Raw genomic sequence first — 115,343 nt, 5'->3', positions numbered from 1 at the left:
AGCTAGAAGGCTGTGAAGCGGCTGCGGCAACGGCTACCGGTATGGGCGCTGTGTCTGCATCGGTATTGAGCTTTTTATCACAGGGCGACCACCTAGTGGCATCAAGTGCATTGTATGGATGTACATTCGCATTTTTTGCACACATGTTACCGCGTTGGGGAATCGAAGTAACGTTTGTTGATATGACCAATGAAGCCGAACTTCGCGCTGCGATGAAACCAAATTCAAAAATGATATTTGTAGAAACACCTATAAACCCAACAATGGCTGTAATTGATTTAGCACTTATTGGCGCTATTGCTAAACAGCACAACTTAATTAGCGTGGTCGACAACACCTTTTTAACGCCGCTGCTGCAATCACCAAAACAATATGGCATTGATATAATTATGCACAGTGCCACCAAATACATAAATGGCCATGGCGATGTAGTGGCAGGACTTGTGTGTGGATCGCTCGAGCATATCACCCTAATTAAAATGACCGTACTAAAAGACATTGGTGCAACCATAAGCCCACACGACGCATGGCTTATAAATCGCGGATTAAAAACCTTAGCCATACGCATGGAGCGTCACTGTCAAAGTGCCCAAACAGTAGCCGAATACTTAGAGGCGCACCCGCAGGTTAATATTGTTTATTACCCAGGGCTTAAATCTCATCCAGGGTATAAATTTATTGGTAATCAAATGAAAGCTGCAGGCGGCGTAATTGCGTTTGAAATAAAAGGCACCTTACAACAAGGCGCCCAATTTATTGATAGCATGAAGCTTTGTACACTTGCTGTCAGTCTCGGCGATGCTGAAACACTCATTCAGCACCCAGCTTCTATGACTCATTCTCCTTATACACCAGAGGAGCGAGCTGCTGCTGGAATAAGTGATGGGCTGATCAGGCTTTCGGTTGGGCTTGAAGATGTTAACGACATTATTAGCGATTTAGACCAAGCATTTGCTCAAATAGTTTAGGTGTAATTTTTTATATACACATGGATGTGGTCTAAGCGCCTTTAAATTTGGGGTTGTACATTAAAAGTACCACAACTGTAATTTTTAATTTACATTTTGTGTGATCGTGCCAAGCACAGATGTTAGCCCATCTATTAAACTTTTGTTCACTTTTGCATAGTATGGCTACATTAGATATTCACTAATCTTGAGTATCACACTGACACACATTTAGGGTACACACCCAAGAAGGTACTTATGGCTAAATCAAGTAAATACACCTCCAAAACACCAGACGAAAATGGCGTCATACACTGGAGTGAAGAAGAAAATAAAATTTGGTCAGAGCTAGTAGCACGCCAACTTGAATGCATTGAAGGCAAGGCCTGCGATGAGTACATGGATGGGCTTAAAAAAATAAACCTGCCTCACGATCGTATACCGCAATTAAGTGAGCTTAATGAGGTACTTCTTGCCACTACTGGCTGGCAGGTTGCGCCAGTGCCAGCACTTATCGATTTTGATGAGTTTTTTAGGTTGTTGGCAAACAAACAATTTCCGGTAGCGACGTTTATTCGTAGTCGTGAAGAGTTTGACTATCTCCAAGAACCAGATATTTTTCATGAAATATTTGGCCACTGCGCCATGCTAACAAACCCAGATTTTGCCAAATTCACACACAAATACGGCCAACTAGGTTATGCGGCGCAGAAAAAAGATCGCGTATACTTAGCTCGTATGTACTGGTTTACCGTTGAGTTTGGTTTAATGCAAACCGAAAACGGCCTGCGGATTTACGGCGGTGGTATTTTATCAAGCCCGGGTGAAACGCAATACGTGTATTCAGACACACCAGAAATAACGCCAATGAGCGTCATTGATGTGCTGCGTACGCCGTACCGTATTGATATTATGCAACCACAGTACTACACCATTAATTCGATTCATGATCTGTTTGATATATCGCAAATGGACATTATGACTTTGGTAGAGCAAGCTAAAGCGCTTGGTTTGCACGACCCAAAATTTCCACCAAAAGAAAAATTAGCCAGTTAACTTTAATTTAAAAAGAAACGCTAAAGTAAGGATTTAAGATGTCTTCATTAAGTGAACAAAAATGCGAAGCTTGCCACGTAGATGCACCAAAAGTGTCTGACGAAGAGCTTGCACAATTAATTACTAAAATACCAGACTGGGTACCTGAAGTACGCGACGGCATTATGCAGCTTGAACGTGTTTATAAATTTAAAAACTTTAAGCAAGCTATCGCGTTTACCAATAAAGTTGGCGACATGGCAGAAGACGAAGGCCACCACCCAGGTTTATTGACCGAGTGGGGCAAAGTAACCGTAACGTGGTGGAGCCATTCAATCAAAGGCCTACACAAAAACGACTTTATTTGCGCAGCTAAAACAGACGACGTGTTTAACGCACTGTAATTAAAAATTAATTGAGCAAACTAAAAGCACTTATTTTTATAAGTGCTTTTTTATTGGCGTTGGTAAATTATCACCTTCTACAATCAAAATTGTTACAACAAAAAGCATATGGATAACAAAACAAATATATACCATGTAGTTATCTTCTAGGTTGATTATTTTGTGTCCGAGAATAATATAGGCTGTATAAAAAAGGATGGTTACATGGCAACAAAACTGCAGCTTATTAACCCTGATGGACAGGCTAACTTTGGTTTATTCCCGCAAGGGATTAAACATATTAATTACTTGGATTTTGACTTAAGAAACTCAATGGATAAACCATGCGGTATGCTTGCAAAAAAACTTAAGTTTAACCAGTTCCAATTTATAAGCATTACTTGCGAAGAATTAGTCGTTGGGCTTGCGATCGTTGATCTGAAAATTGCCAGTAACTGCTTTGTTTATGTTTATAATTTAAAAACAAATCAGCTAAACGAGTACAGCTTTGTAAATCTATTTTCTAAAGACACACTCATTGAGCCTCAGCCAAATTCAGGCAATAGTTATTTTAAAAAGGGTAATAATAGCGTTTACATTAATACAACAGACAGACCCGGAGAGCGAAAGGTAACAGTTAAAATAAGCACCACACTGTCTCTTGATGCAATAATTAACGAGTCAGAAAATTATATTCCTCTGAGTGTATGTGCACGGGCTGGTTATGCAGGTTTTCATTTTACCCAAAAGTCAGCAGGGCTAAATTGCCATGGTACGCTTATGTTAAATAATACCCGCTACGATTTTAGCAGTATGAACGCACTTGCCTGTGTAGATTGGAGTGCAGGCTATATGCGTCGTGAAACGTTTTGGAATTGGTCAAGCCTTGCCTGTAAATTACCAGATGGACGCAATTTAGGATTAAACCTTTCAGCAGGTGTAATTGAAACAGGATTTACTGAAAATGCCATTTGGCTTGATGGCAAGCTATACAAAATTGATATGGTTGATTTTAAATTTAACCGTTATGGCAATAAAACTGATTGTGCTAAGTGGGAACTCCACTCAAACGACGGCATGATTAATCTTATTTTTGAACCTGTAAGTCAACGCTTTGATAAAACGAACTTACTCATTGTGGCGACGAATTTCACACAAAAAATTGGTCGTTACTTCGGTGAAATAACTCTTCCAAATGAAGTGATAATACTTAACGGGCAGTGGGGCTTAGTGGAAGATCATTATTCAAAATGGTAGATGTACTTTTTTGGGTATTAACGTAAAGTTAATCATAACTACGAAAGAAAAAGATAAGGCTCTAAATTAAAGAAGTTCAGAGCCTTATTTTTTCATCAATAATTTATTCTAATGTTATTAGTTTCTTATTAATCATCAATCGAGCGAAGTAGGGCGTTAATGCCTACTTTTTCACGTGTTTGTTGATCTACTTTTTTCACAATAATTGCAGCGTATAGGCTGTGAGTGCCATCTTTTGATGGTAATGCACCTGGCACAACTACTGCGCCTGCTGGTACGCGGCCGTAGTGAATTTCGCCGGTTTCACGGTCATAAATACGGGTGCTTTGGCTGATATAAACGCCCATTGAAATCACAGCGCCTTCTTCTACTACTACGCCTTCAACAATTTCAGAACGTGCGCCAATAAAACAATTGTCTTCAATGATGGTTGGGTTAGCTTGTAGTGGCTCTAAAACGCCGCCAATGCCAACGCCGCCAGATAAGTGTACGTTCTTACCAATTTGTGCACATGAGCCTACAGTTGCCCATGTATCTACCATGGTGCCTTCGTCAACGTAGGCACCAATGTTTACGTACGATGGCATAAGCACGACATTTTTACCTACAAAGCTGCCTTTACGGGCTACTGCGTTTGGTACTACGCGCATGCCGCCTTGCTGAAATTGCTCCGGCGTGTAGTCGCTAAATTTAAGCGGTACTTTGTCATAAAATTGGTTTACGCCGTCGTTCATTGGTTGATTGTCGCGAATACGAAACGACAGTAATACGGCTTTTTTAAGCCATTGATGTACAACCCATTCGCCTGATATTTTTTCAGCTACACGGGCAGCACCGCTGTCGAGCAGCTCTAATGCGTCGATAATAGCTTGTTTTACGTCGCTAGATACTGTGCTTGGGCTAATGCTGTCACGGTTATCCCATGCGTTTTCGATCATTGTTTTTAAATCTGACATGTATGTCCTCTTATTCTGTTTCGGCGTTGAATTTTTTACGCAATGCCTGATGAATTTTTGCTTGCTCTTCATCGGTTAGCGCTTGATATTCGTTATTAGATACAACAAAGAAATCCTCTGCACGTTCACCTACCGTTGTGATTCGGGCTGCGTGAATGTGTAGTAAATGTGCTTGGAAAACTTCGGCTATTTTGGTTAGTAGGCCAGGTATATCAACAGCTTGTATTTCAATTAAGCTGCGATCTTTACGAGCATGAGGGCGAAGCACTATTTTAGGCTTAATGTTAAAGTCTTTAAAACGTTGCGAGCGGCTCTTTTTAAAGCGAATTTTTTTACGTGGGTCGTTAAGTGCTTGCTCAAGGCCGCGTTTAATCGATTGCGAACGGCTGCTTGCGATAGGGTCGCCACTCACTTCAAGAATTACAAAACTAAATAGTACGTAACCATCTTTAGTGGTGAGTACTTGCGCATGTTGGATTTGTGCTTTTTTAGTACCAATAATATTTACTAAACGAGCGAATAGGGCACCTGAGTAGGGACTATAAACAAAAACTTGTGTGCCACCGTGCATCGGCGCATTCGACACAATTACACTCGGTTGACTTAAATCGGTGCTATTTAATAAATGCTCGGTTTGCCACGATATTTGTTGCTCGCTAAATGCAGTAAAGTAGTTTGCTTTAAAGCGGCTCCAAATTAGGTCAATTTTTTCTTCAAGGTACCCTAAGTTAAGTAAGCGCTGTTTTGCTTGGTGCTTTTTATCACGGATTTGGTCGCGTTGGTCCATTGGGTTTTCAAGGCCTAGACGCAATGCACGTTGTGTGTGCAAATAAAGTTCGCGTAGTAGGGTGTTTTTCCAATCGTTCCATAGGTTGTCGTTGGTGGCACGAATATCTGCCACGGTCAAACAATAGAGGTAGTCGAGTTGACGCTCTGTTTTTACACGTGTTGCAAAGTCTTTAATTACACCCGGGTCGTTTATATCTTTACGCTGTGCAGTTACAGACATAAGTAAGTGATTACCAACAAGCCATGCTATAAGCTTGCCATCGGATGATGGGAAGCCATGTAATTTAGCAAATGCAATGGCATCAACAGAGCCAAGCTCTGAATGATCGCCTCCACGGCCTTTTGCAATATCATGAAAAATACCGGCTAAATATAAAAGCTCAGGTTTATCCATACGGGTAACTATTTCACTACAAATTGGAAACTCACTCACGCCCGTTTTATCAAAATATTGGTAAATATTATTGATTAATTTGTGGGTGTGCTCATCTACCGTGTAGGCATGAAATAAGTCAAACTGCATTTGTCCAAATATATTACGCCATTGCGGTAAGTAAGCTGCAAGCATGCCGTGTTTGTGCATGAGAGTAAATGCACGGCCCATACCGTTAGGGTGTTTTACCAGACGTAAAAAGGCTTCACGACAGGCTGCGTAATCTTGCAGGTCACCTAGTAAACGACGGCGCACTTGGCGAATAGTTCGAATGGTGCTTGGGTAAATGTGGGTTATTTCTGGATTTTCTGCAATGTGCTCAAACAGAACAAAAAGCTGGTCGCGTCTAAAAAAGACAGATGGGTCTTTTACACGAATTTGATGACCAACTCGCTCAAAGTTTCTGTCGAGTACTTCAACGACTGCTTCGCTGCTCAGTGGTGAAATGCTTTGCTCAAAATACGAAAGCAGCATTTGATTGAGTTCGCGTACACGGCTCATGATACGAAATAAGCGCTTCATCATTCGCTCAACCGACGCTTTACCATCGCTACCAAAGCCAAGTATTTCTGCGGCCAGGGGTTGATGATCAAACAGTAAACGGTTTTCTGAGCGTCCGGCAGCCAAGTGTAATGCAAAACGAATATTCCACAGGTTTTCTAGGCACTCTGATAGCTCTTGAAACTCTTCATGGGTTAAGTAGCCATGATTTATAAGCTCTTGAAGTGTTTCGGCTCTAAAGTGTTTTTTGGCTACCCAAATAATAGTTTGTAAATCGCGAAGGCCACCTGGGTTTTCTTTTATGTTTGGTTCTAGGTTGTAAGCTGTACCATGGCATTTACGGTGACGCAGGTTTTGCTCTTGTACCTTGGCTTCAAAAAAGTCATTAGAGCCCCACACTGGCGTTTCGAGTATAAAGTTTTTAAGCTTTTCGAACTCAATATGGTTACCAAAAATAAGACGACTTTCCAGTAGGCTGGTGGCAAAGGTTACGTCTTCACGTTTTTGCTCTATTGCTTGATCAATAGTGCGCACGCTGTGGCCAATTTCTAAGTTGAGATCCCACAGCATAGTCACAAATTGACCTATTTTTTCACATACACTTTCACTTGGTTGCTCAGTAACAAGCAACAAAAAGTCAATATCTGAATAAGGATGGAGCTCACCGCGTCCATAACCGCCCACGGCAATCAATGCTAGATCAGGTTCATGAGATAAGTCATAAACATGAAATAACTTGATCAACAGGCGGTCGATAAACTCAGCCCGGGCATTAATTAAATTACCAACCGGTTGCTTTGAAAACTCGTTATGTAACCATTTATAAAAATAGCTAGAACAATCGCGATAGTCACTCAGTTGCTCAGCATCGCTAAGCAACTTTTTTACTTTGTTGGGTAATGCCACGTGGGCTGGCTCCTCATTGAACCTTCCACATTGATAAACGTACTATCAACTGCGTCGGTTTATTAGTGTTCGATAATCCTGTCGATAGTATCATCTGATCGTAGCGTTAAAATTTCAACACCATTTTCAGTCACTAATAACGTGTGTTCCCACTGTGCAGACAAGCTGCGGTCACGTGTAACAACAGTCCAATCGTCTTTAAGTAGTTTACATTGACGTTTACCCGCATTAACCATTGGCTCAATGGTCAAACACATACCGGCTTTTAATGTTTCACCTGTACCGGCTTTACCGTAATGCATTACTTGTGGTTCTTCGTGAAATTCGCTACCAATACCGTGGCCACAGTATTCACGTACGATTGAGTAGTTAAAGCTCTCTGCGTATTTTTGAATTGCTTCGCCAATGTCACCTAAACGTACACCCGGTTTTACCATTTTAATGGCAAGGTATAAGCTCTCTTGGGTGACTTCTGCGAGACGTTTACCTTGAATATTAGGTTTACCTACGTGAAACATTTTAGATGTATCACCGTGATAGCCATCTTTAATAACGGTGATGTCTATATTTACGCTGTCACCTTCTTTTAACGGTTTGTCGTTAGGAATACCATGACAAATTACATGGTTAACAGAGGTGCAAATTGATTTTGGAAAACCGTGATAATTTAACGGGGCAGGAACTGCTTTTTGCTCGTTAACAATATAATCATGACAAAGTGTATTTAGCTCATCAGTGGTGATCCCCGGCACGACATGTGGGCCGATCATTTCAAGTACTTCTGCTGCTAAGCGACCAGCTACGCGCATTTTCTCTATTTCTTCAGGGGTCTTGATAATAGCGCTCATTGAGGCTCCAAAGTTGCGTTTTTAACATTTTATCGCTGCATAATTTTTGCACGCGATGTTGAGTATTTAATTTTAATATGGTATAAAGCGCGCCGTCTTTTTACAAATAAATTCTTAAATGATTTTTTGTATTTAAGGCAAACACAATTTGATTTTAACACACACACGTATCGTCACATACACTTGGGTGCATTAGAAGTTTAAATACTTCGGTGTTGGTGCTATGGGATATGTGGAGGCCTAACCCTAAACAACTATAGAGGATCTATAAAATGGCAAACGTTTCAATGCGCGACATGCTTCAAGCTGGTGTTCACTTTGGTCACCAAGCACGTTACTGGAACCCTAAGATGAAGCCTTTCATCTTCGGCACTCGTAACCGTGTACATATCATCAACCTTGAGCAAACTGTACCAATGTTCAACAACGCACTTAAGTTTTTAACTGGCGCTGCTGCAAACAAAGGTAAAGTTCTTTTCGTTGGTACTAAGCGCGCAGCAAGCGACGCAGTAAAAGAAGCTGCTATCGCGAGCGATCAGTTTTACGTTAACCACCGCTGGTTAGGTGGCATGTTGACTAACTGGAAAACAGTACGTCAATCAATCAAGCGTCTTAAAGACCTTGAAATCCAAAGCCAAGACGGTACTTTCGAGAAATTAACTAAGAAAGAAACGTTAATGCTTAACCGCGAAATGGAAAAGCTTGAAAAGAGCCTTGGTGGTATCAAAAACATGGGCGGTCTTCCAGACGCGATCTTTGTTATCGATGCTGACCACGAGCACATTGCTATCCGTGAAGCTAACAACCTAGGTATTCCTGTTGTTGCAATCGTAGATACTAACTCTAATCCAGACGGCGTTGATTTCATCGTTCCTGGTAACGATGATGCTATCCGTGCTGTAACCCTTTACACTAGCGCTGTTGCAGCTGCTATCACTGAAGGTCGCGAGAATAACATCGTTGCTCAAGCTGAGAATGACGATTTCGTTGAAGCTGAGTAATTAGCTGTCATCAAGTCTTCATCTTATTAGGGTGAAGACTTGCTATTCTTGTAGAGCGGGTAACCCGCTTATCTAAACCAGATTTCAGATTTGAGGATTTACTAATGGCTGTAACTACTGCCCTAGTTAAAGAATTACGCGAGCGTACAGGCGCTGGCATGATGGATTGTAAAAAAGCGTTAACTGAGACTGATGGTGACATCGAGTTAGCGATTGAAAATATGCGTAAGAGCGGTGCTGCAAAGGCTGCTAAAAAAGCAGGTAACATTGCTGCTGAAGGTACTATCATCATCAAGCAAAATGCGGGTGTTGCTGTACTTGTTGAAGTTAACTGTCAAACAGACTTCGTTGCAAAAGACGTAAGCTTCTTAGCATTTGCTAACAAAGTTGCTGACGCTGCAATTGCTGAAACAATCTCTATCGAAGACTTACAAGCTAAGTTTGAAGAAGACCGTGTTGAGCTAGTAACTAAAATTGGCGAAAACATCAACGTACGTCGCCTACAGTACATCGCTGGTGAAAACCTAGTTGAGTACCGTCACGGTGAGCGTATTGGTGTTGTTGTTGCTGGTGTTGCTGATGAAGAAACACTTAAGCACGTTGCAATGCACGTTGCTGCTTCAAGCCCTGAGTACTTAACACCTGCTGATGTTCCTGCTGATGTTGTAGAAAAAGAGAAGCAAGTTCAAATCGATATCGCGATGAACGAAGGCAAGCCTGCTGAAATCGCTGAAAAAATGGTTGTTGGTCGCATGAAGAAGTTTACTGGTGAGGTTTCTCTTACTGGTCAAGCTTTCATCATGGAACCTAAAAAATCTGTTGGCGATGTTCTTAAAGAGAAAAACGCAACAGTTACTGGCTTTGTACGTGTAGAAGTTGGTGAAGGTATCGAGAAGAAAGAAGAAGATTTTGCTGCTGAAGTTGCTGCTCAAATTGCTGCTGCTAAAGGTGAGTAAGATTGACTAACGTGAAGGATAAGGAAATTAGATGCAATTAAAGTACTATTTGCTTTTGCTTCACGCTTAGAAATTCTTTAAAATAACCGCGCTTTTATGTTTAACATAAGCGCGGTTATTTTTTATCCATAATTCAATAAAAGTTGGCCCCAAAACTATGACTATCAATCGCAAACCTATTTTTAGACGTGTTCTTCTCAAATTAAGTGGTGAAGCTTTAATGGGAGACGAAGGCTTCGGCATCGATCCTAAAGTTTTAGACCGTATGGCACAAGAAATTAAAGAGTTAGTAGAGCTCGACGTAGAAGTGGGTTTAGTTATTGGCGGCGGTAATTTTTTACGCGGCGGGTCATTAGCCGAAGCGGGTATGAACCGAGTTGTTGGTGACCACATGGGTATGCTGGCAACGGTAATGAATGGCCTTGCAATGCGTGATGCGCTGCATCGTGCATTTGTAAATTGCCGATTAATGTCAGCTATTCCACTTAATGGTGTATGTGATGCGTACAACTGGGCTGAAGCAATAAGCTTATTAAAAACTGGCCGCGTTGTTATTTTTGCAGCGGGTACGGGTAACCCGTTTTTCACTACAGATTCTGCTGCGTGTTTACGTGGTATTGAAATTGAAGCTGATACAGTAATTAAAGCAACGAAGGTTGATGGTGTATTTAGTGACGATCCTGTGAAAAACCCAGAGGCGACGCTTTACCGTCATTTAAGCTACAATGAAATTATTGATAAAGAATTAAAAGTTATGGATTTAGCGGCCTTTACTTTAGCCCGCGATCATAATATGCCATTGAGCGTATTTAACATGAATAAATCAGGCGCGTTAAAACGCGTAATTATGGGTGAAGAAGAAGGAACACTTATCTCTTCACAAGCCTCAGATGAAGTAATCAAATAATTAGGATTGAACCGTGATTAACGATATTCAAAAAGATGCGCAAGCGCGCATGCAAAAGAGTGTAGCAGCACTAGGTAGCCAACTTTCTAAAATTCGTACTGGCCGTGCTCACCCTGCAATTTTAGATGGTATTATGGTGTCTTACTACGGTGCTCCTACACCGTTAAATCAAGTTGCAAATGTAACAATTGAAGATTCACGTACGCTTGCTATTGGTGTTTTTGATAAGTCATTAGCACAAGCCGTGGAAAAAGCGATTATGGCTTCTGACTTAGGTTTAAACCCTATGTCAGCGGGTACAGTTATCCGTGTGCCACTTCCTCCTCTTACAGAAGAGCGTCGTAAAGATTTAATTAAAATTGTTCGTGGCGAAGTAGAAGGCGGCCGTGTTGCCGTTCGTAATATTCGTCGTGATGCTAATGGTGACATTAAAGCACTATTAAAAGATAAAGATATTTCTGAAGACGAAGCGCGCCAAGGTGAAGATGCAATTCAAAAGTTAACAGATAAATTTATCAAAGAAATGGATACGCAATTAACAGCGAAAGAAGCTGAATTGATGGAAATCTAAACAGCTAATTTTATTAGTTTTGAAACGCCGTCTGGGTTATACTAGGCGGCGTTTTTTTATGGAATACTCGATATTTATGGCTTTAAACGCTGATACAATTTCACAACAATGTTTACCTAAGCATGTTGCTATCATCATGGACGGGAACGGACGTTGGGCGCAAGCTAGAAATAGGCCTCGTGTGTACGGGCATAAAAAAGGCGTGGACGCGGTTCGTCAATCTGTTCAGTTTTGTACTAAATTAGGCGTTCAGTCGTTAACCTTATTTGCATTTAGTAGTGAAAACTGGCGCCGTCCTGAAGACGAAGTAAACACGTTAATGGAGCTATTTTTGTTTGTATTAACAAAAGAGGTTAAAAAGCTTCATAAAAACAATGTAAAACTAACCATCATTGGAGACTTATCTCGATTTTCTGAAGGGTTGCAAAACAAAGTACATAGTGCACAGCAACTGACAGAAAATAACACAGGGTTGTGTTTAAATGTGGCAGCCAATTATGGCGGCCGTTGGGATATGGCAAACGCGGCTAAACAACTTGCAATGCAAGTTGCAAGTGGTGACATTGACGCACAAGATATTACTGAAGAGCGTATTGCGCAGCATATGAGCATGGCCGATCAACCTGAACCTGATTTACTTATTCGAACGGGGGGCGATGTTCGCATTAGTAACTTTTTACTATGGCAGGCAGCTTACGCAGAACTTTATTTTACCGAAACACTTTGGCCTGATTTTAATGAAGCAGCATTTGCTGAGGCCATTGCGTGTTACGTTGCCAGAGAGCGACGATTTGGTTGTACGGGCGAACAAATAAAACAATTACTCGCTCAAACCTAAATAGATTAAGGGTCACAATTTTGTTAAAACAACGCATTTTAACCTCGCTAGTGTTAGCACCTGCAGCGCTAGCCTTGGTTTTTTATACACCACTGACGTTATTTAGTTACTTTGCAGGCGCCATTGTTTTAATGGGCGCTTGGGAATGGTCTGCTTTTATGGGGCTTTGCGACAAAATCAAAAGAGGCGTCTTTGTTGCGCTAATTGCTGCATTACTGGCGGTGCTTAATTTACATTGGCCGATAGAATCGCTTTGGCAAAACGGCCAGTTAGTGGGTGACGCTAATTATTTATTCACCCTAGCGTTTGCATGGTGGATTGTTGCTAGTTATTTAATTTGGCGTTATCCGGCGATGGCCAAAGCGTGGAATGAAGGGCTGGTAATGCGTGGTATTGCTGGGCTACTAACTTTAGTGCCACTGTGGCTTGCGCTCAATACGCTTCGTAGTGCGCAATATGCTGAGTCTACACATTTTGGTTCTATGCTGATTTTGGTTGTACTTGGTATTGTGTGGAGCGCAGATATTGGTGCGTATTTCACTGGTAAAAGCTTTGGCAAACACAAGTTAATGCCAAAAGTAAGCCCAAATAAAACGATAGAAGGCCTTGCTGGTGGCATCGTTGCGTCAATCTTATTTGTTATGGCGTTTTGCCATTTTACCGATGTTGATTTAGCTGTGTGGCCAATTTATGCCATTATGACTGCATTTATAGCGTTATTTTCGGCAGTTGGCGATTTATTGGAAAGTATGTTTAAACGTGAAGCTGGCCTTAAAGACAGTGGGAAATGTTTACCTGGACATGGCGGTATTTTAGACCGTATTGATAGCTTAACAGCGGCAGCGCCAATGTTTGTAATGTGTTATGCATGGACCTTAAGTTTATGAGTCGTAAGCAGCAGCTAGTTATTTTAGGTGCTACGGGGTCAATTGGTTTAAGTACACTTGATGTTGTAGCAAAAAACAGTGACTTATTTGGTGTATTTGCTTTAACAGCGGGACAAAATGCAAAAAAAATGGCTGAGCTTTGCATAAAGCATTCGCCCCTTTATGCAGTTATGGCAACGCAAACTGCCGCAGAAGAGCTATCACTGCATTTAAAGGGCACAGCGTGTCAAACGCTGATTATGCACTCACAACAGGCAATGAGTGATTTATGTGCGCATCCTGAAGTAGACATAGTTATGTCTGCCATTGTAGGAGCCGCAGGATTGTTACCCACGCTTAGTGCAGTAGAAGCCGGCAAGAAAGTTCTGCTCGCGAATAAAGAGTCGCTGGTTATGTCGGGTCAATTGTTTATTGATAAAGTTATAAAGCACAAAGCCACTTTACTGCCAATTGATAGCGAACATAACGCTATTTTTCAGTGTTTGCCTCACTCAATACAGAATGCGCAAAGCGATAAGAACCTGCAAGATAATGGTGTCAGTAAAATTTTACTTACCGGTTCAGGTGGGCCATTTTTAACGCGTGAAATCAATACCTTAAAAGAGGTAACCGTTAGCGAAGCCGTCGCGCACCCTAATTGGTCTATGGGGCAAAAAATCTCAGTAGATTCTGCAACTATGATGAATAAAGGGTTGGAGTTTATTGAAGCCAAGTGGCTATTTAACTGTAATAGCGATGATATAGACGTTGTTATTCATCCTCAAAGCATTATTCACTCGATGGTGCAGTATCATGATGGCTCAATTTTAGCGCAAATGGGTAATCCTGATATGCGTACGCCTATTGCCCATGCATTAGCATTCCCAAAGCGAATTGACGCAGGTGTTAAATCGCTTAATTTTTCTGATATTTGTGATTTTTCGTTCACTAAACCTGACTTTACCCGTTACCCTAATTTGCAACTTGCTATTGATGCTTGCTCGGCGGGGCAGGGGGCAACGACGACCGTTAATGCTTCAAATGAGATAGCTGTTGCTGCATTTTTAAAAGGTAAAATTGGTTTTACAGATATTTATAAAATTAATGCGCAAACCTTAGAGTCGGCTCAATACACCAACGTGCAGAGTTTAGATGAAATATTACAATGCGATGAGCTTGCACGTGTCAACGCAACTCAGTTTATAAATAAAGTGGCTCATTAGTATGTTTGATTTTATTTGGAATCTTGGCTCATTTATTTTGGCATTAGGCATTTTAGTTACTGTGCATGAGTATGGCCATTTTTGGGTAGCACGAAAGGCGGGTGTTAAGGTGTTACGCTTTTCTATTGGTTTTGGTAAGCCCTTAATCAAATGGCACGACAAATACAACACTGAATATGTCATAGCTGCTATTCCACTTGGTGGTTATGTAAAAATGCTTGATGAGCGTGTGGACGATGTTCCACCAAATCAGCGGCATCTATCTTTTAACTCAAAGTCGGTACAAGCACGAATTGCTATTGTTGCAGCTGGGCCTATGGCAAATTTTTTGTTTGCTATTTTTGCGTTAGCGGTGATGTACATGGTGGGGGTGCAATCGGTTAAACCGGTAGTTGGCAGCATTACTGAGGGAAGCCGGGCAGAGCAAGCCGGCCTTATGCCAAGCCAACACATTATTAAAATTGGTGATGACAATATAACCACTTGGCAAGATGCGACGTTCGCTTTTATGTCGCGATTAGGTGAACAACGCGTAGAGGTTACAGTCCGCGATGAAAACTTACAAACACGCGTTAAAACACTCAACATTGATGGTTGGAAGCTTGATCAACAAGATGTTCCTCCACTAACCTCTTTGGGCATTGTACCATTTCGCCCGCAAGCCACATTAACGGTTGCCGCAGTGACTAAAAATTCGGCAGCGGAACAGGCCAATTTGCAAGTTAACGACACTATTTTGGCTGTAAACGGTGAAACTATAAGCAATTGGCCGCAATTAGTTAATGTAATTACGCAATCGGCTAACAAATCTTTACAATTTAGTGTAAAAAGACAAGATAGTATAAAAACCATAACAGTGACGCCTCAAGGGCGTGTTGGCAACAATGGTATTGAACAAGGCTTTTTAGGTATAGCGCCTGTTGTGCAGCAATGGCCTGAGGGGTATGTACAATCCCGAAGTTTTGGACCGCTTGATAGTATTGTTCGCGGTACAAAAGAAACGTGGCGATTAATTACGCTGAGCTTTGACATGATTGGTAATTTAATTACGGGTCAAGTTTCGGTTAAAAATTTAAGTGGTCCTGTTGGTATTGCAGTGGGAGCAGGGACTAGCGTAAGCTATGGTTTAGTTGCCTTTTTAAGCTTTTTAGCCCTAATAAGCGTTAACTTGGGTGTATTTAATTTATTACCCCTGCCAGTGCTTGATGGTGGACACTTAATGTATTATATAATTGAACTTTTTCGTAAAAAGCCGGTCTCTGAAAAGACACAAGAATTTGGTTTTAAAGTGGGGGCGTTACTACTCATTTTTCTAACATGTTTCGCTTTGTTCAATGATGTATCGCGTTTGTAGTTAACGCGTAACATTTATTAATTAGAACACGATTGTAAAGCACTAGTAATTTAGGTGTTGAGCGGTAATACAGTTGTAAAGGATAAAGATAATAAAATGGCGATAAAAAAACATTTGGCAGTTTCAAGTTTATTGGGTGCAAGCTTTGCCGCCCTAGGCCAAACTTCCTTTATTGTTGAAGACTTGAAAGTTGAAGGCTTACAACGCGTAGCACTGGGTGCTGCATTAACTCATATTCCTATTAACGTAGGCGATAATGTAGATGACTACACAATTTCAAAAACAATAAAGTCACTTTATCGTTCTGGCCACTTCGACAACATCAAAGCATTGCGTGATGGAAACAACGTTATTTTTAAAGTAACAGAGCGCCCAACCATCAGCTTTATTGAGTTTGAAGGTAATAAAGATATTAAAGATGAGCAACTTAATGAGTCGCTTGATCAGCAAGATATCCGCCAAGGTGAACCACTTGATAAAACAGTAATAGACAACATTGAAAAAGGCTTAGTAGAGTTTTTTCATAGTATTGGTAAATACAATGCAACGGTTGATATTAGTGTTACTAAATTGCCACGTAACCGCGTTAAACTTAAATTGGAGTTTGACGAAGGTGATGCTGCGTCTATCCGTCAAATTAACTTAGTGGGTAATGAGCTTTTTTCTAATGAAGAATTACTAAAACTTGCCGAGTCTCAGCAAGATTTACCTTGGTGGCAGTTTATGGGCAGCGATCGCTACCAAAAACAAACTATTGAAGGCGATTTAGAAAAAATCCGCAGCTTTTATTTAGACCGTGGTTATTTACGTTTTAATATCGATTCGACGCAGGTATCGGTAAGTCCAGAGCGTGAGTCTGTATATGTAACGGCTAACCTTACCGAAGGCGTGAAGTATAAGGTTAAAGGCTTTGATTTTATTGGTGACTTACTCGGTCGAGAAGATTTAATCAAAAGCGTTATCCCACTGAGAGCTGGTGAGCTTTACAATGGCTCTGTTGTTACATCGTCAGAAGAGTTCATTAAAAGTTATTTAGCACGTTTTGGTTATGCAAATGCTGAAGTGCGTACAATTCCTGAAATTGACGACGAAAAGCAAGAAGTTCAGTTAACTTTATCTGTTAACCCAGGTAAGCGTGTTTACGTTCGCCGTATAATTGTTGGTGGTAACCAAAACACCGCAGATGAAGTATTGCGCCGTGAAATGACGCAACTAGAAGGTGCATGGTTATCAAACCAAAACCTTGAGCGTTCAAAACTACAAATTCAACGTTTACCGTACATGGAAACTGTTGATTTTAATGTAGTGCCCGTGCCAGGTGTAGACGACCAAGTTGACGTAGATTTCACTGTAAAAGAACAGTCAGCCGGTAGTTTTAATGCTGGCCTTGCTTATGGTTCATACCTAGGTCTGCAATTTAATATTGGTGTAACTGAATCTAACTTTTTAGGTACAGGTAACCAAATTGGTTTAAATTTAAATACGTCTACTGGTTCCGAAAGTATCAGTTTATCGTACACAGACCCTTACTTTACGCCTGATGGCGTATCGCAAGGCAGCAGTATTTTTTACCGAAACTACGACGCAAGTAAGTTTAGTCTTGTAGATTACAAGTCAAAAAGTTATGGTTTAGGTACAAATATTGGTTTTCCGATTGATGCAATAAACCGAGTTAATTTTGGTGTGCGCTGGATAAAAGAAGAGCTGTCAGATATTGCTGAGTACGAGCAAACGCGCGTATTACGTGAGACATTCTTTGACCCTGAAAACCCAGATGCGGGCTTTGATTTTACTAAATATGAGTTAAGTGTTGGTTGGTCACGTATTACGGTTAACCGGGGTTTATTCCCAACAGCAGGTTCGCGCCAAACGTTAAACTTAACGGGGACGACACCAAATTCAGACTTGACCTATTTCAAGCTTAATTACGACTCACGTTTTTACTGGCCAATATCTAACGACCATCGCTGGGTATTCTCGGCACGTGCTGCGCTCGGTTACGGTAACGGTTATGGGTCAACGAATGGATACGATCAAACGCTTCCGTTCCAAGAGTTCTTCCGTATAACTGAAATGGAACTACGTGGTTTTGACCGTAATACGATATTGCCACAAGCTGTATCACGTATTGCAACGACTATTCCTGGGACACTAAATCCAGATGGTTCTACTTCAGGTCCTATCAATAGTGCGTCGGAGTTCGATCAGTTAATACCACAAGGTCGAATTGGTGGTAACGCCAAAGCGGTGGCAGGCATGGAGTTAATTGTTCCTACACCGTTTTTAGATGAAGAAAATACAAGTTCAGTGCGTACCAGCTTCTTTGTTGATGCTGCAAACGTATGGGACACAGAGTTTAGCGTAGACCGCTATCAAAACTTACTCGTAGACCAACGCAATAAGCTGGATGATTATTCAGATCCTATGCGTTTTAGAGTATCGACCGGTTTATCATTACAGTGGATCTCTCCAATGGGTCCTATGCTGATTAGTTTTGCGTATCCATTGCAAAAAGAAGAAGATGACGATACGAAGACCATCAGTTTTAATATTAGTAACACTTTCTAAAGGAGTTTTTTATGACTAAATTATTTAAATCAACGGCAGTAGCTGTTTTAGCAACGTTAATGATGGGTACTTCTGCTAGTGCACTTGCACATAAAGTAGGTGTAGTAGATATGCAAGAAATCTACAAGCAAATTCCTCAAATGGCTAAAATTGAGCAGTCACTACAAAGTGAGTTTGCTGAGCGTCGTCAAGAGCTTGAAAAGTTACAAGGTGATATTCGCTTTGAAGCAGAAAAATTTAAGCGTGAGAGCACAACGATGAGCCAAGCTCAAAAAGATGCACTACGTGATAAAATTCAAGGTATGCAAAAAAACCTTGCTGAAGTAGGTCGTCCTTTAGAGCAAGAAATCAAAGCACGTCAAAACCAAGAGCTTGCAAAAGTTCAGGGCTTAATTATTAAAACAATTGAAGAGATTGCTAAAGACGGTGACTTTGATGAAGTTAAAGTAAAAGACACAACAATTTACTTTAACCCTAAAGAAGTAACAGATCTTTCATCTAAAGTAGTAACCGCTGTTAGCAAGAAATAATCACTCTATGCAAAATTATACGCTTTCGCAAATTGCGGAACTTCTAGGCGCCGAACTTCAGGGTGATGGCGCTTTAGAGATAACAAAAATAGCGACACTTGCAAATGCCCGTACTGGGCATATTGCATTTTTAGCGAACTCAAAATATCGTGTTCAACTTGAAACGACTCAAGCCAGTGCTGTCATTGTTAACCAAGCCGATGCAGCGCACTTTGATGGTAATAAAGTGATTGTTTCAAATCCGTATGTCAGTTACGCAAAGCTTGCGCAATTTATGGATACAACACCGCGTTCAGCCTCTACGGGCATTCACCCAAGCGCAACGATTCATCCAAGTGCAAATATAAGTAAAAGTGCGGCTATAGGCGCAAATGCTGTTATAGAAGCTGATGCAGTCATTGGTGACAAGGCGCAAATTGGTCCGAACAGTTTTATCGGAGAACGTGTTAAAATAGGTGCCGGTACAAAGCTTTGGCCGAGTGTGACTATTTATCACGATGTTGAAATTGGTGCAGATTGTTTGTTCCAGGCAAATAGTGTTATTGGCAGTGACGGATTTGGTTATGCAAATGAGCGTGGGCAGTGGGTTAAAATTCCTCAGCTAGGCTCTGTGATTATTGGTGACAAAGTTGAAGTGGGCGCAAGTACCACTATTGACCGTGGCGCACTCGATGACACAATTATCCATAGCAATGTGATTATTGATAACCAGTGTCAAATAGCACACAACGTTGAAGTTAACTCAGGCACAGCAATTGCTGGCTGCTCTGTCCTTGCAGGTAGTGTCACCATAGGTAAAAACTGCCAAATTGGTGGTATGACTGCAATTAATGGTCACATGTCAGTATGTGATGGTGTTATAATTACCGGTATGAGCATGGTGACAAAATCAATCACCGAACCCGGTATTTATTCATCAGGTATGCCCCATACAACTAACAAAGAATGGCGTAAATCAATTGCTCACTTGCGCAATCTGTCAGACATGAAGTCTCGTTTGAAAGCGCTTGAAGCACTTGCTAAGTCATAAACGTTGAACACATAAAAGGATGCTATTTTGGCAAACGAATTAAATAGCCTTGATATTCAAGAAATCTTAGCTTTATTACCGCACCGTTACCCGATGCTTTTAATTGATCGTGTTATTGACTTTACCCCGGGTAAGTCATTGCATGCTATTAAAAATGTATCTATAAACGAGCCTATTTTTACTGGGCATTTTCCAAACCAGCCTATTTTCCCAGGTGTGCTAATATTAGAAGCAATGGCACAAGCCACTGGTCTTCTTGGTTTTAAAACAGTTGAAAATCGCAGTGAAGATGAGCTTTACTTATTTGCTGCAGTAGACAACGCACGTTTTAAACAACCGGTTGTCCCTGGCGATACATTGCATTTGCATGTAGAGTTTTTAAAAGAGCGCCGCAATATATGGAAGTTTGCTGCTGAAGCTAAAGTTGACGGCAAAGTAGTATGTAGTGCCGAAATTATGTGTGCGAGAAGAGAGTTTTAATAGTGATCCATTCTACAGCAATAATCGAACCTGGCGCTAAACTAGGCAACAATGTCTCAGTTGGTCCGTATAGTTATATAGGCAATGATGTTGTTATCGGTGATAACTGTATTATTGAGTCTCACGTTGTTGTCAAAGGACCTTCGACCATTGGTTCTGGAAATCATATTTTTCAATTTGCGTCTGTAGGCGAAGCTTGCCAAGACAAAAAATACAACAACGAACCAACGACATTAATCATTGGCGACAACAATGTTATTCGTGAATGTGCGACTATTCACCGTGGTACCATCCAGGACCAAGGTGTAACAAAAATTGGTAGCAACAATTTATTTATGGCTTACACACACGTAGCACATGACGCTGTGATTGGCGATAATGTGATCTTTGCTAATAATGCCAGCGTTGCAGGCCACGTTCATGTTGCTGATTGGGTTATATTAGGTGGTAACTCAGGTGTTCATCAATTTTGTAAAATTGGCGCGCATGCGTTTATTGGCATGTACTCTGGCGTAAATAAAGATGTACCGCCATTCGTGACCACGATTGGTATGCCAGCAGGTCCTGCTGCAATCAATAAAGAAGGTATGAAACGCCGTGGCTTTGAAAGCGATGAAATAATGGCAGTACGCCGTGCTTATAAAGCGTTTTATCGAAAGAGTTTAGGTGTTGACGAAGCAATTGCATCACTAAGTGAAGATGCTGCTAAGTACCCTGCAGTGCAAACCATGATAGACTTTGTAAAAAGCTCTGAGCGCGGTATTGTAAGATAATTACAAGCTTTGCTTTGAGTATTAAAAACCACCTAAGAGTAATTGCAGGTGGTTTTTTATTGCCTACAAAATGGCTCTCTTAAATAAATTCAGTACACACTCAGCTAAGCAAGGTTAACCTTTGCGCGAATTTTTATAATTAAAGCGCAGTTATGTCTCTTACTAAGTTAATTTTTATCCTCAGTTTTTTGTCAATTTTAGCTGCGTGTAGCAGTCAGCGTGTAGCTACCTCAGCTGATGGCGAGCGCAGCCAGTTAGGTAAAGCTTCCTATTACGCTAATAAATATCATGGCCGCACAACCGCAAACGGTGAGGTTTTTAGCCAAAATGCAGAAACAGCTGCGCATTTAGATTTACCCTATGGTACTAAAGTAAAGGTAACTAACTTGGCAAATAACAAATCTGTAATTGTAAGAATAAACGACAGAGGGCCTTACGTAAGAGGGCGAGTGATTGATTTATCATTAGCTATGTTTAAAAAAATAGCCGACCCTAAGGTCGGCGTTATCGATGTATCAATCAGTGTATTAAAACCGGGTAGTTAGTGCTACATAATCTGGATAAGCGCTACTGAGCTCTTTATGAGAGCCTTGTGCAATCACTTTACCATCCTCTAACCATATAACATTATTCATTTGGCTAAGAAGAGCAGGGTCGTGGGTAATTGTAAGTACGCTTACGTTACTCATTACCTGCATAATGGCGTTCATTACGGTTTGCTTAGAATGGTTATCTAGCCCTTCTGTAGGTTCATCAAGTACTAAAATAGCGGGGTTTTGTAATAAAGCCTGAGCTATCGCTATACGCCTTGATTGCCCTTGAGATACATTACGCCCGCCAGTACCTAAACGTGTTTTTAAACCCGCTTTTAAACCATCAAACCAAGGTTTTAACTCTGCAAGTTTAATTGCTTCTAGCATTTCATCTTTTGTAGCATTTGGCGCAGCATAGCGTAAATTTTCACTCAGAGTGCCGTCAAAAATATGGTGCTGCTGCGCTAATATATTTATAACGCTTGCACGGGTGTCATTGCTTAGTGAGTGCAGCTCATGGGGGGTATTTTGATCACCCAACGTAATGCTGCCTTGCTGAAGTGGCCATAACCCAGTTAGCAAATTAACCAACGTGGTTTTACCACTCCCACTACGACCTACAATAGCCACTTTTTGCTGAGCTTTAAGGATAAAGCTAACGTTAGTTAATGCAGTATGCTCATCGTATTTATAGCTAATGTTATTAAGGGTTAGTGAGGTATTATTTTTATCATATTGGGTATCAATTAAAGCGACTTGATTGTTACTCTGAGCAGATACTTTATCTTGAAGTGTAAATAGTCGCTCTGCGGCTTTTAGTACATTAGGTAACTCAATAAATGCATTAGGCAGGAGTAATACGCTTTCAAAACTTGCCAATACAAATAGGCTTAGCATGGCAAGTTCTACATTTACCATGGCACCGGTGTATACCAACGGCACAATAGTAACGATGGCGCCTAGCATGGCTAGTTGCACTACCAGTAAGCTTAGGCCATCGCTATTTGCCAGTGCTTTATGGCGATTATAAAGTTGCTGATTGTACTGCTGATTCAATTTATTACATTTTGAAATTTGATCGTCACCTGCTTGGTAAATACTCAGTTCTCTAAGGCCTGTTAGCGTGTCAGAAAGTTCGGCTCTAAGTTGAGCACTTAGCTGCGTTTCTTTATGGCTATTTTTGTTTAACTTAATACTTAGTAAAGCCGGTAAAACAACACCAATTAATAAAATGCCAGTAAAACAAATAAGTGCAACGTTTGCATTGTAGGCCGCCATAAACACCATAATAATTGGTACGCTTAATAGCGCTACTAGCATAGGGAGTAAGATGTTTAAGTAAAATTTATCTAGGGCATCAACATCGTTTTGTAAGCGGTTTACTAAATCGGCGCTGCGGCTCATTGCTAAATCTACATTGTTTAGCTTACTTAGTGTTGCGAACATATTTACGCGAATTTCACTCAACAATAAAAAAGTCGCATTATGAGTAACTAAACGCTCAGCATAACGAGAAGCCGTTCTTACAATAGCTAAAAAACGTATTGTGCCAGCGGGTGTAAAGTAATTCATTTGCACGCCAGCAATACCTGCAGCTGCCATAGATGCCAAAAACCAGCCTGAAATAGCCAGTAGGCCAACGTTCGCAAGCACTGTAATTGTTGCTAACAGTGTAGCGAGCAACATGGCTTTATAATGAGGGCGGCAGAGCTTTATCAATCCAATAAAGTTATTCATGGGCCACTCCTTGCTTAGTGGCATTTAGCAAATCATAAAACACGCCATGCTGAGTGCGTAGTTTTTCAAAGCTACCTTGCTCAGTGATCTTACCCTGGTCCATTACAATAATATTGTCGGCGTGTTTTACAGTATTTAATCTGTGTGCGATTACCAGTACTAAATTGTTCTTAGCGTACATATTAATGGCGTGTTGAATGTGTTGCTCTGTTTGGCTATCAAGGTGAGCTGTTGGCTCATCAAGCATTAAAATAGGGGCATTTTTTAAAAACGCACGGGCTAGTGCTATGCGTTGTTTTTGACCGCCAGAGAGGCCTTCACCTTGCTCACCTATTATCGTATCGAACCCACGTGGAAGTGAGTTTATAAATTCAAGCGCACCTGCTTGATGTGCCGCTTGCTCAAGTTCGGGCTGTGTCGCATCAGGTTTAGCTAATAAAATGTTCGCACCAATGCTATCGTAAAATAAGGTCGGATTTTGAGGTATCCACGCAACCTGACTCTGAAGTTGTGTAATATTGTTTGCTGTTAATGGCAATCCGTTAATATAAATACAGGGCATTACTTGGGCATGAAAGCCTAATAGGCAGTCAAATAGAGTGCTTTTCCCAGAACCACTGTTACCCACAACTGCAACTAACCCTTTTTTTGGTAATTTTAGGGTTATATCGTGTATTCCTTCAATACTATTTGGGTACGTATAACTAAGCTTTTTAATATCTATAGAATTAAGTTTATCTAAACTAGAGTGCGTGATTGTATTTGAAACAGAATCAGCCTCATTATTTGGTAGAGGCGCATTTAAAATAGTCACCATGTCCGCAGCAGCACTTATACCTTGCAAGCGAGCATGGTAATGGCTCCCCAATTGGCGTAAAGGTAGATAAAATTCGGGGGCTAAAAGCAGTACTACAAAGCCTGTAGAAAAGTCGAGGGTGCCGAAAAACAGTCTAAAGCCAATAATAACAGCCACCAAGGCCACACTAATGGTAGCTAAAAACTCCAAAGCAAAAGACGATAAAAATGCAATTTTTAATACGCCTAGTGTTGTATGTCTAAAGTCATCAGAAATTTTAGCGATTTGTTTTAATTCGGTTTGCGTTGCATTAAACAGTTTTAATTGTGTTAATCCCTGTACTCTGTCAAAAAAGTAATTACCAAGCACTGCGAGTTGTTGCCAACGTTTTTGATTTAGAGCTTCAGCTTTAGAGCCGACTAAAATCATAAAAAAGGGAATAAGTGGGGCCGTTAATAAAAATATTAATCCCGCTTTATAATCGGTTGGAAAAATAACAACCAATATTGCCAGTGGGATAAGGGCACTGTAAGCAACACCAGGTAGATACTTTGCATAATAGTCGTGAAGTTCTTCTACGCCATTGTGCAATGTATTTAAGGTTGCACCTTGGCCGTGTTGCTCAATGTAACTTGGGCCTAGCAAGCTTAATTTAGTTAACAGTGTTTGGCGCATAGCCGATTTTATTTTAAGGGCAGCAAAAGCACTTAGCCTTTCACTTAGCGCTAAAAATATAGCGCGAAGCAAAATAATACCTGCTAATGGCCACAGCAAGTGAGAGATTTCACTTAAGCTACTACCTTCAAACATTACATTATGAATAGTTTGAGCAAGTAAATAAGCACCTGTAATCATTAAAATGGCGTTAAAAGTACCTAGCGCAATACTGAGCTTTAACCATAATGAGGCGGGTTTACTTTGTGTTTTTAAAAAAGCGCGCAGTGTTTGCTGCTGCGCGCGATTTGGTCGGGGTTTAGTCGTCATTTTTGGTCGAGTTAGCCTCGTTCAATAAATCATGCATCGGTTGTTCATCATCAGCAATGCTGTTTTTATTTTGATGAAATTCATACCACATTACATTTATTACGCCTAAGGTACAGGCTAAAAGTACACCTAAAATCCAAGCAAAATACCACATAGTTTAGTCTCCTTAGTAGCTGCCATGAGTGTTAGTTTCAATTTCTTCTACGGTTACTCTGCGCCACATTTTTACGTAACACCATGTTGTGTAAGTTAAAATTAATGGTACAAAAATGGCCACGGCTACAAGCATAATGTTAAGTGTTTTATGGCTCGAAACGGCGTCCCAAATTGTTAAGCTAATATTAGGGTTGTTAATTGATGGCATAATAAACGGGAATAATGAAACGCCCGCAGTCATAATGACACCCACTAGCATAAGTGCTGTTGAAATAAGCCCTAACGCTGGTTTATTGAGCTTAGAAAAAATTAGCGCGCTCAGCGCCATTGCAAACGCCAAAATAGGAAAGGTCATTGTCCATGAGCGTTCTGCATAATTATTTAGCCAAGCCCCTTTTGCTGTTGTAACCACTTTAGCTAGCGGATCAGCATGGCCTTGAGTATCGCCCATAGACACAATTTGGTAGCCATTCAAATTAGCAACCCATGCCCCCGCAGCTGCAAATAAAATAATAAATGCAATTAATGCATAACGTCCATACTGGCCAGAACGCTGTGCAACTGCATCAGCCGTTCTAAGTTGTAACCACATACCAGCATGGGCAATTAACATAGCCACACTAATTAAACCTGCAAGCAGTGCGAATGGGTTTAACAAGCCAAAAAATGAACCTTGGTAACTCACACGTAACAGGTTATCGATATTAAATGGGACACCTAAAAATAAATTACCAAATGCCACACCAAACACGAGTGCTGGAATAGCGCTACCTGCAAACAGGCCCCAATCCCAGTTATTACGCCAGCGTTTAGAGTCAATTTTAGAACGATAATCAAACCCAAGCGGTCTAAAAAAGAGGGCAAATAGTACAAGCATCATTGCAAAGTAAAAGCCCGAAAAAGCGGCGGCATACACCATAGGCCAAGCGGCAAATAACGCGCCACCGGCGGTAATAAACCATACTTGGTTACCATCCCAGTGCGCACCAATTGTGTTAATGACAGTACGTCGTTCTAAATCTGTTTTACCTACTAGACGAAGGAGCATAGCAACCCCCATATCCATACCGTCGGTAATTGCAAAGCCGATTAAAAGCACCCCAATGATCAACCACCACAACATTTTTAATGTTTCATAATCAAAAATCATGATTATTCTCCTTTTGCTTGTGTGTTGTTTGGCAGCTCAAAATGGTATTTACCAGTGTGTAATGAGCTAGGGCCTTTTTTAATAAAGTGAATCATTAACCAGCCTTCAACAATGGCAAGGCCTGTATAGAAAATAATGAAACCTGTTAAGCTAATTAAAATATCGTTTACCGTCAGTGATGACGTTGCTAAAAAAGTCGGTAGTATTTCAGAAATAGCCCAAGGTTGGCGGCCATATTCTGCAACAATCCAGCCAAATTCAATCGCAATCCATGGCAATGGAATACTTAATACAGTGGCCCAAAGCAGCCAGCGTTTTTGTTCAATTATACGGTGTGCGTTGTAATAGAATGCTAATACAAACACCGCAAGCATAGCCACGCCACAGGCAACCATGATCCTAAACGACCAAAACATAGGGCCTACTTTTGGAAACGAATCTTTCACTGCTTTTTGAATTTGCTCATCGGTCGCATCAACAACATCTGATGTATACCGCTTAAGCAATAAGCCATAGCCTAAATCGTCTTTTACTGCGTCAAATTTAGCAATGTTTTCAGGAGTATCTTCGCCATTTCTGAGTTTAGTGAGGTAGCCATAAGCAATCATACCGTTACGAATACGTACTTCATGTTTTTTCTCTAAATCAGAGATGCCCATTACTTTTTCGTCAAGTGAACGCGTAGCAATAATGCCCAATGCATAGGGTATTTTTACGGCTGCATGCGTTACTTGCTCTTCTGAGTCGGGAAAACCAAACGCAGTGAATGCAGCGGGCGCTTCTTCTGTATGCCACTCAGCTTCAATTGTCGCTAATTTTACTTTTTGAATTTCACCGACTTCGTAGCCTGATTCATCACCGAGTAAAATAACACATAAAATTGAGGCTAAGCCAAACCCCGATGCCACCGAAAATGACCGTTTAGCAAACGCTAAATCGCGGCCTTTGAGTATGTACCAGCTGCTTATGCCCAAAACAAACATAGATGCGGCAACATAGCCCGCCGACACGGTATGAATAAACTTAACCTGCGCTACGGGGTTAAATACCAGTTCTGCAAAACTGGTCATTTCCATACGCATTGTCTGGTAGTTAAACTCAGCCCCTACTGGATTTTGCATCCAACCATTCGCAATTAATATCCATAAAGCCGATAAGTTTGTGCCCAGCGCCATTAAAAAGGTAGCACCTAAATGTTGACGTTTAGACAGCCTATCCCACCCTAAGAAGAACATTCCCACAAAGGTTGATTCTAAAAAGAATGCCATTAACCCTTCAATAGCCAGAGGAGCACCAAATACATCGCCCACATAATGGGAGTAATAAGACCAGTTAGTGCCAAATTCAAATTCCATCGTGAGGCCTGTGGCAACACCAATGGCAAAGTTAATGCCAAATAACTTACCCCAAAACTTAGTCATATCACGATAAATTTCGCGACCAGTCATAACGTAAACTGATTCCATAATAACTAAGATCCAAGTCATACCTATTGTTAACGGTACAAATATGAAGTGAAAGAGTGCAGTAATGGCAAACTGCAGTCGCGATAGATCCACAAAGGTTTCATCTATCATTTTATGCTCCTTGAATGTGACGGATTAACTGGACAATGAGGTATTGGCAGAGTTAATTATTAAATGAACTTTCAGTAATTACTGAAAGTTTGTAATATTATTCACACTTGTTCAATACTTGTCAACATATATTAGTAAAACTTAATATATTATTTGTATGCTACATCAGTATTAAAAATAAACAACAATAGAGATTATATTTATAGATAAAAAACGAGTTGTTTAAAGCGTTTAATCACATACCAAAACGCGGTAAACTAAACTTATGACGCCCGATTTAAATATGAACCAAAAAGCAAATGACTAAAGAAAAAAAACAACTACGAATAGGTATAGTGGCAGGTGAGCTGTCGGGCGATATTTTAGGCGAAGGCCTGATAAAAGCATTAAAAATACATTTTCCAGACGCCACCTTTGAAGGGATTGCAGGGCCAAAAATGCAGGCGCAAGGCTGTAAAACACTTTACGATATGGATGAGCTATCGGTAATGGGGTTGGTTGAAGTATTAGGACGCCTGCCTCGATTACTTAAAATACGCAAACAGCTCGTACAGCACTTTATTGATAACCCACCCGATGTATTTATTGGAATAGACGCCCCCGATTTTAACCTACGTGTTGAAAAACCGTTAAAAGATGCAGGTATTAAGACCGTTCAATACGTGAGTCCGTCTGTTTGGGCATGGCGCGAAAAACGCATACATACAATAAGCGCTGCGACTAACTTAGTACTTGCATTATTACCGTTTGAAAAAGAATTTTACGATAAGCACCAAGTACCGTGTACGTTTGTAGGGCACACATTAGCTGACGATATAGCCCTTGAGCACGACGACAGCCAAGCACGTGCAGAATTAGGTTTAAGTCTTGATGACAAAGTACTTGCGTTACTACCAGGTAGCCGAGGCTCTGAAGTAGGCTTATTAAGCGAAACCTATATAAAAACAGCTGAGCAGTTACAAGCGCAAAACCCAAACCTTAAAGTTGTGGTGCCACTGGTAAACGAAAAGCGCAAAGCGCAGTTTACTGATATTTTAAATGCCACAGCACCTAGCCTTAATATTAGTTTGCTAGATGGGCAATCAAAATTAGCGATGCAAGCGGCAGATGCCATATTACTTGCATCAGGCACCGCCACGCTTGAAGGCATGCTCTATAAAAAGCCCATGGTAGTGGGTTATAAAATAAAGCCAATGAGTTATTGGATTTTTAAAACTTTATTTACCTTTAATATTAAGTATTTTTCATTGCCTAACTTATTGGCCGATGAAGAGTTAGTACCTGAATTTTTACAAAGCGAATGTAACGTAGCCAATTTAACAGGCGCACTTACACCTATGCTAGAGACAGATAACAAACAATTAAAAGCACGGTTTTTAGCAATTCATGAAAAAATTAGATTAAACGCCAGCAAACAAGCAGCGCAAGCTGTCGCGGAGTTAATACATGCAAATTGAACGACCTAATTTAACCTTAATTGCCGGTGTAGATGAAGTAGGGCGCGGCCCGCTTGTAGGTGATGTTGTTACCGCTGCGGTAATACTCGACCCAACTAAACCTATTGCAGGTTTAGCCGACTCTAAAAAGTTAACAGATAAAAAGCGCCAAGCATTGGCTTCAGAAATAAAAGAAAAAGCACTGTGCTATGCCTATGGGCGTTGCAGCCCATCAGAAATTGACGAGTTAAATATTTTACACGCTACCATGCTTGCTATGAGCCGCGCAGTTGAAGGGTTAAGCACACAGCCTGAATTTGTATTTATAGATGGTAATCGTTTACCGAAATTAACAATGCCGGCACAAGCGGTTGTTAAGGGCGATAGCCTAGTGGCTGAAATATCAGCAGCGTCTATTTTAGCTAAAGTAGCGCGTGATGATGAAATGGTTGAACTCGATGCACGCTACCCACAATATGGGTTTGCAGGGCATAAAGGTTACCCAACTAAAGCGCACTTTGCAGCGCTTGAGCAATACGGCGCAATTGACGAACACCGTAAAAGCTTTAAGCCTGTACAACGTGTGCTAATGCAAGCTAAGGGTGAGGCATAAACCATGGCTGCACCAGAGTTTGTACATTTAAGGGTTCACTCAGACTTTTCGATGGTTGATGGCTTAGCCAAAACCAAGCCAATAGTCGCTAAAGCGCAAGAGCTTGAAATGCCTGCGCTTGCTATTACCGATCAAATGAACTTTTGTGGTTTAGTGCGCTTTTATGGCGCCACGCACAATGCGGGTATAAAGCCGATTGTTGGCGCTGATTTTTGGCTGCGCAGCCCTGAATTCCCCGATGAACCATGCCGTATTACAATTTTAGCTAAAGACAATGTAGGTTATAAAAATATAACGCTATTAATTTCTGAAGCGTATCAGCGAGGTCATGTTTTTCATCGCCCAGTCATCGACAGAGAATGGTTAGCTAACCACAAAGAAGGGTTAATTATCCTATCTGGCGCGAAAGATGGTGATTTAGGTAAGGCGCTTTTAAAAAATAACCCTGGTGTTATTGAATCGGTTATTAGCTTTTACAAGCAGCACTTTAGCGATCATTACTATTTAGAATTGGTTCGCACAAATCGTCCACTTGAGGAAGACTACTTACACATGGCGGTAGAGCTTGCCGCTAAAGAGCAGTTACCCGTTGTAGCAACCAACGAAGTGGTATTTTTAAAGCCAGAAAATTTTGAAGCGCATGAAATTCGAGTTGCTATTTTTGATGGTTACACCCTTGATGATAAGCGCCGCCCAAAACGTTTCTCAGAAGAACAGTACCTAAAAACGCCTGAGCAAATGGCTGAGCTATTTAGCGATATACCCGAAGCACTGCAAAATACTGTAGAAATAGCCAAACGCTGTAATGTGACTGTAAAGTTAGGCGAATACTTTTTGCCAGATTACCCAACAGGCTCTCTTAATATAGATGAGTTTTTGGTTAAAGTTTCAGAAGACGGCCTTGAAGAACGTCTCCAGTTTTTATTCCCAGACGAAGAAGACCGTAAAGTAAAACGCGTTGAATACGATGAGCGTTTAGCAATAGAGCTTGGCGTAATTAACCAAATGGGTTTTCCGGGTTACTTCTTAATCGTAATGGAGTTTATTCAGTGGAGTAAGGATAACAATATTCCGGTAGGTCCTGGGCGTGGTTCGGGTGCGGGTTCATTAGTAGCATATGCGCTTAAAATTACAGACCTCGATCCGCTTGAATTTGACTTACTCTTTGAGCGATTCCTTAACCCTGAACGTGTATCAATGCCCGATTTCGACGTCGATTTTTGTATGGATAGGCGCGATGAAGTAATTGATCACGTATCGGCATTGTATGGCCGTGATGCGGTATCACAAATTATTACCTTTGGTACTATGGCGGCAAAAGCGGTAATACGCGATGTAGGCCGTGTACTTGGCCACCCTTATGGCTTTGTTGATCGTATTTCAAAGATGATCCCAGGCGATCCAGGGATGACCCTTGCCAAAGCTTTTGAAGTAGAGCCGCGCTTACAAGAAGCCTACGACGGCGACTCTGAGGTAAAAGACTTAATAGACATGTGTCGCATCCTCGAAGGGTGTACGCGTAATGCCGGTAAACACGCCGGTGGTGTTGTAATATCGCCGACCACCATTACCGACTTTGCTGCACTTTATTGTGACGATGAAGGTAAGTTTCCGGTTACCCAGTTTGATAAAAACGACGTAGAAACCGCAGGCCTTGTTAAGTTCGATTTCTTGGGCTTACGTACCTTGACCATTTTGCAGTGGGCAGTAGATATGACCAACGTGCGCATGCAGCGCGAAGGCAAAGATCCTGTTGATATCAACACCATTCCACTGGATGATAAAAAAAGCATAGAGCTATTACTGCGCGCCGAAACAACGGCAGTGTTTCAGCTAGAATCGCGCGGCATGAAAGACCTAGTACGCCGCCTTAAGCCCGATTGTTTTGAGGATATGATTGCACTCGTGGCGTTGTTTCGCCCAGGGCCACTGCAATCAGGCATGGTAGATAACTTTATTGACCGAAAACTCGGCCGAGAAGAAATCTCATACCCAGATGCGCAATACCAACACGAAAGCTTAAAACCAATACTTGATCCGACATACGGCATTATTTTGTATCAAGAACAAGTAATGCAAATAGCGCAAGTGCTCGCAGGCTATACGTTGGGTGGCGCTGATATGTTACGCCGTGCAATGGGTAAGAAAAAACCCGAAGAAATGGCAAAGCAGCGTTCAACGTTTGAAGATGGCGCGCGTAATAATGGTATTGACGGCGAACTAGCCATTAAAATCTTCGACTTGGTAGAAAAGTTCGCAGGTTATGGTTTTAATAAATCTCACTCAGCGGCTTATGCATTGGTTTCGTACCAAACGTTATGGATGAAAACGCACCATCCGGCAGAATTTATGGCTGCAGTAATGTCGGCTGATATGGATAACACCGATAAAATAGTTATTTTGGTGGATGAATGTGAAAACATGAAACTCACCTTATTACCGCCCGATGTAAACGCGGGAGAGTTTAAGTTTACGGTAAATTTGCAAGGTGAAATTGTTTACGGTATTGGCGCTATTAAAGGCGTGGGCGAAGCGCCCGTAGACGCTATTTTAGAAGCGCGCGCAAAAGGTGGCCCGTTTAAAGATTTATTTGATTTTTGTGCTCGCGTTGACTTGAAACGCTTAAATAAACGGGTTACTGAAAAATTAATTTATGCCGGCGCGCTTGACCAATTAGGGCCAGAGAAAACCCAAGCAGGGCGTGCAACGTTACTGGCAAGTTTAAAAGATGCCATGCGCGCAGCCGATCAGCACAACAAGGCAGAGCAACTAGGGCAAAGTGATTTATTTGGTTTATTAGCCACCGAGCCTGATGAAGTTGAGCAAGCCTTTATTAAGGCGACGGGGCTGACCGACAACGAGTGGTTAGAGGGTGAAAAAGACACGCTAGGTCTTTATTTAACAGGGCATCCGATAAATCAGTACCGAAAAGAACTTAGGTATTACACCAGCGGAAAGCTGGTGGATTTACAACCAACTAATCGTGATGTACTCTCAACCGCTGCTGGTTTGGTTATTTCTGCTCGCACCTTAATTAATAAAAAAGGGAACCGCTGGGGCTTAATAACTTTAGATGACAAGAGCGCCCGTATTGATGTACGCTTGTTCCCAGAACAGTTTGAAATGTACCAAGAAATGCTGCAAGTTAATAATATCTTGGTAATATCTGGACAGGTCAGCTTTGATAACTTCTCTGGTGGCATTACAATGACCGCCAGAGAAATAAACACCATTGCTCAAGCGCGTGAAAAACGCATTAAAGCGATTAAAATGACGCTGAACATGGTGCAAATCGAGGCAGGTTTCTTCGATAAATTACAAAAAGTACTCGAACCTTATAAAATGGGAACGTGTCCGATCAAGGTTTATTACCAACGCCCCGATGCGTTGGCGCAATTAACCCTAGGGATCGAATGGTGTGTCACGCCGAGCGACGACTTAATTCATAAGTTATCACTTATGGCGGCACAAAATGTAGAACTAGAATTTAACTGATTAGGTAGTTTAGAGCATGAGCCTCAATTATCTTGATTTTGAGCTTCCAATTGCAGAATTAGAAGCAAAAATTGAAGAATTACAAAGCATAAGCCGCGCTGGCGAGTTAGACCTTGAGTTAGAAGAGGAAGTCAGCAAATTAAAAGAAAAAAGTGCTAAACAAAAAGAGGAAATATTCTCAAATTTAGGCGCTTGGCAAGTATCACAGTTAGCACGTCATCCGTTGCGTCCTTACACTCGAGACTATATCGAGCGCATTTTTACGGAATTTGACGAGTTTGCAGGCGATCGTACATTTGCTAATGATCCGGCTATTTTAGGCGGTGTTGCACGTTTAGATGGCGAACCAGTGATGGTTATTGGCCAACAAAAAGGGCGTGACACAGCTGAAAAAATCAAACGCAATTTTGGCATGCCAAAACCAGAAGGTTACCGTAAAGCACTACGCTTAATGGAAATGGCTGAGCGCTTCAAAATGCCAATTATGACCTTTATCGACACACCAGGTGCCTACCCAGGTGTGGGCGCTGAAGAGCGTGGTCAGTCTGAAGCAATCGCACGTAACCTTAAAGTAATGGCTGCACTTAAAGTGCCCACTATTTGTACGGTTATTGGTGAAGGCGGTTCAGGTGGTGCATTAGCCATTGGTGTTGGCGACAGAGTTAACATGTTGCAATACAGCACGTACTCGGTGATTTCGCCAGAAGGGTGTGCATCAATTTTATGGAAAAGCGCAGACAAAGCACCACTTGCAGCAGAAGCCATGGGTGTAACGGCAGAGCGCGTTAAAGAGTTAGACTTAATCAATAACTTAGTTGATGAGCCTTTGGGTGGCGCGCACCGCAATTACGATGCAATGGCGCGTAACTTAAAAACGCGTTTAAAGCGTGATTTAGCAGACTTACAAGCGCTTTCGCTTGAAGACATGCTTGATCAACGTTACAAGCGTTTAATGTCGTTTGGTTACTGCTAACAGTAATTACTGATATTAAATGTTAAAAAAAGCCGCCTATGCGGCTTTTTTGTTTTAAAATACATTAAATTATAATTTTATAGCGTGTTGTATGCAGTCATCAGCCATTTACCAGCAATTAAAAAAGTCATTAAGTAGCTATATTAAACAACCTAATAGTGCATTTACTGTTGCGCTTTCAGGTGGGGTAGATTCGGTTGTGTTGCTGCATTTAATGAGTAAGCTAAAAAGTGAAGTTGATACGATTACGCTCAGTGCTGTGTATGTTAATCATGGGTTGAGTAAACATGCTCATGATTGGCAACAGTTTTGTAAACGCTTATGTATAGATCTTGGCGTGTCATTTCAGGCAGTGAGTGTCAATATAGCGGTTCAATCACGAACAAGCTTAGAAGCTCAAGCACGTGATGCTCGCTATAAAGCGCTCGACGAGGTATGCCCAAAAAACAGTATTATATTGCTAGGGCAACACTTAAACGACCAAATAGAAACTTTTTTACTGCGTTTAAAACGAGGTTCTGGTTTAAAAGGTCTCGGCGCTATGCATCAAAAGCGCGTATTAAAAAGTGGCAGAGTGTGTTTTAGACCACTTTTAGATGTGAAACGAAGTGAAATTGAGAGCTTTGCTGCACAATATGGTATTGATCATATTACAGATGACTCCAATACTGATGAGCGCTTCGATCGTAACTTTTTGCGCGCCAGTGTTGTACCCTTACTTGCAGAGCGGTTTGATGGCTTTGAGCAGTGTGCAGCTCGCAGTATTGAGTTACTTCAGCAACAACAAGCTCTACTTGATGAATATATTTTTACTGATTTAAATCAAAGTTTAAGTACGCAACAAGCGTTATGTATTAACAACATAAAGTCATACAGTGAGTCGCGTTTAGCGAATGTGGTAAGAGCGTGGCTGGGTTTGTTTACTGAAATAATGCCATCTCAAAAGCAGTTGTCACAAATTATCAACCAGGCAATAAATGCTCAGGCCGACGCACAAATTCAAATTGACTTAGTTGATGGACAAGTTAGACGCCATCAAGGGAGTTTGTATTTTGTAATTCAAAATAACATTGTGAATGATGATAAGTTAATCACTCATGAACTCACCCTCAATGATGGCCGCATATTAACAAAGCAAAGCGGTGCAGGAATAAGAGCGCCGTATGCTAATGAGCAGGTTTCAGTAAGGTTTAATTGCAATAGCGCTCGTATAACACCACTAAAAAAGCCAGGAAGCAACACCGTTAAGCACTGGTTTAAAGATGCAAAAATAGCGCCTTGGCTTCGAAGTCATGTGCCCCTTATTTTCTACAACGACGAATTAGTCCAAGTGGTTGGCTATTTTATAAGTGAAAAACATTATGATGAAAATGGTATTTATTGGGAGTGTAAATAAATGAGTAAACAGCCACATGTTGGGTTATCGCTGGTTAATAAAGCCCCATTAGGCATGCTATTTACAGCCCTAATAGCGTTAGTTGCTAATGTATTACTCGATTTGAACATTGTTACTTTAGCCTATGCTATTTCGGGTGGTGCTGTATCAGCGGTTATTTTAATGGCTTACTGGTTAGGTAAAGGCGGCATATTTTTTATACTAGGGGTGAGTTTACCATTAGTTTTAGTGTTATTTACGCCTCTTGGCACCGCCACTGCCTTAATTAATTTAGTGAGTGGTTACTTTTTTGGTTTTTGTGTAGCGCTTACTATTTATAAGTTTTTACCCGCAAAGCCTATTAAGCAATAGGGTCGCGGTTTGCATAAAAAAGGCCCCGCGGGGGAAGCGAGGCCTTTATTAATTAAATCGTTAAGTTAATATGCTTTAGCGCAATTTCTACCAGACGCTTTAGCTTTGTACAATCCTTTATCTGCTCGTGAGAATAATTCTATATCGCAGTCTTTACTTGTCGCTAATGTGTAACCAATACTTACCGTTACGCTGTATTTAGACATTAAACTTGAGTGTTTTACAAATTGCATAATGCGTTCAGAAATCACTTTGTTAGTTGTAAACTCAGGGTCTTCAATTAGTATTGCAAATTCATCACCACCAAATCTAAATACAGTATCTGTCGCACGTATACTTGAATTTAATACTGTGGCAAATTCTTTAAGTGTATCGTCACCAATTTTATGACCAAACTGATCATTGACCTGCTTAAAGTTATCAAGGTCTAATAACATTAAGCTGAAAGGGCGTTGATAACGACGACAGTTTTCTAGTTTTTGAGATAAAATGTCATTAAATTGACTACGGTTATTTAAACCCGTTAGAGAGTCTTTTGTTGCCAATTTAAGAACGCGGCTATACATCATCGCATTACGTAGCGGGTAAACCAACGCTGAGTGAAGCGCCCGTAGCTTGCTTTCAATTGCTTTGCCTAAAGGGTATTTACTAAAGTAAATAAGTTGCCCTAAATGCTCTCTTCCAATTGCTAAATCAAAAATATAGGGTGTACTGTTTGTATCACTTTCAGACGTTTGTGCGGTACCAAGCGTTGATTGAAACTGCAACCCCGTAAAGTTTAAAAGCTTTTTTGTAAACTTTGCATATATGGCTAATACATCTTCAATAACTAAACTAGTTTGTAGCTCAGCGACTAACTCATGTGTTGCCGTTGTTTCGTGATTTGGTGTGTGCTCAGCCGAAAACGGCAAAAAATCGCCGCGACCAGAGACACGTTGCGTCAAAATATGGACATTTTCCATTAAATTCTCCCCCGAGGGTGTTGCTTTGCCATTATTAAGCGATTTCTGTGCCATATTTTAAAACTAGCTTAAAAACAATTGCTTGCTATATTTAAACTACATCCCTTAGTTTAATTGACGCCAGAGGCCAAATTTGCAAAGTATTAATGCTCAGTTTTTTGGCTTGCTTGTGGCTGCCGTAATTTTTGTGTGGTTTTTTAAGCGTATCGGTTTGCCGCCAATTTTGGCGTACCTGGCAACAGGTGTTTTAGCAGGCAGCCATGGCGTTGGTTGGTTGGAACATACGCACGAGATAGACTTTGTTGCAGAGCTAGGCATTGTATTTTTGCTTTTTAGTTTAGGGCTTGAGTTTTCAATTTCCCGATTAATGGCAATGCGCAATATTGTATTTGGATTAGGGTCACTGCAGGTGATTGTAACCAGTTTAGTGCTCATTATAATTTTGTATTGTTTAAACTTTAGCTTGCTTACCAGCTTTACTATTGGCTCTATTATGGCGCTGTCTTCAACGGCAGTCGTTGTTAAATTACTAAAAGAAAGTGGAGAACTTAATCAGCGCAGAGGGCAATTAGCAATAGGTGTATTGTTGTTCCAAGATATTGCGGTCGTACCTTTACTTATTATTCTTCCTTTATTTGCCACAAGCGATTCACAAACAATTGGATGGGCGTTGGCATTTTCTCTGACTAAAGGGGCTTTTGTTTGCATGCTACTTTGGGCTATAGGTAAGTGGGTACTGCCTAAAGTATTTAACGAAATAGCTTTAGTACGAACCGATGAGCTATTTGTACTGACTACACTACTCGTTGCTTTATTTGCAGGGCTACTCACTTATATGTTTGGTTTATCAATGGCGTTAGGTGCATTCCTGGCCGGTATGATGCTAGGAGAAAGTCATTACAGGCATCAGCTTGAAGCAGATATACGACCATTTCGCGATATTTTAATGGGGCTATTTTTTGTAACCGTAGGCATGCAGCTCGATTTACTTTATGTGTTAAGTAATGGCGTTATTATCGTTGCTGCCTTACTAGGGTTGTTGGTTTTAAAAATAGCCGTGGTTGCTATTAGTGCACAACTAATGGGTGAGCGAAAGCATGACTCATTAGCGTGTGGAATTATGCTGTGGCAAATGGGAGAGTTTGGTTTTGTGTTAATTGCTTTAGGGAGGCAGCACCAACTATTAACAAGCGAACACATTTCATTTTTAATTGCGCTTGGCGTGTTATCAATGGCGTTAACCCCATTTTTAATTGAAAAAACACCCACCATTTTGAGGCGTTTGGGATTATTAAATAGCCCAAGCGTAGCATGGGATAGCGAGCCACAAGTAAGTATGCTTTACACAAACCATGTAGTCATTTGTGGTTTTTCGAGGGTAGGGCAAACAATAGCGCGTTTTTTAAAACCAGAGGCAATTGAATATGTTGCTGTAGAAAGTAACCCCATACTTGTTCAAGAAGGAAAGGCAGCGGGTGAGCCTGTAATATTTGGCCACGTTAAACAAAAAGATATTTTAAAGTGTGCTGGTGTAGAGCGTGCACGCTTGGTGATTATTACATTTACTGAATTTGACCAAACACAAATAGTGATAGACGCAATAAAGCAAATCGCACCCGAGGTAAAAATACTGATACGTACACGAGACGACAGTCAACTTGAAAAGCTTCGTGAGCTTGGTGTAACAGAAGTAGTACCAGAATCACTTGAAGCAAGTTTAATGATAGTCTCGCATGTTTTATCTATGTCGGGTGTCCCCATGAGCCGAATTATTAGGCGTGTTAGCGATGAGCGAAGAAATCGCTATCAGTTTCTACAACGTTTTTTTACGGGCGAACATATAAACAATGATGAGGGGAATTCAGATAAGTTAGAATATTTACATGTGGTTGCTCTTCCCGATAAAGCACATGCGGTTAATAAAAGCATACACGAGCTTAATTTAGTAAAGCGCAGGGTGTCTATAAAAGCATTGCGACGCCAAGACCGAGAAATAGATGCCCCTTCAGATCAAATTGTCCTGCTAGCAAACGATATACTCGTTTTACAAGGTAAACCACGGCGGGTAGAACGAGTAGAACATTTTTTACTAGGTGGCATTGAATAAGTTAATCGAGCCCTAAAAACGCCCTTATTTCGGGTAGCTTAGCCATACCATCTTGATACCCTATTTCCATTAAATGTTGGGTGTAGCGTTTTTCAAATAATAAGTAACTAGTTAAACTTGATTGAGAGTGTTTTTTAACACCAATAATTCGCAACAATACTTTTATCGCCCATGGCATATCGTTGTAATACTGCGCCGCAATGACATTAAAATTTTGTGAGGGATTAATAATAAAGCTATCTATTTGTTTTAGCTCTTGGTGTTTATCTCGTGCAGGTAAAAGACCCAAAGTGCGGTTTATTCTGCCTAAACGTTCTAAATCTGACTGCATGGTGTCGGTAAATACACTATCAAGCAAGTGCCCTGCAACAGCCGAAAGCCCGGGGTAATGTGCAGAATACCCCGATGGATGCGGCTCTTTAGGTTCATCGACACCAATAATAAATATTTTTTCGGCGCCTAAATGTATTGATGGGCTAAGCGGTGACAATTGATGTATAGAGCCGTCACCAAAGTAATGGTTATGAATATTAACGCTTGGAAACACCATTGGAATAGCACTTGATGCCATTAAATGATCAACATTGATGCGTGTAGAGCGTCCTTCACGCTTAGCTCTTTGCCAAGGTATTTGCGTATTTGATTGAAAAAAAGCAACCGAGTCACCCGTTGTGTAACTTGAAGCGGTAATAGAAAGAGCTTCTAAATAGTTACGGTGTAAATTACGCTCTATGCGGTGAAGGTCTAAAATCTCGTTAAGTAAGCCACGCAAAGGACGATTATTCAGTAAGCTCGCAGGTGGGTGGTTAATATGTTCGGATTGAAAACTGGTTAAAATATTACGCGCAATGTGACCAAACACACTCAAAAAATCACTTTTGTAGACCATAGAGGTCGAAAAGTTTTTCCATACAGATTCTAATTTACGCACAGCTAAATGAGCGCAAGAGGCATAACACGCTAAGGCCGCAGAATTTATAGCTCCGGCAGATGTACCATTAATTATTCTAAAAGGAAGAGGTGCGGTACGTGGCATACTATGAGCTAATGCTTTTAAAACACCTACTTGATACGCAGCTCTAGCACCACCACCGGTAAGTAATAAGGCTGTTTTAGGCTTTTTTGGATCTATTTGCTTAATTTTCATATTGGTGGTTAAACTGTTCAACGTCTTTACTTTATTTATCAACTGTAATTCTTTAAGCTAGAAGAATCAAAGGATAACTGTTCTTGAAAAAGTGCTTGCTTTTTTATAGCGCAATTTAATGCGCAATTCAGGCCGAATAATCTAAGGTATTAATTTAATAAAAGCTCGAACAGAATGAATTTAATCCACTTAGTCTACTCTAAGTGATATCGCATTTTAATTTTTTATGGAGTTAGTATGTCAGACTCATCAGATGTTCAAAAACGCTCACCAAACAGTAATCTACTTCTTGCTATTATTACGCTAATTGTTGTTGCCTGTGTTGTTGCTTTCGTATTACTCAAACCAAGTGACGAGCCAGAGTCGAGAACAGAGGTAACAAAGCCGATAAAAGAGCAGCCAATAATGGAACTTAAGCCATTAAATGAACCAGATATAATTGAGCCAGAAGAGCCAACAGTCATTGAGCAACCCGCAGAGCTCGAAGTGCCAGCGCAGCGAATAGTTAAACCAGAACCAGAAGTAGCTACGCTACCTGCCTTAAATGATAGTGATACTGTGGTTGTTGCTAAAATGGACGAGTACTTGAGTGACTCTGTTATGAGCCTATTGGTCACTGATGATGTTATTCGCAGAGGTGTTGTTTTTATTGATAACTTAGCCCAAGGTAAAGTTGCTAAAAAACATAACCCTGTTATCAAACCCCATGAAAGCTTTAGTGTCAGCGAGGGGGATATTTTAACCATTGATCCGAATAGTTATGAGCGTTATACACCTTATGTAAAAGTATTTACGAGTATGAGTGCAGCGCAAGTGGTCCGATTGTATGAAGAGTACAAGCCACTTATTAATGATGCATACACAGAAATTGGTTACGGCGATGATGAGTTTAAACAAACATTGAACGACGCAATTGATTTACTGCTTGATACACCAGAACCAGAAGGCGCCTTACCACTTCTTCGTGACTCAGTGACTTATCAGTATGCGTTTTCTGAATGGGAGCAACTACCCGCAGCTCAAAAGCAGTTATTACGTATGGGTCCAGAAAACATGAAAAAAGTGAAAGGCGCATTACGTAATATAAAAGCGCAATTAGAGAGCAATTAACAGCCACAAATTAAATTTTAATACGGCGATTGTATATGAAGTATGCAATCGCACTTTCTTTTTTGATTATCCCTTGAATAACACAGTAAAAGTAGAGATAATCCCTCCCGCGCCAACCAAGGCCCTCAATGGTAGTCTTATTGGTCCTCTCGCAACACTAGCAGGCGAACCTGGTCAGGCCCGGAAGGGAGCAGCCACAGTTTGTGACGTGTGTGCCGAGATGTGGCTGGTAAGACTGCCACCCAAATTCCTCATTTGGGTGACAACCTCTTAACTCATTTAAAAAATTATAATTAAATACCAGCAGTTTATTTTCCTTTATTCCCTCTGTTTCTACCTTATAGACAACACTTAGATATTGCGCAATAATGAAATAAAGCGTTAACGTTAACGCTACACATGTTAAATCAGATGCCCAAGGGTTATTGTAATGTCTCAAAGAAGTAAGTGGGCACTAGCTATTTTATTAGGGTTAATAGGCGGGTTGGTTAACCTTTTACCCCTGTATTTTTTCGATAGTTCTGAATTTTTATTTGGACAAATTTTTGTTTTATGCAGCTTAGTATTCACTGGGTTGCGCTACTCCTGTCTTACGCTTGCAATTGTCTCGAGTTTCTTACTTTATAGGTGGGGCCACTGTTGGCCCAGTGTAGTGTATTTGCTTGAGCTTTTATGGCTTTATACTTTCTGTTTGAGGCGTTCAAAACCCATTTTACCTTTAGGTGCCGTATTTTGGTTTTTAGTGGGGCTACCTATTATTTGGGTGATAGGCCAGTTTGTAATGGATTTAGCGTCGCTAACGCTTATTGTTGCAGTGTTTAAATACCTGGTTAACGCATTAATCAGCTTAGCATTGGTTGATTTGATTAGTATATTTGTTCCTTATGCTAGCCGTGCTTATCAAGGACGTCCACTGGCTCGTATTCTTAGTTATGTGGTCAGTGTTATTATTGTTTTGGTTGTGCTTATTACAAGTGTTTTTTTGGTTAACGACCATCATTCGCGTATAGAGTATGAGGTAAATGCGCAGCTTGAGGAAAAAGCAAAATCTATTAGCACACAGTTGAATGACTATTTGCAGTTTCATAAAAACGCGGTGGTAATGAGTAGTGATGCCATTGGGGGTGGGATTGATATAAAACAGCAGCTCACACAGTTAATGGATTTATACCCAGGTTTTACTACGAGTTTATATGCAATGCCAAATGGGTATGTCGCTAAAAGTATTCCTGAAACATTACTTGCAGGGCTTAGTGAGGAGAAGCGATTTGTAAACGACCGACCGTATTTTTCACAAGCTCAACAGTATCCCAAAGGTTACAGTAGTGGGGTGTTTCAGGGGCGTGGTCTTGGTAATGAGCCTATAGTTGCTCTTTCTGCACCAATATACAAAAATAACGAGTTTTATGGTGTTGTAGAGGGCTCTTTAAAGCTAGAGCGCTTAGAGCAGTATATTCCAAATTTGTTTAATCAAACTGGTGAGCTAATTATACTCGATGCTGAGCAAAGAATTGTTTTTAGCTCTTTAGCACAATTTCAAATACTGGCTGATTTTAAGACGTTAGATTTTACAATAAGCAACCTGGGCGATAATCAACTTTTTCGTTCTGTTAATAATGAAGTATTTCATACCAATCAGTATGTTGATACTAGTAGTCAATGGCAAGTTATTACGTTTTACAATCGTAAACACTTAACTAAGGTGGTAGCAACAGCTTGGCTACCAACAATATTGTTTAGTGCAGTGTTGATTTTTTTAGTGGTGTTGTTTATACATCATTTATCTAATTTATTAGTTCAGCCAATTATTGGTTTGACTAATTTAATGTATGGTTTTAATAAATCAGACAAACAACACTTTAATACAGAGTCTAGCTGGTACGAAGTGCTGCAGCTGCAACAACAGTTTAAAATGTTGGGGAATGCGTTAAGGGACTCAATAGAAAGTTTACAAGCGTCTAATATTAAAAATCAGGATTTAAATAAACAGCTAAGCCAATTTAACCAGCAGTTGGAAGTTAAAGTGGCTGAGCAAACAGATGAGCTAACAAAAGCAGTTAAATCAGCTAATGAGGCTAATAAAGCTAAGTCACAGTTTTTGGCCAACATGAGTCATGAACTGCGCACTCCTATGAATGGCATTTTAGGTATGGGAGAGGTATTACTGCGAGATACCACCCTTACAGATGATCAACGCGAGCTGCTTGAAACACAGCAAAAAAGCTCCAAAAATCTACTTCAAATATTAAACGATATTTTAGACTTTTCTAAAATTGAAGCAAACGCCATGCAAATTAGCCCGCGAGCAACTTTGCTTGCTCCGTTTATTGAAAATATTCATTCGTTATTTTCGCCAATTATTCACTCCAACGATGTTGAGTTTATTATTCAACAGAGTCCAGACTTACCCGATTGCGTAAATGTAGACGACTTACGTTTAAATCAAGTAATTATTAACTTATTGTCTAATGCGCAAAAGTTTACTCAGGCTGGGTTTGTGCGTTTATCGTTTGATTACAGTGATCAGCAGCTCACGGTAAGTGTGTCTGATAGCGGTATTGGGATCGAAAAAGAGCAGCAGCTATTACTTTTCAGTGAATTTACTCAAGCAGATGCTAGCGTAGCACGTAAATATGGCGGTACAGGCCTTGGGTTGGCTATTTGCCAAGGTTTGATTAAAAAAATGAGTGGTGAAATAACCTTAAATAGCGTGCCAGGTTTGGGTAGCACTATTAAGTTTTCAATAAATGCCCCTAAAGCGCAAAGTGTCGATTTAGCAAAGCCGGTCCAAGCACAGTCGCTACCAGACTTGCTAAATAAGGATATTTTGCTGGTGGAAGATAACCCTATAAACCGCCAAGTAATTGCAAAAATGTTAGAGCCAACAGCTGTTACTATTACAATGGCAAACGACGGTTTAGAAGCGCTTAAAGCATTAAAAAGTAATGTGTTTGATTTAATTTTAATGGACTGTCAAATGCCTAATATGGACGGTTATGAATGTACTATACGCATTCGCGAAAATGAAATAGGTGCAGATAAACGGGTTCCAATTATCGCCATTACAGCCAATGCATACGAAGAAGATAAGCAGCGTTGTTTAGATGTAGGTATGGATGACTTTATTTCAAAGCCGGTTAACTCTCAGGGGTTATATAGCGTTATTGCTAATAATCTTATAAAGATAAATTAAGTATAATTTATAAAGGCCAGACAAAATATGGCCTTTATAAATGGCGCTTTAATTTCATATAAAATCGAGGGTGAGCAATAACCGTTGCTCGTTTTCAGCCACAGGTGGCGAGCGGTGCACTAGCCCTGCGCCTTCGTTTTCATCCCAATACTCACCTTTAAGTAGGGCAACATCACCTTGCTTGAGTTGATTAATATTATTTAGGCTTTTAAATAAGCCAGACTCTTCATCGGGTTTACCTAAATTACCAGTACCTAGCTTTGAGCGGTTTACATCGCTGTGATTTAACCACTGCGTAGCAACACCTTGATAGGTAGTCACTAGCCGGCACGGAATTTTGTCTACATGAAAACGCGGGCACATGGGTTTATCTAATATTTTTAGCCTTAAACCGGCGCGTTTTAAATCAAACAGGCAGCAAAACATTTCAACCAACAGTGCGATATCTTCACACAGCGCTTTAACTTCATCGCGGTTATTATCTTCTGGCTTAAGTGCTTTTATTAATTGATCAAACGCATCATCGGGCGATACCGCAAGTTCTAGTGGCTTTAAAGCATTTGCGCTAATGAGCGTATTAACTGCATTTGTTAATGTTTGCTCAAGGTCTCTTTGCCAAATAACAATGTTAGTGTCTTGTTTATAAATTTGTGGCAATACATTGGGATCAATCCCTTTAACTGCTCTTCGGTACAGTGGTTTAGCCGGTTTTGTTTGCGCAGTCATTGGGGCTAGGGCATTCATTACTCTTTCTCCCAAATAGGAAATGGGTCGTTATAGGTTCTCCAAAATTCTTTACTTTTTAGTACAGCATCTTCTGGAAGTAGGCAGTTATCAAGCGCGTTGATCATGGCTTGTTTATTTAATGATTGACCAATAAACACTAGCTCTTGGCGCATGTCACCAAAGGGTTCTACCCATTTACTGTTTATATCAGCAAGTAGCTCGGGCTCTGTGGGCCAGTCTTTTTTAGGGATGGCTTTAAAAAACATACCAGCAAATCCGTAATGAGCTATACCTCCTGCTTGGCTCCATTGCCCGCAAAATAAAGGGCGTGTTGCTAACCAAAAATAACCTTTAGAACGAATTAGCTTGCCAAACTGCTCGGTGTTGTGCAAAAAGTGATAAAACTTTTCAGGGTCAAATGGGCGGCGCGCAGTGTAATTAAAGCTGCTAATACCATACTCTTCGGTCTCGGGAATATGTTCACCATGCATTTCTTTAAGCCAACCCGGTGCTTGTTGGGCACGTTCAAAATTAAATAAACCCGTGTTTAGTACTTCGTTAATATTAATATGGCCGTTTGAAATAGGAATAATGTTAGCGTGAGTATTAAGCGTATTTAAAATGGCAGTGAGTTTATTTAATTCATCGTTTGTAATTAAATCAGTTTTACTAATTAAAATAACATCGGCAAATTCAACTTGGTCAACAAGTAGGTCGGCTACGCTTCTTTCGTCGTCTTCTCCTAACGATTCGCCAGTATCTTGTAAATCGTTTGCTTGTTCGTAGTCGTTTAAAAAGTTAACCGCATCAACCACCGTTACCATAGTATCAAGTGTGGCAATATCACCCAGTGATACGCCATTTTCATCGGCAAAGGTAAATGTTTCGGCTACAGGTAATGGCTCAGAAATACCGGTTGATTCAATAACGAGGTAATCAAAATGCCCCTCTTTGGCAAGTTTGCCCACTTCAACAAGTAAGTCTTCTCGTAGGGTGCAGCAAATACAACCGTTGCTCATTTCGACGAGCTTTTCGTTACTGTGATTGAGCGATACATCGTTTTTAATAGTGGCTGCATCGATATTTATATCGCTCATATCGTTAACTATAACAGCCACTTTTTTACCTTGCCTGTTATTAAGAATATGGCTAAGTACAGTGGTTTTACCGGCCCCCAAAAAACCTGATAACACTGTGACGGGCAGTTTATTTATCATTTAATAATCTTACTAAATTACAATTTAAGATATGTTATATTATATCAATTTTGTATTCCAGTAATGCTAATTAATTTTTTAATGCTGAGCTGCAAATTAAATGTGTTACTCAAATACTTTTCATTCGAAAAAGAAGGGGGAATATGGAATTATTTACATTGTATATGGTAATGATAGTCGTTATCATTCGCGTTGTTTTTAAGCCTCTTCACTGGATCAACATGTTTAACCAAAAATATTTGGCGCTCAGTATTGCTGCGTCTTTTTCTGCTTTTTTTAATGTGGCATTTGCCGAGCAAAATAACGAGATTGAAACAATAGAAGTAACTGGCCGCGCTCAGCAGTTTTACCTAGAAACCGAAAGTAAAATTGGGACTAAAACGGATTTAGATCTTATTAAATTACCGCAATCTGCGCAGGTATTGACCGAGCAACTTATTATTGACCAAGCCGCGCGCGACATTACCGATTTATACCGCTCAATAGCAGGGGTAAGTGAGTACAGCTATTCAGGCGTTACTTTTCGTGGATTTAGAGACGATGCCAATGTATTTTACGATGGCGTACGCGGCGATCCGTATTCGGGCTTTGGTGTACCACAATTGTTTAATGTAGCGCGTGTCGAAGTATTAAAAGGCCCAGCCTCTGCGTTATATGGTGGCGGTGAGCCAGGCGGTATGATCAACTACGTGACTAAAAAGCCTTCATACACGCAAAGCAAAGAGCTAAAACTAACGCTTGGCAATTACAACACGCATGGTGCATCACTTGATATGACCGGCGGTTTAACCGATACCATGGCGTATCGTATAGGTGGTTATTACGAGGAGCAAGACAGCTTTCGTAATAATGCAGATTCAAAAAATACCGAGTTTACCGGTGGTTTATTATTTGATTTAACAGATTCAACCACACTAACCACAAGTGTTGACTACATCAAACAAGACCTAGGTGGTAACCGTTTACGTGGTGTACCGGTAGATGAGAACGGTAATTTTTTAGTTGACCCAAGTTACAACGCAAACGAAGCATTTGACTACCAAGATATGGAAGCGTTAGTACTGCAGGCCGAGCTAAAGCATTACTTTAATGATGATTTTTCTGTAAGTAGCACACTACGTTACATGGATAACGAACGCGACCAAGCCTACCATGAGTCGCAAAGCTGGGTAGATGTAAACGGTGATGGTGAAGCAAACATTGATGACGAAACCATTAAACGCGAATACCGTAAGCAATACCGCGCAAACGAAGAAACAAGCTTAACGACTGACTTTGTTTATAGCTTTGAGCAAGGCCAATTAACGCACCAAGTATTATTTGGCGGCGACTACCACACAGTCGATACCGAGTACGATTACTTACGTTCCCGCTATGAAGCAAACGGGGTGGCTAATTTAAACATATTTGACTTAAATTATGGCGAAACCGACCCAAGTACTTATAACCTTACCGACATGAACCGCGATGGTGTTGAAACCGACCGTTTTGGCGTATACGTACAAGATATTGTAAGCATTAACGAGCAATGGACTGTTATTGCAGGCCTGCGCTACGATTATTTTAAATAGCTAAACAAAGAAACCGGTTACAGTTATTCAGATAACGATGTAACGCCGCGCGTGGCTGTTACCTACCAACCCGTTGAAAACACATCGGTATACATAAATTACTCAGAAAGCTTTAACCCAGCATCGTCGGGCGATCAAGAAGACGTAGAGGGCGAGGGTAATTTAACCCCAGAAACCGGTAAACAAACCGAAATTGGTATGAAAAACAAATGGCTTAATAGCAAAATTATGAGCACCTTTGCTATTTACCAAATTAATAAAGAAAACGTAGTAATGAGCAACCCTGACGACACTGGCGCGGGTGATGGCATTGCAGCACTTTTAAATATTGGTGAGGTAGAAAGCCGTGGGTTTGAAACAACGCTGGTGGGCGATTTAACCGAGCATTGGACGGTAACGGCTAACTACGCCTACAACGATACATTGGTTGTTGAGGGGGTAACGGGCGATACTATTTCAAGCACCTACGGTGATGGCTCTCGCTTTGCTAATGCGCCGCGTCACCAAGCTGGTTTATGGTCGCGTTTTGCGCTTGATAACATCGATTCGTCTATTGCATTTGGCGCAAATTACGTAAGCGAGCAAATAAGCCAAGACGGCCAAAAAGTTAAATCCTTTACTGTATTTGATATGAGCTGGACTACTCGCTTTGACGATGTTTTATTAAGTGTAAATATTAATAATCTATTCGATAAAGAATACGCAGTAAGTGGCTTTAGTGAGCGTAACGGCCATTTCCCGGGCAGCCCACGTGAAATAGTAGGCCAAGTGACCTATAAATTTTAAAGTAAATTAAGCGCGAGCTTATCTCGCGCTTATTTTTTATCGCTATTAAAATTAGCCGCTTCTTGCGATGTATTAATGGCTGTAATAGGGAAGGGGATCACAATACCTTCTTGGTTATAGCGTTTATGGAGCGCTTTGATAAAAGCAGATTTAACCCAAAATCTATTAAAGTACTCTTTTGCGCGCAGCATTACGGTAAAATTAATACTTGAGTTATCAAAGGTGTGATACACCACAAAGGTATTGTAATCATCAACGCCCCACTCATGGTCAATCAATACTTGGCGAGCAACTTCAAGCGTTACCTGCTCTACAAACTCTAAGTCTGAGCTGTAATGCACGCTTACATCAACAGGTACACTCAGCTCTTTTTCGGGATAAAAGTAATTAATAATACGCGATTTAGAAAGCTGACTATTAGGAATAATAATCATATTATTTGGCAGCATTTTAACCCACGTAGAGCGCCAACCAATTTTTTCTACAAAGCCCTGCTCCTTTGATTCAAGCTCAATAAAATCCCCCACACGTATGGGTTTATCTATAACAAGCTGTACGCCCGAAAAAAAATTTTCAAGGGTGGGTTGCAGGGCAAGTGCAACGGCAAGCGAAGTAATACCAAGAGATGCAATGATAGGCGTAATAGAAATACCCAAGGTGCCCAATAAAACCAACAACCCCACCGAAAAAAGAGTAACGCGAATAACCCCCTTTATAATACTTTGAGAATTAAAAATAACCGCAGATTGTTTAGCGTAGTGATTAACGGCGCCAATAACAAAGTGATTTAAAAAAAATATAAGGGCAAGTAAAGCTAATACAATATTAATGCTGTTGAATGGAATTCGCTTTGCTAACTCGGGGTCAATAACGAATGTATCGTGCTCTAAAATGGTGATTAGCACAATAATTGTGCAAAGTGTTAGTGGCTTAGATATTGAGTCTAGAAGTAGTGTGTCGAATGTAAATGTTGTTTTTGATGTCCATTTTTTTAGCCAGTACATTATAAAAAAACGAATAAAAAACAACAGTATAGTTACAAATAAAAGGTAAGCTATCGTACTCAACCAAGGGGTGTTATTAATAACGTCAAGCGTATTTTTGAGCATAACTTAAACCTATTAAATATAATTATATTTAATACAGCAAGTTATGTACCTATGTTTGAAGTAAAGAGAAGTGTATTGCCGAGATGAGCTCGGCAATCGTTACTCATATTTTTTTAGCTACCCACATTCCACCCAATACAGAGGCAAAAAACAGCCAAAACTCCATTTTGAATGACACCAGTTGAACTAAGCCGGGGCCAGGGCAAATTCCGCTCAATCCCCACCCCAAACCAAACAAAACAGAGCCCGTAATTAATCTACGATCTACATTTTTTAGATTACTCAGGCTAAATGCTTCACCAAATAAAGGGGTATCTTTTTTAGAAACCCAAAACCACGCCAACATCATTATTCCCATGGCTACCGCCATTACAATAATTAAACTGCCATCCCAGCTTTCGCCAAAGGTCAAAAAATTAAGTACTTTATCAGGGTTGGTCATCCCGCTAATAATAAGGCCTAAGCCAAAAATAAAGCCTAAAAATACCGATGTAATTGCTTTCATGTTTTATCCAACTAAGTTAGCAGTTATTACAGCAACAAGCATAAACACACATGTTGAAACCCAAGAACGTGTAGAGAAACGCGACATACCACACACGCCATGGCCGCTTGTGCAGCCATTGGCAAATGACGTGCCAACACCCACTAAGAGCCCCGCTATAATAATTAACCACGGCGGTAGGCTTAACTCGCCTTCTAATAACTCAGGCGCAATAAGTGAAGTGGCAACGCCCGCAATTAATAAGCCTGTAATAAAGCACACTTTCCACACATTATCGGGTTTTAGTGGAGTAAACAAAGATTTAACTAACCCTGAAATACCGGCCACTTTACCAAATAAAACAAGTAATAATGCACATGAAATACCAATTAAAGCACCGCCTAAAGCGGCGGATAAAGGCGTAAATTCAGTTACCATTTTATATTCCCCAAACAATTGATACACCAACACCTGATTGGTCCATTTCGATTGCTAGTTGCTGGTTTGGCGCTAAAAAGTTAGCACCTGATACCTTTTTAGCTGGCGAGTAAAAAGCCATAGCATTTAATTGTACATTGTCGCTAACTTTATGGCTAAAACCCGTTGTAAAATGCCACTCTTGTACACCCGGCGCTAAAATATTAAATAACACCTCAGACGACGGAATAGGCTGTTGAGTGTAAGAAACACCAAAGCGAATTATTTGTTTCGCAGTACGCTGCCACTGATAACCTAATTTGTATATATCCATATCTTCCCAGCCAAACCCTGCACCTGTTGTTGCACCTAACGGTGCAGACATTAAGTTACTTATTGGGTTGGCAATGCTTTTAACTTCACTGTAGTTTATTTTTTGCCAATCGAATACAAGTTGGTTATTTGGTGTAATTTTATAGGCGGCACCAATTTGAATTGAGGTAGGTAAGTCAAAGCCACCGTCTTCTGCAAATAACCCTTTATAACTATCAAATTCTTCCATAGCCACCGATGAGCGATAACTGGCACCCCAACTAAACGATGTGCCTACGGTTTGAGTTATGCCCACTTGCACACCTAAGCCTGTGCTGGTGTCGGTGCCATTATTAGTTAAATTTTCAGGCGATTGCGAAAAAGGCGCAAAGTTTCCCAGGCCTGTCGCTTTAAATTGTTGCACAACATAAATAGGTGAAACCCCCACTTTTGTTTGCTCGTTTAATTTATAGTTAATAGTTGGACTAATAAATAACTGTTTTAAATCAACGCCTGTTGTGCCAGCGTAAAATGTACCTTCAGGCTCAGAATTGGCGCTGTAGTCGGTGTTCATACCGCCATTGCCGTAAACCAATAGGCCAATATTTATTTTGTCATTTAACTGATGGCCAATAGCAAATTCAGGGATGGCAAATAACGTGTTATCACTTTTTTGGGTTTTTGCTTCAAGATAAAGCGCATTAGGATAAAACGTATCTACAGATGATGCTGTGTATTTTCTATCAGGTGAAAATAGCTCTAATCCCAGTGACATTTCTGTCCCATTTACAGTAAAACTGGCTGGGTTATTAGCACCAGACATTAACTCTTCAGATAGCGCAACCCCTGCACCTGCCATGCCTTTGTGGGTCATGCCATAGCCATGAGTAAAATACCCATTGGTAGCAAATGCGCTAAATGTTCCTAATGTGCATGTTAATGCAAGGCCTGATACTAACTTATTTTTCATTTTGATAGACATACGTAGTGAGAAAACGCGGACAATAGCTAATTTTCTATATTCAAAAAAAGGAATATAAATCGATTACTTATAGTAAAAAAAATATTTAGCGTGTGTGTTTAACCCAAAGTTTAGCGAGGTAATGGCTTAAGCCTTTTATACAACCATTAAATCAATCATTTAGCTAAAAAATACAAAGCGGTGAGAGGATTCACCGCCCTAGATTAATTACATAGACTCAAGTGTTTTACCACGGGTTTCTGTAATGTATTTAGCCACAAAAAATATACTAATAAGTGCCGATAAAGCGTAAAAGCCGTACGCACCTGCAAGGCCAATATTAGCCAACATAATAGGGAAGGTCATGGTAATGGCAAAGTTAGCAATCCACTGTGCGCTTGCAGCAACCGCGAGGGCTGCGCCACGAATTCGGTTATTAAACATTTCGCCTAATAACACCCACACAACAGGGCCCCAACTTAAGCCAAAAAATACCACAAATAAGTTAGCCATTATAAGCGCAAACGTCCCCATGTTATCGCTAAGTGCAAGCTTGCCTGCTTCATCAAGGCCTGCGCTGCCAAATATATAAGTAAGCGCACTTAAGCTAATAAACATGCCCACACTGCCTACAAGTAATAGTGGTTTACGGCCAATTTTGTCAACTAGGGCAATAGCAATAAAGGTCGATACAACATTCGTGGTGCCCGCTAATACATTTATAAATAGCGATTGCGACTCGTCAAACCCAGCGGCTTGCCAAAGCTCGGAGCCGTAATAAAACACCACGTTAATACCTACAAATTGCTGAAATACGCTAAGCGCAACACCCGCCCATACAATAGGGTGTACCTTTTTACTGCCATCAATAAATAGATCGTGAATACTCGGCTTTTTATCACTGTGCAAGGAGCGTTTAACATCGCTTATTTGCGCATCAACGTTGTCGTTCGAAATTTTACTAAATACCGTTTTTGCATCGGTTACTTTACCTTGCGCCACTAAATAACGAGGCGACTCAGGAATAAACAACACCCCCACTAAAAACAGTATTGCAGGCACCAGCTCAGCCCAAAACATCCAGCGCCAAGCGGCTATATCAAGCATTAAAATATTTTGCGCGCTGCCTGCTGCATCAGCAATTAAATAGTTACTTAAAAACGCAGCAAACAAACCCAATACAATAGCGAGTTGTTGAAGTGTAGCTAAACGACCACGAAGGGCTGGTGGCGCAACCTCTGCAATATAAGCTGGCGCCAATACCGATGCAGCTCCAATACCTAACCCACCAAATAAGCGGTAAAAAATAAACTCGGCCGAGCTTTCGCTAATGCCCGAACCAAATGCGCTAATAGCAAAAATAATCGCGGTGATGATCATAATTGCACGGCGGCCAAACTTATCAGCCAGCGGCCCCGCTGCAAGTGCACCTAATGCGCAGCCTAATAATACCGAGGCTACATTAAACCCTGTAGCCACACTGCTTGAATTAAAAGCATTACCGAGTGCCGACACCGTGCCGTTAATAACGCCTGAGTCAAAACCAAATAAAAAGCCACCAATAGCAGCAACGGCCGAGATAAATATTACGTAAAAAAGAGAGCATGTGCCCAATGTGTGCGCCGAGCTATAAGTGCTCGGCGAAAGAGGTGATGTCATAATTGTGTGTCCTAGTTATTATTATGGTGTACTTCGCTATATTGAAACGTGTGGTGTTGCGTATTTTAAACGAATTTTATTTGGGCTGACTCTTTCATAATCAATATTAAAGTTATTGTTTAATACTTCCAACAGTCCTTTAATATCGCCTGTTTTAAACATGCCGGCTACTTGCACTGTTTTGAGGCGGTCATCTTCCGAAAGCTCAAAATCTATATTTGTATAGCGGCTGATTTCAGCCATGGCTTCAGCAAGTGATTCACCTCTAAATATTAAGCTACCTTTGCGCCACGATAATCTAGCGGCTACATCCATAGGATCAACTTTTTCGACCGCTTTAGCAATTTTACCTTTAAAGCTTAAATCAAGTTTTTCTCCCTTTGACACCGAAGTTGAGCTAGTTGATAAGTACTGACCTTGCTTATTTGTTCCTTGGGAAAGATTGGGTAACGATTTGGCTTTTTGTTCTGCAACAAGGACTTTGCCATCTGTCACAATGAGTTCTATTTGTTTTTTACCCACCTCTACATTGAATGCGGTACCAACAGCTTGAATAACTTTATCACCCGCGATAACGCTTAAAGGGCGCATTTTATCGTGAGCTACATCTATATGAATTTCGCCACGCAGTAGATTTATTACGCGAGAGTGCTCGGTATACCTAACTTGAACAAAGCTATTAGTGTTTAAGGTAATTTTACTTTTGTCAGAAAGCAGTATGTCCTTACTTTCACCTACGTTGGTTTGAAAATTAAGTTGTTTCGCAACCACTGCTGACTGATTAACTGGGTAAAAAAATGAAAAGTTAAACGCTTCTTGAAAAAAGCTAAGTGCAACAGCTAATAAAATAGAGGCAGCTGTCGCACCTAACCACACTGGGAGACGTTTTTGTTTTACCGGTGTTTGTGGAAACAGATCTGACAAACGGCTGAGATCGCCCATTTTGTCCCACAGCTTTGCTACTTCAAGTAACACCTCTACATTTTTATAAGATTGTGCTAACCATTGTTTTAGCGCTTGTTCTTCGGGCTTAGTCAGCCCACGGTCAAGTTTAGCTAGCCATTCACTTGCCTTATCAAGGCGCACATCGTCGCTTAAATTTCGCTCGTTTATATGATGAATATTAGTCATTTCCACCTCCTGCATTTAGCTGCGAAGAAGTATTTGGTTGCCCATAAACACTTTTTGTAGATTGACGCATAAATTGCGTACAACGTTTCATGCCTGTTGCTATATGTTTTTCCACGGTACTTTCACTAAGGTTTAATTGAGCAGCAATCTCTCGCTGCGAATAACCATACACTTTTTTTAATACAAACACTTTACGGGACTGCACGGGTAAAAGCCGTATGGCCTCACAAAAATTAGAAAATTCACTATCGGTTAGTGCTTTTTCGTACATTTCGTCTTGCTGGTGCTCTGCTAAGAGTTGCTCTAACGCTTCCATGTTATCGATGCCATCGACTAGGCGTATATTGGCTTGCTTTTGGTAATCGAGCGCTAAATTTCGCGCCGTTTTGTAAATAAAAGATTTTGGTGAGCTTATGTTTTCAGTGTTTTTAATCTGACAAATTCGCACATAAGTTTCTTGCACTATATCTTCAATTTCATGTGGTGGCACTATGCGTGCAACTACACTTGATAGACTTTTGCGCGAGGCCAAATAGACCTTATAAAAAAGTGTGTCTTTCGTCATTTAGTGTGTGTCTCGTGTGTGTTTACGGCAATTATTGTTATTTTATTTGCCAATACAAACTAAGACGAATGGTAAGAAAAAATCCGCCATTAAATTAAAAAATAAATCAGTATTTTATTTTTTAATTTAATGTTCACTGACCGAACGAGGCATAAAGCTTGTAATGTAAAGGCAAATTGTACTACAGTTTTTGCCATTACTAGTACCCTACTAGGTAATGACTATTCGCTTTGAAAATTTAACTTTTTAATTAATAAGTAAAAAATTGTAATGTGGGCTGTATTTTTAATTGTTTAAAAATATTGTTAAAAGCGCAAACAATAAAAATAATAAAGGCATAAAAAATTTAGCATGGCTGGTCAAAAAAATAATTTATTAAATAAAAATAAAAAATATTTATGGAGGAAAATAAAAAGTCACTCGTCTTTGTTCTGTGTATGGCCAAAAACTATACGCAAGGAATATTTAAATTTGCCGCTTTGTTTACCTATTTATGTACTGGTTTTTAGCTTACTCACCACCGAGGTAAAAGCGAGTACTGTAAACGATAAAGCAGTGTTTAATATTCCCAGACAAAGGGCCGATTTATCGCTAATAAATTTTGCCGAGCAAGCCGATATTACTTTGCTTTTTCCGCTGGATAAAATTCAGCAGTTACAAACAAATACTATTGCTGGCGAGTATTCAATAATAAACGCGTTACATATTTTACTCGATGGCACAGGGTTGCAACCGCATGTTAGCGAAGATGGGCAAATATCTATTTTAATAGACCCAAGTTTCGAGAGAACTGACAACATGGCTAACTATAAAAAAAATGGCGTGTCGAGTGCTGTACTAGCCGTACTAAGCACAATGACAACGCTTCCTGCAGTAGCAGAGACAGCAGCACAAGAACCAGAAATAATTGAAGTACGTGGAATTAGAGGCTCGCTTGGTCGAGCTATGGATGCAAAAAGAGAAGCGGGTGGCGTGGTCGACTCCATCTCAGCTGAAGATATTGGTAAATTTCCTGACACAAATTTAGCTGAGTCTTTACAGCGTATTACCGGGGTTTCAATAGACCGTTCAGGCGGCGAAGGGCAGCTCATTACGGTACGTGGTTTTGGCCCGCAGTTTAATACAGTCCTGGTAAACGGACGCCAAATGGCATCTGAAAACCAAAGCCGTGCGTTTAGCTTTGATACTATTGCATCAGAGCTGGTTAAAAGCTTGGATGTATTTAAAACCTCAACAGCCACAAAGCAGTCAGGCGGTATTGGTTCAACAGTTAATGTAAATACAGCGCGACCATTTGCAATTAGCGGTTTTAAAGTTGCGGGCAGTGTTAAAGGTATTTACGATGAAAATAGTGAAGAAACCACGCCTGAAATTTCAGGCTTAATTAGCAATACGTTTAATGATGACACACTAGGTGTGTTGTTTGCTGTTTCTCGCCAGGAGCGCGAAACACGCTTAAACCAGGCACAGGTAGACGGTTGGTTAGAAAACGTGGGTGTCCCAAATCCGCAAACTCAAAGCGGGCAAGCATATACCGGTAATATTTTTTCGCCGCGTAACTACGATCATAAAGTCACTACAGAAACACGTACACGTACTAATGCAAACTTAGTTATACAATATGCACCTTCAGATGATTTAGTTATAACAGCCGATGGGCTTTATTCTGATTTTGATGTTGAAGCTGACACCACGTCTTACGGGCATTGGTTTACAGCGCCAAACTTAGAAGGCTTTGGCGGGGCTGCAGGGCCAACTGTGGACCAAAATGGCACAGTGGTAGATTTATATCAAGAGGTAGGCCTTGCTACCGATATGCACGCTAAAAAGTTTGATCGCTTAACAAGCTCTAGCGCACTAGGCTTAAACTTTGATTGGCATGTAAACGATAACTTAAATATGAAATTTGATTTGAGCCATTCAAAAGCCGAGCGTGAGGCTAATAACGGCGGTGGCGATCAGTTATCGTTGATTGGCTATGCTAACCGAGTTCGATTTGAAGTAGATGGTGGCATACTACCTTACGCAAGTGAGTTTGCCTCTGCTAATCCTAATATTTATAGCGGTCAGCAAGAACTTGATGGGGTTGCTTATAACCCAGCAGTTACGCCTGATGGTGTATCTAATCATTTAGATACCGCCAATAGTCGAGCACACGTAATGCTTCGTCGTGGTTGGGCTGTAGAAGATACCGTGGATCAGTTTCGTTGGGATAGCATTTGGCATAACGATGGAAGCTCAGGCTTAGTCTCGGTCAAGTTTGGTGCTATGTATTCAACTGAAACTAAAAACCTTGATCGTTGGGATAACGAAGGTGTTGGTATTCACTGTACTTTTTGTGGTTACCCGGATAACCCAAGCATGGATGGCTTAGCACAATTTGTATTTGATGCAGGGGATGACTTTTTAGGCGATGTAAGCGGCAGCGGTCGTATGCCAACGTCATGGCTTGCACACGATGGCGAAGCAAACTTTGCGTACCTTGAGCAAATAGCTGCGGCGAATGGTCAACCTATTAGTTTTGATGCAGTTAAACGTAATAAGTCGTTTGAGATAACTGAAGATACTTTCTCGTTTTATACTGAGTTTGATTTTGAAGCTGAGCTTGCAGGCATGCCTTTATACGCAACAGCGGGCTTTAGATACGAAAGCACTGATGTAAAAGTAAAGGGGACCGATGAGCCAGTTAGTGCTTTAACCATTCTAGATAAAACAGAAATGCTTGCTAACTTTGGCGATGTAGAAAATATTTCAGCCAGTTCAGATTATGAAGCTATTTTACCTAACTTTAGTGTAAAGCTTGAAATAAGCGATGAGCTAATAGCACGTGCCGCTGTATCGCAAACAATTACACGGCCAACACTCGATAGTATGTCGCCTGTAACAGTCATTGAAACAACTCGCCAAGGCGGCAATTTAACATCAAGCTCTGGTAACCCTGCACTTGAGCCATTTACCTCTGATAATTTAGATTTATCATTAGAGTGGTATTACGCGGATGCTAGTTATTTATCTGCGGGTTACTTTAGAAAAAACGTTGCTAACTTCATTATTAATACGACCGAAGACTTAACTTTTGAGTTGTCTGGTGGCGGATTGTTAACTGACCCCTCAACAGGTAATGATGTAGACAACCCTGACGCTGCCGACTCGACGGCTGTATTTACTAATACATTACCCAACAATAGTGAATCGGCGATTGTTGATGGCTGGGAAGTCGCCTTACAACATAGTTTTGATAGTGGCTTTGGTTTTATGGTTAATGCAACATTTGTAGACAGCGATGCAGAGTTAGACTCTGCAGATATAACTCAAGTTTTTGCATTAACAGGCTTAAGCGACTCTTATAATGTGGTTGGCTTTTATGAGAATGGCCCATTTCAAGCGCGTTTAGCCTATAACTGGCGCGATAGCTTTGTACAGTCGCTAACACAGCTAAATGGTGATGGTGTAACCATTGTAGAAGATTACGCACAACTTGATGCTAGCGGCAGCTATGACATTACCGAAAATGTATCGGTATTTTTTGAAGGTATTAACTTAACCGAAGAATACGTGCACAAGCGTGGTCGTTTTTCTAATCAATTATTGTTGGTTGAAGATAGCGGACGACGTTTTGCGTTAGGTATTCGCGGTAGTTTTTAACTTTAATTAATAAAGTGGCTTTTACAATTTGTAATAGCCACTTTTTCAATATGCCTTTATAGGTAACAAGTATGAACCAGCAAGATAAAAAAATAAAAACAGTGGTTGTCGTTGGTGGAGGTATAGCGGGCTGGCTAACAGCCGGACGATTAGCGGCGCACCATAAAAGTAATACCCCGGATGGCCTTAATGTTGTGCTCGTTGAGTCTCCAAATGTACCAATTATAGGTGTTGGCGAAGGCACTTGGCCTACCATGCGCAGTACATTAATAGCACTCGGTATTAGCGAAACTGATTTTATACGCGAGTGTGAAGCAAGCTTTAAGCAAGGGGCAAAATTCGCCAAATGGGTGGATGGCTCCGATGATGATTTTTACTATCACCCATTAGTTTTGCCACAGGGCTTTTCAAAAACTGATATGGCTGGCCATTGGTTAAATAACACCGCTGAGTCAGCATCTTTTTCAAATGCAGTGTGTTACCAAGAAGCTATTTGTGAGCAAGGGCTTGCTCCTAAAACAATTCGCACCCCAGAATACGCAGCTATAGCCAATTATGCCTACCATTTAGACTCTGCAAAATTTGCCGTTTTTTTACAAAAGCATTGTACGCAGCAGCTTGGCGTTAAGCATATTATAGCCGATGTGACGCAGGTTAATAGTGCTAAAAATGGCGATATTGCAAGCGTTACCACAAAGCAACAAGGTGAAATTAGCGGTGATTTATTTGTTGATTGCACCGGCTTTTCTTCATTGTTATTAGGTGAGCATTATAAGGTTCCTTTTAAGCCGTGCGATGACGTGCTATTTATTGATACCGCCTTAGCAGTGCAAGTCCCTTATGATAATGAAGATGAGCGTATTGCATCTCACACAATTTCTACAGCGCAAGAAGCGGGTTGGATATGGGATATAGGATTACAGCACCGCCGTGGTGTAGGTTACGTGTATTCGAGTAAATACAGTAGCGAAGCTCAAGCACGAGAAAAGCTTAAAGCGTATGTGGGCGATAAAATAGAGTCGTTAACAGTTAGAAAAATCCCTATTAAAAGTGGCCATCGCTCACACTTTTGGCAAAATAACTGTGTTGCAGTTGGGCTTTCGGCTGGTTTTTTAGAGCCTCTAGAGGCTTCTGCATTGGTATTAGTAGAAATGTCAGCACAGATGATCAGCGAACAGCTCCCCCATACCCGAGATATTATGGATATTACCGCCAAACGCTTTAACGAGACGTTTACCTATAGGTGGGAAAAAATAATCGACTTTTTAAAACTGCATTATATTTTGTCAAACCGTGACGATAATGCATTTTGGCGCGACAACAGAGACCCAAAAACGATTCCTCAAAGCTTACAAGATCTAATGAAGTTGTGGCAATACCGTGCTCCTGCTGATCACGACTTTACAAGTAATAATGAGGTGTTTCCAGCGGCGAGTTATCAATATGTTTTATACGGTATGGGCTTTAAAAGTGATTACAGCACAACTGCCTATATGCTTAAAGACACTGTTTTCGCTAAAAGTCAGTTTGATAAAAATAAGAGCATGATAAACCAAGCAGTCACTAACTTACCCAGTAACCGAGAGCTGCTTAATAAAATCAAGCACCATGGTTTTAGTGCTATTTAGCTTAAAAATTTACGCATAAAAACAATAAAGAGACACGCATGGAAAATTTAGTCGCATTAGAGCAAAGTGCTCATCAGCATATAAAAATAGACACACAAAAAGCACAATCACACGCTAAAAACCTTAATATGATCCCCGTTGTTATGGCGGAGCTTAGCCAAATTGCCGTTCAGCAGCCTATAGTTTTTGCAAAAAACTCAGAAACAGGCGAGTTTACACTCAATGCTTTATTAGGCTTTGAGCAGCATGAGAACTTGTTTTATCAGCAATCACAGTGGCAGGGCGTATATTTACCGCTTCAGTTACAGCGTCAGCCATTTTTTGTTGGTGATACGCATGCGCAGCAAACGCAATACCCTGTGTGTATTAATTTGAATAGCCCTGCAGTAGTTGATAACTCTGCGCAAAGCGAAAATAATTTAGAACCAATTTATACCCAAAGCGCAGAAGAAAGTGGCTATTTTAAACAAATAAAGCAGTGTTTAGGGCATTTACTACAAGGCGAATTAGACAATAAAAAGTTAATCGCTGCGTTGTTAAAGTATGAACTACTACAGCCATTATCGCTTGAAGTAACGTTTGAAAATAACCAAAAAACAAAGTTAAACGGCCTATACACTATTAATCAAGACAAACTCGCACAACTTAATAGTGAGCAAATTACGATTTTACATCAAAGTGCTTTATTACCTGCCATTTATACAGTAATAACCTCACTTGGCCAGATATACCCATTAATAGAGCGTAAAAATGCGGTGCTTAATTTAGCCGATGATTGATTTTACACTTAACAAAAATATGGTGTTACAGATACACACTGTAGGGGAGGAAAAAACCCCAATTATTGTTATTGATAATTTTGTAAATAATGTAGATGCACTTATTAATTTTGCTGTGTTTTCTCAAAAAGCGAGGGAAACATTTTGCGCACAAGAAAGTGATTTTTACCCAGGAGTAAGAAAAGCAGCACCGCTTAATTATATAGAGCAGTTAAAAGCACTGGCTCCAATTATTAATTCACACTTTGATATGGCAGATAAAAGCGAGTTTGATGTAATACTTTCTGCCTTTTCAATTGCATGTACTGAGCCTGATGAACTCAGGCCAATACAGATGCTTCCCCATTTTGACACATCCAATATGAACCAACTCGCTATGGTGCATTTTTTATGTGATGAAACACATGGGGGTACTTCATTTTATAAACATAAAGCCCTAGGGTATGAACGCATAACAAAAGAGCGACTCATGCCTTATAGGCAAGCTATAAAGCAACAAGCCATGGCGCAAAAGCTTCATAAAAACCCACATTACATAAATGGCAGCACAGTTTTGTTTGAGCAAATTTCCAGTGTAGAGGCAAAGCTAAATCGAGTTCTTATATATCCAAGCAACTTATTGCATTCAGGTAATATAAATGCGGCTAACGGTTATGCCTGCGATCCAATTAATGGGCGTTTAACTATTAGTAGTTTTGTGGTCATGTGCTGACTATTAATGTGTTGTTTGCAGCGGCTAGACGCTAATTTATATGATTATAAATTGATTTTTATAAATGGTTTTTAGAATTCATATATCTTAAAGTTATAAAAGGTGATTTATTGCCACCTCTTTTATGAAATAAAACACTTTAAATTTACCTAAAATGTTAACAAAAGATGACAAAGATAAAATAATATTCTATTGTAAAATTGACTGTATATTTTTTGTTCTTCTTAGAGTGGGTGTAAAAATTAAGATCTACTAAGTTGTATGTTTTCGCAATAAATATACATTTGTAATCTACCTAGTTACTTTAATTAAAAGGGATAATTTATGAAAAACATTTTAGTTATTACATTAGCAGCAACAGTGCTTTTAGGCTGTTCAGCAACAAGCAATATTTCACTGAAAGAAAAAGACCAAGCATATGCAAAGTACTTGTCTGAAGAAAACTTAGCAGGTGAAGATAAAATCAATAGCTTTAGGTTTAAAGGTTGGAAACCACTTTCTGATAAATTCTTAATTATTTCAGCGGCACATAAAAAAGATTATTTGATTGAAACCCAGGGCACTTGCCATGACCTAAATGAATCTCATGGAATTGAGTTAAACCGATTTTCTAATTTTGTTATACATAAGGAAGGGGATTCAATTTCTACCATTGAACAACCTACAAAAAAATGTTTTATAAAATCGATTTACCCACTTACTGCTGGCCAAACAGAGCATTTAGAAAGCATAGGAAATCCTATCCAAAGTTGAATTTAATAACAATAATAGTTGACCTTTTAAGGTCAACTATTATTTAAGAAACGTTGAATAAACGCACTTTTAGTTCTAGATTTAAAATCAAAAGCGCATGCCAAGTTAATGTTACGCCTCGTAAATACCTAAATCATAAACTCTTCAAAGTACTCTTTTTGTAGCTCTATAGTCAGTGCTTTAGGGCGAATGCCTTGTACTAGGCTGTATACCTCTTCTTTTGTGTAACCTGCCGAATTTAAAATAAGTGCAGCCACCAACCCTGTGCGGCCAGTGCCGCCTTTACAATGTATGGCAATGGTTTGTTTTTGCTGTATGGCTTGTAGTATGTCTATTTTGTGGGTGTTCCAGCTTGATGTAAAAGGCTGCTTTGGGGCTTCGTCGTCATTTATAGGTAAATGAAACCAGGTTATATCATGCTTATTGCACTCAGTATTAATTGTTTGTACGTTGTTTTTTTCAAGTTCTTGTTGCGGCATAAGCGACAGCAGCATGTGAGTGCCAGCGGCTTTTAATGTAGCGATTGAATCCGCTAGGTTTTGCGTTTTTGTACCAGGGCAAGGCGTAAAAATAATATTTGCGCCGTTATTGAGTGATAAAACATCGTACGGATGCGCGCTCATGGTAAGTCCTTTATTTTTAATAAATTTACTTTTATATGCTCACTATAGCGCGTTTTAGTTACAAGTTTAAGATTGAATAATAAGCACAAATGCTAGATACTGTTTTTATATACAGGTGTGGCGATGTTATGAAAAAAGAATTACCAGCAAAATACTATTTAGCGCATTTTAGAGAACTTATTGAGTTTGTAACAAGTAAATGTATACATTTACTTGAGCCCAAGCACAGCCAATTTATTAGTAAAATTAACCAACTAGATGAGCAAAGCCAATGCATGTTGGCACGCGTGTATTCGCGCAAGCCTTATTTAGTGCAGGCGCAATCGCTCAATTATGAAGAAATAACCTCGCCGCATCAGGCTATTTATACCCTAAAAACAGCGGGTATTTTATATGAGCCAAACGCGCAGCATTACACGCTTCTTATAGCGCATTTAACTAAGCCCATGCTGGTGGAATTACTAAGTAATTACAGTGAGCAAGTAAGCTTTAAAAAAAGCGCAGCTAAAGGGGAGTTGGTCACTATTGCGTGCCAATTTTTTAGTGAGCGGGCAGATGATCTTGCCCCTTTATACAGCCAGTATGTCATTAATAATCGTGAAGATTATTACGAGTATTTTGAGTTTTTATTTGCAGGGCGCTTAAGTAGTGGCGATGTAAATCATCAAAACCGCTTTGTTATGCGAGATTTAGGGTTAACCGCTACCCGCGAAGGGCACAGCGAGAGCTTGTCGCGCTTTAATACATTGGCTGAGGCGCAATCTAATTATGTTTTAAATCTTTACCGTTTAGCGTTTAAAAACATAGGCAAAACGGGTGGTAATGCAAAAGCTGAAACCTTGGATAACATAACGCCTTACACCGAACTTGCGCATTTAGTATTAGTGCAACCGGCGCACGGTGCACAAGCGCACGATATTAAAAATAAACTGCTGGTTAGGCTGTATAAACAACTTAAAAATACCGATAGCGAATTTGCCTTTAGCTTACTTGAAGGCTGCACCGATTACGCCGAAGCCCAAGAAATTCAAATAAGAGAGCAATACCGCTTAGGTAATAAAGAATGGGTAAAAGCGCAGCTAGAACAAATTATAGAAAACCCGCTTACCGACGATTTACTGTACTTTGCTGACGACTTTTTAATGCGTAAGTTTAATAAACAAACGCGTTCGCGCTTAAGCACTATGCTAGCCGACACCCAATGTGTACTTGAAATTGACGAAATTTACCGAGGCGATGTAGAGCAAGGCGTAAATGAGCATTATACCGCAAAAGGGTTAACGGTTTTTAATACGGAAAACACCTTATGGCAAAGCTTATTTGGTTTAGTATTTTGGCACGAGTTGTTTATAGAGTCGCCTTACCCGCCGTGTAATGAATTTGATATTTACCCGCAAGTTTTGCAGCTTGGTAATTTTTATGAAGCACAAAGCACGCAAATTGACGCACGTTTAAAAAGCTGTAGTACTAATCAGGCGCTGCTCAATTTGGTATGTAAACATGCAGCGCAATACTTTGAGCAGCCCAACGGTTTATTTAGATGGCGCAGCAATTTATTAGAGCCACTAGAGGCGCTTATTTTAAACAGCCCGCTTGAAGCTTTAATTGCTCATTTAACGGCCATGAGCAAACAGTATTTGCAGCTAAAAGATGGCTACCCCGATTTAATGGTCATTAATAATGGCCAAGTACATTTTGAAGAGGTAAAAGCCCCGGGCGACAAGCTTAGGCGCAACCAACTTACCACTATTGATAATTTAAAAAATGTAGGCTTTACGGTACATATTGCCGCAGTTAAATGGTTTGTAGACCCTAACCGTGTTTACAGCATCGTTGATATAGAAACCACCGGCGGCTTAAAAGGGGGTAACCGCATTACCGAAATTGGCATAGTTAAAGTACAGCACGGTAAAGTAATAGATACCTGGACGACACTTGTTAACCCGCAGCGCCATATACCCGGCTTTATTACTAAGCTAACCGGCATAAGCGATAACATGGTTTATAACGCGCCTGTATTTGCCGAGATAGCACAGCCATTATTAGATAAACTCGCAGGCAGTATTTTTGTAGCTCATAATGTAAACTTTGATTACGGCTTTATAAAAAAAGAGTGCGAGGTTGCAGGGCACTTTTTTAAAATGCCAAAAATGTGCACCGTGGTTGAATCGCGCAGAGCGTTTAAAGGGCTAAAGTCGTATTCGCTTGGTAACCTTAGTGCGCATTTTAATTTAAATTTAACCAGTCATCACCGTGCATTGGCCGATGCAACTGCCACTGCTGAGCTTTTATTGCTGTTACAAAATAGTGAAACGCTAACGCAGTAGCGTATTATCTTTTTTTAAGTGTATGAAACTTAAATAATAAATAGTTTTATTATAAATTTTTAATTTATTGTGGAATAAAGTGTTTTTGTAAATCGTCTTCTTTATGTCAATCCGACAAACTAGAGGACTAAACAATGACTAAATTAAATAAAATTGTAAGCGTAATGATGTTAAGCGGTGTGTGTACTTTTACAGGTGCAGTGCACGCCGCTGATATTGAAATATCTCAGTCAACGTCGGCGCAGCAACAAACATCTACATCTATTGCGCTTTCACAAAACGGTTTAGCAGCCAGTGGTAGCAATAACACAAACGTATCTAACGATACACAAGTAACGGCTGATGACTCGCAAAGCACAGGTTCAACGGCAAATAACACACAAACTCCAGCGCAAGAAAGCAGCGAGGCCGCAGAGCCTGCAAATTCATTAGTTGCATCTGCAAGCGGATCTTTAAATAACGCATTAAATGCATCGGCATCGTCTTTAAATGCCACAGGCAATACCACAGTTAATACAGCGCTTGATGCAACATCGCAGTTAACCTCATCGGCAGGTAATTTAACGACGGCTCTGAGTCAGTCGTCATTACTTTCTGTTACGTCTGATCAAGGCGCTCAGCCTGATACAACCGATACACCAACAGATGCCTCTTTACTTTCAAATGTGAGTAGCACTACCGATTCAGTAACACAAGCTGATGCAACGAATGCGCTTAATGCGGGTGAGCTTACAAACCAGTTAGCAATTACTAATATGGCTGCAAACTCAGTGAGTTCCGCACTGCAAGTGGGTGATGCAATTAATACCAGTAATGAAGTAGTAAGCAGTGTTCAGCAATCTTTAATTGCCAGTGTGCAAGATAGTACGGTTAGCAGTTTACAAAGCACGGTACAGCAAAGTGTTAGTGGGCAGGTGAGTGCAGCGGTCACTGATCAAATTAGTAACGATGTAGCACTTAGCACCGCAAGTGAAGTAGTAACCAACATTACTAACGATTTAGACCTAGGCCTTTAATACGCCCTAAGTGTGTTTGCACAAATGCCGAATAGGGAAACCTATTCGGCCTGTTGGAGAATAAATATGAAAGCAGTTATAACCGCCACATTGTGTGTTTTTAGTGCCCAAGCGGTCCTTGCACAAACTAAACCCTTTAAAAGTAGTTTTGAGCTAAATGCCGATGCAGAAGTTGGGGTATTAAGTAACTCGGCGCTCTCTGTTCAGGAGCTTGACGATATTTCGTCGCAAAGCGACAGCGGCATAAAAACCGCAGCAGGTGTTAATGCAAAATGGCAATTAACAAAAAGCGCCAAATTAACCTCAAGCTATAAGTTTGAACAACAAGACTACGATGAGTTTGATCAATACGATTTAGACCTGCATCAATATGGTTTAGATGGTAGTTATAGCTTTAATAGCCATGAGGTAGGGGTTCGTTACGATGGTGCAAAAGCAAATGTAGATGGCGATACATTTTTACATTTTAATCAAGCCAGTGCTTATTATGGCCATTTTTTAAACCCGCATACGTATTTGCGTATGAGCATAAAAACCAAAGCTAAACGTTTTGCTACTGCAAAAGCACGTAATGCCGATGGTGTAGGTGCCGATGTAGCGCTTTATCATTTTATAAATAATGGCCAAACCATGCTAATGGCAGCGCTAAGTGCTGATAAAGAAAACGCCGACGACAACCAATATGACTTTAATGGCTACGGTTTTACTACTAAAGTTACGCACAAATTTACGGCCTTTAATGTGGCTAACAAAGTGGGGGCCGGCTGGCGTTATCAAAATAAAGATTACGATGAGCAAACAACGGATGATTTTTTTGAGCAAATACCATCGCGAGATGAGCACCGCAATGTAATTAATGCGTTTTATAACGTAGCTGTATTTGAGCACGTAACACTCATAGCCGAGGCTGAATATGGCGATTACCAATCAAAGCTTAGTAGTAATACCTATACGCAGTCGGTTTTATCTGCGTCAGTTAAAGTGCACTTTTAGGTGGGTAAATGGCGCCATAACCAAAGGTGGTGTCTTTGCCTTGCTCGCCTAAATCTTTGGCAAGCGATGTAAGTTCTTTAAGTGCTTTGGTTTTATTATTACCATGCTTTAACAATAAACAACTTAATGCCGCGCTTACATGCGGCGCCGCCATTGATGTACCCGACTCCCTTCCAAATTTTCCATTGCCTTGGCTTGTAACAACATTTACACCAAAGGCTGTAAAGTCTATGTAATCACCTTTATTTGACCATCTATAAATTTGGTTTTTTGAATCAATAGCACTTACCGCTATCACGCTTTTATACGCACCTGGGTATAACGGCTGCGACGCTGGCCCTTGGTTACCCGCAGCAGCTACAATTAATACGTTTTGTTTTATTGCAGCAGTAATACTTGCTTCTAAAACTGTGTTATTTGGCCCTGTTAGGCTCATATTTATTACGGGTATTTTATTACTAACTAACCAGTTAAGCGCCTCTACTATGGCAAATAAAGTAGCCCCTTGGGCATATTCAGATTGCCTATAAAACACCTCTGCACTGTAAAGCTTGGCACTGCTTAAAAGTGGGCTGAGTTTTGCTCCTTTACCCGTAATTAAGCCCGCTATGGCGGTGCCGTGTAAATTTGGCGAGCTTAACCCTTGTGGTAAAAAGCTTTGTGTGATGATATTTGCGCCTTTAAAAGCACTGTGTTTGGTATTAATGGCGCTATCGATCATGCCGATTTTTACGCTTTGTGTGCAGTAGGGCGCAATAGGCTTATTTTGCGTTACTTTAATGGTAGGCTCGCCTGTTTGCGCTTGGTAAATGTGGTTTCGGTCAAGTATTGCAGACTCATCTAAGTTAAGCGCTTTTAATAACTCACTTTTAGAATTAACACCTTGAGGGACGGTAAAGCGCACTAAGCTCATATTAAGTGCGTTGTAATTTTTTACCGATACAATCGTTATATTTTGCTGTTTTAGGGTATTAAGTTGTTGGCTATTTGCCATTAATAACCATTGGCGCTCTATTGCTCTAAAGCCGTTTTCTAGTTCTACTTCAACAAATGCGGTGTTTTGGCTATCTATATTGATGTTAAGCACATTAGGTAAATTGGTAATTGGCTCACTTATTTGCGCTTTTAGTTCATCAATCGATATTTGTGGAACAGGCACCGGAAGCTGCAGGCGTTGTGCACGCTCTATAGTTTGTTCAATACGCTGCTCTATTGGGTTTAGCTGCCCAAGCACCTGATCGACTTTTACTATATTGGCTGAGCTCGTTGCGCTAAATATGCAAAGCGAGGCGGCTATTATGTTTTTAACGCGGACTTTTTTCATGTTCATAGTGGGTTACTTATTTTTTATTACACTGTTAGTTAACGTTTAACACATAGAAATATTTCATTATTCAAATTATTTTGATTATTTGGGAATAAATTTTTTTTTGAATCGTCTTCTTTATAAAAGGGGTAAAAATCAATGAACGAAACATTAAAAACCTTATTGCCCATGCTTAGGCGTTTTGCCTATTCGCTAACGGGTAGTAAAGCAGATGCAGACGATGTAGTGCAAATAACAATTGAAAAACTATTAGTAAAAGGCATTCCGGATGACGTTGAGCCTGCTAAATGGGCTTTTAAAATTTGCCGCAATGTGTGGATAGACGAATACCGCTCACGCAAGGTAAGGCAAAATACGGCCCAGGCCGATGTTTTACCAGAGCCAATTACAAGCAATGAACATCAAACACTCGAAAACAAACAAATGCTTAAAAATGTAAATACAGCACTTGGGCAATTACCCGAAGAGCAACGCGCCATAGTATCGCTTGTGGCAGTGCAGGGCATGGCCTATAAAGAAGTAGCACATACGCTAGATATACCTATAGGCAGTGTAATGAGTAAATTATCGCGAGCACGCAGTACACTTTATAGCTTAATAAAACCCGACTTTAAAAAGGAGCAAATATGAACATTAACGACGAAACACTTAGCGCCTTTTTAGACTCAGAACTCAGCGAGCACGAAATGGAGCAAGTGCGTAAAGCCCTTGAAACCAATGATGAACTAGTAATGCGACTTGCAGAACTAAGCGAAGTAGACATGCTAGTAAAAGAGCACGCAACACGTATTGACGACGCACCCCTTAGTGACTCATTAGCTAAAACGGTTGCAAAGCTCGATACGCCAACGACTAAAAACACGTCAAATAGCAATGTAGTGGCGTTAACGCCTTGGCAAACGGTTAAGCAATCGGCTAATAAAAGCTTAGCAATAGCTGCAAGCATTGCCGTGGTATTTGGTATAGCAATGACTAGCTATTTACAGCCTCATAACGCGCAAAACTTATTCGTGGCTAGTAATACAGCCTCAGCGCTTAACACACAGCTTAGTAGTAGTGTGTTTGAGCAAAGTGATGGCTCAGTATTTAGCGCGCAGCTTAGTTTTAAAAATCAGCAAGGTGAGCTTTGTAGGCAGTATGTACTAAGTTCAAACAATACAACGCAAACAAGCATTGCTTGTAAAACACAAAGCGGTTGGCAAATTAAAGCGCAAACAGCCGCGCAGCAAAGTAATAATGGCGCGCAATATCAAACGGCGTCTAATAACAGTGAGTTAGATACTGTTATAGACAGCATGATCAGCGGCGCACCACTAGATAGAGCGCAAGAGCAGCAAGCAATTAGCGCAAAGTGGCAGTTAAACAAATAATAATGTGTATAAAACGAGGTGAATTATGAAAACATCTATTTTAATTATCAGCATTTTACTTATGGCGGGTTGTGCTTCTAAACCTGATTACCGCGCCGCGAATAATGGCTCACAAGGTTACAGCGAGCAAAAAATTAGCGACGATCAATACCGAGTAGAGTTTAAAAGTGTGTCAAATAATGTAGCCGATGCCGGTGATTATGCATTATTACGCGCAGCTGAGCTTACCCAAGCGCAAGGCTACGACTGGTTTGTTGTAACTAACAAAGAAACCTTTGTTGAGTCTAAATCGCAAGCCTCCACGTCATCTATTAGTGCATCACAAAGCCAGCAATATGAGCGAAGCTGCGGTTTATTAACCTGCGAAACACGCGCACGCCCAACAAGTAGTGTAGGCGTACAGGTAAGCAACCATGATAAACGCAAAGAAGTGCACACCCTTATTGATATTAAAATGGGCAAAGGTATAAAGCCAAACGAGAACAGCTTTAGCGCCCAAGACTTAATTGAAAACTTAAGCAAAAAAGCACAAAAGTAAGCGCTTTGTAAAAGCACTTAGCGTGTTTTAGCTAAGTGCTTTTTTCGTGGTAAAAATCCAGTAACCAGCATAGTGCCCACAATGACAAATAATGCGCCTAGTAACGTATTTGGCCCAATTTGCTCATCTAAAATTAAATGCCCCCAAAAAATGCCAAATAGAGGAATTAAAAACGTGACCGTTAAAGCAGAGGTTGGGCCAATATCGTCAATAAGTTTAAAAAATAGAATATAAGCAAGCGCTGTACACACTACGCCAAGGGCTAAAACGCCGAGCATAACGTGGGTGGTTGGCACTTCACGCATTGGCATAAATAAAATAAGGGGTAGTACCATAAAACTCGCTGCCCACATTGAGCCGTGTGCGTTATCGAACGGTGCAAGCTTTGGCGCATTTTTAGTGTAATGGGATGCAATGGCATAACAAAGCGAAGCGCTTAATGCTGCTACTATGGCGATTATTGATTGGCTATTTAATACAAAATGATTTTGCCCAACTAAAATTGCCACGCCTATTAAACCCAGTAGCAAACCTAAAACCATGCTTTTTGTGGATTTGGTTTTACTCCAAATAATACCCACCACCGCGCCCCAAATGGGGGTTGTAGAATTTAAAATAGATAACGTAGATGCGCTAATAGTTTGCGCAGCGTACGCAAATAATAAAAAGGGAAGGGCAGAATTAAGCGCACCAATGATAAAAAAGTGCTTGGTGTGTTCAGTAAACGCCAAGCGGCGTTTTAAGTACAGTGCAACTATAAATAGTGTAACTGCGGCAAAGCCAACTCTAAACTCAATTAATACTGCAGGCCCTAAGCTGTTAGCCGCCATTCGCATAAATAAAAATGACGCGCCCCAAATTGAAGCCAGAAAAAATAATCTAAGTAAACTTGCTAAGCTCATGATAATATTTTAGTTATACGATTAGGGGTATAGAATAACAGGCTTTGCAAAGAGTGTAAGCCAGATCCGGTACTCGCATATTAAAAATAATAAAGGACGAATTATGGTTAGACATCTGTCAGTTGCGGCAGTTTTGGCACTGAGTTTATTAAGTGGGTGTGGGTCAACCCCAGTTAATTTATACAGCGACAATACAATGAAGAAAAAAGAATACAATGGGATTAAAGCGTATAAAAAAGGGCTATACGAGCAAGCTTTTTATGATTTAAAGGAGCCTGCATCGCTCGGTTATAAAAGTGCGCAGTACACGCTAGCATTCATGTTCTTAAAAGGCCAATATTTAGAGCAATCAACCAAGCTTGGTATGGGCTGGTTAGGTGTAGCTGCAGAAGCTGGCGTTGAAAATTGGTCACAACAATATGATACTTTTTATGCTGCTGCAACAATAGAAGAGAAACAGCAAATAGATGCAACTGTTGCATTGTACATTGAGCGATTTGGTGTTGAGGCTCAAAAAATGACGTGCCGTAGGTCAACAACAGCTAGGCGTACATTTGGCGAAATTAAAATTGATTGCAGTAAACGTGACGCTGCTGTCACTGTGTATGAAGTAGACACAATTGAGTGAAGCTAGTTGTTAACTAGCTTCTTTTCAAAGTCACTTTTTACTATATCGAGCGCTTTTAATACTTCTTCGGGCTCTACATCGTGCTGCTCTAATATCATAATTAAATCAACAGCAAGTTTAATATGCGTTGGGGCTTCCTCAAGAGGCTTGGTCATTTAAATTTTTCTTTTTAGATATTTGACTAATAGCCACATCAATAGCTGTTTGCACACGTTCTTCCATATGTATGCGCTCAGCTTGTGGTAAATAAAACGCCATATCAACGTCGTAACGAATGTAGCGAGGTGGAAGTTGGTTTAATACAGTACAGCAAAAGTCAGCCATAACGTCGTCATCATATTTTTCGTCGAGTTTTCGTTTTATGATTTCTTCAACAACAATCTTTTCGTAATAGTTATGTATATCGTCGTGTAATCGCATGTTCCTACCGCTTTGTTATGTTCCATTTAGATAAGTCTATACTAAGGATTGTTATAAATCGATAGCCGCTTTAAATAGTTGTTTGTGGACGTTGATTAAGCTGTCTAAATTACGCTGATAACCGCCGCCTAAAGCACACATAAGCGGAATGTTATGTTGCTTACAAAAATTAAGTACAAAGTAATCTCGTTCATAAACGCCTGTTATAGATACATTTAATAAACCTAACTCGTCCTTCGTATAAATATCTGCCCCCGCGTTGTATAAAATAATGTCTGGTTGATGAATGCTTACACACAGCGCGAGCGCGTGTTGTAATGTGTCGAGATACTCATCGTCGCCAGATTTAGCGGGTAGAGAAAAGTCGTAATCAGATTGCTGTTTTAAACGGGGAAAATTTTGCTCGCAATGAATTGAGCAAGTAATAATGTTTTTATGGCTTTGCTGGTTAATAATGTGTGCTGTTCCATCGCCTTGGTGCACATCGCAATCAAAAATTAGCACCGTTTTGGCTTTATGGGTGTTTAATAGGTGCGCGGCTGCTATGGCTAAATCGTTAAATATACAAAAGCCACTGCCGTAGTCACCATAGGCATGATGGTAACCACCACTTAAATTACAGGTTAGTCCGCTTTTTAAAGCCTCTTCTGCTGCTTGAATACTTCCACCGACAGACAGTAATGTACGCTCAACTAGTTGAGCCGAATAAGGGAAACCCATCTTTTTAATCGCTTTATCAGATAAGTTACCGGTTAAAAAATTATTTATATATTGCGTACTGTGGCATAAGGCCAATTGCGAGAGGCTTGCCTTGGTGGGCTGCATGAATGCGGTTGGCAAAAAGCCTAAGTGCTCTATTTCGGTTTTAAGTCGCTGATATTTTTGAATTGGAAAGCGGTGCTTTTCGGGTAAAGGTAAATTTGAATAAAGAGGGTGGTAATATAACTGCATGAAAAAGCCCTAACGGAGTTGTTGTTTTTCCACTTGTTGTATTTTGTCTTCGGTTGCTGAAATGGCTTTTCGGCATCGACCCAAGCGTGCATGAGTACTTAAAATTTCAAGGTTAAGCTTTTGGGCTTTTGCTGGCGATGCTTTTTCCATTTGCATTTTTCGCTCTTCTATCATCAGCATTAAGCGGCGTTCAAATTCATGGTTTTGTTTTAACTCATCGTAAAGCTCGTGGGAAGACTGCATCACTTTTTTTACAGCTTGCTTATAAACAGCTTGTTTTGGGCGAGGTTTAAACCGACTTTTATTTTCTTTTTCCCAAATTGGCATTGATTTAATAACATTGAACACGGCCTGAACCTGCGATGAAATACGCTCTAACGCATAGGTGTATGCATGGCGGTGTTCGCTTGGTGGTAAGCTTGCTACTTCTTCTTCTATTTCGTTAACGTAATCAACTAAGCTCATACTTTTAGTTTGAAATACAGCGCGGTCAAATAGGCTAGGCTGTGCTTGCATATAGCGATTTTTAGCAAATAATTTAGCTCTATCAAATTGCTCAGCTTGTTGCTTAAGCGAAGTCACTTGTTGTCGTAGCTTGTCTAATGCATTTACTTGCATGTTAAAAGTAAGCCTCATAAATGAGTTTTAATGCTAAAAGTATAACCATGGTATTAAAAACAGGGCGTATGAATTTACTACCAAATCTAATTGCCGAGTGGGCACCAAACCATGCACCTAACATAATAAAAAAGCCCATTGTAATACCCAATAAAAAGTTTACGTGCCCTAAAGCAACAAAGGTAATGAGCGAGATAAAGTTAGATACAAAGTTCATAGAACGGGCCAAACCACAGTTTAGAAGCAAGTTCATTTTATATAGCATGCCGTTAGACGCGGTCCAAAATGTGCCAGTACCTGGGCCGGCTAACCCATCAAAAAAACCAAGAGCTAAGCCTTGCAGCCACTGCTTTACTTTCATGGCTTTGTTGAGCTTTGGCAGTTGGTCACCTTGTGTAGTGCTTAAATTACCAAATAGACTATAACAGGCAACAACAATAATAATAATTGGCAATAGCTTATTTAAAAATTCGATACTTAAATAATCAACAATAACCGTACCAAGTAGCGCACCAATTGCGGTTGCTATAATTGATGCCAACCAAAATTTGGGGCTAAAAAGGTTTTTTTTATAATAGGTAAAGCTTGCTGTTAACGAGCCAAAGCTTGCTGCTAGCTTATTAGTACCTAATGTTAGGTGCGGTGGTAAACCAGCCGTAAGTAATGCGGGCACGGTTAACATGCCTCCGCCACCGGCAATTGCATCTATAAAGCCTGCTGCCAATGCAACAGCACATAAAATTGCCCAAGTTGTCGGATCGAGTGCGAGTTCAAACATTAATAGTCTATTTGTCTTTTAAATGGTGGTAGGGTGTCGAGCATGGCTTTACCGTAGCGTTTAGTTACTAAACGCCTATCAAGAATAGTAATACAGCCTTCGTCACTCTCTTTTCGCAGCAGTCTACCACAGCTTTGTACCAATTTCTTAGCAGCATCCGGGACCGTGATTGTTAAAAACGGATTACCGCCTTTGCTTTGTACAAATTCTGCTTGCGCTTCTTCTATTGGAGAGGTAGGTACAGCAAAAGGAATTTTAGTGATAATTAAGTTTTCTAAATATTTTCCTGGTAAATCAAGACCTTCCGAAAGGCTTTGCGTACCAAATAAAATACTTCCCTTACCTGCATCTATATTTTGGCTGTGTTTTTTAAGCAAGGCTTCTCGCGACATCTCACCTTGTACTAATAAGTTAAAACCTTTTGTTCTAAGAAACTTTGCTACATGGTCCATTTGCCAGTACGAGGCAAACAAGACTAAGTTTGCCTTTTTAGTGCTTAGATGCTCTGGCAGGGTGGTTGCTAAGTGATCGCTAAAGTCTTTATCGGTAGGTTCAATTTTAGACACAGGAATGCGTAATGTTGCCTGTTTTGGGTAATCAAAGGGCGAGGGAACCTTTATAAATTTAACGCCTTCCTCTTTAGCTAAACCGCTTTCGTAAGCAAAATGGTCAAACGAACCAAGGGCACTTAATGTGGCAGAACATAAAACAGCGCCGGCGCACTCGTTCCAAAGTTTGTCTTTTAGGTAGTAGCCAACTTCAATAGGGCAATCGCTTAAAAGGTGGTCGTGATGGCTTTTATACTCCAGGCGTTTTATCCAACGAGCATGGGGGATGCCTTCTCCTTTATTAGCATAACTAAACCACAACTTATTGAGTTGCTCTAAACGGTTAATATAGTGACCACTTTCAGCAAGAATTGGATCGGCAACGTATGGTTTTATGTCGCCGTCGCTCACATCTTGCGAAAGGGTGTCGTGCATTTTGTTTAAGCAACGCAGTGCATCTTGTGTTGCTTCGCTTATATCTTTTGCTTTACTGTGTAACGACTTGGGTATTTCACCATGTTCAAAACGGTATGTGTCGTCTTTTGAATATTCAAAGTCAGCGTTATCTAGAATATCTCTCACTACTTTTAGGTCTTTATTTGCATCGTTTATACTGTCACACAGTTTAAAGTTTTGACCTATGGCTCTTTGTCCTACTAGCACTTTTGCCATTTTACCACTGAATTTTGTAAGCTTATCTAGCCACTCTATTGTGCCTTTAATGGTGGCTGCGGCTGATGAAAAATCGCGTGTTATATGGGCTAAATGGTGTGCTTCGTCTATTACATAAATAGTGTTGTCGGGCTCGGGTAAAATTTTACCACCGCCTAAGTCTAAATCAGCTAAAAGCAAAGAGTGATTAATAACCAGCACGTCCATTTGCATGAGTTGCTGGCGGGCTAGTTGAAATGGGCAGGTTAAATGCGCTTTCATTTGGCGCTGACATGCATGCTTGTCGCAAGCAATTAAATTCCAAACTCTGTCGGGAATAGTATCTGCCCAGCTATCTCTATCGCCTTGCCATTTTTTATTGACGTAAGCATCGTATAGCCCTTGGAGGCATTTGCTCTCCATATCACTTAATGGAGAGGTCAGTGTTGGCATAAAATCCATTTGAGTTTGGCTATCGCCATTCACTGCATTGTGGAGTTTATGTGCGCAAATATACCGGTGGCGTCCTTTGACTAAATCAAATTTAAAGTCGAGCCCAGAGTGTGTTTTAAAAAAAGGCAGCTCCTTTGCAATTAATTGCTCTTGCAGTGCCACGGTAGCGGTTGAAATAACCAGCTTCTTTTTTTGCGCCAATGCTAAAGGCAAAGCCCCTAAACAATATGCAAGTGATTTACCGGTACCAGTGCCAGCTTCAATGACACAAATGCGCTGTTTTTTGTGATACTCGCCAGCCAATGTTTTTGCGATTTCTGCAACAAGATAATTTTGACTGCTGCGCGGCCTATAATCATTCAGGTTTTTAGCCACATGCTGGTGCACTTGCCTAATAGTTTTTTTTAGAGAGTCAGAAAGCATGGAATGATTTGCCTAAAGTATGTATATAATTACAGTGTGTATATTAAGTGGGATCGTGCATTGACACAAGCAATCTATCAGGGCTTTATTTTATCAAGGCAACAATACTCGTCTAAAAATGGTCAGGGGATCACACTGTGCTACTGGCTGGTATCTGATCATGGTCCAATCAAGGTTGTTATTGAAAATCAGCAAGCAGTGTTTTTTATTCCACAAGAACAGCAGCAATATGCCCAGCAGCTATTAGACAACGCAAACATTATTGTTGATTTTAAATCAATTGAAATGTGTCACTTTAGTGGTGCTGCTTGTGTTGCTTGTTATTTTAATAATACCAGCAGTATTTATAAGGCTCGAACATTATTCGAAAACACTATAACCGTTTACGAAGGTGACATTCGCCACAGCGATCGCTTTTTAATGGAACGCTTTATTAAAGGGGGTGTTTGGGTTACTGGAGATGTTAGTCAAAAAAAAGGTTTTTTGCTTATACAAAATGCCAAGTTAAAAGCAAATACAGATTACACACCCAAACTTAAATCGCTGTCATTAGACATTGAATGCGATGGGGAAGGGGTGTTGTTTTCAATTGGACTTGTTGGTAATGACCTTGATTGCGTTTTAATGATTGGCGAGCCATGCAATCATAGTGAACAAATCAACATTGATTGGTGTTTAGATGAACTTGAGTTACTTACAAAGTTACATACCTATTTAAACAGCAATGATCCCGACGTCATTATTGGGTGGAATGTCATAGAGTTTGATTTTACCGTACTTAACACTCGTGCCGAAGCGCTTGGAATCCCACTTAAATTGGGCAGAGATAACCAATCAATCAATATCAATACGGGGCATTATACTCGCCTTACGTTACCAGGGCGGTGTGTTATTGATGGAATTGATACCTTAAAAAATGCGACTTACCACTTTGATAATTATTCTTTAAGTAATATTGCCGAAAAAGTATTAGGTCAAGCTAAATTAATACAATCAGACAATCGGTTAGGCGAAATTATCCGTCAATTTAATGAAGATAAACTGACTTTAGCTGCTTATAACCGTCAAGATTGTATTTTAGTTAATCGTATTTTCACTAAATTAAACTTATATGAATTTGCTATTGTTCGCACACAGCTAACAGGCCTTGAGCTTGAGCGGATGGGCGGCTCTGTAGCTGCTTTTACTAATTTGTATTTACCCTTGTTGCACCGCAGTGGTTATGTAGCCCCTAATTTAGGCGACCACGGTTTGTCTTTTGATAGCCCAGGTGGTTACGTGATGGATTCATTGCCTGGGCTTTATAAAAATATTCTGGTTTTAGATTTCAAAAGTTTATATCCCTCTATTATGCGCACTTTTTGTATTGATCCTCTGGGGTTAATAAAAGGTTTAAATGCGCCAAATGATGCAATACAAGGCTTTAATGATGCAATGTTTTCTCGCACTGAGCACCATTTACCAAAACTAGTAGAGTACCTAACTAAAACCCGGCAAAGCGCAAAAGACACCAACCAACCGATGTTATCGCAAGCAATAAAAATAATTATGAATAGCTTATATGGTGTGCTTGGGTCGAAGGGGTGTCGATTTTATGATCCTAGATTATCAAGCTCTATTACATTGCGTGGCCATGAAATTATGCAAACTACGCGTAAATGGATGGAAGAGCTTGGGTACAGCGTTATTTATGGTGATACGGATTCTATTTTTGTAAAAGTGGACGACAATTTAACTGCAATGTGTTGCCATAAAATTGGTAATGAATTAATGGCTCATATTAACCATAAATGGGATCAATATATAGCAACGCATTTTAATTTAAAAAGCTATTTAGAGATTGAATTCGAAACCCACTACAGCCCCTTTTTTATGCCTACTATTCGGGATAAAAAAACGGGTTCTAAAAAGCGTTACGTCGGTAAAACAACAATAGATGGTGAATCTAAAATAGTTTTCAAAGGAATGGAAACTGTTAGAAGCGACTGGACGGAATTTGCCCAAGAGTTACAAAAAGAGCTGTTTGAAGCCTTATTTGATTCACACTTTGAAATTGCTCAACTTGACGAAATAGTAAAAGATTATACCAAACGATTGTATAGCGGAGAGTTTGATCAAAAGCTTGTTTACAAAAAGCGCCTTGGTCGACATTTAAACGATTACGAAAAAAATATCCCCCCTCATGTACAAGCTGTAAAAAAGTACAAGGCAGAGCATCCTGACTTTGAAGTTAGACGCGGGCAAATTATAGAGTACGTTTATGCAATTAAAAGCGCGGAGATAAGTACAGGAAAAAATACACTCAATTACCCATTATATCAACAGAGACAGCTGGTTCCGATATCGGCAGCAATATTTGATGCTTTAGCAATAGATGATAAAAATAACAATCAGGGGCAACTTTTGCTGCCTGATTTTTGAGCTTTTTGCTCAATAAATTTACGTTAAACGACAAAACCAGCAAAAGTTAACATTTTAATTAGAAGTAAAAAAAGCAACATACTGTTAATGCATTTAATTTAATTTGTATATTTTTTTGTTTTTTAACAGTATGTTAGATTTAATTTTTTTCTGGTGAAATTAACGTTTAGCTATTTTTAGTAATTAATTATTAACGCAACGTTAATTCCTTGTTGACCTTGCTCTTTCACTAGTATTATCATTGAAGGCACAGTCATTGGGGTACTTGATACGTTTTGTACCGCTAGACTGAAAAAATTATAATTAATAAATGTATTCCTGGGAGAATCAAATGTTAAATAACAAAGTTTCAAAAGCAGTTCGCTTAGCGATCGCTTTTGGCGCAGCATCTACAGCTGCATTTTCAGCAAGTTCTTTTGCTGCAGAAGAAGATTCTGCAGAAAAAGTTGAGCGTATTGAAGTAACTGGTTCACGTATCAAACGTGTTGACATGGCTGGTGATTTACCAGTAACAGTTATCGACCGTACTGCAATCGAGCTTAGTGGTGAAACTTCAGTAGCTGATTTATTACGTAATACTACATTTAACAGTCTGGGTTCGTTCCGTCCGCAGTCTGGTAGCTCTGCTCAAGGTGCTACTACGGTAAGCTTACGTGGTTTAGGTTCTGATCGTTCTTTAGTTTTAGTTGATGGTCGTCGTTTACCTAAGTCAACTCTTACTGGTTCAAGCCAAGATTTGAACTCAATCCCTATGGCCGCAGTTGAGCGTGTTGAAATCCTTACAGATGGTGCTTCTGCACTTTACGGTTCAGATGCTATCGGTGGTGTAATTAACGTAATTTTACGTAAAGACTTTAATGGTGCAGAAGTTACTTTAGGTTCTGGCCGTATTGAGCATGAAGGCGGCGACCGTGAAAATGGTTCTGTACTTTTCGGTGCTTCTTCAGACAACTCTCGTGTACTTGCTGGTGCATCTTGGAGTGGTCGTGACATTGTTTACGCTCGTGACTTCCCATGGTACAGCCCAGGTGGTTCAGTTTATTCTAATAACTTCACAACATTCACAACTACAGATGGTGAAAGATCAAGTAATTTTGATTTCTTCTCTCCAGAAGCTACATGTGAAGGCGTAGGTAACGAAAACTTTTACCGTATTGGCGCACGTTGTGGTTTTAACTTCGCAGCAGTATCTGCTGATGAAGCGTCAATCAAAAACCGCTCAGCTTTCGTTAAAGCTACTTACGATGTGAACGATGACTGGAGTATTTACACAGACATCAACATTGCACAAACTAAATCATTTGGTCGCTATGCTCCAGGCTTGGATACAACAGCATACGATGCATCACCTGATACAGTATTTATCAGTGCAGATAGCCCTAACAACCCAACTAACCCTAACAGCCCAATCTACGATGCTTCTCTAGAAATGGAACAGCAAGGACTAGATTTCTGGCATCGTTTTGCTGCGTTAGGTAACCGTGACAACAGATTATCTACAGAGCTTAAAGATATCGGTTTTGGCGCTAAAGGTATGATTGGTGACGTTTCTGTTGAAACAGGTGTTCGTAAAACAATCAACGAAAGCCATAACGTAGGTACAGGTTACATCCTTCGTAGTATTGCTCGTCAATACATTAACGATGGTACTTACATGCTAAATGACCCGTTCGGTGCATCTGAAGAAGTTAGAGGCGCAATGACGGTAACTACTTCACGTACAGGTAAGTTTAACCAAGAAGAGTTTTATGCAAATGCTGCGTTTGACCTTATGGAAACTGACGCTGGTGCAATTCAAGCATTCGTAGGTTTTGAATACCGTTCAGAAGATTATGCTGACATATACGATTCACTTTCTGCAGCAGGCCAAGTAGGTGGTTCTTCAGGTAGCAGTGCTGGCGGCGCACGTTCAGTTCGTGGTTTATTCTTCGAAACATTAGTTCCAGTAACAGAAGAATTTGAACTTAACTTTGCAGGTCGTTACGATGATTACTCTGACTATGGTTCAGATTTCTCACCTAAAGTATCAGCACGTTACAACCCAATTGATGACTTAGTACTTCGTGCATCATGGGGTAAAGGTTTCCGCGCTCCTTCATTACCAGACCTAACTCAACAGCCTTCTGAATCAGCTGATTCAGTTTCTGATGAAGCTACATGTTTGGCAATTGGTGAAGCTGCAAACTGTTCTTCGCAAATCAACGCTACAGTTATTGCTAACCCTGACCTAGGTTCAGAGCAATCTGACCAATACTCACTTGGTGTTGTTTACCAAGTGACAGATGCTATTTCTGTAGAACTTGATTACTACAACATTGAAATTACCAACCGAATCCGTGCGTTCTCTGCTCAATCTATCATTGATGCACGTTTACGTGGTGACTCTGTGCCAGCTGCATTCACTGTATCTCGTTCACCAAACGGTGCGATTACTAGCCTTGTTCGTGGTTTTGGTAACGATGGTAGTTTAGAAACTTCAGGTATCGATTTCAAAGCTAATTCAATGTTTGAATTTGGTGATGCTGGTACTTTAAGAACTAACTTCAACCTATCTCACATTGTAGATTACAGCACAGATGGTGGTCGTAACTTCGTTGATGATCCAGGTGTACCGCAAATGCGTTTAAACCTGTCTAACGTTTACTCTATTTCTGATTTTGACTTCACTTGGAATCTAAACCTTATTGATAGCCAGTGTGAAGACATTACTGCAGATGGTGAGTGTGAAGGTCACATTCCTTCATGGGTAACTCATGACTTACAAGTAGCGTACAACACACCTTGGAACGGTAAAGTGAGCTTCGGTGCACAAAATGCATTCGGTAAACAGCCACCACTTTTCGCTTCTGGCGGTCGTGACTACAACTTCGATCTTTACTCAGGTTTTGGTCGCACAATGTACTTAAACTTTAAACAGTCTTTCTAAGTTTTTAGTTTAGATATTATAAAGAGTGACTCTTGAGTCACTCTTTTTTTTGGAGAAAATAAAATGCACTGGGATCATTACTGGGACCTTACAAAAGCTTTATCTAGTTTTGGTGATGCAAATACAGCCCTAGGTTACCCAGAAGAGGTGTTAAAATTTTGGGATGAAGTTGTATTAGAAAAAGAAGAAGACGCTGTTTATCTTGATTTAGCAACCGGTAAGGGAGCTTTAGCAATTTGGCTACAATGCCTTCTAGAAAGAAAAAACTTATCTGGCTCGGTGTATGGCTGCGACTTAGCAAACATTGATGAGTTAAAAATTGCCAGTGATGTTGACGAAATAAACAGCGCTATCAGTAAAGTCAAGTTCCAGTTTAATACTTCAGTAGAAGATTTACCTTATCCAAATGAATACTTTGATATATTAGTTAGCCAATTCGGTTTTGAATATTCAAATTGGGCACATTCTTTAAATGAGGCATGTAGAGTACTTAAGAATGATGGTGAAATCATATTAATGATGCATCACCCTGATTCGGCAATTACGAACGACTGTAAAAGCGGTTTGAAAGTACTTAATTGGATGTTAGAAAACAGCATATTAAATGAACTTGAAAACTTAGTAACTTTGAAGCTTCAAGGTAATATTGAGTTATTTCAGACACGAAATAAAGACGCGATCCAAAAGATTCAGAGCTTAGTTATATCTAATGATGAAGAAAAATTCTGGTTTGCAGATATAATGTCTAAAGTATCAAAGATAATGCTGAATATTGACCAAACGAGTAAAGCAAAATTGAGTGGGTTACAGAACGCTCTAAAACAACAGGTTGAAAGGTTATCAGATCAAACTTCCGTTGCATTCAGTAAAGATGAAATTTACGAAAAATTTAAAGCTGCAAAGCTTAAAAATATGGAAATGTCTATTGCGGCATTCAATGTAAATAATGAATTGTTTTGTTGGCAAATAAAAATTTGTCCAGAGAAAATGTAGCTGTAATTTAGTATTTAGTATTTAGTATTTAGTATTTAGTATTTAGTTAACAGTTTATATCAATTTTGTTTTTAATAAACTTAAGCATATATAGTTATTTCGTTTATTAATTTTAGTAATACCAATTTCTTATTTTTTAAATCTTTATTCTTTGTCATAGTTATTTTAAATTAAAGTATCTATACTAATTTTGATATGTTTATAAATTTAAAGAGATATAAATGAAAGAAGTTCGAGCTTTTATAAAGACCGCATCCTTAACTGAACTTGAAAAAGCACAACAATTAGTTGCTGATGCAATTTCAAAATATACCCAACAGCAAAAAGCAAAACAGGAAGTTTTGGATCTTTTAAAGGAAAAAGGACTTACAATAGAAGACTTACATGACATTACTTCAGATAAGCGTACTAAAGTTGCACCTAAATACCGAATGGAACTAAATGGTGAAGTAATAGAGTGGACTGGTCGAGGTCGTCGACCAAAAGCGTTTGAAGGCGTTGAACTTCAAAAGTATTTAGCTAAATAACTAATAATACTCACGAGTGATAATTAATAAATATACCTACTTAGGTATATTTATTAAATCACTGATAGCTTTGTTTCATATTATAATTTTTTATCGATAAATCTTTAATCCAAAAAAATTGGGTGTATACACTCGACTTTAGACAATAAACATCTTCAAACATATCTACATATTTTTACGCTAATCAATACTGAACTCAGTACACATGTTCTATTAATTTAACCCATATGATGATTCATTCGGTTGATTTACTAGCCCATTTTATCCCTTATCACCCGGGTGATAGTCGCAAGAAGTTATTATCAGACTCCGCTCTTCTCTGTTATCAGTTAAATAAAAAGTACTTCAATAGCCATAATTCATTTTTTACGCTCATCGCTTTGGATTGTTTATAACCCATTAAAGGTACTATTTAACGCATTGCGTGTTGCCAAAAAGGTACATTCATGACTAGTATGTAACCTCAAAGTTGGCAATTTTGTTAATTTTTTGCTTATTTTGAAACAATAAAACTAAAAATTTTAACAGGGATATCAAAATGATAAATAATAAAGTTTCTAAAGCTGTTCGCTTAGCGATTGCTTTTGGCGCAGTTTCTACTGCTGCTTTCTCAGCAGGCTCATTTGCTGCAGAAGAAGAAAAACTCGAAAAAGTAGAAAAAATTACAGTTACAGGCTCACGTATTCAGCGTACAGAAATTAGTGAAAGTGCTCCCATTTTTTCTTATGGCGAAGAAGATATTCAAGTAAGAGGTTTCACTAACGCTGCCGATTTGCTTAATCAATCGCCATTGTTCGGTGGTTCTTTGACAACTGAAGGTGACCAAAATGCTGCCAATGCGGGTCAAAATCAGGCAAATATATTTGATTTAGGTACTCAACGTACACTTACGTTAGTAAACGGTCGTCGAATGGTTAGCTCACAATCTGCTTCAATTGGTGGTGGACAAGTTGATATTAACACTATACCTGTTGCTTTAATCGATCGCATTGAAGTTGTTCCTCTTACTGGTGCAGCAACTTATGGTGCCGATGCCATCGGTGGTACTGTAAACGTTATCTTAAAAAATGATTACGAAGGTTTTGAAGTAACAGCACAATACGGTGAAAACGATGCTGGAAATGCTCGTGATTTCCAAATTAGTGCTGTTGGCGGCGGAAACTTTGATAATGGCCGTGGTAACCTGACATTTGGTGTGGAATATACACGTACAAATGGTTTGTTAGAATGTGATCAAGATTTTCTTTGTAATAATAACCCAGGTTCTGGCGGGACTACAAATGAGTTTTTAGACCGCAACGGTGATGGGCAAATAGACGACCTTAATGGTGACGGTGTTATTAACGATGATGATTTACAATCTGTATCTTTATTTTATGATGAAGTTAACCTTCAACTGTTCACAGATTTTGGCGCTGTAACACCTGCAGGAGCTGGTTTTGCGCCAAGTGTTGGTCGTGGCTCGTGGGCAGATGGTAATTTCTATGAGTTTACACAAGATGGCCAAATCCAACAATGTAACTCAGGTCCAACATTACCGTCTGGACGAGCATTACTTGAAACTTACGATGATGGTCGCGGTAATATTTGTGGAATAGATTTTTTTGATAGTGTTTCTCAAATTCGTTCACCAACAAGCCGCCATAACTTGTATGTGTCATTTAACTACGATATCACGGATAACCTTCGTTATATAAGTGACGTTGTTTACGCTAACACAAATGGTACTGAGCTTGTTAACCAAGGTGGTTTTCAAACCGGTTTCTTTGGAGGCACTTCAGCTGCAATCACAGTACCAATTGACAACCCGTTTTTATCATCGCAAGCTCGACAAGCAATAGTAGATGCAGGGTTAGAGGGAGACCAATTTTCGATTCATCGATTCAACAATGATTTAGTTTCTTCAGGCGGTAACTCAAATGAAACGCATACTTGGCGCGTAAGTAATGTTCTTGAAGGTGAATTTGAATTTTTAGATCGAGATTTTTACTGGGATGCGGCTGTTGTTCATGGCCGTTCAGATGTGAACATTAGAACAACGGGGATTGTTGATGGAAGATTCCTAAACGCAGTTGATGCGCGTAGTGTTGACGATGCAATGTTGTCTCAAATACGTGATTCTCGCGATGATATTAATACATTAGACGAGGCATTAGCTGCACTACAAGGCTCACGTTCAGCATTTACGGGCGGCTTCCAACGCGGTGATGTTATTTGTGGTGCTTACGCTGATCTTGCAGCAGGCACTCTAGAAGGCTTTAATGCACAGGCGTCTGGATCAGGTTTAACTGATGAGGACCTGCCGTTTTTAGATGGATGTCAACCACTTAACCTGTTTGGTTCACAAGCATCAAATGCGTCACTTGACTTCATTACAGGCGGCTCGCAAATGTCTCAAGCGAGCAATATGCAAACAGTTTATACATTTAACCTTGGTGGCGCAGCTTTTGACCTACCTGCTGGACCACTTGACTACGTAGTTGGTGTTGAGCGACGTGTAGAAAAAAGTAAATATGAGCCTGCAGTAGGCGGCAGAGTTCCAATTACTCGTAGCTCAATTGATCGTCCGGTTAATGGCGGGTATGATACAAATGAATATTATGTAGAAGTAGTTGCACCTGTTATTTCTTCTGATATGGATATTCCTTTTGTACAATACTTCGAAGTAAGTGGCGCATACCGTAATCAAGAGTTCAATACAAATGCTCCAGTTGGGTTTGAAGATCGTTCAACAGAAGAGGATGTTGTTCAAGCTAGCATGAAGTGGATAATAAACAGTGATTTATCTTTACGTGCAACTTATGCAACAGCGTTCAGAAACCCATCAATTAATGAGTTGTTCCAACCAATACAACAATCATTCATCTCTGGTGATGATCCATGTGATGCACGTTACGTTGGTCTTGGGCCTAACCCAACAGCACGTAAAGCAAACTGTGAATCATTAGGAATAGATACTGATACATTCACGTCATCAATTTCAGACGGTACTATATCTACAGGTTATGTTTCAGGTAATCCTGACTTAAATCCAGAAACAAGTAAATCTTATACTTACGGATTAGCTTGGACTCCAAACTTTGTTGAAAACTTACAAATAGGACTTGACTATTATAACCTTGAGATTGAAGGTGCAATCAATGACGTTACATTTGAGACCCTAGCAGCGAATTGTTACGACTCAGCTGATTTTCCGAACGAAACAGCTTGTGATACATTCACACGTGGAGACGACAATCAAGTTATTCGTGCAGGAAATCAACCAGCGAACGTAGCATTAGCAACATTTGAGGCTGTGTCACTTTCTGTGTTTTATAGCCATGATTTAGGTGAGTGGGGTAATTTGAATATTGCTTCTACAACACAACACAATATCACAAACGAAAACCAGGCTACTGCGACGTCTGAAGTTCAAGAAGATGTTGGCGATTTCGCAGATCCAGAATGGACAGGTACATTTGATATTAATTGGATGTATGAAGATCTATTTGTTAGCCATCGTGTTCGTTGGCAGAATAGAACGTTAATTGATTCGCTCGAACAGCAATTATACTCATATAATTACCAACGTTCAGAAGATGGTACATTAACAGGCGATTTTACTAATGAAAATGCTTCGCGTTTCCTGCATGATCTAAGTATTGGTTATAACCTGGGTACTTCAACTACAGTTCAATTAAATGTTCAAAACTTACTTGACCGCACTGCTGATGACCTAACTGCTACTTCGTTTGGTTTTAATCAGTTTGGTTTGGATGAGCGTTTAGGTCGTCGTTTAAGCCTACGTTTTAACCATAAGTTTTAATTTATAGTTATTAAAATAACTCTTTGTATTTATTGCATTAGAGTATTAGCTTGAAAAGCTGACATTTACTTGTTTTTATAAAACCCCTATTATTTTGATGATAGGGGTTTTTTTAATAACCTCAGATTAGCGTAGTTAAGAGTTATAAAGGTTGTCCTAAATTTATGATGAGTTTTAAAACATAATGTCATTCATCGGTACCAATAATAATTCACATTCAATAGCTTCATTTACTACCTTGAAAAATGATATCTGGATGAAATACTTGTCTAACTCTCATATAATAAGAAGGCATAAGTAGAATAATCTAATCAGGTTTTTGTTAAAATTGTATTTATCAAACATTATTGTATCTTTGAATGAGCTATAAACTTAGACCCTATCAGCAAGAGGCGGTTGAACGCACTGTTGTTCATTTTAGAAAAACCAATGATCCCGCAGTGATTGTTTTACCTACGGGGGCGGGTAAAAGTTTAGTCATCGCTGAGCTTGCCCGTATAGCTAAACAAAAAATATTGGTACTTGCTCATGTTAAAGAGCTAGTAGAGCAAAACTCACAAAAATATAAAAGTTTTGGTTTAGAGGCGAGTATATTTTCCGCAGGGTTAAAAGAAAAATCATTATCTCATCAAGTCACTTTTGCCAGTGTGCAATCACTTTCACGTAATTTAGATAAACTCAATGAGCATTATTCTCTACTTATTATTGATGAATGCCATAGAGTCAACGGTGATAAAAAAAGCCAATACGGTAAAGTTATAAGTGCATTACAAACGTATAATCCTCATTTAAAAGTATTGGGTTTAACGGCTACGCCTTATCGTTTGGGGATGGGGTGGATATACCATCATCACTATCATGGGTTTGTTAAAGGGACAAAAGAAAGCCCATTTAAAAACTGTATATTTGAATTACCGCTTAGATACATGATCAAACATGACTATTTAACCCCCCCCAATGAAGTTGATGCTGCTATAAACCATTACGATTTTTCGTCTTTAGAGACTAACGCGTTTGGTCAGTACACTGCCGATGATATGAACGCGCTTTTAAAAAATAGCGAGCGAGCCACTCAGGCTATTCTCAAACAAGTCATAGAATATAGCCAGCAGCGCAAAGGTGTGATGGTTTTTGCGGCAACAGTTATGCATGCTCAAGAAATATTAAGCTATTTACCAGCAGCTCAAAGCGCGCTAATTACAGGCGATACGCCTAATATTGAACGCGATAAAATCATTTCTGCATTTAAAGGTAAAAAATTAAAATATTTGGTTAATGTGTCAGTGTTAACAACTGGTTTTGATGCGCCACATGTCGATTTTATTGCTATTTTACGCCCTACAGAGTCTGTTAGCTTATACCAACAAATTGTAGGACGGGGCTTACGATTATCAGAATCGAAAACGGACTGCCTTGTAATCGACTATGCAGGAAATGGATTTAATTTGTTTCACCCTGAAGTAGGTGATAAAAAAGGCGATAGTGATAACGAGCCTGTCCAAGTGCTTTGTCCTGGTTGCGGATTTGCCAATATATTTTGGGGCAAAACAGGCTCCGATGGTAAAGTAACAGAGCATTTTGGTAGACGTTGCCAAGGGCTATTAGAAGATGATGAAGGTAACAAAGCTCAATGTGATTATCGGTTTAGATTTAAAGAATGCGAAGAATGTGGTGCACAAAATGATATTGCAGCTCGTAAATGCCACGATTGTGGCGCCATAATGGCTGATCCAGACGACAAGCTTCGTAATGCGTTAAATTTAAAAGATGCGTTAGTACTTCGCTGTAGCGGTGTAACAGTAACTCAGCTTAAAGATGAACTAATCAAAATTACGTATTTTGACGAAGACGGTGCAAGTTGTGATGAAGTTTATAACCTGAGTAATAAAGGCGGTCAGTTTATATTTAACAGGCAATTTGGTAAACGGCTAGGGCATGGTCAAAAACCAACAAATTTTAAAACAGCAGAGCAGGTAGTTAAAGCGCAGTTTGACATAGTGCCCCCTGACTTTGTGATTGCGCGAAAAAGTAAAAAATATGGTTGGAAAGTAGCAGATAAGTTATTTGATTATAAAGGGAGCTTTAGAAAGGCAAATCAGTTAAGTCGTTAAACTTAACTGATTTTAAAATATTAGGCGGCGTCTTCGTCCATTAATCCCCAACCGTCACCGTAACCGTTATAGCCATTCGCTATACTTTCTAGGTACTGTTCAGCTTGGCCTAGTAATGTGTGCTCTGGTACCATTTGTACATGAGTAATTACTTCCCAAACGCCGGTGTCTTTACATTTTTCAACGTCGGCGGTTTGTACTAATGCATCAGAAACAATATCTTTAGCAAACTTATCAGCATCGGTTTGTTGTTCAAATAAAATGAAAAAATCGATTTGCTGCATTTTACTTAAATCGACGCCTGCAGCGGCTATTTCGGCTAACAGCTGGCCGTTTTCGTCATCTGGAAATTGCATTAAAAACTCATCTAAAAATAATTTTGTGTTCGTTGGCACTATTGTAACTAAAATATTGTCTTAACGCGTACTAATTTTATCTTCTTCGCATTTCATAATTAAACTGAGTTTGTCATTAAGTTAATGTGTTGGTCATTATGGCTATGTTAATATGCGCCACATTAGCTCGTTTTAAGTAGTATATAAGAGTAAGGATATTTACTTGTTTATTAAGTTTTTACGTTGCATGTGCATTGCCACTATTTTTATGGCTGCAAATTCCGATGCGGCAGAAAGAGTCATCGAAGACTACAAAATTAAAGGCATAAATGGCGATTTAGAAAAAAACGTAGCGCTTTACTTAAAGCAGCTTAAAGGTGAAAAACCAACAAGAACCCTTCAACGTTATGCCAAAAAGCAGGTACAAAACAGCATAAAAGCCTTAGGTTATTATAGCCCAACTATTGAGGTTGAATTTAACAAAGACGACAGTGAGCTTGTTGTTAAAATTGAGCGCGGTCCTGCTACACGTATAGACACCATTAATATTACTTTAAATGGTGAAGGGAAGAACGATACACAATTACAAACCATCATAAAAAATACCAATTTAAAACAGGGTGATGTGCTGAATCATGGTAACTATGAGTCAGCGTATAAAAAAATAGAATCCATGCTTTTGGAGCGTGGTTATTTTGATGCTAAATGGCCTGCTCGAAAATTAGAAGTTTCAATTAAAAAAAATAGTGCCGTTGTTACGTTCGTGATTAATACCGGTGTGCGTTATCAATATGGGAGTATTGAAATTACCAGTGATACGCCAGCTGAAAAATATATCCGTTCTTTAGCGCCATTTACCCAAGGACAACCATATAAGTCAACTTACATAGCTGATTATAACCTTAAGCTATCAAGCACACCTTATTTTGCTAGTGTGCGTGTTTATGCAGATATTACAGCGCGTAAAAACGCCCAAGTTCCTATCAAAGTTGAGGTTATTCCTAAACCTGCAAACAGCTTTGAAATAGGGGGTGGTTTTAGTACCGACTTAGGCCCTAGAGTACGCTTCAAGTGGAGTAAGCCTTGGATCACAGAAGATGGCCATTACCTTGATACAAATATGAATATCGCCGAAAAGCAACAAGATCTCTCAATGGCATACACTGTTCCTGTAGACGATCCTAATGATGATTTATGGCGTTTTTCAGTTGGTTATAAATTGGAAGACGAACTTGCTGATGATACTTACAGCGAGATATTAACCGCGCAACTACAAAGGCAGTGGCTTACAGAGGATAAATGGGTAAGAACAGCGTTTTTACGTAGAGACCAAGAGACGTTTCGTCTTGGTGATGATCCAAAAGAGTCGACTGAAATGTTAATGCCGGGTATTAGTTATGCTCGCAAAAATTTAAAAGGTGGGACTACCCCTTATTGGGGGGAGCAATGGCTTATTTCAGCAGAGTTTGGCTTAGATGATGTACTTTCCAGTACGAATTTATTGAGAGTCCAATTACAGCATGCATGGCTTCGTACATACCTTAATAAGCATTTAGTTTTCCTTAAGGCAAACGTTGGCGCAATGCTCGTTGATGACATAAATAATGTACCTTATTCGCTTAGATTTTATGCTGGGGGTGACCAAAGTGTTCGTGGTTTTGCTTATCAGTCAATTTCACCAGAAAACGAGGACGGTGAGCTAATAGGGGGTAAGTATTTGCTATCGGGTACTATGGAGTACAACTACCAGTTTGCTCAAAATTGGCGTGCAGCATTATTTGTTGATGGTGGTACCGCTACGAACGATTTTTCAGATGAGTTTGAAGTGGGTGCTGGTTTTGGTTTTCGATATTTAACGCCAGTAGGCCCTATTCGAATAGACCACGCATGGGGCTTAACCAAAGAGAGTAAAAGTACACGTTTAAGTATTACCATAGGGCCAGAAATTTAATGCCAATATTAAAAAAAATAACAGCCATAGTAAGTGCAATTTTAGTCTCGCTAATTATTAGCGTATTTTGTTTATTATTTACGGCACCCGGTAATCAATTTATTGCCTACACGGCAAATAAAGTTGTTGATGGATTACACATAGAAATTAAAGATGGCCGCTTTATTTATAACGATGCGTTTAATGTTAATTTTAAAAACAAGGGTTTAGATTTTAAGGCTCAACAATTAAAAATCGATTTATTTTGGTGGCAGTGTGATGGTATCTGCATTGATAACTTAAGTGCTAAATCTATAAAATTAAGCTTGCCAAAAACAGCCCAAATACAAGATGAAACGCCTTCTGAGCCCCTTGAAAAAATTAGCTTACCCTTTAATGTTTCATTAAAAAATATAGCGGTGAAAGAGTTTACATTAAACCACCCTAGTGCAGATCTGAACGTTAATAACTTTAAATTATCAGCTAAGGTTGAGGATTCAAAGCTCACTGTAAAAAGCTTAAATATCCCTAGTATACTTGTTGCTTTAAAAGAGCAAGCACAACCCACCAAGGCACAAACTGCTCAAAGCAACAAAGCTGCACTTACGCAATTACCAGCACTTCCTGATATTGAATTTACATCACCTATTGATTTGGCCATTGAAGCCTTTGATATCGCAAAAGTAACAATTGAACAGGGCGATGCGCAGCATAATATCGAAAATATTTCGCTGCTATTAAGTGTAGAAGACACCGTTATTAATGTGCAGTCGCTTTCAGCCAAATACGAGCAGTGGCAGCTTAATACCCAATTAGATGCCGAGCTTGCAGGTAACTTGCCTTTAAAAGGCCAAGTGACTTTAAACAGTGATGAACACCAAGCAAATTTAGAGCTAAACGGTGATTTAGCTAACTTGAATTTGAATTTAGAAACGAGTGGCCAATACCCACTCACGTTAACTGCGAACGCTAATTTAAAGCAACAAAATTACCCGTTTAAGTTGAACAGCAAAATTAATCAATGGGTTATTGATGCGCAAAGCAACCAGCTAAAAGTAAATAATGTTAGCTTAAATGCCAAAGGCAATGCCGATGATTACCAACTTAACTTAATAGCGACTAGCCAGTTAGGGGCATACCCGGCTGTTGACCTCAATACACAGTTAACAGGTGGCTTAACGCAAGCCGTGCTTAAAACATTAAGTATTAAAGCCAATGAAAGTAGCGCGATTATAAAAGCTAAGGTTGATTGGCAGCAGGGCATTAAAGCGGGGTTTAAAGGCTCGCTTTCAAACCTAAAAGCGCAGTATTTGACAGATGCTGCAACTAGCGATGTTTCAGGGCAATTTAAAGGTTCATTCAATGCGGAAGAAGGCTCGTGGCAACTACAAATGGATGATACTAAGCTAAGCGGATTACTAAACGAAGTCCCTCTTGAGTTTGCGTCAAACTTTCAGCTAAACAATACACTAGAGGCAAATATCGACAGCCTTTATTTAAGTAGTGGCACGAATAAGTTGGTACTTAGCGGCCAAGTTGACGATACATGGAAAGTCGACGGTAAAATAACGCTTAAAAGTAACGCAGAAGCTAATATGCCATTTATTGCAAACGGCAACGCCGATTTAAAAGTAAGAGGGCAGAGGTTAACGCCTTCAGTCGATTTAGCGCTAATACTCGATAGTTTTATTTTTGATGACATTAATATTAATCAACTCAATGTAAAAGGCCAATTAGATACCGCTGCCGATTGGCAAACAGATGTATCAGTAAATGTCGGTTCAGCGTTAGTGGGTCATCAGCAAATAAATAACATAAAAATAGATGCAATTGGCGACAAAGCAGATCATCAACTAACCGCTTCGGTTGATGCCGAGCAGGGCAGTGTTGAGCTTGAAGTAAATGGTAAAATTAATAACGCTACCTGGAATGGTGAGGTAAGTAATGTAACACTTAGCGATAAAAAGCTTAGTTTTAGTAATACCAAAAATATTGCCGTTATATTTAACAGTCAAACGAGTGATTTTGATGTGAGTGCTCATTGTTGGGCGTCTGATCGAAGTAAATTATGTATAGATACACTGGCTCAAACAAAAGAAGTTGGGCAGTTAAATGCTAAATTAAGTAACTTAGCGCTTGAAGAATTAAAACACTTCCTACCCGATAACATTCGCACACGTGGTGATGTAAAAGGTAATGTGGCGCTCAATTGGAATGCTGGCGCTCTTAAAACATTACGCGCAAATTTAAACGCAAGTGACTTATCCACTGTTTTAACCTCAGAAGAAGATCGCTTTAAATTACCTATAGAAACACTCAGTATTAGTGCTTTTTCAGATTCTCAAAAGGGGCAGCTCAAAGCTAATTTAGAATCAAGCGTATTAGGCAAAATTAATACACACATTAATATCGATGACATACAAAATACGCAGGCGCTTAATGGCATAATTAATATTGATAAAATATTACTTTCAGACTTACAACCCTTTATTGAAACTCTTGAGCAATTAAAAGGTGATATTAGCGGTAAGGTCGCACTTGCGGGTACGTTAAAAGACCCATTATTAAATGGTGAGCTTAATATAAACGATATAAACCTTGAGGGTGATCAGCTTCCTATTGCGCTACAAAAATCAAATATAAACATATTATTTGATAAAACGACCGCCACAATAGAGGGCAATTTAAACGACAATCAAGGTGGCAATGTAAAGCTAAACGGCGATGTTGATTGGCAAGGTGAGCAACCTGAAGTAAATGTAAATGTGCAAGGCGAGCAGTTTTATGTACGCGCGCAGCAAGGCGTTACCTTTAAAATATCGCCAGATTTAAAAATAGGGTTAGCCAATAATGCACTTAAATTAGCGGGTGAGGTAGTTGTACCTTATGGTCGTATTACGATTGAAGAGCTTCCAGAAGGTGCTGTGCAGGTTAGTGACGATGAGATTATTGTTGATCAAAAAGCTGAAACCAACGAAAAGGTACCATTTGATTACGACATAGACTTAAACGTCATTGTTAAAAATGATGTTAAAGTAGAGTCGTTCGGATTAGAGTCTAAAGTGGCTGGTGATTTAGCGATTAAAATGAGCCAAGGCGTTCCAATTATTGCAACAGGTGAGCTCAATTTAATAAATGGCACTTATTTAGCATTTGGGCAAAATTTAATTATAAGAACAGGCCAGGTGGGCTTTAGTGGCTCCATTGAACACCCTTATTTGAATATTAAAGCAATCAGAAACCCAGCTAATACAGCAAATGGCGTTATAGCTGGTGTTACGCTTACGGGGAATGTTAAACAACCCACTCTTAAACTGTTTTCTGAGCCTGCAATGGATCAGGCCCATACCTTAGCATATTTACTCAATGGGCAACCGTTAGGAGAGGGAGAGGGAGCATCAAGCAACGCTATGCTTGCCCAGCTATTACTTTCTCAAGGGGTCAGTAGAAGCGAAGGGGTTGTCTCGAAGGTAGGTGAAACCTTTGGTTTATCAGATGTCAGTTTAAGTTCGTCAGGGAGTGGTGACAGCACCAAGGTAGAAATTTCAGGCTATGTTGCGCCAAGCTTACAAGTTAAATACAGCGTTGGGGTATTTGAGTCACTCAGTGAAGTGGCTATTCGTTACCAATTGTTGTCGCAACTCTATATAGAGGTAACCAGTGGTTTATACCAAAATGTCGATGTTCTCTATAAGTTTGACTGGGATTAAACAAAAAACGCTTTAGGTAAGTTAGATTGCTTAAGGCTACTTTTAAATAATAAAAATAATAGGTTGAATATGAAAACACGTTTTTCAATTTATGTTATGGCACTTTTGCTGAGCGGGTGCGCTACGACAGCTAACAATAAATCCGTTATAAATATACAAACACCACTTAGTGCCAATGATGTAATAAAAAATGCAACTGCAGATGAGTGGCAAGTAGTTGACTCTCAAAATATTTTAAAAATAACCTTACCTACTGGTTCGGCTTACATCGCATTAAATCCACAACTAGCCCCAAAACACACGCAACATATTAAAACGTTGGCGCAAGAAGGGTTTTATAAAAACACCCGTGTCTATCGTTTTGTAGAAGGGTTTGTAGCACAAGGTGGCGACAGCTCGGGTAAAAAAGAAATAAAAACAGCGAATAAAACCGTACCTGCAGAGTTTTATTTACCAACATCGCAACCACTAAAAATTACCGAGTTAAAAGGCGATGGATACGCGCCTGTAACGGGGTTTTTAAATGGCTTTGCTGTCGCGCAAAACCAAACACAGACTCAAACATGGCAAGTGCATTGCAATGGTGTATTTGCAATGGCACGTGGTAACGATATAAACAGCGCAAGTACCGAATTTTTTGTCACTATTGGGCAAGGTCCTCGTTACCTAGACAAAAATATTACAGTTTTTGGTAGAGTACTTGAGGGCATGGAGCATTTTAATCGTTTGCAGCGTTTACCTACTGAGGGGCTGGCGTTTAATCCAATAACGAATATTGAAGTGTTGGCTGATGTTAAAACCGACGCAACCACATTTAAAGTAATGAAGACAAACTCAGCATCTTTCAAGCAACTCATAAATGCGCGTAAAAGCCGAACAGAACCCTGGTTTGTCCAATCGTATAATTACGTTGATGTATGTGGTATGCCTATCCCAACAAAGCGTGTTATTTAAATGTTAAAAAAGGAGCTGAGGCTCCTTTTTTAATATTTATGTTTGAGTGTTTAACGTATTTACTGACGATTAATCTTAACGGCAAACGGTGTTTCGTTATAATGCGTAGAACGGTATGGGTTTATGTCTAATCCGCCTCGGCGTGTATAACGTGCATAGACTTCAAGCTCTTTAATGTTGAGTTGCGTGGTTAAGTCACTATAAATACGCTCTACGCACTGCTCATGAAACTCATTATGCGTTCTAAATGAAATTAAGTAGCGTAAAAGTGATTCTCGACACATTTTTTCACCAGTATATCTGATAATAATGCTGGCCCAATCTGGTTGAGACGTTATTAAGCAATTAGATTTTAGCAAGTGGCTATTGAGCGTTTCTGTTACTATTTCATCACTTTGTGCTTTAAGTGAATAGGCATCAATATCGTAGTTATCAATTTCAATATCTAACTCATCAATACACTCGCCTGGAAGCGCAGTGCAAGGTAAGCAGTTAAAATTGTCGGCTTTGTACAATGTCACTTGCACTGGGCTTTTTACAGCGGCTGACAAGTCGTCAATTAAATGCTGCTTAACAATGTTGATGCTTTCAAATCGGGTTTGATTAAAGCTATTTAAATAAAGCTTAAAAGACTTAGACTCAATAATATGGCTGCTTTGGCACTCAAAAGTAAATAAAGCAACGGCTACTTGCGGTTTGCCTTTGGCATTTAACCAAGAAAGCTCGTAACCGGTCCAAATATCCTGGCCTTTAAAGGGTAATTGAGCTTCATCAATATTTAAAGCATCACGATTTAGCTTGCGCGCAATCGGGAAAAGCAAGCTGGGCGTGTACACATCTACGTATTCGGTAGACTGCCCTAATACACTGCCTTTAAGATCTGGAGAGTTGCTGTAATCTGTCATGTTTGCTCTTAAATAGTTACAATGTGCGCATTATATCTAATTTAAATGAGTTTCACAGTATGTCTGTTGCGATGCAGTTAGAACAACTTCACAAAGAATTTAGCGAAAATACCCTTAAAAATACCGCAAAGTACCCACTCATCATGCACGATACGCAATGGCCGAGCCCGTGTGAAGTTGGTGAGGTTGATGAGCAAGGGTATATTCAATGGAAGGGGATACGCCAACAACCAGCCGGTTCATTGAACAATTTAGCTAATGCACTTGAGCTTGAGTTTCCAACAGCGTTAAGCGAGCTTTATGGACACATGTATGGCGGTAGTGTGTTAGCTACAATTGACGGCCATCAAATTGAACTACTACAAGCATGGAATAGCGACGACTTTGATATGCTTCAACAAAATATAACTGGCCATGTATTAATGAAGCGAAAGCTAAAACAGCCAGAAACTGTGTTCATTGGTTTAACAGATAAAGAAGATTTATTGGTGAGTGTGTTAATTCATACAGGGGAAGTATGTTTAGAACATGTAGGTAAAAAAACGCATCATGTGCTTGCACCTACTATAGAGTCGTTTTTAAAAGCGCTTGAAATTTAAATTATAATTAATGAATCAGCTTAGCGTTATCACTAAGCTGATTTTAAAAAGTCATTGGTAATGGCTATTGAAAATCCCAAGACACATTCGAAACTAAACCGCACGGTTCACATCTAAAATCGAATAGCCCAAACCATGGCTCATCTAGTTTCCAATCACTATTACAGCTAGGGCATTTACGCTCAAGTTCAGAGGCTTTATCTACACCGCCAACACGGTATAAATAGTAATAAACGGGCTTTTTAGTTAAAAAGCTAATGCGTTTGGTTATATCTTTTCCACGGCGGTATAAATCACTTTGTGTACTAGATATCTCCTCAAGAGCAGGAAATTCACAGCGTGTTGCGCCATTAATTTGTATTTGATCGCATGCTTGCCAATCTTCTTGCCACTTAATAAGCGTTTTATAATCGCCATTGGCAATAGCTGGGATGCGAAATAATGGCACAGGTAAAAAGTCGTCGCCACAATATAGAGGGCTGCATGTATGCACATAAGTAGTGTATAAAATATAACTTGATGGCTCAGTGCAGCAATCGGCTCCATTAGAGTGAATATCTTGGCCAATAACTTTTACTTTAGGTGCTAATAACCCCGCATTATGCAGTTTTTCAATGCTATGTTTAACAAAAGGGCTATTATTTAGTGGGTGCATGGCGTCTTCGGTTGGACACATAACACGGGTTATAAAAAAGCCGTCTTTTAAAACTGTGGGAAATTCTTCTCCCATTATTTGCCCGTTAAACCGCAAGGCGTTCACTAATCGATTAATAGCGTATTCGGCTTGCTCTAGGGTAGTGTCTTGGTAACAATCAAATGTTAAATCAACAACAAACATTTATAGTCTCAAATTATTTTCGTTCTAGCAGTGCAAGTAATTGATCAAGTTTTTGCTCAATTCTGTCTAGTTGGCTTGCTTTTAGCTCAGCATTTTCTGGCTGCTGCGCGGTTTTAACAAAGTTATTTATAGAATCCGGGTTATTTTTGTATTGGCTCACAGCTGCAATAATCATTGGCATAGGAACCGGTTGGGCTAAGCGACTTTTAGTTAATGCGACTGTGGGTGTTTTGCCTTCATCTAAAAGGACTTGAATTGCATCAAATACAACTGAATTCATTATATTTATAACTCTTAAATTAAATAAAACGCAGCATGTGTATGCTGCGCGGGTGCTATGGTAGCAATAAAACGGGTAGGCTACATTAAATAACCTGATACTTAGGATAAAAACCTACGTCTACTAGCTAATTTTAACGCTAATTACCTTGAGTAAGTTTGAAATAAGTTAAATATTGACCTGTAAATTAGCCTTGTACTCACTAAAAATCATAATGGGTTAATATTTTTAAAGGCATTTAAACAGGTATCTAGTTAAATTTTTTATTTACCTTGGCGAAGGCGAACATCTAGCTCATCAATCACTTCACTCCAAGCACCATCCTCAGCAAGCGATTCAGCTAAAAAGTGCTGTTGGGCTTCATCCCAAAATGCTGCATCTTGAAGTAGTGTTGTGTCTTGTAACTCATTAGAGGCAATAAATTCATCTATTTGATTTTCTGAATTTGGTAAACCAAGTTGTGCAAATAATGTATGAATATCGTGTTTAGTAGTATCCATGGTACGACTCCTTTAAATAAACAAAATTACCTTAAAGCCTAACACTACAATGCGCTAGCTAAACTCAAGCTGAATTGTCGGTTAAATACTTTAGGTATATAGTAATTTAGGTTCTGAATAATAAATTGCCAGCCCCTTTGTTAAGAGGTTGATTAAGGATAGTAAAAATAACAAGTAACGTGACCTTATTTATCCCCTATAGTGGGTAAACGGCGCAATATAGGATTTTTAGTATTTATATCTTAGGTTAAATATACTCGTAAATGCAGTTATTCGCGTATAGCTTTAGTAATTAAGCTTTGATTATATTTACGGCTAAAACAATAAAGGACATACAATGAGTATAACCGCACACGCAGAAACGTTCAGCGTACAATACATCGAAGCAGAAGATATAAGTACTGCCGCAAGTTTAATTTATCAGGCGTACCATGATGACCCTGTATTAAAAACAATGCTTAGCTATGATGAAACAAATAAATCAGCTTACGAAAAAAAGTTACGCGCATTAATACGTGAAGAGCTCAGTAGTTTTTGGCAAGAGAAGCAACCGCTAATAGGACTTTATCGAAGTGGTAAATTAAAAGCCGTGGCCTGTATGTTCGATTCTACAAGTCAACTTCAAGCTCAGCGTTATTGGCATTGGCGTTTAAAATTAATGCTAAGTGCGGGTTATTTGCAAACTAATCAGTTAATAGAAAAAGAACAAACGATTAGAGATACGCTCAAAGAAAAAGGCCGTTATTACTTTTTAGCTTTTATTGCAGTCGATCCGCATTTTCATGGGCAAGGGTTTGGCCGGTATTTGCTAAGAGGACTTGATGAGCTGGTGAAGTTAAATAGTGAGTCTTCTGGTTTAGCTGTATTTGTAACTCGCAATGAGCATACAGCGTTATTTAAATCTGAGGGATTTATTACTTTCAAACAGCTTACGTTTAACCAAGTTGCTGGTGAGTTATTATTCAAAGATGCATTAGGGTAAAAATGTAACCCATGTTGTGGTAATTGACTTTCGGATTGAGAATCTCAGTCAGTGGCAGCTAGTAGCTTACTTAGTCGCACGTGAGCAGTGAAAAATTGGCTGCCGCTGCGGGTAAGAATTGTTTGCAAAAATCTCATAAAATAGTCCCTGTATGTAACCCTACCAGTGTACTGGTTAGGGTTCGTTTACTACACAATAACGTCAAACGTAATTGTGCGTTCAACTTCATTGCCTCTGTATTAGTAACAAATATGAGCTAGATGAGCAAACTATACTGGAGCTAGAGTAAAAATGGTGGGGCGTGCATAGAAATAGAGAACCTAAGGTGGGTTTCAGCCTACCGAAAGAATGGTTACCTTCAAGTTGAATTAATCAACCCATTCGGCTTCACAAGGAAATACCTAAAATACTGATATTTAAAATAAATCACACATAAATTTGTTATCTTGAAAAATGTGGAGAAATCAAACCAGTATCATGAAGATTGCAGTTTCCTTGTCCAGAGCGAATAACTTTTCAACAATCCACGGAAGTCATAATAGTGCTTTTTTACACTACAGTGTCGGAAATTGTCACTAATAGTGCTTTTTTCCACTATTACGGGTACCCAATAAATGACCCGTCTGATTGTGCTTTTCTCATTGATGCTGATGATCACCTGAAATTCTAAAAAGGCACTTTTTGGAGTTACATATCGGCCACAGAAATAGTGGTTCGATTAATTATTGCCGCAATATCTATTTGCTGATTTTGCGGTATAACTTTTTTATCAGAGAGTTCAGGAAAAGTGTGAAATATCTGATTTTTTGTAATGCCAAGAAGTTTAATAGCACTATCAAAAGTAACGATATATGATTCTATATGTCGATTTGAGCTGGAGGATACTTGTGGTGTTTGGAGAAAGCTAACGTAGCAATTATTTATAGGCCATGCTGCATTGAGGTGTCGTATTAGTAGTGTTAACGGAAAGAATTGAAATTTTTCTGGAAGTTGAGAAAAAGGACTAGTTGCATCACCTAATCGTTCTATAAATTGGTCATATACTTTTTTGCCATTGAGGAAGTTGAAGCCCTGCTCTAATGCGCTGTTGAAGTTGCATACCGATGGATGATGGTAAATGGGTAAAACAGTTGTGTAAGGATTTTGAATAAACAAGCTAGCTAGCAAGCAATCGCAGATTTCATCTATGAATAATTCGTTTATTTGGCTAGATATCGGATAGCTTCTTATTGGGCGCAAACACAATTCGTTGGTACAAGTACCTTGTAATAATAAAGGTGACCAAATGAGTTGTTCACCACATTCTTGACAGCTATCGCAGAGCACACAACCGTGCAGCTCACATGATAAATTACCAATGTTTCGCCAGTTTTCTTTTAGATATCCTTTGCCCTTTACACAATAGGGACAAATACGAGGCATATCAGTGTGACAATCTAGAAAAAGTATGGAGTGCTTTGGTGCTAAGCTTAAGTCGCTATTGCTCATAGCACAGGGTACGAGTTCACTTAATAGCTGTCGTTGTTTAATGCTAATTGTATTTTTTGTAACCGCACTCCACATTGGTATATCAAGCCATTCGAGCGGTGAGGTGAACCCATTTCGAAGGCTCAAGCGTAATAGGTAGCTTGCTAGACTTTCATCTGCGATTCGTTTAGGCATTACCGATAACATTAATCAAACTCCCTCGAATCTAAAATCCCAACGATGTCATTATCAGTTAGGGCAAGTGTGTCAAAAGGATTGTAAGCAGATGAATTAATTCCCAACAGGTAAGCATCTTCAAGCTTAGCCAACAGATTCTTACGCTCACTGGTTGAAGCTATAGCAAAAAGCTTCGTTAACAGCCCAATTCTGCCGTCGGTTGCGACATGCAAACGATTAAGTATAGGTTTGTCGTCTAGAGTGAATGGCGGAAATCGAAATTCGGTGGCAAAGTAATTACAGCACAAAAGCCAGCACTCGCAGCGAGAAGGGATTATGTAAAGCTTTTGTTCAGATAGGAAACGGCGGCTCAGTTGCTCCTCACCTTTTAATCTGTGCGTTGATTTGCCATATTTAAGCTTCAACAATCGGCTGGCGACTGGCGTTCCCATTAAAATAAGTGAAACTTTTGGGTTGTTATCTAGTAGCGCTGCTATTTGCTTAGCCATTCGCTGACTAGTGATTCCGTCGATATCCGTCAAACATTCCTGTACTTCATCGATAATGATCAGTTGAACGCGATGCGCGGCAAGTAAAACGGCAAGCCTGTCTTGAACGATATGAGCTTTATTGGCATTTTTACCTATGACTGAAGTGAGAGCTTTAACGACCTGTATAAGAAAATCAGTAGTTGTTTTAGTCTCCGTTAACTTTACATAAATGACCGGATAGTAGGTTACTTCGGGAGTACATAAAGTTGGAAAACGTGCTAGATATGTCTTGGCTAAACACGTTTTACCAACACCACTTAGACCTGTTAAAAGTAATCCATAATTTTTACCAAAACTTTGCTGATGAACTTGGTCTATTAGTTCAAAGCACTTGCTCAGACTTGGGTGGCTAAACATTGGCTAGTCCTGCCATAAACCAAGCTGAGCTTCGTTGCGATTAGGGCTTACTTTTCGTTTAATATTACCTTTATCTGAGGGTGTATTATCCTCTTTGGACTTCTTCGACTTTTTGATAGGTTTGTATGCATAACTCTGGTTACTTCGCTTAATGCGCTCTGCCGTAGATAGTCCCTTAGATAAGTTTTCTTTTGCAGTAGCAACTGGCTTGCCACTGCCAAGTGATCTTGTCTTTTGCTTAACTAAATTTGCAATTTTACGACTGAATATATCTCGCCGTTCAGGCGTCCCAGATGTTGTGTTAAGTTCTTCAAATGACAGTGGGTACTCCAATTCACTTCCAGATAGCTTTCGGTTTTCTACAAAATCGAATACTTTAGGGTGGTCATAACATGGGAAGTCTGCGATGACTGTTACCCAACGGCCATCATCTGGGTCAGATTTCACAGTAACCGTCATATCTTGGTTTTTATCGAGAGTTTTTGCATCTAGATAGCATTGCTTTATACGGTCATCCGCAAAAACCTGTTTGTTGACCTGAACTGTACCTCGCTGGCTTAATGAAGGGTTGTGCTCTATATAATGGCAAGCAGCACTGAGCAGTTCTTTATTGACAGGAATGAGAGGCTTTAGAGCAACTGACTCATTCCATACTTGTTGTGGTGTTTTGTTGTTGAGGCTTGAGTGCTTTGAGTTTACATAGTGAACGAGGTAATCATGCAGTAGCGAGGCAAACTCCTCGACAGGCAAGGAAGCGGCTTTTTTAATGGTTTCTTCAGACGACGGCTTACTTGTTTTGTGGGTGCGTTTGTCTTTATAACCTGGAAGACCTATGGTTATTGTTCCATCAGGTAATTTAAATTCGCCTCCTTTAAAGAATTCTTCCCGCAACGTATTGTTGAAAGACTCAACAAAAGGTTTTCGCCAAGGTTCATTCGATGGAGCTTTGATTAACTCACACCCTAAGCGTTGGGTTATTTGTTTGAATTGCTCAGCTTTATAGCCACTGCCATTATCCACAATAATTTTAAAAGGAATACCACAAGCGTTTAGCTGGTCACTGGTTGACTCAAAAATACGCTTAAATGATCGAACAACCCCTTCCGTATCCTCAGAGGTGCCCAGCTCGAATGTAACACTCAGCGGGTAGCGTGAGTGGCAGTCAATGGCAATATAGATGCTGACGTTGCCCGTTGGTTTACCTTCTTCGTCAATAAGAGCCAAGTTAAGTGACATCCGGTCCATTTCTACTCGCTCAAGCACATGAGTGGTTTTTATTTTCTTGGATAATGTACGTAGTGCTTTTTTAACTTCGCTGTAGTTTCCAGAGTTTAAAATGATATTAAATGCATTAAGTCCTTCAATGCGTCTGCTAAACGTTCGTTCGCTAACCTGTTCAATAGCGTCATTTTGCGTCTGAGCTTTTAAAACTGCTTTAGAATAACTTGAGTAGCCTCTCGCTATGTTTTCAATGTTGCCTTTTACCCAGGTGTCAGTAAAAAATCGGTTGAGGAAGTTTTCCGTGGCCGTATTGGTTCGCTTGGGTTGGCTCTTTCTCGGAGCAATTGACTTTTTGAGATTAAATTCTGCTTCTCGATATTGTTTCCACCAACGTGCAATAGTGCTATTGCCGTGTTTTTCGGTGCCGATGTGGTACTTGCCATGAACAATCTGTTTGAGCTTATCGATGGTCTTGTCAACGGTAGGTTTATAGCCATCATGCACCAATGTTGCTAACTCGGTAATGTAAGGCTCTCGCTTTTTCAGTTCTTTTTTTTGTGATGCTGTCAGCTCGTTATTGTCGTGTGTTATGGCGTATGCTGGTCGTAATTCACCGCTGTCTATTTTCGAGCGAAAGTCATCTTGGGTTAAGTGCAAGCCAGTTTCCGAACCTAACATCGGGTTAGGGTTTAGTAATGCTTGCAGCTCATCATAATATGCTAGATTAAATTTACGCTGTTCAATATCGATGAAGGTGTCACCGACCACAGGTGGCTGATACATTACTTCTTCCTCATCAATGTCGTTTCTGCGTTAAAAGGCTTTGACGTGTCAAAATAAAAGTGTTGTTGTGCGACGAGTGACCAAGCGTGCGCTCTTGAGCCACCAGGCAAATTAGATACTAATTTTTCAAGTCGAGACAGTTTTGTTCTTTTTGGTAAGTTACAGATAACGGGCTGTAAATGATTGACGTCAAGAGTCTTGTAGCCCATGAGTAGTTCGTAGTTTTCTACCTCAATGCTGTCAACATCAAGCTCACTCCTTAGAACCAGTTCAAGCCCTGTTAACATATAAATGACTCGTTTCCTAAGCTGGTGACGTTCAAAGAATTCATCATTCATATAATGGGTATGTTTGATTTCTACATATTCGGCATGGCCGGATTTATATTCAACCAAAAAGTCAGGAGTATAACGTCTTCCATACACACTAAATGATTCTGGTTGGGAAGCATATTGATGGATAGACTCTTCAAATTCGAGCGTTATCCCGTATTTGCGTTCGAGAAACGACTCACACCAGATATGACAGCCATTTTTAACACTGTAAAAGTTAATGGTGTGTTTTGAACGGTGTTTGTTGAATTTTTTTTTACCCTTCATGTTCGCCTCAAAAAAATTTAGTTGAAAATGCCCAAGATTTTTTGGCTAAAAATCAATCTTAGCTATAATTAAAGGTTGGGCTTGTATAAATATCAAGTTGATGAATGGATGAAATAGTCATCAAACCTCTCTCTTTTTCAGCACTTTAAAAAAGGTATGAGCTACTTGTAAAGCTGTACAGTAAATACTCGGATGTAGTCTTATTTTTATACAGTAACTTTATGTAACTAATTGATAATAAAGAGGGGTAAAAATGAGTTATGTTTTAAAAAGATTTTTTAAATGGTACTCTTTTGTCGTTTTAAATGCTTTTTTTACGGCTTACCTACTTCGCTTTACGAAATAGTGCCGTTTTTTCATGTTTGTTTGAAAACTATTTCGAAATAATTAGTCATAACAACTTTTTACGTCAATTGACGTAAGTGCTGGTATCTATATGTCAGAATCTTCAAGAAAATTTAAAATAAATAGAAAAACTACAGACAAATACACAGAAATAGCCAATATATTGTGTATTAAACATGCTGATTGGGGGGGCTTTTTAGTACAACATGAACTTGATTTCTTTAAACGTAACTATTACCAACTAAGGCCAAACTCACCAATGGTTGCCGCATGGTTTAAGCAGAAAAAGAAAACTTTAGACCAAGAGGGAGTGAACCAGCACTACTCAATTCGAATGCCGCAGAGTTTAGTTGATGACTTGGCTGGGTGGTGCAAACAATATCGCGTTTCAAAAGAAATGATTGTTGAATACGCCCTTGAAGCCTTTATTCAAAGAGTTGGTGCAGGAAGAGCTGCTTATAAAAAGCTTAAACGCCATGAACTGATGCCACTCTTTTTGCTAGAGCATTCTTTTAAAGCTAGGCTCACTGAAACTGAAAAAATTAGCTTTATACGAGAAAACATACTGATACAGGAGCACATGCTGCCAGGTGCTTTTCGCAAAGAGTTTAAAGAATCAAAAAAATAAGCACTGCATGGGCAGTGCTTAATATGTATAAGCTTAATATTTTAATGCGCACGTTATAGATTTAGCGATTCAAACTTCTGTTTAAATAGCCAATGCTCCAATGCTATGCCAACTAACATCATTGCGCCACCAAATACTAGTGCCAATATTATACGGAAGGTTGATAGCCCTTCTTGATTAACAAATGACAGTATAATTGCTGCGGTTGTCGCAAAGATAAATACGCGACCTAACTCGGTGAGCCAGTGACTGATCACGTGCAGCCCATAACTTACGCCAAATCGGTTTTGTTGAGTGTCTTTCAATTGCTTCTCCTTTTATGATGACCTCAACAATATTTAGAGACTCTGTAAGGGGAATTAATCGCTCTTTGCGGGTTTTAGTTTCACCAACCACAGACGTTTAGCAAAGTTTCTGCTATCACATATTGCAACGCTAGTTAAAAACGTTTCATCCACATTTTTCTGCTATTTCCTTAAGTTCAAGTTCTTCCATCCGCTTCATAAGTAATGACTTTCCTTCATCAAACCACCCCGATTTTGGAAAGCGCATTACAAACCATAACTTCCAGTCTTCAATATCTTCATTGCCAATCTTTACTGGTAACTCTCTAAGGTGTGGATTTATAATCTTGGGGCAAAACGTCAATGCTCGGCTTTTTAGTTTTTTCATGGTTGTTTTGCGAGGTTTATGTTGGATTGCGGCAACGGCTAGCGCTTCTTTTAATAAATTATGAATGTTTTCACCTGATTTATACAGTGATGACTCTACAGCACTAACGTAGTGTTCAAGTGCTTTTTCTATTTCACCACTTAGTACCAGTAATCGTCCCTTGAGCCAGTCTTGATGGTATTGCAACTCATCATTCAGGTTATGCTCTTCAATAGATTTTTGTAAGGAAGCTAAGCGTGTTGAATAATCAACAAGGCTGCCCAGCGGTTTAATTGAAGAACGCTTTAACAACTTGTGTAGCTTATTACCTTCAGCAGATAGTTTATATAGATTCGCTGAGCTTATCTCATTGATATAAAACTGATGAAATACTTGTCCAAAATCTAATGTAGGCTCTTGATTATGCTGCAACCGCCAAACGACAGCATCTTTTAAATCGTTTACAAATTGATGGTGTGTTTTTCTATGAAATGAATCTATGAACCTTGTCAAAAACAAGGTTTCCTTATCTTCATCAATTGCATCTGAATTTGATAACGATGTCCACTGAGCCAGCAGAGTTAGGTTACCTATATTAGGAAGTTCTTCACCACTTCGCCATTTTCGAACTGTCCTGTCAGTGCCTTCAAAGAATCGCTTTATATCGTTTTCAGGAAGTGTTTGTTGGCTTTCATAAAAAGCGATTAGGGCTTTGATAGGGTAATTATCACAATAAAAGCTAGGCACTGTATTGGTTGGCATTTGATTAACACCTACTTTCCAAATGATACTGGCAAGTGTTTCAACTACTAGGTGCTTATTTAGCATATAAGCAACTTTTTCTTGTGCTACTCCTTCCATTGGCGCACGCTTAATGATCTCGACGTAGTTATTTAACCCCATCCAAATACTGTCGGAGAAAAACTGTGCGAAACTATCAGTAACAACTTTGGAGATTGGTTCATAAAATAAGTGTCGCACTGACTCTCCAATCAGTGTTGGATCTATAGACTTTCTAGATGCTAAGTCTTCTTCCTTGCGAAAACGGCTCTTTCCCTTAGTAGCCAATGACTTGGTGTCGGCAATATCAGCCAGACGATTTAAAACATACCCAATGTTTGGATAAGACTCATTGATAGTCGTCATTAATTTAAACCCTAAAAAATTCCTTTTGAAAGAGGGGCAATGCCCCTCGCCATTATTTACTATTTTTTGCGGCGCTACTAGTTGCTCGTGCCGCAAAACTGCCTTTAGGCACACTGCCGCCATTTGCTCTAGCTGTAGCGCTTTGAATTCGTTGTGCCGCTTGTGGTGTTATTGGTGTTGATGGCTTTGCATTTACTTTTGAAGTCATAATGTTCTCCTAGTTAGTTGTGAATCAACTTCGTAGGCAATAATCGATTAAACCTGAGTTTCGGAACAGGAATCAAGTGGCGCAATTTATTCAAAATCTAAATATTGAGGTTACACGTTAACCTGTGTGTTAAAAACTTGGCAGTTTTTTAAAGCAAGATCAAATGAATAGTAATTTATTAGTGAATTTTATATCCATTTTATTTATATTAAGACTCTAATTTCTGAGAGTTTTTATGCAGGACGCAAATGAGCGATATAAAGTTATTCAAACTAGACCAAGCAAAAGGAACTGCACTAGAATTAGTGCGAACACAAGCTAAGCTTGAGAAAGACTTGCAGCAGCTCGTTGAGTCACAAATGGAAATCTTCCTGAATGTAAAGTTCCTTGCTTCAGAATTTACTACCTCAAACGGTGGCAGAATTGATTCACTTGGTGTAGATGAAAATGGCTGTCCAGTCATCATAGAATACAAACGGCACACCAATGAAAATGTAATTAATCAAGGACTGTTTTATTATGATTGGCTTATTGATCATAAGGCTGAATTCAAGTTACTCGTAATGGACAAACTCAGCAGTGAAGCTGCTGACAATCTTGAATGGGAAGGTGCACGTTTAATTTGTATCGCTACTGACTTTACCAAGTATGATGAACACGCGATAAAACAAATTGATAAAAACATTGAGCTGATGAGATACAAATATTTCGGAGAAGATTTGTTTTTATTAGAATTGGTAAACAGCCACTCATCTAACCGTTACTTTTCTAACCCCGCAGCTGCCGCACTACAGGAAAAGACAGTTCAAGAAACTTCAAAAAAAGAACGGAAGGATTACCATCAGAATCGAATCGCAGCCGCTAGTGAAGACCTTTTAAAGCTTTATGAGCATATTTGTGAATTTGGCTTATCACTCGGTGACGACGTGCAACGCAAGGAACTAAAGTTCTACACAGCACTGAAGAAAATCAAAAATTTCGCGAGCGTTCAAGTATGGGCACCTTTACAAGACCCTTCATTGAGAATTTATTTAAACTTAAATCCTGAATCGGTAGAGCTTAAAAATGGTATCGTCAGTGATGTTAGAGGTAAAGGGCATTGGGGAACTGGTGATCTAGAGGTTATCGTCCGAAATATTGAAGAGCTGGATATAGCAAAGCAATTAATAAAGCTAAGCTTCGAGCAAAACTAGGGAGAGTAAAGTTGGTAAATCAAAACGCAGAACAAATAGCACGCGATAAAATCGATGAAATGCTAAAACTTGCAGGTTGGACTGTTCAAGATAAAACCAAAATTAACTTGAATGACGGTATTGGTCAAGCTATTCGTGAATACCAGACAGATGTAGGCCCCGCCGATTATGTTCTTTTTGTTGATAAAAAAGCCGTTGGGGTTATCGAAGCTAAACGAGAAGAAGCAGGTGAGAAAATCACTTCCGTTGAAGACCAAACCGAAGGCTACGCTAACGCAAAGCTTAAATGGGTCAACAATAGTGAACCTCTTCCTTTTTTATATGAAAGTACAGGTGTTATTACACGTTTTACGGATGGCAGAGATCCTAAGCCTCGCTCCCGTGAAGTTTTTAGTTTTCATCGACCTGAAACGCTAAAAGTATGGGTTGAACAAGGAAACTCTCTTCGTGCTCGTCTTCAAGATATTCCACCGTTAAATCCAGCAAAGCTACCTGCAAAAGATTTAGGGCTGCGTGATTGCCAAGAAGCAGCAATAACAAACCTTGAAGACTCGCTTCAAAAAGCGAGGCCGAGAGCGCTTATCCAAATGGCAACTGGCGCTGGTAAAACTTATACCGCTATTACATCCATGTATCGCATTCTTAAACATGCCAAGGGTAAGCGTATTCTCTTTTTAGTAGATACTAAAAACTTGGGTGAGCAAGCTGAGCAAGAAATGCTTAACTTTACGCCAAGTGACGACACCCGTAAGTTTACCGAACTGCATGTCGTACAGCGCTTAAAGTCAAAGTTTGTGCCTAAAGATGCTGAGGTGTGTATCAGTACCATCCAGCGAATGTACTCCATTTTAAAAGATGAAGAGTTAGACGAAACATTAGAAGAGCAAAACCCCGCTGAGCAACTTACCAAGCCTAAAGAGCCAGTTCCTGTTGTTTACAACCCTAAAGTACCTATAGAGCATTTTGATTTCATTTTTATCGATGAATGCCACCGCTCAATCTATAACTTATGGCAACAAGTATTAGATTACTTTGATGCTTTCCTGATTGGCTTAACAGCAACCCCCGATAACCGCACTTATGGTTTCTTTAAGCAAAACATTGTTAGTGACTATAGCCACGAAAAAGCCGTTGCTGATGGTGTTAACGTAGGTAATGAAGTTTTTACCATTCAAACCAGAATTACCAAAGAAGGTGAAACGTTACAGGCTAAACAGCAAGTTGAGCATCGTGAACGTGTGACACGTAAAAAGCGCTGGGAACAACAAGATGAAGACGAAAAGTACAGTGCAAAACAGCTTGATAAAGATATCGTAAACCCTAGTCAAATTCGTACAGTCATCAAAACCTTCAAAGAGAGTTTACCTGTCATTTTCCCAGATAGAGAACATGTGCCAAAAACATTAATCTTTGCAAAAACCGACAGCCATGCAGACGATATTATTCAAACAGTTCGAGAAGAGTTTGATGAAGGTAACTCTTTCTGTAAAAAAATCACCTACCGTGTGAAGAAAGATAAAACAGATAAAGAAGGTAATGTAATCGAGCAAGGTGAAGATCCGAAATCGGTACTCTCCAGCTTCAGAAATTTATACGAACCTCGCATTGCCGTTACCGTTGATATGATAGCTACAGGTACTGATATAAAACCACTTGAGTGCCTTGTGTTCATGCGAGATGTTAAAAGCCGAAACTACTTTGAGCAAATGAAAGGTCGCGGAACACGTACTTTTGACCATGATGAATTAATCAAGGTAACGCCAGATGCAAAGTCTGCAAAAACGCACTATGTTATTGTTGATGCAATTGGCGTTACTAAATCACTTAAAACAGCGAGTCAGCCTTTAATCACTAAACCATCTGTACCACTCAAAGATTTGGCTATGGGCATCATGATGGGGGCTAGTGATACTGACTCGGTAAGTTCACTTGCTGGCAGGTTAGCACGATTGAACAAGCAGCTAGATGCCGACGATAAAAAGAGAATTGAAAAGGTATCAGGTGGCGTTTCAATTACTCAAATGGTAGTTGATTTATTCTCAGCCATTGATGGTGACAAAGTAGAAGAGCAAGCGTTAATACTGGCAAAACAGCCAAAAGGCACAGACCCAGGCGAAGATAATCGCAACAAAGCCCAGGCTGAGATGGTAAGTAAAGCTGCCAATGTATTTAACGGAGAGTTAATTGAGCTTATCGATACCATACGCCGAGACAAAGACCAAAAGATCGACCATGACAACATTGATGAAGTGCAGATAGCCGACTGGGAAAAGGCAACAACCGAGCAAGCATCAGATATTTGCAAAGAGTTCGTTGAATATCTAGAGCAAAACAAAGATGAGATCACTGCTCTGGAAATATTCTACGACCAACCACATCGTCGACGTGAAATCACGTTTGATATGGTCAAAGAGGTACTTGAAAAACTTAAGTCAGACAAACCTAAACTAGCTCCGCTCAATGTATGGCAAGCGTATGAATTACTAGAAGACCCTGACAATAAACAAGAGCAAAGTAAAAAACCTATTAGTGAGTTAACCGCTTTAGTCGCATTAATTCGCCGCGTAGTAGGCATTGATGATAAACTCTCGACCTTTGACGCCACCGTAAGTAAGAATTTCCAAACGTGGATCATGAAGCACCACTCAGGTAGCAACCAAAAGTTCACTAAAGAACAAATGGCATGGCTTCATATGATTCGTGATCACTTTGTCAACTCATTCCATTTTGAAGTAAACGATCTGGAAATGTCGCCATTTGATGCTCAAGGCGGTTTAGGCAAGATGTATCAACTCTTTGGTGATGACATGAATAAAATTATAGATGAATTAAATAGTGAGTTAGTAGCTTGATGGATTTAAGTAACACCCCAAACTCTTGGGTTAAAACTCCCCTGGAAAACCTTGTGGTATATGTTCTCGGCGGAGACTGGGGAAAGGCACCTGAGATAGAACTTGATGGGTATAAGAAAGTTATGTGTATCCGTGGGGCAGAGTTCCGAAACTGGGGTTCAGAGAGAGGTGGAACTGCTTCACTTCGCTTAATTAAGGAATCAAGTTTAGCGTCCCGTAAATTAAAAGAAAACGATATTTTGGTTGAAATCTCAGGTGGAGGGCCAGAGCAACCTGTTGGCAGGACTGTTTTGATCGATAAGGCGTGTTTAGCTTTAAATCCTGATAAACCAAAGGTAGGAACAAACTTTTTGCGCTTAATGCGCCCTAGTAGTGCGATTAACGCAAGTTATCTAAATTTGTATCTTAACTTTTTTTACAAAAGTGGTGAGATCGTTAAATACCAAGCAGGGAGCAACAACTTAAGAAACCTTAAGTTTAATGATTACCTTGGAATTGACATTCCTCTAGCTCCAATCGTTGAACAAACTCGTATCGTAGAGAATGTTGAAGAGCTATTTTCTGAGTTAGATAAAGGAATCGAAAGCCTTAAAACAGCTAAAGAGCAGCTTATTGTTTATCGCCAAGCGCTGCTGAAACATGCTTTTGAAGGCAAGTTAACCGAACAATGGCGTGCCAATAATGCAGACAAGCTTGAATCACCAAAACAACTCCTCACACGCATTCAACAAGAGCGCGAAGCTCGTTACCAACAACAGCTCGATGACTGGAACCAGGAAGTTGAACAATGTGAAGCTGATGGCAAAGAAGGCAAAAAGCCATCCAAACCCAAACTACTTAAGATGTTGCAGCAACATAGTACCATTGATGAACATTCTGCTTTAACACCGTGGAAGTACACATCTCTTATTAATCTCTTATTAGATAAGCCTTCTAATGGAAAGTCGGTCAGAGATTTAGACGGTGGGTTTCCTGTATTGCGCCTAACAGCATTAAAGAATAAATACATAGATGTTAGCCAGTCTAAAGAAGGCTATTGGACAAAAAAAGAAGCTAAGCCTTACTTGATAAGAAAAGGTGACTTTTTGCTTTCTAGGGGTAATGGAAGTATCAAATTAGTTGGAAAAGGGGCTTTAGTAAACTCTGACGAAGAGGTGGCTTATCCTGATACAATTGTTAAATTAGTTTTGTCCAAGTCAGGGTTAGTAGCTGAGTTGTTCTCATACTTTTGGAATTCAGCTGTTTTTCGCCAGCAAATACAAAAATCAGCAAGAACCACTGCTGGAATATACAAAATAAATCAAGCTGTTATATCTGAATATAGATACCCCTTAATCTCTCTAAAGGAACAGTTGGCGATTTTAAAAATACTTGATGAAAAAGTCTCAATCGTAGATAAACAACTCATTGAAGTTGAAAAAAACATTAAACGTGGTGAGTTGTTACGCCAATCGATATTA

At 39.7% G+C, this 115,343-nt stretch carries 94 protein-coding genes, 1 other RNA gene and 1 pseudogene (2 of these 96 cut by a window edge); 56 read left to right on the top strand and 40 right to left on the bottom strand.

Annotated features, from left to right (window positions below):
* The 4 genes from megL to AC27I2_RS11995 all read left to right on the top strand — a co-directional run.
* A protein-coding gene (gene megL, locus AC27I2_RS12010) for a methionine gamma-lyase (RefSeq protein WP_487204408.1) crosses the window boundary here: on the top strand, positions 1-968 show its 3' portion. The gene continues 214 nt to the left of window position 1, outside the view; the window shows 968 of its 1,182 coding nt (coding positions 215-1,182); its start codon lies off the left edge, out of view; its stop codon occupies positions 966-968.
* 237 nt (positions 969-1,205) lie between these two features.
* Positions 1,206-2,003 (top strand): phenylalanine 4-monooxygenase, encoded by a 798-nt coding sequence (phhA, locus tag AC27I2_RS12005; RefSeq protein ID WP_138527951.1) that lies wholly within the window; start codon positions 1,206-1,208, stop codon positions 2,001-2,003.
* A 38-nt stretch (positions 2,004-2,041) separates the two neighbouring features.
* Positions 2,042-2,386 (top strand): 4a-hydroxytetrahydrobiopterin dehydratase, encoded by a 345-nt coding sequence (locus tag AC27I2_RS12000; protein ID WP_006793641.1) that lies wholly within the window; start codon positions 2,042-2,044, stop codon positions 2,384-2,386.
* Between the two features lie 204 nt (positions 2,387-2,590).
* On the top strand, positions 2,591-3,622 hold the full coding sequence (locus AC27I2_RS11995; protein WP_487204407.1) for a DUF2804 domain-containing protein: 1,032 nt from the start codon (positions 2,591-2,593) through the stop codon (positions 3,620-3,622).
* A 128-nt stretch (positions 3,623-3,750) separates the two neighbouring features.
* Here the strand turns inward: AC27I2_RS11995 and dapD are convergent, their stop codons facing one another.
* The 3 genes from dapD to map form a co-directional block, all read right to left on the bottom strand.
* The gene (gene dapD / locus AC27I2_RS11990; protein ID WP_010557180.1) at positions 3,751-4,578 is read right to left on the bottom strand and encodes a 2,3,4,5-tetrahydropyridine-2,6-dicarboxylate N-succinyltransferase; all 828 of its coding nucleotides are present in this window, start codon (positions 4,576-4,578) and stop codon (positions 3,751-3,753) included.
* A gap of 10 nt (positions 4,579-4,588) precedes the next feature.
* Entirely contained in the window at positions 4,589-7,207 is a 2,619-nt protein-coding gene (glnD, locus tag AC27I2_RS11985; protein ID WP_219422502.1) for a [protein-PII] uridylyltransferase, read from the bottom strand.
* A 62-nt stretch (positions 7,208-7,269) separates the two neighbouring features.
* Entirely contained in the window at positions 7,270-8,055 is a 786-nt protein-coding gene (gene map / locus AC27I2_RS11980) for a type I methionyl aminopeptidase (protein ID WP_058405713.1), read from the bottom strand.
* 272 nt (positions 8,056-8,327) lie between these two features.
* Here map and rpsB point away from each other — a divergent pair, with 272 nt between their 5' ends.
* The 14 genes from rpsB (at position 8,328) to AC27I2_RS11910 (ending at position 21,697) form a co-directional block, all read left to right on the top strand.
* Positions 8,328-9,056 (top strand): 30S ribosomal protein S2, encoded by a 729-nt coding sequence (gene rpsB / locus AC27I2_RS11975; protein WP_058405712.1) that lies wholly within the window; start codon positions 8,328-8,330, stop codon positions 9,054-9,056.
* A gap of 104 nt (positions 9,057-9,160) precedes the next feature.
* Positions 9,161-10,012: a translation elongation factor Ts gene (tsf, locus tag AC27I2_RS11970; RefSeq protein ID WP_006793635.1), complete on the top strand. Its 852-nt coding sequence runs from the start codon at positions 9,161-9,163 to the stop codon at positions 10,010-10,012.
* 157 nt (positions 10,013-10,169) lie between these two features.
* Positions 10,170-10,919 carry a UMP kinase gene (pyrH, locus tag AC27I2_RS11965; RefSeq protein ID WP_006793634.1) on the top strand — a complete coding sequence of 250 codons (750 nt, stop codon included), beginning with the start codon at positions 10,170-10,172 and terminating at the stop codon, positions 10,917-10,919.
* A gap of 49 nt (positions 10,920-10,968) precedes the next feature.
* Entirely contained in the window at positions 10,969-11,490 is a 522-nt protein-coding gene (gene frr / locus AC27I2_RS11960) for a ribosome recycling factor (protein WP_487204442.1), read from the top strand.
* A gap of 58 nt (positions 11,491-11,548) precedes the next feature.
* On the top strand, positions 11,549-12,328 hold the full coding sequence (gene uppS, locus AC27I2_RS11955; RefSeq protein WP_008126663.1) for an undecaprenyl pyrophosphate synthase: 780 nt from the start codon (positions 11,549-11,551) through the stop codon (positions 12,326-12,328).
* 20 nt (positions 12,329-12,348) lie between these two features.
* A complete protein-coding gene (locus AC27I2_RS11950) occupies positions 12,349-13,215 on the top strand; it encodes a phosphatidate cytidylyltransferase (RefSeq protein ID WP_058405709.1) in 867 nt (288 codons plus the stop codon).
* Positions 13,212-14,417 carry a 1-deoxy-D-xylulose-5-phosphate reductoisomerase gene (ispC, locus tag AC27I2_RS11945; RefSeq protein WP_487204441.1) on the top strand — a complete coding sequence of 402 codons (1,206 nt, stop codon included), beginning with the start codon at positions 13,212-13,214 and terminating at the stop codon, positions 14,415-14,417. The genes AC27I2_RS11950 and ispC overlap by 4 nt, the downstream gene beginning before the upstream one ends.
* 1 nt (position 14,418) lies before the next feature.
* A complete protein-coding gene (rseP, locus tag AC27I2_RS11940; protein WP_487204406.1) occupies positions 14,419-15,771 on the top strand; it encodes a sigma E protease regulator RseP in 1,353 nt (450 codons plus the stop codon).
* Positions 15,772-15,867: 96 nt separating this feature from the next.
* On the top strand, positions 15,868-18,339 hold the full coding sequence (gene bamA / locus AC27I2_RS11935; RefSeq protein WP_058405750.1) for an outer membrane protein assembly factor BamA: 2,472 nt from the start codon (positions 15,868-15,870) through the stop codon (positions 18,337-18,339).
* Positions 18,340-18,350: 11 nt separating this feature from the next.
* The gene (locus AC27I2_RS11930) at positions 18,351-18,869 is read left to right on the top strand and encodes an OmpH/Skp family outer membrane protein (protein ID WP_006793627.1); all 519 of its coding nucleotides are present in this window, start codon (positions 18,351-18,353) and stop codon (positions 18,867-18,869) included.
* 7 nt (positions 18,870-18,876) lie between these two features.
* Entirely contained in the window at positions 18,877-19,899 is a 1,023-nt protein-coding gene (lpxD, locus tag AC27I2_RS11925) for a UDP-3-O-(3-hydroxymyristoyl)glucosamine N-acyltransferase (RefSeq protein ID WP_138527959.1), read from the top strand.
* A gap of 27 nt (positions 19,900-19,926) precedes the next feature.
* Positions 19,927-20,379, top strand: coding sequence for a 3-hydroxyacyl-ACP dehydratase FabZ (gene fabZ / locus AC27I2_RS11920; protein WP_058405706.1), 453 nt, complete (start codon positions 19,927-19,929; stop codon positions 20,377-20,379).
* Between the two features lie 2 nt (positions 20,380-20,381).
* On the top strand, positions 20,382-21,152 hold the full coding sequence (gene lpxA, locus AC27I2_RS11915; protein WP_058405705.1) for an acyl-ACP--UDP-N-acetylglucosamine O-acyltransferase: 771 nt from the start codon (positions 20,382-20,384) through the stop codon (positions 21,150-21,152).
* Positions 21,153-21,304: 152 nt separating this feature from the next.
* Positions 21,305-21,697, top strand: coding sequence for a septal ring lytic transglycosylase RlpA family protein (locus AC27I2_RS11910; RefSeq protein ID WP_487204405.1), 393 nt, complete (start codon positions 21,305-21,307; stop codon positions 21,695-21,697).
* On the opposite strand, the gene cydC is transcribed toward AC27I2_RS11910, so the two are convergent.
* Genes cydC through AC27I2_RS11885 form a run of 5 tightly spaced genes read right to left on the bottom strand, consistent with a single transcriptional unit; the run spans position 21,680 to position 28,085 of the window.
* A complete protein-coding gene (gene cydC / locus AC27I2_RS11905; protein WP_487204404.1) occupies positions 21,680-23,422 on the bottom strand; it encodes a thiol reductant ABC exporter subunit CydC in 1,743 nt (580 codons plus the stop codon). The two genes, AC27I2_RS11910 and cydC, sit on opposite strands and share 18 nt — an antisense overlap.
* Positions 23,415-25,202, bottom strand: coding sequence for a thiol reductant ABC exporter subunit CydD (gene cydD / locus AC27I2_RS11900; RefSeq protein ID WP_487204403.1), 1,788 nt, complete (start codon positions 25,200-25,202; stop codon positions 23,415-23,417). The genes cydC and cydD overlap by 8 nt, the downstream gene beginning before the upstream one ends.
* Positions 25,192-25,356 carry a cytochrome bd-I oxidase subunit CydX gene (gene cydX / locus AC27I2_RS11895; RefSeq protein ID WP_487204402.1) on the bottom strand — a complete coding sequence of 55 codons (165 nt, stop codon included), beginning with the start codon at positions 25,354-25,356 and terminating at the stop codon, positions 25,192-25,194. The genes cydD and cydX overlap by 11 nt, the downstream gene beginning before the upstream one ends.
* A 12-nt stretch (positions 25,357-25,368) precedes the next feature.
* Positions 25,369-26,508, bottom strand: a complete 1,140-nt coding sequence (gene cydB / locus AC27I2_RS11890) for a cytochrome d ubiquinol oxidase subunit II (protein WP_058405701.1) — start codon at positions 26,506-26,508, stop codon at positions 25,369-25,371.
* 2 nt (positions 26,509-26,510) lie between these two features.
* On the bottom strand, positions 26,511-28,085 hold the full coding sequence (locus tag AC27I2_RS11885) for a cytochrome ubiquinol oxidase subunit I (RefSeq protein ID WP_058552868.1): 1,575 nt from the start codon (positions 28,083-28,085) through the stop codon (positions 26,511-26,513).
* 299 nt (positions 28,086-28,384) lie between these two features.
* Between AC27I2_RS11885 and lpxB the strand changes: the two genes are divergently transcribed.
* The 6 genes from lpxB to AC27I2_RS11855 all read left to right on the top strand — a co-directional run bounded on the left by lpxB (position 28,385) and on the right by AC27I2_RS11855 (position 36,349).
* The gene (lpxB, locus tag AC27I2_RS11880) at positions 28,385-29,542 is read left to right on the top strand and encodes a lipid-A-disaccharide synthase (protein WP_487204401.1); all 1,158 of its coding nucleotides are present in this window, start codon (positions 28,385-28,387) and stop codon (positions 29,540-29,542) included.
* On the top strand, positions 29,532-30,134 hold the full coding sequence (gene rnhB, locus AC27I2_RS11875) for a ribonuclease HII (RefSeq protein WP_487204400.1): 603 nt from the start codon (positions 29,532-29,534) through the stop codon (positions 30,132-30,134). The genes lpxB and rnhB overlap by 11 nt, the downstream gene beginning before the upstream one ends.
* 3 nt (positions 30,135-30,137) lie before the next feature.
* On the top strand, positions 30,138-33,629 hold the full coding sequence (gene dnaE, locus AC27I2_RS11870) for a DNA polymerase III subunit alpha (RefSeq protein ID WP_487204399.1): 3,492 nt from the start codon (positions 30,138-30,140) through the stop codon (positions 33,627-33,629).
* Between the two features lie 16 nt (positions 33,630-33,645).
* Complete coding sequence (gene accA / locus AC27I2_RS11865) at positions 33,646-34,602, top strand: acetyl-CoA carboxylase carboxyl transferase subunit alpha (RefSeq protein ID WP_006793614.1); 957 nt, start codon at positions 33,646-33,648, stop codon at positions 34,600-34,602.
* A 91-nt stretch (positions 34,603-34,693) separates the two neighbouring features.
* On the top strand, positions 34,694-35,998 hold the full coding sequence (gene tilS / locus AC27I2_RS11860) for a tRNA lysidine(34) synthetase TilS (RefSeq protein ID WP_487204398.1): 1,305 nt from the start codon (positions 34,694-34,696) through the stop codon (positions 35,996-35,998).
* Positions 35,999-36,349, top strand: a complete 351-nt coding sequence (locus tag AC27I2_RS11855) for a hypothetical protein (RefSeq protein ID WP_058405695.1) — start codon at positions 35,999-36,001, stop codon at positions 36,347-36,349.
* Between the two features lie 65 nt (positions 36,350-36,414).
* On the opposite strand, the gene AC27I2_RS11850 is transcribed toward AC27I2_RS11855, so the two are convergent.
* Entirely contained in the window at positions 36,415-37,311 is an 897-nt protein-coding gene (locus tag AC27I2_RS11850; RefSeq protein WP_058552863.1) for a GGDEF domain-containing protein, read from the bottom strand.
* Between the two features lie 133 nt (positions 37,312-37,444).
* On the opposite strand from AC27I2_RS11850, the gene AC27I2_RS11845 reads away from it, so the two are divergent.
* A complete protein-coding gene (locus AC27I2_RS11845) occupies positions 37,445-39,418 on the top strand; it encodes a monovalent cation:proton antiporter family protein (RefSeq protein WP_138527977.1) in 1,974 nt (657 codons plus the stop codon).
* Between the two features lies 1 nt (position 39,419).
* On the opposite strand, the gene AC27I2_RS11840 is transcribed toward AC27I2_RS11845, so the two are convergent.
* On the bottom strand, positions 39,420-40,565 hold the full coding sequence (locus AC27I2_RS11840; protein ID WP_138528061.1) for a patatin-like phospholipase family protein: 1,146 nt from the start codon (positions 40,563-40,565) through the stop codon (positions 39,420-39,422).
* A 237-nt stretch (positions 40,566-40,802) separates the two neighbouring features.
* Here AC27I2_RS11840 and AC27I2_RS11835 point away from each other — a divergent pair, with 237 nt between their 5' ends.
* The 3 genes from AC27I2_RS11835 (at position 40,803) to AC27I2_RS11825 (ending at position 44,868) form a co-directional block, all read left to right on the top strand.
* Positions 40,803-41,675 carry a DUF3014 domain-containing protein gene (locus AC27I2_RS11835; protein ID WP_487204397.1) on the top strand — a complete coding sequence of 291 codons (873 nt, stop codon included), beginning with the start codon at positions 40,803-40,805 and terminating at the stop codon, positions 41,673-41,675.
* Between the two features lie 138 nt (positions 41,676-41,813).
* Positions 41,814-41,910: signal recognition particle sRNA small type (ffs, locus tag AC27I2_RS11830), an RNA gene on the top strand.
* 195 nt (positions 41,911-42,105) lie between these two features.
* A complete protein-coding gene (locus AC27I2_RS11825) occupies positions 42,106-44,868 on the top strand; it encodes a response regulator (protein WP_487204396.1) in 2,763 nt (920 codons plus the stop codon).
* Positions 44,869-44,922: 54 nt separating this feature from the next.
* On the opposite strand, the gene AC27I2_RS11820 is transcribed toward AC27I2_RS11825, so the two are convergent.
* Entirely contained in the window at positions 44,923-45,612 is a 690-nt protein-coding gene (locus tag AC27I2_RS11820) for a DUF1826 domain-containing protein (protein ID WP_487204395.1), read from the bottom strand.
* Positions 45,612-46,811 (bottom strand): zinc metallochaperone GTPase ZigA, encoded by a 1,200-nt coding sequence (zigA, locus tag AC27I2_RS11815; RefSeq protein WP_487204394.1) that lies wholly within the window; start codon positions 46,809-46,811, stop codon positions 45,612-45,614. The genes AC27I2_RS11820 and zigA overlap by 1 nt, the downstream gene beginning before the upstream one ends.
* A 221-nt stretch (positions 46,812-47,032) precedes the next feature.
* Here zigA and AC27I2_RS11810 point away from each other — a divergent pair.
* A pseudogene (locus AC27I2_RS11810) lies at positions 47,033-49,168 on the top strand (TonB-dependent siderophore receptor).
* Between the two features lie 29 nt (positions 49,169-49,197).
* On the opposite strand, the gene AC27I2_RS11805 reads toward AC27I2_RS11810, so the two are convergent.
* The 7 genes from AC27I2_RS11805 to AC27I2_RS11775 form a co-directional block, all read right to left on the bottom strand.
* Positions 49,198-50,277, bottom strand: coding sequence for a mechanosensitive ion channel family protein (locus AC27I2_RS11805; protein WP_058405686.1), 1,080 nt, complete (start codon positions 50,275-50,277; stop codon positions 49,198-49,200).
* A gap of 103 nt (positions 50,278-50,380) precedes the next feature.
* Positions 50,381-50,782: a DUF6691 family protein gene (locus AC27I2_RS11800; RefSeq protein WP_058405685.1), complete on the bottom strand. Its 402-nt coding sequence runs from the start codon at positions 50,780-50,782 to the stop codon at positions 50,381-50,383.
* A 3-nt stretch (positions 50,783-50,785) separates the two neighbouring features.
* Complete coding sequence (locus tag AC27I2_RS11795; protein WP_058405684.1) at positions 50,786-51,199, bottom strand: YeeE/YedE family protein; 414 nt, start codon at positions 51,197-51,199, stop codon at positions 50,786-50,788.
* Between the two features lies 1 nt (position 51,200).
* The gene (locus tag AC27I2_RS11790) at positions 51,201-52,460 is read right to left on the bottom strand and encodes an OmpP1/FadL family transporter (protein WP_487204393.1); all 1,260 of its coding nucleotides are present in this window, start codon (positions 52,458-52,460) and stop codon (positions 51,201-51,203) included.
* A gap of 219 nt (positions 52,461-52,679) precedes the next feature.
* A complete protein-coding gene (locus AC27I2_RS11785) occupies positions 52,680-54,110 on the bottom strand; it encodes a sugar porter family MFS transporter (protein ID WP_487204392.1) in 1,431 nt (476 codons plus the stop codon).
* 36 nt (positions 54,111-54,146) lie between these two features.
* Positions 54,147-55,241, bottom strand: coding sequence for a FecR family protein (locus AC27I2_RS11780; protein WP_058405682.1), 1,095 nt, complete (start codon positions 55,239-55,241; stop codon positions 54,147-54,149).
* A complete protein-coding gene (locus AC27I2_RS11775) occupies positions 55,234-55,806 on the bottom strand; it encodes an RNA polymerase sigma factor (protein WP_487204391.1) in 573 nt (190 codons plus the stop codon). The genes AC27I2_RS11780 and AC27I2_RS11775 overlap by 8 nt, the downstream gene beginning before the upstream one ends.
* Positions 55,807-56,157: 351 nt before the next feature.
* On the opposite strand from AC27I2_RS11775, the gene AC27I2_RS11770 reads away from it, so the two are divergent.
* The 5 genes from AC27I2_RS11770 (at position 56,158) to AC27I2_RS11750 (ending at position 63,323) form a co-directional block, all read left to right on the top strand.
* The gene (locus AC27I2_RS11770) at positions 56,158-59,451 is read left to right on the top strand and encodes a TonB-dependent receptor (RefSeq protein WP_487204390.1); all 3,294 of its coding nucleotides are present in this window, start codon (positions 56,158-56,160) and stop codon (positions 59,449-59,451) included.
* Positions 59,452-59,522: 71 nt separating this feature from the next.
* On the top strand, positions 59,523-61,079 hold the full coding sequence (locus AC27I2_RS11765) for a tryptophan halogenase family protein (protein WP_138527993.1): 1,557 nt from the start codon (positions 59,523-59,525) through the stop codon (positions 61,077-61,079).
* A gap of 38 nt (positions 61,080-61,117) precedes the next feature.
* Positions 61,118-61,858, top strand: coding sequence for a SapC family protein (locus tag AC27I2_RS11760; RefSeq protein WP_219422547.1), 741 nt, complete (start codon positions 61,118-61,120; stop codon positions 61,856-61,858).
* Positions 61,851-62,570: a DUF6445 family protein gene (locus tag AC27I2_RS11755; RefSeq protein WP_219422548.1), complete on the top strand. Its 720-nt coding sequence runs from the start codon at positions 61,851-61,853 to the stop codon at positions 62,568-62,570. Before AC27I2_RS11760 ends, AC27I2_RS11755 begins: the two co-directional genes overlap by 8 nt.
* A 324-nt stretch (positions 62,571-62,894) precedes the next feature.
* Entirely contained in the window at positions 62,895-63,323 is a 429-nt protein-coding gene (locus AC27I2_RS11750; protein WP_010557150.1) for a DUF6491 family protein, read from the top strand.
* A 128-nt stretch (positions 63,324-63,451) separates the two neighbouring features.
* Here AC27I2_RS11750 and AC27I2_RS11745 read toward each other — a convergent pair whose 3' ends face one another.
* Complete coding sequence (locus AC27I2_RS11745; protein WP_219422549.1) at positions 63,452-63,946, bottom strand: phosphatase domain-containing protein; 495 nt, start codon at positions 63,944-63,946, stop codon at positions 63,452-63,454.
* Between the two features lie 89 nt (positions 63,947-64,035).
* On the opposite strand from AC27I2_RS11745, the gene AC27I2_RS11740 reads away from it, so the two are divergent.
* The 3 genes from AC27I2_RS11740 to AC27I2_RS11730 all read left to right on the top strand — a co-directional run bounded on the left by AC27I2_RS11740 (position 64,036) and on the right by AC27I2_RS11730 (position 68,282).
* Positions 64,036-66,273: an exonuclease domain-containing protein gene (locus AC27I2_RS11740; RefSeq protein ID WP_487204389.1), complete on the top strand. Its 2,238-nt coding sequence runs from the start codon at positions 64,036-64,038 to the stop codon at positions 66,271-66,273.
* A gap of 134 nt (positions 66,274-66,407) precedes the next feature.
* Positions 66,408-67,289 carry a RodZ family helix-turn-helix domain-containing protein gene (locus AC27I2_RS11735; protein WP_219422551.1) on the top strand — a complete coding sequence of 294 codons (882 nt, stop codon included), beginning with the start codon at positions 66,408-66,410 and terminating at the stop codon, positions 67,287-67,289.
* A 66-nt stretch (positions 67,290-67,355) separates the two neighbouring features.
* The gene (locus AC27I2_RS11730; protein ID WP_219422552.1) at positions 67,356-68,282 is read left to right on the top strand and encodes a hypothetical protein; all 927 of its coding nucleotides are present in this window, start codon (positions 67,356-67,358) and stop codon (positions 68,280-68,282) included.
* Here AC27I2_RS11730 and AC27I2_RS11725 read toward each other — a convergent pair.
* A complete protein-coding gene (locus AC27I2_RS11725) occupies positions 68,266-69,612 on the bottom strand; it encodes a S8 family serine peptidase (RefSeq protein ID WP_487204388.1) in 1,347 nt (448 codons plus the stop codon). The two genes, AC27I2_RS11730 and AC27I2_RS11725, sit on opposite strands and share 17 nt — an antisense overlap.
* A 135-nt stretch (positions 69,613-69,747) precedes the next feature.
* Between AC27I2_RS11725 and AC27I2_RS11720 the strand changes: the two genes are divergently transcribed.
* The 3 genes from AC27I2_RS11720 to AC27I2_RS11710 are packed head-to-tail and all read left to right on the top strand — an operon-like array spanning position 69,748 to position 71,517.
* Positions 69,748-70,239 (top strand): RNA polymerase sigma factor, encoded by a 492-nt coding sequence (locus AC27I2_RS11720; protein ID WP_138528010.1) that lies wholly within the window; start codon positions 69,748-69,750, stop codon positions 70,237-70,239.
* The gene (locus AC27I2_RS11715) at positions 70,236-70,979 is read left to right on the top strand and encodes an anti-sigma factor family protein (protein WP_058405670.1); all 744 of its coding nucleotides are present in this window, start codon (positions 70,236-70,238) and stop codon (positions 70,977-70,979) included. Before AC27I2_RS11720 ends, AC27I2_RS11715 begins: the two co-directional genes overlap by 4 nt.
* Before the next feature lie 25 nt (positions 70,980-71,004).
* A complete protein-coding gene (locus tag AC27I2_RS11710) occupies positions 71,005-71,517 on the top strand; it encodes a CC0125/CC1285 family lipoprotein (protein WP_058405669.1) in 513 nt (170 codons plus the stop codon).
* Positions 71,518-71,534: 17 nt separating this feature from the next.
* Here AC27I2_RS11710 and AC27I2_RS11705 read toward each other — a convergent pair whose 3' ends face one another.
* Complete coding sequence (locus AC27I2_RS11705) at positions 71,535-72,419, bottom strand: DMT family transporter (protein ID WP_219422554.1); 885 nt, start codon at positions 72,417-72,419, stop codon at positions 71,535-71,537.
* Between the two features lie 103 nt (positions 72,420-72,522).
* Here AC27I2_RS11705 and AC27I2_RS11700 point away from each other — a divergent pair, with 103 nt between their 5' ends.
* On the top strand, positions 72,523-73,047 hold the full coding sequence (locus AC27I2_RS11700) for an SEL1-like repeat protein (protein ID WP_138528014.1): 525 nt from the start codon (positions 72,523-72,525) through the stop codon (positions 73,045-73,047).
* A 2-nt stretch (positions 73,048-73,049) separates the two neighbouring features.
* On the opposite strand, the gene AC27I2_RS11695 is transcribed toward AC27I2_RS11700, so the two are convergent.
* Genes AC27I2_RS11695 through dinG form a run of 6 tightly spaced genes read right to left on the bottom strand, consistent with a single transcriptional unit; the run spans position 73,050 to position 77,889 of the window.
* A complete protein-coding gene (locus tag AC27I2_RS11695) occupies positions 73,050-73,202 on the bottom strand; it encodes a YbaM family protein (protein ID WP_082653639.1) in 153 nt (50 codons plus the stop codon).
* Entirely contained in the window at positions 73,186-73,467 is a 282-nt protein-coding gene (locus AC27I2_RS11690; protein WP_058405666.1) for a late competence development ComFB family protein, read from the bottom strand. Before AC27I2_RS11690 ends, AC27I2_RS11695 begins: the two co-directional genes overlap by 17 nt.
* Before the next feature lie 51 nt (positions 73,468-73,518).
* Positions 73,519-74,418 carry a histone deacetylase family protein gene (locus tag AC27I2_RS11685; protein WP_487204387.1) on the bottom strand — a complete coding sequence of 300 codons (900 nt, stop codon included), beginning with the start codon at positions 74,416-74,418 and terminating at the stop codon, positions 73,519-73,521.
* A gap of 9 nt (positions 74,419-74,427) precedes the next feature.
* Positions 74,428-75,036 (bottom strand): primosomal replication protein, encoded by a 609-nt coding sequence (locus AC27I2_RS11680; RefSeq protein WP_487204386.1) that lies wholly within the window; start codon positions 75,034-75,036, stop codon positions 74,428-74,430.
* Position 75,037: 1 nt separating this feature from the next.
* Positions 75,038-75,814, bottom strand: a complete 777-nt coding sequence (locus AC27I2_RS11675) for a TSUP family transporter (RefSeq protein ID WP_487204385.1) — start codon at positions 75,812-75,814, stop codon at positions 75,038-75,040.
* Positions 75,814-77,889 carry an ATP-dependent DNA helicase DinG gene (dinG, locus tag AC27I2_RS11670; protein WP_487204384.1) on the bottom strand — a complete coding sequence of 692 codons (2,076 nt, stop codon included), beginning with the start codon at positions 77,887-77,889 and terminating at the stop codon, positions 75,814-75,816. The genes AC27I2_RS11675 and dinG overlap by 1 nt, the downstream gene beginning before the upstream one ends.
* 60 nt (positions 77,890-77,949) lie before the next feature.
* Here dinG and AC27I2_RS11665 point away from each other — a divergent pair, with 60 nt between their 5' ends.
* The 6 genes from AC27I2_RS11665 to radD all read left to right on the top strand — a co-directional run bounded on the left by AC27I2_RS11665 (position 77,950) and on the right by radD (position 90,672).
* Positions 77,950-80,310 (top strand): DNA polymerase II, encoded by a 2,361-nt coding sequence (locus tag AC27I2_RS11665; RefSeq protein ID WP_138528020.1) that lies wholly within the window; start codon positions 77,950-77,952, stop codon positions 80,308-80,310.
* Between the two features lie 331 nt (positions 80,311-80,641).
* Positions 80,642-83,236 (top strand): TonB-dependent receptor, encoded by a 2,595-nt coding sequence (locus AC27I2_RS11660; RefSeq protein WP_487204383.1) that lies wholly within the window; start codon positions 80,642-80,644, stop codon positions 83,234-83,236.
* A 63-nt stretch (positions 83,237-83,299) separates the two neighbouring features.
* Positions 83,300-84,229 carry a class I SAM-dependent methyltransferase gene (locus AC27I2_RS11655; RefSeq protein WP_487204382.1) on the top strand — a complete coding sequence of 310 codons (930 nt, stop codon included), beginning with the start codon at positions 83,300-83,302 and terminating at the stop codon, positions 84,227-84,229.
* A gap of 221 nt (positions 84,230-84,450) precedes the next feature.
* On the top strand, positions 84,451-84,756 hold the full coding sequence (locus tag AC27I2_RS11650; protein ID WP_487204381.1) for an H-NS family nucleoid-associated regulatory protein: 306 nt from the start codon (positions 84,451-84,453) through the stop codon (positions 84,754-84,756).
* A gap of 538 nt (positions 84,757-85,294) precedes the next feature.
* Positions 85,295-88,561 (top strand): TonB-dependent receptor domain-containing protein, encoded by a 3,267-nt coding sequence (locus tag AC27I2_RS11645; RefSeq protein WP_487204380.1) that lies wholly within the window; start codon positions 85,295-85,297, stop codon positions 88,559-88,561.
* A 359-nt stretch (positions 88,562-88,920) separates the two neighbouring features.
* The gene (gene radD, locus AC27I2_RS11640; protein WP_058405659.1) at positions 88,921-90,672 is read left to right on the top strand and encodes a DNA repair helicase RadD; all 1,752 of its coding nucleotides are present in this window, start codon (positions 88,921-88,923) and stop codon (positions 90,670-90,672) included.
* A 20-nt stretch (positions 90,673-90,692) separates the two neighbouring features.
* Here radD and AC27I2_RS11635 read toward each other — a convergent pair whose 3' ends face one another.
* The gene (locus tag AC27I2_RS11635; protein WP_058405746.1) at positions 90,693-91,028 is read right to left on the bottom strand and encodes a ribonuclease E inhibitor RraB; all 336 of its coding nucleotides are present in this window, start codon (positions 91,026-91,028) and stop codon (positions 90,693-90,695) included.
* Positions 91,029-91,230: 202 nt separating this feature from the next.
* On the opposite strand from AC27I2_RS11635, the gene AC27I2_RS11630 reads away from it, so the two are divergent.
* The 3 genes from AC27I2_RS11630 to AC27I2_RS11620 all read left to right on the top strand — a co-directional run bounded on the left by AC27I2_RS11630 (position 91,231) and on the right by AC27I2_RS11620 (position 97,601).
* Positions 91,231-92,958 (top strand): autotransporter assembly complex protein TamA, encoded by a 1,728-nt coding sequence (locus AC27I2_RS11630; protein ID WP_487204379.1) that lies wholly within the window; start codon positions 91,231-91,233, stop codon positions 92,956-92,958.
* A complete protein-coding gene (tamB, locus tag AC27I2_RS11625) occupies positions 92,958-96,647 on the top strand; it encodes an autotransporter assembly complex protein TamB (protein WP_487204378.1) in 3,690 nt (1,229 codons plus the stop codon). The genes AC27I2_RS11630 and tamB overlap by 1 nt, the downstream gene beginning before the upstream one ends.
* A 69-nt stretch (positions 96,648-96,716) precedes the next feature.
* Positions 96,717-97,601, top strand: coding sequence for a peptidylprolyl isomerase (locus AC27I2_RS11620; RefSeq protein ID WP_487204377.1), 885 nt, complete (start codon positions 96,717-96,719; stop codon positions 97,599-97,601).
* 59 nt (positions 97,602-97,660) lie between these two features.
* Here AC27I2_RS11620 and queF read toward each other — a convergent pair whose 3' ends face one another.
* On the bottom strand, positions 97,661-98,506 hold the full coding sequence (queF, locus tag AC27I2_RS11615; protein WP_487204376.1) for an NADPH-dependent 7-cyano-7-deazaguanine reductase QueF: 846 nt from the start codon (positions 98,504-98,506) through the stop codon (positions 97,661-97,663).
* A gap of 59 nt (positions 98,507-98,565) precedes the next feature.
* Here queF and syd point away from each other — a divergent pair, with 59 nt between their 5' ends.
* Positions 98,566-99,105: a SecY-interacting protein gene (gene syd / locus AC27I2_RS11610; protein ID WP_058405655.1), complete on the top strand. Its 540-nt coding sequence runs from the start codon at positions 98,566-98,568 to the stop codon at positions 99,103-99,105.
* 64 nt (positions 99,106-99,169) lie between these two features.
* Here the strand turns inward: syd and AC27I2_RS11605 are convergent, their stop codons facing one another.
* The 3 genes from AC27I2_RS11605 to AC27I2_RS11595 form a co-directional block, all read right to left on the bottom strand.
* Complete coding sequence (locus AC27I2_RS11605; protein WP_058405654.1) at positions 99,170-99,943, bottom strand: Zn-ribbon-containing protein; 774 nt, start codon at positions 99,941-99,943, stop codon at positions 99,170-99,172.
* A gap of 13 nt (positions 99,944-99,956) precedes the next feature.
* Positions 99,957-100,223, bottom strand: a complete 267-nt coding sequence (locus AC27I2_RS11600; RefSeq protein WP_058552830.1) for a hypothetical protein — start codon at positions 100,221-100,223, stop codon at positions 99,957-99,959.
* 263 nt (positions 100,224-100,486) lie between these two features.
* Positions 100,487-100,723: a DUF2789 domain-containing protein gene (locus AC27I2_RS11595; RefSeq protein WP_058405652.1), complete on the bottom strand. Its 237-nt coding sequence runs from the start codon at positions 100,721-100,723 to the stop codon at positions 100,487-100,489.
* A 337-nt stretch (positions 100,724-101,060) separates the two neighbouring features.
* On the opposite strand from AC27I2_RS11595, the gene AC27I2_RS11590 reads away from it, so the two are divergent.
* Positions 101,061-101,705: a GNAT family N-acetyltransferase gene (locus AC27I2_RS11590; RefSeq protein WP_058405651.1), complete on the top strand. Its 645-nt coding sequence runs from the start codon at positions 101,061-101,063 to the stop codon at positions 101,703-101,705.
* Between the two features lie 687 nt (positions 101,706-102,392).
* Here the strand turns inward: AC27I2_RS11590 and AC27I2_RS11585 are convergent.
* Genes AC27I2_RS11585 through AC27I2_RS11570 form a run of 4 tightly spaced genes read right to left on the bottom strand, consistent with a single transcriptional unit; the run spans position 102,393 to position 106,860 of the window.
* The gene (locus AC27I2_RS11585) at positions 102,393-103,379 is read right to left on the bottom strand and encodes a TniQ family protein (RefSeq protein WP_487204375.1); all 987 of its coding nucleotides are present in this window, start codon (positions 103,377-103,379) and stop codon (positions 102,393-102,395) included.
* Positions 103,379-104,257, bottom strand: a complete 879-nt coding sequence (locus AC27I2_RS11580) for an ATP-binding protein (RefSeq protein WP_487204374.1) — start codon at positions 104,255-104,257, stop codon at positions 103,379-103,381. Before AC27I2_RS11580 ends, AC27I2_RS11585 begins: the two co-directional genes overlap by 1 nt.
* Positions 104,258-104,260: 3 nt before the next feature.
* Positions 104,261-106,261, bottom strand: coding sequence for a DDE-type integrase/transposase/recombinase (locus AC27I2_RS11575; protein WP_048690584.1), 2,001 nt, complete (start codon positions 106,259-106,261; stop codon positions 104,261-104,263).
* The gene (locus AC27I2_RS11570) at positions 106,261-106,860 is read right to left on the bottom strand and encodes a hypothetical protein (protein ID WP_048690586.1); all 600 of its coding nucleotides are present in this window, start codon (positions 106,858-106,860) and stop codon (positions 106,261-106,263) included. Before AC27I2_RS11570 ends, AC27I2_RS11575 begins: the two co-directional genes overlap by 1 nt.
* Before the next feature lie 436 nt (positions 106,861-107,296).
* Here AC27I2_RS11570 and AC27I2_RS11565 point away from each other — a divergent pair, with 436 nt between their 5' ends.
* Positions 107,297-107,833, top strand: a complete 537-nt coding sequence (locus AC27I2_RS11565) for a hypothetical protein (RefSeq protein WP_048690587.1) — start codon at positions 107,297-107,299, stop codon at positions 107,831-107,833.
* Positions 107,834-107,886: 53 nt separating this feature from the next.
* On the opposite strand, the gene AC27I2_RS11560 is transcribed toward AC27I2_RS11565, so the two are convergent.
* The 3 genes from AC27I2_RS11560 to AC27I2_RS11550 all read right to left on the bottom strand — a co-directional run bounded on the left by AC27I2_RS11560 (position 107,887) and on the right by AC27I2_RS11550 (position 109,838).
* Positions 107,887-108,138: a hypothetical protein gene (locus AC27I2_RS11560; RefSeq protein ID WP_048690588.1), complete on the bottom strand. Its 252-nt coding sequence runs from the start codon at positions 108,136-108,138 to the stop codon at positions 107,887-107,889.
* 145 nt (positions 108,139-108,283) lie between these two features.
* Positions 108,284-109,630 (bottom strand): hypothetical protein, encoded by a 1,347-nt coding sequence (locus tag AC27I2_RS11555; protein WP_048690590.1) that lies wholly within the window; start codon positions 109,628-109,630, stop codon positions 108,284-108,286.
* Positions 109,631-109,682: 52 nt separating this feature from the next.
* Positions 109,683-109,838, bottom strand: coding sequence for a hypothetical protein (locus tag AC27I2_RS11550; protein WP_077066488.1), 156 nt, complete (start codon positions 109,836-109,838; stop codon positions 109,683-109,685).
* Positions 109,839-110,086: 248 nt separating this feature from the next.
* On the opposite strand from AC27I2_RS11550, the gene AC27I2_RS11545 reads away from it, so the two are divergent.
* The 3 genes in view from AC27I2_RS11545 to AC27I2_RS11535 are tightly spaced (at most 11 nt apart) and all read left to right on the top strand, a layout consistent with a single transcriptional unit that may run on beyond the window.
* The gene (locus AC27I2_RS11545) at positions 110,087-111,031 is read left to right on the top strand and encodes a DUF91 domain-containing protein (RefSeq protein ID WP_487204373.1); all 945 of its coding nucleotides are present in this window, start codon (positions 110,087-110,089) and stop codon (positions 111,029-111,031) included.
* Positions 111,032-111,042: 11 nt separating this feature from the next.
* On the top strand, positions 111,043-113,883 hold the full coding sequence (locus tag AC27I2_RS11540) for a type I restriction endonuclease subunit R (RefSeq protein ID WP_487204372.1): 2,841 nt from the start codon (positions 111,043-111,045) through the stop codon (positions 113,881-113,883).
* Positions 113,883-115,343, top strand: the 5' portion of a protein-coding gene (locus AC27I2_RS11535) for a restriction endonuclease subunit S (RefSeq protein WP_487204371.1). Its footprint extends 180 nt past the window's final position; the window shows 1,461 of its 1,641 coding nt (coding positions 1-1,461); its start codon is at positions 113,883-113,885; the stop codon falls past the right edge of the window. The genes AC27I2_RS11540 and AC27I2_RS11535 overlap by 1 nt, the downstream gene beginning before the upstream one ends.

This window comes from Pseudoalteromonas sp. NH0006-46 (genome assembly GCF_057547735.1).
The sequence above is the reverse complement of the archived record's forward strand: the minus strand, read 5'-3'. Positions and strand labels throughout refer to the sequence as shown.

Bases quoted from the DNA above. Each gene is read 5' to 3' on its own strand.
- pyrH (WP_006793634.1), top strand. From the start codon at position 10,170: ATGACTATCAATCGCAAACCTATTTTTAGACGTGTTCTTCTCAAATTA.
- AC27I2_RS11680 (WP_487204386.1), bottom strand. From the start codon at position 75,036: ATGCAAGTAAATGCATTAGACAAGCTACGACAACAAGTGACTTCGCTT.
- AC27I2_RS11655 (WP_487204382.1), top strand. From the start codon at position 83,300: ATGCACTGGGATCATTACTGGGACCTTACAAAAGCTTTATCTAGTTTT.
- AC27I2_RS11790 (WP_487204393.1), bottom strand. From the start codon at position 52,460: ATGAAAAATAAGTTAGTATCAGGCCTTGCATTAACATGCACATTAGGA.
- AC27I2_RS11570 (WP_048690586.1), bottom strand. From the start codon at position 106,860: ATGAAGGGTAAAAAAAAATTCAACAAACACCGTTCAAAACACACCATT.
- AC27I2_RS11775 (WP_487204391.1), bottom strand. From the start codon at position 55,806: ATGACGAAAGACACACTTTTTTATAAGGTCTATTTGGCCTCGCGCAAA.
- rnhB (WP_487204400.1), top strand. From the start codon at position 29,532: ATGCAAATTGAACGACCTAATTTAACCTTAATTGCCGGTGTAGATGAA.
- AC27I2_RS11660 (WP_487204383.1), top strand. From the start codon at position 80,642: ATGTTAAATAACAAAGTTTCAAAAGCAGTTCGCTTAGCGATCGCTTTT.
- syd (WP_058405655.1), top strand. From the start codon at position 98,566: ATGTCTGTTGCGATGCAGTTAGAACAACTTCACAAAGAATTTAGCGAA.
- queF (WP_487204376.1), bottom strand. From the start codon at position 98,506: ATGACAGATTACAGCAACTCTCCAGATCTTAAAGGCAGTGTATTAGGG.
- AC27I2_RS11555 (WP_048690590.1), bottom strand. From the start codon at position 109,630: ATGACGACTATCAATGAGTCTTATCCAAACATTGGGTATGTTTTAAAT.
- dnaE (WP_487204399.1), top strand. From the start codon at position 30,138: ATGGCTGCACCAGAGTTTGTACATTTAAGGGTTCACTCAGACTTTTCG.
- AC27I2_RS11650 (WP_487204381.1), top strand. From the start codon at position 84,451: ATGAAAGAAGTTCGAGCTTTTATAAAGACCGCATCCTTAACTGAACTT.
- AC27I2_RS11715 (WP_058405670.1), top strand. From the start codon at position 70,236: ATGAACATTAACGACGAAACACTTAGCGCCTTTTTAGACTCAGAACTC.
- AC27I2_RS11580 (WP_487204374.1), bottom strand. From the start codon at position 104,257: ATGTTTAGCCACCCAAGTCTGAGCAAGTGCTTTGAACTAATAGACCAA.
- cydD (WP_487204403.1), bottom strand. From the start codon at position 25,202: ATGACGACTAAACCCCGACCAAATCGCGCGCAGCAGCAAACACTGCGC.
- AC27I2_RS11550 (WP_077066488.1), bottom strand. From the start codon at position 109,838: ATGACTTCAAAAGTAAATGCAAAGCCATCAACACCAATAACACCACAA.
- AC27I2_RS11600 (WP_058552830.1), bottom strand. From the start codon at position 100,223: ATGAATTCAGTTGTATTTGATGCAATTCAAGTCCTTTTAGATGAAGGC.
- cydB (WP_058405701.1), bottom strand. From the start codon at position 26,508: ATGATTTTTGATTATGAAACATTAAAAATGTTGTGGTGGTTGATCATT.
- AC27I2_RS11590 (WP_058405651.1), top strand. From the start codon at position 101,061: ATGAGTATAACCGCACACGCAGAAACGTTCAGCGTACAATACATCGAA.
- AC27I2_RS11795 (WP_058405684.1), bottom strand. From the start codon at position 51,199: ATGGTAACTGAATTTACGCCTTTATCCGCCGCTTTAGGCGGTGCTTTA.
- AC27I2_RS11725 (WP_487204388.1), bottom strand. From the start codon at position 69,612: ATGAACATGAAAAAAGTCCGCGTTAAAAACATAATAGCCGCCTCGCTT.
- dinG (WP_487204384.1), bottom strand. From the start codon at position 77,889: ATGCTTTCTGACTCTCTAAAAAAAACTATTAGGCAAGTGCACCAGCAT.
- rseP (WP_487204406.1), top strand. From the start codon at position 14,419: ATGTTTGATTTTATTTGGAATCTTGGCTCATTTATTTTGGCATTAGGC.
- AC27I2_RS11805 (WP_058405686.1), bottom strand. From the start codon at position 50,277: ATGCTCAAAAATACGCTTGACGTTATTAATAACACCCCTTGGTTGAGT.
- AC27I2_RS11730 (WP_219422552.1), top strand. From the start codon at position 67,356: ATGAAAGCAGTTATAACCGCCACATTGTGTGTTTTTAGTGCCCAAGCG.
- ispC (WP_487204441.1), top strand. From the start codon at position 13,212: ATGAGTCGTAAGCAGCAGCTAGTTATTTTAGGTGCTACGGGGTCAATT.
- AC27I2_RS11800 (WP_058405685.1), bottom strand. From the start codon at position 50,782: ATGAAAGCAATTACATCGGTATTTTTAGGCTTTATTTTTGGCTTAGGC.
- AC27I2_RS11885 (WP_058552868.1), bottom strand. From the start codon at position 28,085: ATGATAGATGAAACCTTTGTGGATCTATCGCGACTGCAGTTTGCCATT.
- tsf (WP_006793635.1), top strand. From the start codon at position 9,161: ATGGCTGTAACTACTGCCCTAGTTAAAGAATTACGCGAGCGTACAGGC.
- AC27I2_RS11770 (WP_487204390.1), top strand. From the start codon at position 56,158: ATGGCTGGTCAAAAAAATAATTTATTAAATAAAAATAAAAAATATTTA.
- tamB (WP_487204378.1), top strand. From the start codon at position 92,958: ATGCCAATATTAAAAAAAATAACAGCCATAGTAAGTGCAATTTTAGTC.
- AC27I2_RS11855 (WP_058405695.1), top strand. From the start codon at position 35,999: ATGAGTAAACAGCCACATGTTGGGTTATCGCTGGTTAATAAAGCCCCA.
- AC27I2_RS11645 (WP_487204380.1), top strand. From the start codon at position 85,295: ATGATAAATAATAAAGTTTCTAAAGCTGTTCGCTTAGCGATTGCTTTT.
- AC27I2_RS11825 (WP_487204396.1), top strand. From the start codon at position 42,106: ATGTCTCAAAGAAGTAAGTGGGCACTAGCTATTTTATTAGGGTTAATA.
- phhA (WP_138527951.1), top strand. From the start codon at position 1,206: ATGGCTAAATCAAGTAAATACACCTCCAAAACACCAGACGAAAATGGC.
- AC27I2_RS11910 (WP_487204405.1), top strand. From the start codon at position 21,305: ATGTCTCTTACTAAGTTAATTTTTATCCTCAGTTTTTTGTCAATTTTA.
- AC27I2_RS11930 (WP_006793627.1), top strand. From the start codon at position 18,351: ATGACTAAATTATTTAAATCAACGGCAGTAGCTGTTTTAGCAACGTTA.
- AC27I2_RS11635 (WP_058405746.1), bottom strand. From the start codon at position 91,028: ATGCAATTTCCAGATGACGAAAACGGCCAGCTGTTAGCCGAAATAGCC.
- AC27I2_RS11755 (WP_219422548.1), top strand. From the start codon at position 61,851: ATGATTGATTTTACACTTAACAAAAATATGGTGTTACAGATACACACT.
- AC27I2_RS11545 (WP_487204373.1), top strand. From the start codon at position 110,087: ATGAGCGATATAAAGTTATTCAAACTAGACCAAGCAAAAGGAACTGCA.
- lpxB (WP_487204401.1), top strand. From the start codon at position 28,385: ATGACTAAAGAAAAAAAACAACTACGAATAGGTATAGTGGCAGGTGAG.
- AC27I2_RS11700 (WP_138528014.1), top strand. From the start codon at position 72,523: ATGGTTAGACATCTGTCAGTTGCGGCAGTTTTGGCACTGAGTTTATTA.
- AC27I2_RS11595 (WP_058405652.1), bottom strand. From the start codon at position 100,723: ATGGATACTACTAAACACGATATTCATACATTATTTGCACAACTTGGT.
- AC27I2_RS11735 (WP_219422551.1), top strand. From the start codon at position 66,408: ATGACTAAATTAAATAAAATTGTAAGCGTAATGATGTTAAGCGGTGTG.
- AC27I2_RS11585 (WP_487204375.1), bottom strand. From the start codon at position 103,379: ATGTTATCGGTAATGCCTAAACGAATCGCAGATGAAAGTCTAGCAAGC.
- AC27I2_RS12000 (WP_006793641.1), top strand. From the start codon at position 2,042: ATGTCTTCATTAAGTGAACAAAAATGCGAAGCTTGCCACGTAGATGCA.
- AC27I2_RS11605 (WP_058405654.1), bottom strand. From the start codon at position 99,943: ATGTTTGTTGTTGATTTAACATTTGATTGTTACCAAGACACTACCCTA.
- map (WP_058405713.1), bottom strand. From the start codon at position 8,055: ATGAGCGCTATTATCAAGACCCCTGAAGAAATAGAGAAAATGCGCGTA.
- tilS (WP_487204398.1), top strand. From the start codon at position 34,694: ATGCAGTCATCAGCCATTTACCAGCAATTAAAAAAGTCATTAAGTAGC.
- radD (WP_058405659.1), top strand. From the start codon at position 88,921: ATGAGCTATAAACTTAGACCCTATCAGCAAGAGGCGGTTGAACGCACT.
- AC27I2_RS11780 (WP_058405682.1), bottom strand. From the start codon at position 55,241: ATGACTAATATTCATCATATAAACGAGCGAAATTTAAGCGACGATGTG.
- AC27I2_RS11565 (WP_048690587.1), top strand. From the start codon at position 107,297: ATGTCAGAATCTTCAAGAAAATTTAAAATAAATAGAAAAACTACAGAC.
- accA (WP_006793614.1), top strand. From the start codon at position 33,646: ATGAGCCTCAATTATCTTGATTTTGAGCTTCCAATTGCAGAATTAGAA.
- zigA (WP_487204394.1), bottom strand. From the start codon at position 46,811: ATGATAAATAAACTGCCCGTCACAGTGTTATCAGGTTTTTTGGGGGCC.
- AC27I2_RS11690 (WP_058405666.1), bottom strand. From the start codon at position 73,467: ATGCGATTACACGACGATATACATAACTATTACGAAAAGATTGTTGTT.
- frr (WP_487204442.1), top strand. From the start codon at position 10,969: ATGCAAAAGAGTGTAGCAGCACTAGGTAGCCAACTTTCTAAAATTCGT.
- AC27I2_RS11995 (WP_487204407.1), top strand. From the start codon at position 2,591: ATGGCAACAAAACTGCAGCTTATTAACCCTGATGGACAGGCTAACTTT.
- AC27I2_RS11765 (WP_138527993.1), top strand. From the start codon at position 59,523: ATGAACCAGCAAGATAAAAAAATAAAAACAGTGGTTGTCGTTGGTGGA.
- AC27I2_RS11740 (WP_487204389.1), top strand. From the start codon at position 64,036: ATGCTAGATACTGTTTTTATATACAGGTGTGGCGATGTTATGAAAAAA.
- AC27I2_RS11850 (WP_058552863.1), bottom strand. From the start codon at position 37,311: ATGGAAAATGTCCATATTTTGACGCAACGTGTCTCTGGTCGCGGCGAT.
- AC27I2_RS11705 (WP_219422554.1), bottom strand. From the start codon at position 72,419: ATGAGCTTAGCAAGTTTACTTAGATTATTTTTTCTGGCTTCAATTTGG.
- cydC (WP_487204404.1), bottom strand. From the start codon at position 23,422: ATGAATAACTTTATTGGATTGATAAAGCTCTGCCGCCCTCATTATAAA.
- AC27I2_RS11575 (WP_048690584.1), bottom strand. From the start codon at position 106,261: ATGTATCAGCCACCTGTGGTCGGTGACACCTTCATCGATATTGAACAG.
- AC27I2_RS11760 (WP_219422547.1), top strand. From the start codon at position 61,118: ATGGAAAATTTAGTCGCATTAGAGCAAAGTGCTCATCAGCATATAAAA.
- AC27I2_RS11840 (WP_138528061.1), bottom strand. From the start codon at position 40,565: ATGAAAATTAAGCAAATAGATCCAAAAAAGCCTAAAACAGCCTTATTA.
- AC27I2_RS11675 (WP_487204385.1), bottom strand. From the start codon at position 75,814: ATGTTTGAACTCGCACTCGATCCGACAACTTGGGCAATTTTATGTGCT.
- AC27I2_RS11785 (WP_487204392.1), bottom strand. From the start codon at position 54,110: ATGACATCACCTCTTTCGCCGAGCACTTATAGCTCGGCGCACACATTG.
- bamA (WP_058405750.1), top strand. From the start codon at position 15,868: ATGGCGATAAAAAAACATTTGGCAGTTTCAAGTTTATTGGGTGCAAGC.
- AC27I2_RS11745 (WP_219422549.1), bottom strand. From the start codon at position 63,946: ATGAGCGCGCATCCGTACGATGTTTTATCACTCAATAACGGCGCAAAT.
- AC27I2_RS11750 (WP_010557150.1), top strand. From the start codon at position 62,895: ATGAAAAACATTTTAGTTATTACATTAGCAGCAACAGTGCTTTTAGGC.
- AC27I2_RS11710 (WP_058405669.1), top strand. From the start codon at position 71,005: ATGAAAACATCTATTTTAATTATCAGCATTTTACTTATGGCGGGTTGT.
- AC27I2_RS11720 (WP_138528010.1), top strand. From the start codon at position 69,748: ATGAACGAAACATTAAAAACCTTATTGCCCATGCTTAGGCGTTTTGCC.
- AC27I2_RS11620 (WP_487204377.1), top strand. From the start codon at position 96,717: ATGAAAACACGTTTTTCAATTTATGTTATGGCACTTTTGCTGAGCGGG.
- AC27I2_RS11820 (WP_487204395.1), bottom strand. From the start codon at position 45,612: ATGAATGCCCTAGCCCCAATGACTGCGCAAACAAAACCGGCTAAACCA.
- lpxD (WP_138527959.1), top strand. From the start codon at position 18,877: ATGCAAAATTATACGCTTTCGCAAATTGCGGAACTTCTAGGCGCCGAA.
- AC27I2_RS11685 (WP_487204387.1), bottom strand. From the start codon at position 74,418: ATGCAGTTATATTACCACCCTCTTTATTCAAATTTACCTTTACCCGAA.
- uppS (WP_008126663.1), top strand. From the start codon at position 11,549: ATGGAATACTCGATATTTATGGCTTTAAACGCTGATACAATTTCACAA.
- cydX (WP_487204402.1), bottom strand. From the start codon at position 25,356: ATGTGGTATTTTGCTTGGATTTTAGGTGTACTTTTAGCCTGTACCTTA.
- rpsB (WP_058405712.1), top strand. From the start codon at position 8,328: ATGGCAAACGTTTCAATGCGCGACATGCTTCAAGCTGGTGTTCACTTT.
- dapD (WP_010557180.1), bottom strand. From the start codon at position 4,578: ATGTCAGATTTAAAAACAATGATCGAAAACGCATGGGATAACCGTGAC.
- AC27I2_RS11835 (WP_487204397.1), top strand. From the start codon at position 40,803: ATGTCAGACTCATCAGATGTTCAAAAACGCTCACCAAACAGTAATCTA.
- AC27I2_RS11695 (WP_082653639.1), bottom strand. From the start codon at position 73,202: ATGACCAAGCCTCTTGAGGAAGCCCCAACGCATATTAAACTTGCTGTT.